Origin of the sequence: Bowmanella dokdonensis (assembly GCF_017254865.1) — a bacterium.
GTDB classification, from domain to species: Bacteria; Pseudomonadota; Gammaproteobacteria; order Enterobacterales; family Alteromonadaceae; genus Bowmanella; species Bowmanella dokdonensis.
In genome coordinates this window covers 340,724-456,066 of sequence record NZ_JAFKCV010000003.1, presented here as the reverse complement: position 1 = coordinate 456,066, position 115,343 = coordinate 340,724, and the positions used below count along the sequence as shown (strand labels likewise).

The 115,343-nt window shown below is 54.4% G+C and carries 92 protein-coding genes (2 of these 92 running past the window's edge); 55 read left to right on the top strand and 37 right to left on the bottom strand.

The window, feature by feature from the left end; translation table 11 throughout:
- The 3 genes from J0A66_RS07975 to J0A66_RS07965 all read left to right on the top strand — a co-directional run.
- Positions 1 to 1,664, top strand: the 3' portion of a protein-coding gene (locus J0A66_RS07975; protein ID WP_206573259.1) for an ABCB family ABC transporter ATP-binding protein/permease. Its footprint begins 130 nt before the window's first position; 1,664 of the gene's 1,794 nt are visible here — the last part of the coding sequence; the start codon falls outside the window, past its left edge; the stop codon is at positions 1,662 to 1,664.
- Positions 1,664 to 1,870, top strand: a complete 207-nt coding sequence (locus tag J0A66_RS07970; RefSeq protein ID WP_206573258.1) for a putative quorum-sensing-regulated virulence factor — start codon at positions 1,664 to 1,666, stop codon at positions 1,868 to 1,870. The genes J0A66_RS07975 and J0A66_RS07970 overlap by 1 nt, the downstream gene beginning before the upstream one ends.
- A 313-nt stretch (positions 1,871 to 2,183) precedes the next feature.
- Positions 2,184 to 2,588 (top strand): hypothetical protein, encoded by a 405-nt coding sequence (locus tag J0A66_RS07965; protein ID WP_206573257.1) that lies wholly within the window; start codon positions 2,184 to 2,186, stop codon positions 2,586 to 2,588.
- Positions 2,589 to 2,590: 2 nt separating this feature from the next.
- Here J0A66_RS07965 and J0A66_RS07960 read toward each other — a convergent pair whose 3' ends face one another.
- The 3 genes from J0A66_RS07960 to cspE all read right to left on the bottom strand — a co-directional run bounded on the left by J0A66_RS07960 (position 2,591) and on the right by cspE (position 4,871).
- Complete coding sequence (locus tag J0A66_RS07960; RefSeq protein ID WP_206573256.1) at positions 2,591 to 3,814, bottom strand: ABC transporter permease; 1,224 nt, start codon at positions 3,812 to 3,814, stop codon at positions 2,591 to 2,593.
- On the bottom strand, positions 3,808 to 4,485 hold the full coding sequence (locus J0A66_RS07955) for an ABC transporter ATP-binding protein (protein WP_206573255.1): 678 nt from the start codon (positions 4,483 to 4,485) through the stop codon (positions 3,808 to 3,810). The genes J0A66_RS07960 and J0A66_RS07955 overlap by 7 nt, the downstream gene beginning before the upstream one ends.
- A 176-nt stretch (positions 4,486 to 4,661) precedes the next feature.
- Positions 4,662 to 4,871 carry a transcription antiterminator/RNA stability regulator CspE gene (cspE, locus tag J0A66_RS07950; protein ID WP_206573254.1) on the bottom strand — a complete coding sequence of 70 codons (210 nt, stop codon included), beginning with the start codon at positions 4,869 to 4,871 and terminating at the stop codon, positions 4,662 to 4,664.
- 371 nt (positions 4,872 to 5,242) lie between these two features.
- Between cspE and J0A66_RS07945 the strand changes: the two genes are divergently transcribed.
- Positions 5,243 to 9,202: a S8 family serine peptidase gene (locus J0A66_RS07945; RefSeq protein ID WP_206573253.1), complete on the top strand. Its 3,960-nt coding sequence runs from the start codon at positions 5,243 to 5,245 to the stop codon at positions 9,200 to 9,202.
- A gap of 57 nt (positions 9,203 to 9,259) precedes the next feature.
- On the opposite strand, the gene J0A66_RS07940 is transcribed toward J0A66_RS07945, so the two are convergent.
- From J0A66_RS07940 to J0A66_RS07930, 3 genes are read right to left on the bottom strand one after another with little or no spacing between them, the layout of a single operon-like run.
- The gene (locus tag J0A66_RS07940; RefSeq protein ID WP_206573252.1) at positions 9,260 to 9,622 is read right to left on the bottom strand and encodes a YciI family protein; all 363 of its coding nucleotides are present in this window, start codon (positions 9,620 to 9,622) and stop codon (positions 9,260 to 9,262) included.
- The gene (locus J0A66_RS07935; protein WP_206573251.1) at positions 9,619 to 9,981 is read right to left on the bottom strand and encodes a DUF1304 domain-containing protein; all 363 of its coding nucleotides are present in this window, start codon (positions 9,979 to 9,981) and stop codon (positions 9,619 to 9,621) included. The genes J0A66_RS07940 and J0A66_RS07935 overlap by 4 nt, the downstream gene beginning before the upstream one ends.
- A gap of 45 nt (positions 9,982 to 10,026) precedes the next feature.
- Positions 10,027 to 10,947 (bottom strand): pirin family protein, encoded by a 921-nt coding sequence (locus J0A66_RS07930; RefSeq protein WP_206573250.1) that lies wholly within the window; start codon positions 10,945 to 10,947, stop codon positions 10,027 to 10,029.
- Between the two features lie 245 nt (positions 10,948 to 11,192).
- Here J0A66_RS07930 and J0A66_RS07925 point away from each other — a divergent pair, with 245 nt between their 5' ends.
- The 3 genes from J0A66_RS07925 to J0A66_RS07915 all read left to right on the top strand — a co-directional run bounded on the left by J0A66_RS07925 (position 11,193) and on the right by J0A66_RS07915 (position 14,417).
- On the top strand, positions 11,193 to 12,716 hold the full coding sequence (locus J0A66_RS07925; RefSeq protein WP_206573249.1) for a SpoVR family protein: 1,524 nt from the start codon (positions 11,193 to 11,195) through the stop codon (positions 12,714 to 12,716).
- Between the two features lie 104 nt (positions 12,717 to 12,820).
- Positions 12,821 to 13,426 carry an HvfX family Cu-binding RiPP maturation protein gene (locus J0A66_RS07920; protein ID WP_206573248.1) on the top strand — a complete coding sequence of 202 codons (606 nt, stop codon included), beginning with the start codon at positions 12,821 to 12,823 and terminating at the stop codon, positions 13,424 to 13,426.
- Between the two features lie 97 nt (positions 13,427 to 13,523).
- Positions 13,524 to 14,417: a DMT family transporter gene (locus J0A66_RS07915; RefSeq protein WP_206573247.1), complete on the top strand. Its 894-nt coding sequence runs from the start codon at positions 13,524 to 13,526 to the stop codon at positions 14,415 to 14,417.
- A 6-nt stretch (positions 14,418 to 14,423) separates the two neighbouring features.
- On the opposite strand, the gene J0A66_RS07910 is transcribed toward J0A66_RS07915, so the two are convergent.
- A complete protein-coding gene (locus tag J0A66_RS07910; protein WP_206573246.1) occupies positions 14,424 to 16,445 on the bottom strand; it encodes a S9 family peptidase in 2,022 nt (673 codons plus the stop codon).
- Positions 16,446 to 16,612: 167 nt separating this feature from the next.
- On the opposite strand from J0A66_RS07910, the gene J0A66_RS07905 reads away from it, so the two are divergent.
- The 4 genes from J0A66_RS07905 to J0A66_RS07890 all read left to right on the top strand — a co-directional run bounded on the left by J0A66_RS07905 (position 16,613) and on the right by J0A66_RS07890 (position 21,139).
- Entirely contained in the window at positions 16,613 to 18,028 is a 1,416-nt protein-coding gene (locus tag J0A66_RS07905; protein WP_206573245.1) for a M20/M25/M40 family metallo-hydrolase, read from the top strand.
- Between the two features lie 16 nt (positions 18,029 to 18,044).
- Positions 18,045 to 19,757 (top strand): amidohydrolase, encoded by a 1,713-nt coding sequence (locus J0A66_RS07900; protein ID WP_206573244.1) that lies wholly within the window; start codon positions 18,045 to 18,047, stop codon positions 19,755 to 19,757.
- Between the two features lie 313 nt (positions 19,758 to 20,070).
- Positions 20,071 to 20,748, top strand: a complete 678-nt coding sequence (locus J0A66_RS07895; RefSeq protein ID WP_206573243.1) for an alpha/beta hydrolase — start codon at positions 20,071 to 20,073, stop codon at positions 20,746 to 20,748.
- 88 nt (positions 20,749 to 20,836) lie between these two features.
- Complete coding sequence (locus J0A66_RS07890) at positions 20,837 to 21,139, top strand: hypothetical protein (RefSeq protein WP_206573242.1); 303 nt, start codon at positions 20,837 to 20,839, stop codon at positions 21,137 to 21,139.
- Positions 21,140 to 21,332: 193 nt separating this feature from the next.
- Here J0A66_RS07890 and J0A66_RS07885 read toward each other — a convergent pair whose 3' ends face one another.
- Entirely contained in the window at positions 21,333 to 22,133 is an 801-nt protein-coding gene (locus J0A66_RS07885) for a transglutaminase-like domain-containing protein (protein ID WP_206573241.1), read from the bottom strand.
- A 409-nt stretch (positions 22,134 to 22,542) separates the two neighbouring features.
- On the opposite strand from J0A66_RS07885, the gene J0A66_RS07880 reads away from it, so the two are divergent.
- Positions 22,543 to 23,316, top strand: coding sequence for a hypothetical protein (locus J0A66_RS07880; protein ID WP_206573240.1), 774 nt, complete (start codon positions 22,543 to 22,545; stop codon positions 23,314 to 23,316).
- A gap of 538 nt (positions 23,317 to 23,854) precedes the next feature.
- Positions 23,855 to 25,333: an FAD-dependent monooxygenase gene (locus tag J0A66_RS07875; RefSeq protein ID WP_206573239.1), complete on the top strand. Its 1,479-nt coding sequence runs from the start codon at positions 23,855 to 23,857 to the stop codon at positions 25,331 to 25,333.
- A 55-nt stretch (positions 25,334 to 25,388) separates the two neighbouring features.
- Here the strand turns inward: J0A66_RS07875 and J0A66_RS07870 are convergent, their stop codons facing one another.
- The 4 genes from J0A66_RS07870 to J0A66_RS07860 form a co-directional block, all read right to left on the bottom strand.
- On the bottom strand, positions 25,389 to 25,715 hold the full coding sequence (locus J0A66_RS07870; protein ID WP_206573238.1) for a hypothetical protein: 327 nt from the start codon (positions 25,713 to 25,715) through the stop codon (positions 25,389 to 25,391).
- Positions 25,716 to 25,820: 105 nt separating this feature from the next.
- Positions 25,821 to 26,180 (bottom strand): DUF6152 family protein, encoded by a 360-nt coding sequence (locus J0A66_RS23795; RefSeq protein WP_369127362.1) that lies wholly within the window; start codon positions 26,178 to 26,180, stop codon positions 25,821 to 25,823.
- A gap of 168 nt (positions 26,181 to 26,348) precedes the next feature.
- Positions 26,349 to 27,095, bottom strand: coding sequence for a phytanoyl-CoA dioxygenase family protein (locus tag J0A66_RS07865; RefSeq protein WP_206573237.1), 747 nt, complete (start codon positions 27,093 to 27,095; stop codon positions 26,349 to 26,351).
- Positions 27,096 to 27,158: 63 nt separating this feature from the next.
- Entirely contained in the window at positions 27,159 to 27,455 is a 297-nt protein-coding gene (locus tag J0A66_RS07860; RefSeq protein WP_206573236.1) for a hypothetical protein, read from the bottom strand.
- A gap of 86 nt (positions 27,456 to 27,541) precedes the next feature.
- On the opposite strand from J0A66_RS07860, the gene J0A66_RS07855 reads away from it, so the two are divergent.
- On the top strand, positions 27,542 to 27,697 hold the full coding sequence (locus tag J0A66_RS07855) for a hypothetical protein (protein ID WP_206573235.1): 156 nt from the start codon (positions 27,542 to 27,544) through the stop codon (positions 27,695 to 27,697).
- A 94-nt stretch (positions 27,698 to 27,791) separates the two neighbouring features.
- Here J0A66_RS07855 and J0A66_RS07850 read toward each other — a convergent pair whose 3' ends face one another.
- Positions 27,792 to 28,544, bottom strand: a complete 753-nt coding sequence (locus J0A66_RS07850) for a hypothetical protein (protein ID WP_206573234.1) — start codon at positions 28,542 to 28,544, stop codon at positions 27,792 to 27,794.
- A 90-nt stretch (positions 28,545 to 28,634) separates the two neighbouring features.
- Between J0A66_RS07850 and J0A66_RS07845 the strand changes: the two genes are divergently transcribed.
- Both J0A66_RS07845 and J0A66_RS07840 read left to right on the top strand, forming a co-directional pair.
- Complete coding sequence (locus tag J0A66_RS07845; RefSeq protein WP_206573233.1) at positions 28,635 to 28,790, top strand: hypothetical protein; 156 nt, start codon at positions 28,635 to 28,637, stop codon at positions 28,788 to 28,790.
- A gap of 287 nt (positions 28,791 to 29,077) precedes the next feature.
- Positions 29,078 to 29,278: a hypothetical protein gene (locus J0A66_RS07840; RefSeq protein WP_206573232.1), complete on the top strand. Its 201-nt coding sequence runs from the start codon at positions 29,078 to 29,080 to the stop codon at positions 29,276 to 29,278.
- Positions 29,279 to 29,301: 23 nt separating this feature from the next.
- Here J0A66_RS07840 and J0A66_RS07835 read toward each other — a convergent pair whose 3' ends face one another.
- Together J0A66_RS07835 and J0A66_RS07830 are read right to left on the bottom strand one after the other, a co-directional pair.
- On the bottom strand, positions 29,302 to 30,117 hold the full coding sequence (locus J0A66_RS07835; RefSeq protein ID WP_206573231.1) for a PIN domain-containing protein: 816 nt from the start codon (positions 30,115 to 30,117) through the stop codon (positions 29,302 to 29,304).
- Between the two features lie 86 nt (positions 30,118 to 30,203).
- Complete coding sequence (locus J0A66_RS07830) at positions 30,204 to 30,434, bottom strand: hypothetical protein (protein ID WP_206573230.1); 231 nt, start codon at positions 30,432 to 30,434, stop codon at positions 30,204 to 30,206.
- A gap of 814 nt (positions 30,435 to 31,248) precedes the next feature.
- On the opposite strand from J0A66_RS07830, the gene J0A66_RS07825 reads away from it, so the two are divergent.
- Positions 31,249 to 32,094 (top strand): MlaA family lipoprotein, encoded by an 846-nt coding sequence (locus J0A66_RS07825; RefSeq protein ID WP_206573229.1) that lies wholly within the window; start codon positions 31,249 to 31,251, stop codon positions 32,092 to 32,094.
- Positions 32,087 to 34,483, top strand: coding sequence for an efflux RND transporter permease subunit (locus tag J0A66_RS07820; protein WP_206573228.1), 2,397 nt, complete (start codon positions 32,087 to 32,089; stop codon positions 34,481 to 34,483). Before J0A66_RS07825 ends, J0A66_RS07820 begins: the two co-directional genes overlap by 8 nt.
- Before the next feature lie 21 nt (positions 34,484 to 34,504).
- Here J0A66_RS07820 and J0A66_RS07815 read toward each other — a convergent pair whose 3' ends face one another.
- Positions 34,505 to 36,892, bottom strand: a complete 2,388-nt coding sequence (locus J0A66_RS07815; RefSeq protein ID WP_206573316.1) for a Lon protease family protein — start codon at positions 36,890 to 36,892, stop codon at positions 34,505 to 34,507.
- A 29-nt stretch (positions 36,893 to 36,921) separates the two neighbouring features.
- Positions 36,922 to 37,086 carry a hypothetical protein gene (locus J0A66_RS07810; RefSeq protein ID WP_206573227.1) on the bottom strand — a complete coding sequence of 55 codons (165 nt, stop codon included), beginning with the start codon at positions 37,084 to 37,086 and terminating at the stop codon, positions 36,922 to 36,924.
- On the opposite strand from J0A66_RS07810, the gene J0A66_RS07805 reads away from it, so the two are divergent.
- Complete coding sequence (locus tag J0A66_RS07805) at positions 37,085 to 37,621, top strand: SRPBCC family protein (RefSeq protein ID WP_206573226.1); 537 nt, start codon at positions 37,085 to 37,087, stop codon at positions 37,619 to 37,621. The two genes, J0A66_RS07810 and J0A66_RS07805, sit on opposite strands and share 2 nt — an antisense overlap.
- 142 nt (positions 37,622 to 37,763) lie before the next feature.
- Here the strand turns inward: J0A66_RS07805 and J0A66_RS07800 are convergent, their stop codons facing one another.
- From J0A66_RS07800 to J0A66_RS07780, 5 genes are all read right to left on the bottom strand, one after another.
- The gene (locus J0A66_RS07800) at positions 37,764 to 38,303 is read right to left on the bottom strand and encodes a PEP-CTERM sorting domain-containing protein (protein ID WP_206573225.1); all 540 of its coding nucleotides are present in this window, start codon (positions 38,301 to 38,303) and stop codon (positions 37,764 to 37,766) included.
- A gap of 12 nt (positions 38,304 to 38,315) precedes the next feature.
- Positions 38,316 to 42,185, bottom strand: a complete 3,870-nt coding sequence (locus J0A66_RS07795; protein ID WP_206573224.1) for an ExeM/NucH family extracellular endonuclease — start codon at positions 42,183 to 42,185, stop codon at positions 38,316 to 38,318.
- 352 nt (positions 42,186 to 42,537) lie between these two features.
- Positions 42,538 to 43,710 (bottom strand): beta-aspartyl-peptidase, encoded by a 1,173-nt coding sequence (gene iadA, locus J0A66_RS07790; RefSeq protein ID WP_206573223.1) that lies wholly within the window; start codon positions 43,708 to 43,710, stop codon positions 42,538 to 42,540.
- Positions 43,707 to 45,203 carry a putative basic amino acid antiporter YfcC gene (gene yfcC / locus J0A66_RS07785; RefSeq protein ID WP_241264068.1) on the bottom strand — a complete coding sequence of 499 codons (1,497 nt, stop codon included), beginning with the start codon at positions 45,201 to 45,203 and terminating at the stop codon, positions 43,707 to 43,709. Before yfcC ends, iadA begins: the two co-directional genes overlap by 4 nt.
- 83 nt (positions 45,204 to 45,286) lie before the next feature.
- Positions 45,287 to 48,205, bottom strand: coding sequence for a TonB-dependent receptor domain-containing protein (locus J0A66_RS07780; protein WP_206573222.1), 2,919 nt, complete (start codon positions 48,203 to 48,205; stop codon positions 45,287 to 45,289).
- Positions 48,206 to 48,584: 379 nt separating this feature from the next.
- Between J0A66_RS07780 and J0A66_RS07775 the strand changes: the two genes are divergently transcribed.
- Positions 48,585 to 50,369 (top strand): cyanophycinase, encoded by a 1,785-nt coding sequence (locus J0A66_RS07775; RefSeq protein WP_206573221.1) that lies wholly within the window; start codon positions 48,585 to 48,587, stop codon positions 50,367 to 50,369.
- Positions 50,370 to 50,434: 65 nt separating this feature from the next.
- Complete coding sequence (locus J0A66_RS07770; RefSeq protein ID WP_206573220.1) at positions 50,435 to 51,355, top strand: esterase/lipase family protein; 921 nt, start codon at positions 50,435 to 50,437, stop codon at positions 51,353 to 51,355.
- Here the strand turns inward: J0A66_RS07770 and J0A66_RS07765 are convergent.
- Positions 51,348 to 52,988, bottom strand: coding sequence for a response regulator (locus tag J0A66_RS07765; protein WP_206573219.1), 1,641 nt, complete (start codon positions 52,986 to 52,988; stop codon positions 51,348 to 51,350). The two genes, J0A66_RS07770 and J0A66_RS07765, sit on opposite strands and share 8 nt — an antisense overlap.
- 670 nt (positions 52,989 to 53,658) lie before the next feature.
- On the opposite strand from J0A66_RS07765, the gene secD reads away from it, so the two are divergent.
- Complete coding sequence (gene secD / locus J0A66_RS07760) at positions 53,659 to 56,178, top strand: protein translocase subunit SecD (protein ID WP_206573218.1); 2,520 nt, start codon at positions 53,659 to 53,661, stop codon at positions 56,176 to 56,178.
- A gap of 179 nt (positions 56,179 to 56,357) precedes the next feature.
- Positions 56,358 to 57,779, top strand: coding sequence for a 30S ribosomal protein S12 methylthiotransferase RimO (rimO, locus tag J0A66_RS07755; RefSeq protein WP_206573217.1), 1,422 nt, complete (start codon positions 56,358 to 56,360; stop codon positions 57,777 to 57,779).
- Positions 57,780 to 57,839: 60 nt separating this feature from the next.
- Here the strand turns inward: rimO and J0A66_RS07750 are convergent, their stop codons facing one another.
- The 5 genes from J0A66_RS07750 to J0A66_RS07730 form a co-directional block, all read right to left on the bottom strand.
- The gene (locus tag J0A66_RS07750; RefSeq protein WP_206573216.1) at positions 57,840 to 58,691 is read right to left on the bottom strand and encodes a transporter substrate-binding domain-containing protein; all 852 of its coding nucleotides are present in this window, start codon (positions 58,689 to 58,691) and stop codon (positions 57,840 to 57,842) included.
- A gap of 91 nt (positions 58,692 to 58,782) precedes the next feature.
- Positions 58,783 to 59,355 (bottom strand): NADPH-dependent FMN reductase, encoded by a 573-nt coding sequence (locus J0A66_RS07745; protein ID WP_206573215.1) that lies wholly within the window; start codon positions 59,353 to 59,355, stop codon positions 58,783 to 58,785.
- 28 nt (positions 59,356 to 59,383) lie between these two features.
- On the bottom strand, positions 59,384 to 60,712 hold the full coding sequence (locus tag J0A66_RS07740; protein WP_206573214.1) for an amidohydrolase: 1,329 nt from the start codon (positions 60,710 to 60,712) through the stop codon (positions 59,384 to 59,386).
- Between the two features lie 9 nt (positions 60,713 to 60,721).
- Positions 60,722 to 61,171: a CBS domain-containing protein gene (locus J0A66_RS07735; protein ID WP_206573213.1), complete on the bottom strand. Its 450-nt coding sequence runs from the start codon at positions 61,169 to 61,171 to the stop codon at positions 60,722 to 60,724.
- A gap of 111 nt (positions 61,172 to 61,282) precedes the next feature.
- The gene (locus tag J0A66_RS07730) at positions 61,283 to 62,134 is read right to left on the bottom strand and encodes a hypothetical protein (RefSeq protein ID WP_206573212.1); all 852 of its coding nucleotides are present in this window, start codon (positions 62,132 to 62,134) and stop codon (positions 61,283 to 61,285) included.
- A 405-nt stretch (positions 62,135 to 62,539) separates the two neighbouring features.
- Here J0A66_RS07730 and J0A66_RS07725 point away from each other — a divergent pair, with 405 nt between their 5' ends.
- The gene (locus tag J0A66_RS07725; protein ID WP_206573211.1) at positions 62,540 to 63,259 is read left to right on the top strand and encodes a PEP-CTERM sorting domain-containing protein; all 720 of its coding nucleotides are present in this window, start codon (positions 62,540 to 62,542) and stop codon (positions 63,257 to 63,259) included.
- 115 nt (positions 63,260 to 63,374) lie between these two features.
- Here the strand turns inward: J0A66_RS07725 and rmuC are convergent, their stop codons facing one another.
- Positions 63,375 to 64,856: a DNA recombination protein RmuC gene (rmuC, locus tag J0A66_RS07720; protein WP_206573210.1), complete on the bottom strand. Its 1,482-nt coding sequence runs from the start codon at positions 64,854 to 64,856 to the stop codon at positions 63,375 to 63,377.
- A 225-nt stretch (positions 64,857 to 65,081) separates the two neighbouring features.
- Here rmuC and J0A66_RS07715 point away from each other — a divergent pair, with 225 nt between their 5' ends.
- The 9 genes from J0A66_RS07715 (at position 65,082) to J0A66_RS07675 (ending at position 80,868) form a co-directional block, all read left to right on the top strand.
- Positions 65,082 to 66,302: a helix-turn-helix domain-containing protein gene (locus tag J0A66_RS07715; RefSeq protein WP_206573209.1), complete on the top strand. Its 1,221-nt coding sequence runs from the start codon at positions 65,082 to 65,084 to the stop codon at positions 66,300 to 66,302.
- Positions 66,303 to 66,338: 36 nt separating this feature from the next.
- Complete coding sequence (locus tag J0A66_RS07710) at positions 66,339 to 66,962, top strand: Vgb family protein (RefSeq protein WP_206573208.1); 624 nt, start codon at positions 66,339 to 66,341, stop codon at positions 66,960 to 66,962.
- A 121-nt stretch (positions 66,963 to 67,083) separates the two neighbouring features.
- A complete protein-coding gene (locus J0A66_RS07705; protein WP_206573207.1) occupies positions 67,084 to 69,348 on the top strand; it encodes a transglutaminase domain-containing protein in 2,265 nt (754 codons plus the stop codon).
- An 11-nt stretch (positions 69,349 to 69,359) separates the two neighbouring features.
- A complete protein-coding gene (locus J0A66_RS07700) occupies positions 69,360 to 75,260 on the top strand; it encodes a VWA domain-containing protein (protein WP_206573206.1) in 5,901 nt (1,966 codons plus the stop codon).
- Between the two features lie 122 nt (positions 75,261 to 75,382).
- Positions 75,383 to 75,724 carry an FKBP-type peptidyl-prolyl cis-trans isomerase gene (locus tag J0A66_RS07695; protein ID WP_206573205.1) on the top strand — a complete coding sequence of 114 codons (342 nt, stop codon included), beginning with the start codon at positions 75,383 to 75,385 and terminating at the stop codon, positions 75,722 to 75,724.
- Positions 75,725 to 75,899: 175 nt separating this feature from the next.
- Complete coding sequence (locus J0A66_RS07690) at positions 75,900 to 77,063, top strand: N-6 DNA methylase (protein WP_206573204.1); 1,164 nt, start codon at positions 75,900 to 75,902, stop codon at positions 77,061 to 77,063.
- Positions 77,044 to 77,958: a phosphoribosyltransferase-like protein gene (locus J0A66_RS07685; protein ID WP_206573203.1), complete on the top strand. Its 915-nt coding sequence runs from the start codon at positions 77,044 to 77,046 to the stop codon at positions 77,956 to 77,958. The genes J0A66_RS07690 and J0A66_RS07685 overlap by 20 nt, the downstream gene beginning before the upstream one ends.
- Positions 77,958 to 79,961, top strand: coding sequence for an ORC-CDC6 family AAA ATPase (locus J0A66_RS07680; RefSeq protein WP_206573202.1), 2,004 nt, complete (start codon positions 77,958 to 77,960; stop codon positions 79,959 to 79,961). Before J0A66_RS07685 ends, J0A66_RS07680 begins: the two co-directional genes overlap by 1 nt.
- Positions 79,951 to 80,868, top strand: a complete 918-nt coding sequence (locus J0A66_RS07675) for a hypothetical protein (RefSeq protein ID WP_206573201.1) — start codon at positions 79,951 to 79,953, stop codon at positions 80,866 to 80,868. The genes J0A66_RS07680 and J0A66_RS07675 overlap by 11 nt, the downstream gene beginning before the upstream one ends.
- 67 nt (positions 80,869 to 80,935) lie before the next feature.
- Here the strand turns inward: J0A66_RS07675 and J0A66_RS07670 are convergent, their stop codons facing one another.
- On the bottom strand, positions 80,936 to 82,465 hold the full coding sequence (locus J0A66_RS07670) for a fumarate hydratase (RefSeq protein ID WP_206573200.1): 1,530 nt from the start codon (positions 82,463 to 82,465) through the stop codon (positions 80,936 to 80,938).
- Positions 82,466 to 82,699: 234 nt separating this feature from the next.
- Between J0A66_RS07670 and pabB the strand changes: the two genes are divergently transcribed.
- From pabB to J0A66_RS07650, 4 genes are all read left to right on the top strand, one after another.
- Entirely contained in the window at positions 82,700 to 83,992 is a 1,293-nt protein-coding gene (gene pabB / locus J0A66_RS07665) for an aminodeoxychorismate synthase component I (RefSeq protein ID WP_206573314.1), read from the top strand.
- Positions 83,993 to 84,052: 60 nt separating this feature from the next.
- Entirely contained in the window at positions 84,053 to 84,619 is a 567-nt protein-coding gene (locus J0A66_RS07660; protein WP_206573199.1) for a CoA pyrophosphatase, read from the top strand.
- Between the two features lie 295 nt (positions 84,620 to 84,914).
- A complete protein-coding gene (locus J0A66_RS07655) occupies positions 84,915 to 86,288 on the top strand; it encodes an L-serine ammonia-lyase (RefSeq protein ID WP_206573198.1) in 1,374 nt (457 codons plus the stop codon).
- A gap of 848 nt (positions 86,289 to 87,136) precedes the next feature.
- Complete coding sequence (locus J0A66_RS07650; RefSeq protein ID WP_206573197.1) at positions 87,137 to 87,991, top strand: matrixin family metalloprotease; 855 nt, start codon at positions 87,137 to 87,139, stop codon at positions 87,989 to 87,991.
- Between the two features lie 98 nt (positions 87,992 to 88,089).
- Here the strand turns inward: J0A66_RS07650 and J0A66_RS07645 are convergent, their stop codons facing one another.
- The 3 genes from J0A66_RS07645 to cysB all read right to left on the bottom strand — a co-directional run bounded on the left by J0A66_RS07645 (position 88,090) and on the right by cysB (position 90,567).
- Entirely contained in the window at positions 88,090 to 88,620 is a 531-nt protein-coding gene (locus tag J0A66_RS07645) for a PRC-barrel domain-containing protein (protein ID WP_206573196.1), read from the bottom strand.
- Positions 88,621 to 89,171: 551 nt separating this feature from the next.
- On the bottom strand, positions 89,172 to 89,573 hold the full coding sequence (locus tag J0A66_RS07640; protein WP_206573195.1) for an STAS/SEC14 domain-containing protein: 402 nt from the start codon (positions 89,571 to 89,573) through the stop codon (positions 89,172 to 89,174).
- A 19-nt stretch (positions 89,574 to 89,592) separates the two neighbouring features.
- Positions 89,593 to 90,567 carry an HTH-type transcriptional regulator CysB gene (cysB, locus tag J0A66_RS07635; RefSeq protein ID WP_206573194.1) on the bottom strand — a complete coding sequence of 325 codons (975 nt, stop codon included), beginning with the start codon at positions 90,565 to 90,567 and terminating at the stop codon, positions 89,593 to 89,595.
- 210 nt (positions 90,568 to 90,777) lie between these two features.
- Between cysB and J0A66_RS07630 the strand changes: the two genes are divergently transcribed.
- On the top strand, positions 90,778 to 91,470 hold the full coding sequence (locus tag J0A66_RS07630) for a sensor histidine kinase (RefSeq protein ID WP_206573193.1): 693 nt from the start codon (positions 90,778 to 90,780) through the stop codon (positions 91,468 to 91,470).
- A 28-nt stretch (positions 91,471 to 91,498) separates the two neighbouring features.
- On the top strand, positions 91,499 to 92,263 hold the full coding sequence (locus J0A66_RS07625) for a hypothetical protein (RefSeq protein ID WP_206573192.1): 765 nt from the start codon (positions 91,499 to 91,501) through the stop codon (positions 92,261 to 92,263).
- A 27-nt stretch (positions 92,264 to 92,290) separates the two neighbouring features.
- On the opposite strand, the gene J0A66_RS07620 is transcribed toward J0A66_RS07625, so the two are convergent.
- Positions 92,291 to 93,184 (bottom strand): LysR family transcriptional regulator, encoded by an 894-nt coding sequence (locus J0A66_RS07620; protein ID WP_206573191.1) that lies wholly within the window; start codon positions 93,182 to 93,184, stop codon positions 92,291 to 92,293.
- 170 nt (positions 93,185 to 93,354) lie between these two features.
- Between J0A66_RS07620 and J0A66_RS07615 the strand changes: the two genes are divergently transcribed.
- The 14 genes from J0A66_RS07615 to J0A66_RS07550 all read left to right on the top strand — a co-directional run bounded on the left by J0A66_RS07615 (position 93,355) and on the right by J0A66_RS07550 (position 109,015).
- Complete coding sequence (locus J0A66_RS07615; RefSeq protein ID WP_206573190.1) at positions 93,355 to 94,056, top strand: CoA transferase subunit A; 702 nt, start codon at positions 93,355 to 93,357, stop codon at positions 94,054 to 94,056.
- Between the two features lie 10 nt (positions 94,057 to 94,066).
- Positions 94,067 to 94,723, top strand: a complete 657-nt coding sequence (locus J0A66_RS07610) for a CoA transferase subunit B (protein WP_206573189.1) — start codon at positions 94,067 to 94,069, stop codon at positions 94,721 to 94,723.
- A gap of 140 nt (positions 94,724 to 94,863) precedes the next feature.
- Positions 94,864 to 96,126: a lipopolysaccharide biosynthesis protein gene (locus J0A66_RS07605; protein WP_206573188.1), complete on the top strand. Its 1,263-nt coding sequence runs from the start codon at positions 94,864 to 94,866 to the stop codon at positions 96,124 to 96,126.
- On the top strand, positions 96,123 to 97,214 hold the full coding sequence (locus J0A66_RS07600; RefSeq protein ID WP_206573187.1) for a glycosyltransferase: 1,092 nt from the start codon (positions 96,123 to 96,125) through the stop codon (positions 97,212 to 97,214). Before J0A66_RS07605 ends, J0A66_RS07600 begins: the two co-directional genes overlap by 4 nt.
- The gene (gene wzy, locus J0A66_RS07595) at positions 97,195 to 98,544 is read left to right on the top strand and encodes an O-antigen polysaccharide polymerase Wzy (RefSeq protein ID WP_206573186.1); all 1,350 of its coding nucleotides are present in this window, start codon (positions 97,195 to 97,197) and stop codon (positions 98,542 to 98,544) included. The genes J0A66_RS07600 and wzy overlap by 20 nt, the downstream gene beginning before the upstream one ends.
- Before the next feature lie 3 nt (positions 98,545 to 98,547).
- A complete protein-coding gene (locus tag J0A66_RS07590; protein ID WP_206573185.1) occupies positions 98,548 to 99,714 on the top strand; it encodes a glycosyltransferase family 4 protein in 1,167 nt (388 codons plus the stop codon).
- Positions 99,711 to 100,868, top strand: a complete 1,158-nt coding sequence (locus J0A66_RS07585; RefSeq protein WP_206573184.1) for a glycosyltransferase family 4 protein — start codon at positions 99,711 to 99,713, stop codon at positions 100,866 to 100,868. Before J0A66_RS07590 ends, J0A66_RS07585 begins: the two co-directional genes overlap by 4 nt.
- Complete coding sequence (locus J0A66_RS07580; protein WP_206573183.1) at positions 100,868 to 101,461, top strand: sugar transferase; 594 nt, start codon at positions 100,868 to 100,870, stop codon at positions 101,459 to 101,461. Before J0A66_RS07585 ends, J0A66_RS07580 begins: the two co-directional genes overlap by 1 nt.
- A 1-nt stretch (position 101,462) precedes the next feature.
- Positions 101,463 to 102,092, top strand: coding sequence for an acetyltransferase (locus J0A66_RS07575; protein ID WP_206573182.1), 630 nt, complete (start codon positions 101,463 to 101,465; stop codon positions 102,090 to 102,092).
- A 67-nt stretch (positions 102,093 to 102,159) separates the two neighbouring features.
- Positions 102,160 to 103,335 (top strand): DegT/DnrJ/EryC1/StrS family aminotransferase, encoded by a 1,176-nt coding sequence (locus J0A66_RS07570; RefSeq protein ID WP_206573181.1) that lies wholly within the window; start codon positions 102,160 to 102,162, stop codon positions 103,333 to 103,335.
- Positions 103,332 to 105,272 (top strand): polysaccharide biosynthesis protein, encoded by a 1,941-nt coding sequence (locus J0A66_RS07565; protein WP_241264066.1) that lies wholly within the window; start codon positions 103,332 to 103,334, stop codon positions 105,270 to 105,272. The genes J0A66_RS07570 and J0A66_RS07565 overlap by 4 nt, the downstream gene beginning before the upstream one ends.
- 7 nt (positions 105,273 to 105,279) lie before the next feature.
- Positions 105,280 to 106,455, top strand: coding sequence for a hypothetical protein (locus J0A66_RS07560; protein ID WP_206573180.1), 1,176 nt, complete (start codon positions 105,280 to 105,282; stop codon positions 106,453 to 106,455).
- Complete coding sequence (locus J0A66_RS07555; protein ID WP_206573179.1) at positions 106,437 to 106,955, top strand: polysaccharide biosynthesis/export family protein; 519 nt, start codon at positions 106,437 to 106,439, stop codon at positions 106,953 to 106,955. The genes J0A66_RS07560 and J0A66_RS07555 overlap by 19 nt, the downstream gene beginning before the upstream one ends.
- A 2-nt stretch (positions 106,956 to 106,957) precedes the next feature.
- A complete protein-coding gene (locus J0A66_RS07550) occupies positions 106,958 to 109,015 on the top strand; it encodes a GumC family protein (protein ID WP_206573178.1) in 2,058 nt (685 codons plus the stop codon).
- Here J0A66_RS07550 and J0A66_RS07545 read toward each other — a convergent pair.
- Entirely contained in the window at positions 109,012 to 110,577 is a 1,566-nt protein-coding gene (locus tag J0A66_RS07545) for an N-acyl-D-amino-acid deacylase family protein (protein ID WP_206573177.1), read from the bottom strand. The genes J0A66_RS07550 and J0A66_RS07545 overlap by 4 nt on opposite strands.
- Positions 110,578 to 110,703: 126 nt before the next feature.
- On the opposite strand from J0A66_RS07545, the gene J0A66_RS07540 reads away from it, so the two are divergent.
- Positions 110,704 to 112,101, top strand: coding sequence for a DEAD/DEAH box helicase (locus J0A66_RS07540; RefSeq protein ID WP_206573176.1), 1,398 nt, complete (start codon positions 110,704 to 110,706; stop codon positions 112,099 to 112,101).
- 67 nt (positions 112,102 to 112,168) lie between these two features.
- Here J0A66_RS07540 and J0A66_RS07535 read toward each other — a convergent pair whose 3' ends face one another.
- Positions 112,169 to 113,095 carry an electron transfer flavoprotein subunit alpha/FixB family protein gene (locus J0A66_RS07535; protein ID WP_206573175.1) on the bottom strand — a complete coding sequence of 309 codons (927 nt, stop codon included), beginning with the start codon at positions 113,093 to 113,095 and terminating at the stop codon, positions 112,169 to 112,171.
- Positions 113,095 to 113,844 carry an electron transfer flavoprotein subunit beta/FixA family protein gene (locus tag J0A66_RS07530; protein WP_206573174.1) on the bottom strand — a complete coding sequence of 250 codons (750 nt, stop codon included), beginning with the start codon at positions 113,842 to 113,844 and terminating at the stop codon, positions 113,095 to 113,097. The genes J0A66_RS07535 and J0A66_RS07530 overlap by 1 nt, the downstream gene beginning before the upstream one ends.
- 229 nt (positions 113,845 to 114,073) lie before the next feature.
- On the opposite strand from J0A66_RS07530, the gene J0A66_RS07525 reads away from it, so the two are divergent.
- A protein-coding gene (locus J0A66_RS07525) for a 4Fe-4S dicluster domain-containing protein (RefSeq protein ID WP_206573173.1) crosses the window boundary here: on the top strand, positions 114,074 to 115,343 show its 5' portion. It continues 371 nt past the right edge of the window; only the first 1,270 of its 1,641 coding nucleotides appear in the window; the start codon lies at positions 114,074 to 114,076; its stop codon lies off the right edge, out of view.

Below are 115,343 nucleotides of genomic sequence, written 5' to 3'. Positions count from 1 at the left end.
AACTGGCCAGTGTGGGTATGCCCTTTGTGCTCAAGCATGTGGTGGATGACCTCAATCTGGACAAGCCCCCTTCAGCACTCGTCGTGGTGCCCATCGCCCTGATTATCGCTTATGGACTGTTGCGCCTGTTCAGCGTGCTGGCTGGGGAAATCCGCGACACCCTGTTTGGCCGGGTTACGGAGCGGGCCATGCGTCGGTTGGGTCTGAAGGTTTTCCAGCACCTGCACCGGCTGGATCTGGATTTTCACCTCAATCGACAGACGGGGGGGCTGTCCAGGGACATAGAGCGGGGCACCACCGGCATTGGTTTTCTGATGCGCTTTATGGTCTTTAATATCGTCCCCACTGTGCTGGAAATCGCCATGGTGGTGGGCCTGCTGTTCTATAATTACGGGCTCAGTTTCGCCGTGGTGATACTGACTGCCGTGATCACCTACGTCGCTTTTTCCGTCAGGGCCACTCACTGGCGTACCCAGTATGTGCGGGAAGTTAACCAGGCCGACTCCAGCACCAATTCCCGGGCCATAGACAGCCTGCTCAACTACGAAACAGTCAAGTATTTCAACAACGAAGACTACGAAGCCAGACGTTACGACGAAGATCTGGCCGGCTGGGAAACCGCCAGGCGCAAGAACAGGTTATCCCTGTTTGTACTGAACGGCGGACAGGCGCTGGTCATTGCCGCGGCCATGACCGCCATGATGTGGCTGGCCGCCGCCCAGGTGGCCGAAGGCAGCATGACCATAGGGGATTTTGTGTTGATTAACGCCTTTACCATGCAGATTTTTATGCCGCTCAACTTCCTGGGTTTTGTCTACCGGGAAATCCGCGGTGCCCTGGCCAATATCGAGAACCTGTTCAAGCTGCTGGATAAAGCCCCTGCCATTGAAGACCGGCCGGACAGTGCCGAATTGCAGGTTACACAGGGCCGCATCGAGTTCGCACAGGTCAGTTTCAGCTACCGGCCGGACCGGCCGATTCTCAACAACCTCAGCTTTACCGTCGAACCAGGCCAGAAAGTCGCCGTAGTGGGAGAATCTGGGGCCGGCAAGTCCACCCTGGTCAAACTGCTGTTCCGATTCTATGAGGTGACAGAGGGGCAGATCCTCATCGACAACCAGGATATCCGCCAGGTCAGTCAGCAGTCCCTGCGCCGGGCTATCGGCATCGTGCCCCAGGATACCGTGCTGTTTAACGACAGCATTTTTGAGAATGTCCATTATGCGAGGCCACAAGCCAGTAAAGAGGAAGTTAAAACCGCTATCCGTCATGCTCATCTTGATCACTTTATTGCCAGCCTGCCTGATGGCTATGACACTCTGGTGGGTGAGCGTGGACTGAAACTCTCGGGAGGGGAAAAACAGCGGGTGGCCATCGCCCGGGCCATTCTCAAACGTCCGCCCATTATGCTGTTCGATGAGGCCACCTCATCGCTGGACAGCCAGTCCGAAGGCGCCATTTTATCGGCCCTGAAGGAAATCGCCCGCGGCCATACCAGTCTGGTGATCGCCCACCGGCTTTCCACTGTCGTGGATGCGGACAAGATCCTGGTCATGGCCCAGGGCCGCATTGTCGAGCAGGGCAGTCACAGTCAATTGCTGGCTCAGGATGGTCATTATGCCAGGCTCTGGCAGATTCAACAGCAGGACAAGGAAAAAGACTAGTGGATAAACAACTGCTGCTTGAAGCCATCAATCAGACCATGCCCTTTGGCAAGTATGCCGGCAGGAAGTTACTGGAACTCCCAGAACCCTATCTGGTCTGGTTTGCAGGAAAAGGCTTTCCTGAAGGCAAACTGGGACAACAACTGGCGCTGGTGCATGAGATTAAGGTCAACGGACTGGAAACGATGTTATACCAATCGGATTAATCTTTAGTGCATTCAGCGCAAGGCAAAATGTTCGATACCAAGGCGCCCGCATGAAGGTCTAGTGGCGCTAAATCGAATGCGAGCAACACAGGTAGCGGGCATTTTGTCTTCGCCCGCAGGGAGCGCCATGGATGGCGTGAAGTAGAACAACGCAGGAGCAGTTGTCGAGAGCGCCCAGGAAGGATTATTTCTGCGTTCCAACTTCTCGACATAGCACCACTATGCCTTCGAAGCCGCGCCTTGAACTAATCCTTCCTGGACAGCTCTGATTGCACTAAAGATTAATCCGATTGGTATCACGCAGAGATAAGCCATGTTCAGTCGCAACAGAAAACGCAAAGACCGACCCTATCAGGTAAAGAAAACCGGTATCAAGGATGAGAATATCGACAGGCAAATCCTGGTATTACATAAAGCCATGCTGGACAAGTTGTGCCGCTGTCCGGAATTACTGCCCCGGGTGCTCAACACCCTGGAAGCGCGCCGGGAATCGGGACGGCTGGGCCATGGGGCCTACCTGATCTGGTTCTGCGCGCTGGAAAACCTGTCTCACGCCCCGCAAAAAATGCGTGACACCCTGCTCGAAGACAGCCCAAGAATGCGTAAACTCAGACGCAATACGCCACTGACGGGCATTCTGAATGAGCAAGAACGCCAGCAGGCGCTACTGGACAATGCCTGTGGCGATACCAGTATCGGAGTAATGTTGGGCGGTTAGTATCAGGTCCGCACCGTCAGTCCTTTCGACAAGGCATTACGATAGGAAAGGATCGCGGGCAGCAAGGCCAGCAGAGCCGCCAAGCCCACGATCAGCCCCAGATAACCCAGGGTCGACCCCGACAAGGGCAGACTGGAAATATACAAACCATACTGGCTGCTGAGCCAGTCCTTCAGAAGCACCAGTAATCCGGCCAGCCCCAGGTATCCCAGTACGGCCCCCGCCAGAGCAATCAGCACGGCTTCCAGTTCGATCAGCAGCAGTACGAAGCTGGCATGGGCGCCAATGGCGCGCAGCACTGCGATTTCCCGTTCCCGTTCACGCAGGGCTGCCAGCAACATGGTCGTCATGCCAAGCAGACTCGCCAGTAACACAAGAAGTGCGATCAGGGCCAAGGCCCGTTCCACCATCCCCATCATCTGCCACAGCTCAGACAACGCCACGCCAGGCATAATGCCCAGCAACGGCTCATCCCTGAACTGATTGACCTTGCGCTGAAACGTCAGCACCGCAATACGGGATTTCAGTCCCACCAGCATGGCGGTAATGGACTCAGGCTCATGGCTGTGCCCGTGATCGGCATGGCCGCCACCCGTTTCATGGATAAGTTCGATAGAGCCCAGGCTCACATGAAGGGTCTGATCCACCGGCGTTCCGGTTGGCGCCAGAATGCCTGTTACCCTGAAGGGATACTGGTCATGGTGACTGAAACTCACGCCCCCGGTACCGTGGGAGATTACCAGCTCATCGCCAATCTCATAACCCAGCTTTCGCGCCACTTGGGCACCGAGTACCGCCTGTTGCTCGCCGGCAAAGGGCTGACCGGCGCTAAAGGAGAGGGGTTGCCTGCCCCCGTACTGGTAGTGTTCAAAATATCCGCCGGTGGTGCCCATCACCCGGTAGCCCTGATGGGAATCCCCCAGGGAAAGGGGCACTGCCCAGGCCACTTCACTGGCCTGGCTGAGAGTCTCGAAGCTCTGCCAGGACATGTTATTGCTGGCATTACCAATCCGAAATACCGAGTAAAGCAGCAGATTGGTGGGGCCGGTGCGGGCGCCGACGATCAGATCCACGCCGGAAACGGTTCGGCCGAAACTGGCGCGCAACTCATTCCTGATATGGTCGACGCCAAGCAGGATAAACACCGATACGGCAATGGAAAATACGGTCAGAAGTACTGTGAGCCGGCGGTTGAACAGGCTGGCTGAGGCGATGCGCATTAACATGGGCTGGCCTCCCCCGCCCCGGCCAGCTCCCGCAGATCCAGTTGCAGATCAAAATAGTCCTTGAGGGTGCGGTCATGGCTGACAAAGATCACCGAGGCACCGGTTTCCTCCACACAACCCAGCAACAAATGCAGGAAGTTATCACGCAGTTCGGTATCGAGCGCAGAAGTGGGCTCATCGGCAATCAGCAGTTCCGGGCGGTTCAGCAGCGCCCTTGCCACTGCCACCCGCTGTTGCTGGCCAACGCTCAGACCCGTGGCTTTACGGTTGAGCAAATCATTGGTCAGTTCAAGACGCTGCAAAATATGGTCGAGCCAGGTTTGATCAAGCGGGGTGGCAGGACTGAAATATGCAGCCAGTTCAATATTTTCACGCACGCTAAGATAGGGCAGCAGGTTGAACTGCTGAAAGACCATACCGATATGCCTGGCGCGAAATCTGTCCCTCGCCCAGGCTTGCATCTTGGTCAGGTCCTGATCCAACACGCGGATACTGCCGGACTGCGGCCTGAGGATGCCACTGAGCAGATTCAGCAGGGTCGATTTGCCGCTGCCGGAGGGGCCGTACAGAAAGACTTTCTGGCCACGGGCCACCCGCCAATGACGGATAGTTACGATGGGCAGCTGTTCCCAGGCGAAGGAGACATTGTCGAGCGCTACAACGGATTGCATCAACTTTCCCGCGTTTTGTTACAAGATAACATTATCCGTCATTTTGACGCGACCGTTCCATCATTGCAATTTCAAGTCGGCAGAGGGTAAGGAATGAGGGACAGAAACAAAAAAGCCGCTGGCATCAGCGGCTTTTTGCTTTTCAGTGGCACTCCCTTGGAATGCCCGGCTGAAAATTAAACTGGTGTAACGTTTACAGCTTGTGGGCCTTTGTTACCCTGCTCAACACCAAAAGAAACCTTTTGGCCTTCAACCAGAGTCTTGAAGCCTTCTGCAGAAATAGCACGGAAATGTACGAATACATCTTTGCTGTTGTCTTCAGGAGTAATGAAACCGAAACCTTTATCTTCGTTAAACCACTTAACGGTACCGATAGTCTTAGACATGAATGTCTCCAATATAAAATTTTACCAACCGCACGGATGCGGATAACGCCTGCAAACTGGATTATTAAAGCAACATACAAGCAAAGACTTCAGGACAAAAACGGTAAGGTCGATGTAGCGAAGAAACTTAGAGCAGAAAACTGTTGTATAAATAATGGTCTGACGTTACAGGCCGAGGCATACTCTAACAGCATTTGTACATTTGTACAGGATTAATTTGAAAAATAATTAGTGCGCTGAAGGCCCAAAACTTTCTTTCCCGGTCGGCAGAGGGCCGGTTACAAAAAATTACACAGAATAAATAACTGCTGAAGTTTTAACCAGTCATCGGGTGCAGACTGCTTAACAGTATCACTGTAAAGGGACTTCTCATGTTACCCAGACTGCACCGAGTTTTAATTATACTGTGGCTGTCCAACGGCATACTTCCGGTAATGGCCGCTCCGTCCGGCACCTTACCCGACCCGCTGCCGCACCAACAAAGTGCCAAACTGGCCGCCCCTGCTTCAGCCAACCAAACAGCCGTGCCCCATCGTTATTTTGTCCGGTTCAGGGCCGACAGTGCCGCCGCCCTCTCTGTAAAACAGGCGGCAAGCAGCGCCTCGGTCCGACCCTTAAGCCAATTGGCCAGGGATGTGGCAGCCAGACAAGGACATGTGGTTAACAGTATTAAAACCAGTCTGCCCGACCTGCAGATGCATGCTTCCTTCCAGGTGCTGACAAATGGCATAGAGGTAAGCGCCACCGAAGAACAGTTGAGCCGGCTGAAAAAAAATCCCCTGGTCAGTGCAGTTTACCCAGTCCGGGTACGCCAGGCGTTGCTGGACAGCAGCCGCGAGTTGATTAACGCGCCATCGGCCTGGCAGCAACTGGGCGGTGAGCAGACGGCCGGAAACGGCGTCAGGATAGCCATCGTTGATACCGGTATCCGCAGCAACAACCCCATGTTTGATGACGCCGGCATGGCGCCCCCCGACCTGCCTGACAGCCTGACTGCCAATCCTGATTACTGCCGCGCTGCAAACGGCGATCCCGGGTTTTGTAACAACAAGGTGATCCTGGCCCGCTGGATGGACCCGGAAGCCGCCGGCATGGAGTTGTACGAAAATGAGTATCGCAGTCCCATGGACTTCGACGGGCATGGCACCCATGTTGCCGGTATTGCGGCAGGCCGTCCCCTCACCACAGAACACCGGGGGACCCAGGTGCAGATAGGCGGCGTAGCCCCCGGTAGCTATCTGATGATTTACAAGGCCCTGTTTGTCACGGCCGACGGCATGGCCATGGGCACCGACACTATGCTGTTGCAGGCGCTCGAACAGGCCATCCTGGACGGCGCCCATGTGATCAACAATTCATGGGGAGCCTCGTTTGGCGAAGCGCCCGAAGATTCCATATTCTTTGAGGCCCTTAACCGGGCCCAGGAACTGGGCATAGTGGTAGTCACCGCCGCAGGCAACGATCTGCATGCCGGACGGGGAACCACTATCAATTGTCCGGCCTGTATCGAATCAGGTATTGCGGTGGCCAATACCACCCATGGCCGTTATTTCGGTCATCGTGTGACACTGGATGGACAGCAGTATATGGCTTATCCGCCGGTGGATGCGCCGTTGCAGGCCAGTCTCAACCTGCCCTTGCACACACTGAACAGTATCAACCCCATTGACGACGACGGTTGCGGTGAGCCATTAACCACCCCCGTTTTTGAAAATGCGGCGGTGATGGTGGATTACCGCCATATGTGTACTCTGGAGCAGGTCGCCCAGATGGTGCAGTCCGCCGGCGGTGCCATGGTCATCATCTACCAGAGCGGCGTGTTCGGTATGGCAACCTACGAACCCTTTATTCCCTATGCGGGAGAGTTCGTCATTCCCATCGTCGGGGTTTCCAGGACGACAGGCCTGCAGTTGTTTGAGAAAGCCCACTCGGGCAATCATAATATCAGCCTCTCCAGCAGTATCAGTGCGGCAGTAGAGCCCCAGTTCGCCGATATGGTGCACCCGTTCAGTTCCACGGGGCCCAACAACAACCCCAGCTATCTCAAACCCGACATGGCCGCCCCCGGCACCCATATATTGTCAGCTTATTCCCCGGAGGTTTACCAACCGGGGCCGCCCTTACCCGCTCAGGCAACCGGTATTTCAGACCCCTATTTTGAGCTGCTGACCGGTACCAGCATGGCTTCACCCCATGTGGCCGGGGCTGCCGCGCTGTTGCGGCAAAAATACCCTGACTGGACGGCCAAACAAATAAAATCTGCCCTGGTCAACACGGCCAATCCTGACGTCAAGTCAGGAGATATGCAGGCCCGGCCATTCGATATGGGAGCAGGCCGTCTGGATTTGGCTCAGGCAATAGAGGCCCGGCTGGCTGCTGATCCCGTGTCCTTCTCCGATCCGAGCTGTGTTTATCGCTGTCAGTTTCAGGTGGAGCTACAGAACCTGGAAGACGTGGAAGCGACCTGGCAGGCGCAGTTATCCTTTGCCGATCCTTCCGTGAGTGGTCAACTGGAGACCGAGCAACTGACCCTGGCCCCCAAAGGACAGCAAGGCAGCAGCGCACAGTTCACTTTTACGGCAGGCACCGCCCTGGCCGAGCCGGCCAAATGGTACTTCGGCTGGGTAACCCTGTCCTCCGCTGAGCAGCAGATGCGACTGCCCATCGCACTTTATGCCAACGACAGCTCCGATGAAGGCAGGTTGAGCGTGACCTCCCTGTCGCCCTCCTCGACGCCGGATGAAGCGGTGAACTTTGTCGTCAAACTACGCAATAAGCAGATGCAGGAGGCACCGAGACTTACCCTGGATCTCCCCGTTAATGCAGCCTATGTGCAGGACAGCCTGTCTATCGAAATCGAGCGGGGAGAAACCCTGAGCACCCATTACGATGCGGATAATCACCAGTTGCAATGGCAAGGGGAACTGCAGCAGGGCAAAATGTTTTTACAAACGGACGGAGGACCCTCGGCGGTTTCACTCAAAGAGTTGGGCGTTTCACCTGTGCTTTGCACCGAAGGCTGTGTGCATACCGTGACCCTGGTGGACTTCCCCTATTCCTATAACGGCCAGACCTATGACAAGCTCACCGTCACCGACAATGGTTTTGTGGTGGCCGGGGAGGCGGCAGTGGGTCAGTTCACAGCCCTGTTCAATCAGAACCTGCCGCAGCCGGGCTCCCTCAACAATGTCATCGCCCCGTTCTGGACAGAGTTCGATCTGGCCGATCCACAGCTTGACGAAGATCGCGGTGGCGGCCAGTTATTTGTCTCCACCCAGCCCCTGGACGGCAGGGAATACCTGATTGTGGAATGGAACCAGGTCAGACTTTACCAGAACGACGTGGATGTGGTGACAGAAGATCCTTTTACCTTTCAGTTGTTGATTGAAAAGGACACTGATCATATCTATTTCCGCTATCTGGATATTCCCGATTTACCCGCGACGCTGAGCATAGGCGCAGAAAATGAAGACGGGTCCAGCGGCGTGGGGCGGTATTTTGATGGCCAGGGGGACGGCATTGCCATCGGTAATCAGGAACAAACACTGCGACTCCTGACCGAACCCCAAGGCAGGGCTGAGATGAATTTTGCCGTGATCCCTCAAGGCCCGCAATCTTTCACCCGCGAAGATATTTTTGAACTGCCGAAAGAACAGCAGAGTCTGTTGGATGTGTTGGCCAATGACGATGCTGCCCTCACCCTGTCTGTGGTCGCCAGGCTGCAAAGCGGTCAGCAGGACCAGGCCCAGGAAACGGTGATATTGCCGGCAGCAGCCTTGCAGGAAGATTCCCTGACAGTGTTGACCCAACCTTCCCACGGCCATGCAACAGTAGAACAAGGTCAGATTCGTTATATTCCGCAGGCCGGCTTCACCGGTCAGGACAACCTGACCTATAGGGTGACGGATCAGCAAGGCCTGGTCTCCACCGCGACCTCTGTCAGACTGGACGTCATCAATCCCAACCAGGCTCCGCAACTGGTCGCCCCGGCACGTCTGCAGGCTTCAGAAAACCAGACCGTCACCCTGAGTGTCAGTGCCTCGGATCAGGAGGACGACAGCCTGGCCTATCAGTGGCAGCAAACCCTCGGACCCAGCGTCTCTTTCACAGCGTCGGATAACAGCATCAGTTTTCGCACGCCGGAGGTCGGCAATCCCACCCTGATCGCCTTCGAAGTGAGCGCCAATGACGGCACATCAGACAGCAACAAGGTCACCGCTGAAGTGCAGGTCAACCCCGCACAGACAGGGGGCAGCGGCGGCGGTGGCAGCCTCAGGCTCTTCGTCCTGTTGTGGCTGGGGCTGATGCTGATGATCAGAGCAAGACGGTAGCTTTAGCCTGGTCACCGGCCAGGCCTGGGCACCCTGACGAAACAACAGGTAACGGCGTTAGTGCGGTTCCGGCCGCCAGGGATAGAAGACGTTAAGTTCTTCGATGGTAAAGGTGAACAGACCCGCCCTGACGCCTGGGTCCTCACTAATCACCTGGGTGGCCGCTTCCAGGGACGGACTGCTCAGCAGAATCATGCCCAGTTCCCCGTAACGGGCACCGAAGCGTATCTGTCCTGCTTTTCGCAGGCGCTGCAGATTGCCCGAGTGCTCTTTAAAACCGGGTTGCGCAGTGGCAGAGAGTTGGGTGTCCCAGGCTGGTCCAGTGGCAAAATGCACCACAAACAGGCGCGATTGCGGCTCACTGGCCTGAGCAATGCCAGCCAACACCAACATACAAAATGCAATAGTACGGAGAGTCATGCAATGGGGCTCCGGCTTAAAAGGACCGCCAGCGCCACTAATGCCGGCAGGGCCTGGACGACGAAGATACGCTTGTTGACAGTGGCCGCCCCAAAGATCCCGGCCACTGCCACACAGGCCAGAAAGAAACCCTGTATCGAGGGCTCTGACATCACCAGCCCCCATACCAGACCGGCGGCCAGGAATCCGTTATACAAGCCCTGATTGGCCGCGAGGACTTTGGTGGCTGCGGCCTGTTCGGCAGTTAAACGAAACACCTTTCGGCCCGTGGGCTTATCCCACAAGAACATCTCCAGCACCAGAAAGCCAAGGTGCAACAGGGCCACCAGTAACACCATCAAAAAACTCAGGGTCGACATAAGTGCTTCCGACACAGGGATAGTTGGTGCCTATCATTCCACTTCTTAGCGTTTGGGCAAAGGAATAAACTCATCTGCATCGTCCGGTACTTTGACGAAACGCTGCGCTTCCCAGTCATCCATAGCCTGCTGGACACGTTCCTTGCGACTGGACGCAAAATTCCAGTACATAAACCTCTCACCCAGTGGCTCTCCGCCAAACAGGACAATACGGCTATGCAGCTCAGCGGTGATCCTGACCTGGCTATTGGGTGTGAGCAGGGCCAAATTGTGTTCATCCACTGTGGTCTGGTGAATTTTCACCGCTCCGGAGGCCACATACAGAGCGCTTTGCTCCACCATTGGCAAAGTCAGACTCTGGCCGGGCTCCAGAAATGCCTCCAAGTACAGCGTGTTACAGAAGGTCTTGACCGGCGACTCCACCGAGTATGCCTTGCCAATCATGACCCGGACAGTGACTTCGCCGATTCTGGCTGTAGGAATATCATCCACGCCGTAATGATAAAAAGCCGGCGGTATCTCTTCGTACTCCTCCGGCAGGGCATGCCATAACTGCAGCCCATGCAGCTTGTGATCCTCTTCACGGACCTGTGGACGCTCTCGTTCCGAATGGACAATGCCACTGCCCGCCACCATCAGATTGATATCGCCTGGTTTGATGGGTTGCAGGTTAGCCAGGGAGTCCCGGTGCAGGATTTCCCCTTCAAACAGATAAGTCACAGTGGCCAGATTGATATGCGGATGGGGACGCACATCGATGCCCTTACCGGCCTCAAATTCAACCGGCCCCATATGATCGAAAAAGATCCAGGGGCCCACAGAACGAAGTTTGGCAGTGGGTAGAGCCCGTCTCACTGACAATCCTCCCAAGTCCCTCTCTTTGGGTTCGATAATCATCTCTATCCCTTCGCAGGATTGCGATTTTTGTTCGCATTCCCCGGTGGTCTCTTTAAGCAGATTGGTCATTACGCCGGTCCTTATATCAACTCATAGAGCCAGACTAGTCCCATGGGGCCAAACTAACAAGGCTGCAGAGTTGGATGTGCCTGACTATCCTGAACAGTCAGCAGGGGCGACAGTCACCGTCCCTGAAACTTATGGAAGATCCCCCCCTGCCCTGAACTATACTCAGGTCGAGGGCGTAGCAGGGAAGATAAACAGAAGATCAGGAAAGGCCCCGTCACCTGTCCAAAATCACTGAGGAGCGCGCGATGCAGAAAAAACGCAAATCCAAATTGTTGTCAGATGGACCGGACTGGACCTTCGATCTGTTGGATAAATACCTGGCAGTCATCGACAAGGCCGCCAAACATTTCAAGTTAGAGACCTATCCAAATCAGATAGAAATCATCACCGCCGAACAGATGATGGACGCCTACGCCAGCGTCGGCATGCCAATCAACTATGCCCACTGGTCTTACGGTAAAAAGTTCATCCAGACCGAACAGGGTTACAAGCGTGGGCAGATGGGCCTGGCATATGAGATCGTCATCAATTCAGATCCCTGCATCGCCTATCTCATGGAGGAGAACACTATTACCATGCAGGCCCTGGTGATGGCCCACGCCTGTTACGGCCACAACTCCTTCTTCAGGAACAACTATCTGTTCAAGACCTGGACAGACGCCAGCTCCATCATCGATTATCTGGTCTTTGCCAAGCAGTATATTGCCCGTTGTGAAGAAAAATACGGCATTTCCGAAGTGGAACTGACCCTGGACTCCTGCCATGCCCTGGCCAATTTCGGCGTCGACAGATACAAGCGTCCCCAGCGACTGTCCCTGCGCGAGGAACAGGAGCGCCAGGAAAGCCGCGAGCAGTATCTGCAGTCCCAGGTCAACGAACTGTGGCGGACTCTGCCACAGAGTAAAGATCTGGAAACGGGCAAAAAACGAGAACGCTTTCCCGCCGAGCCACAGGAAAACCTGCTGTACTTTATTGAAAAGAACGCGCCCTTGCTGGAACCCTGGCAACGGGAACTGGTGCGGATCGTGCGCAAGATCTCCCAGTATTTCTACCCGCAGAAACAGACCCAGGTCATGAATGAAGGCTGGGCCTGTTTCTGGCACTATCATATCCTGCATCATCTGTACGATGAGGGCATTGTCAGTGACCGCTTTATGATGGAGTTTCTGCACAGCCACACCAATGTGGTGGCTCAGCCCGACTACAACAGTCCCTACTATTCGGGCATCAATCCTTATGCCCTGGGCTACAACATGTTTATGGATATCAGGCGCATCTGTGAGAAGCCCACCGCCGAGGACAAAAAATGGTTTCCGGACATTGCCGGTTCAGACTGGCTTACTACAGTGCATTTCGCCATGCAGAACTTCAAGGATGAGAGCTTTATCAGTCAGTTCCTGTCGCCCAAAATGATCCGGGATTTCAAATTGTTTGCCATCCACGACGACGACCAGGACAGCCACCTGGAGGTGGCGGCCATCCACAATGCCGAGGGCTACCAGATCATCCGTGAAAAGCTCTCTTCCCAGTACAACCTGAGCAATATCGAGCCCAATATCCAGGTCTATGATGTGGATGTACGCGGAGACCGCTCCCTGACCCTGCGTTATGTGCCGCACAATCGCATCCCTCTGGCCGACAGCCGCCATGAGGTGCTCAAGCATCTGCACCGGCTCTGGGGATTTAACGTTCGGCTGGAAATGGAAGACGAGCAGGGCCAGATCAGTGAAATATCCCACTGCCCCAATTCAGAAACGGAGGAGGCCTGATCGCCGGTCTGGTGGTCATTTTCTGTAAAAATCATCCGTGGTTTGAATACAAACCTGCGCGAGCAAGGTCTTTTGCCAGAACATTACGAACAAGGCGATGAACCATGAGCGGACTGATCAAACTGGGCTGCAAGGCCCACCAATACCTTAATACCACCCGCCGGGTGGACTTTCTTGCCCCGCTGGCCCTTCGGCTCTATCTGGTGCCCATCTTCTGGATGGCCGGCACCAGAAAGTGGGAAAATTTTGACAGCACCGCCAACTGGTTTGGCAACCCGGACTGGGGACTTGGCCTGCCACTGCCTGAGCTGCTGGCCTTTTTGGCCACCTGGACGGAAATCCTCGGCGGGGTGTTTCTGCTGGTCGGCTTTGCTGTGCGCTATATCAGCCTCCCGCTGATGATTACCATGCTGATGGCAGCCTTTACCGTGCATTGGCAACACGGCTGGCAGGCAATCGCCGATCCCAGTGCCCCCTTTGCCAATGAACGGGTAATGGAATCGGCCGACAAACTGTCCGCCGCCAAGGAAATTCTGCAACAGCACGGCAATTATGAATGGCTCACCAGCAGCGGCAATCTTGTCATCCTCAATAACGGCATCGAGTTTGCGGCAACTTACTTCATCATGCTGCTCGCGTTGTTTTTTATCGGTGCCGGCAACTACCTGAGCCTGGACTATTGGCTGGCGAAGCGGTTCCGCCGATCCTGATGCCTCCCTGGGGCAGTGAAAAAAGGCACGAGCTATCGCCGACAGCCGTGCCGGTGCTCTGCTGTGGCAATTCCGTCAGGCCGATAGCGCTGTGGTAATGGCCAGCTCCGCTTTCGTCCTTTTGGCGGCTATTTGCTGGGGCTTGTCGGGGGGAATCGGCGGCCTACTGATAGACAATGGCTGGAGTCCGGCGTTTGTTTCCCTGGTCAGGGGTGTTATCGGACTGTTGATGATGATGCTCTGGTTTATCCTGCGTCCTACGGGCAATGGCCTGAAAAGTCCACGGCTCTGGGTGTGGGCGGTAATAGCCGGCCTGGGTGTGGCAGGCAATTTCGCCTTCTATTTTTTAAGTGTCGCACAGGGCTCCGTCGCCGTGGCGGCAACGCTGATGTACTGCGCACCGGTGTTTGTCTTTCTGATCTCCTTTGCGCTCAACCTGGAACGGCCCAGTCGGTTGAAATGGGTGGCAATTCTGCTGGTGATGACGGGCATTGTTTTACTTACCGGTATTTACGACAGCAGCGGGGAAAAAATATCCCTGATTGGCATTATTGCCGGGCTATTGGCCGGACTGTCTTACTCCCTGTTTATTTTTGGCTTCAAGTTGGCGGCTCCCCATGGCAGCCCTCAGACCATACTGGTGATCGCCTTTGCCACCCTGGTCCTTGCCCTGAGCTGGTCCGGCACTGGTGGGCGGTTCCCTGATGCGGTCAGCTCGACGGACTGGCCGCTGTTTCTGACTTTGGGCCTGCTTGGCGGAGGCCTGTCATTTATCCTGTACCTCCTCGGCCTCAGCCGTTCCACCCCGGCACTGGCCTCAGTCATTGCGATGATCGAACCGGTTACCGCCTCCTTATTCGGTATGCTGGTTCTGGATGAAAGTCTTGCCGGCATCCAGCTTTTAGGGATGGCACTGATTTTGTTCACCGTCACCCTGTTGAGTGTGCACTCCAGCGACCCTCCTGCGCCGACCCGTCCACCTGCCGGATAACAGGTTTTATGGCGTTCTGCTTGCCGTATCAGGGTTTTTCCTCAGGTACAGATCGTACCAGTCCAGGGTCTGGCGCATCCGGTGCTCAACATAACTGGGCACCGCCAAGCCATGGTGCTGGTCGGGATAAACCACCAGTTTGGTGGGAATACGCAATGACCTGAGGGCCTGGTACATCTGTTCTGCCCCCAGACAAGGCACATTGTCATCCAGTGCGGCGCACTGGAACAGAGTCGGGGTGCGGATGCGATAGGCCTGTAAGAAGGGAAAGCTGACCCGCAGATAAGCATCCAAATTCTGCCAGGGCGTGCCCAGCTCCAGTTCATACTCCCGGCTGTACTGATCATGGCCGTAGTTACCCAGTATATTGCTGGTTCCGGCCCCGCTGACGGCGGCTTTGAAACGCTGGTCCGAGGCAATCACATAGTTGGTCAGTATCGAGCCGTAACTCCAGCCCCCGACACCCAGCCGTTTTGGATCGGCAATGCCCTGTTCAACCAGATAATCCACGCCCGCCAGTACATCTTGGGTGTCCAGGGCACCCCAATTGGCATAGATAGCTTTGGCATAGTCGAAGCCCCGCCCGGATGAGCCGCGCGGGTTAACCGCCAGCACTGTATAACCGGCCTGCGAATAGAGCTGCCAGTCCCACATGAATTCATGGGAAAACTGATAGACCGGCCCCCCATGGAGCCGCACGATCAGCGGATAACGCCTCCCCTTCTCATACCCCACCGGCCTGACCAGCAACCCCTGCACCTCGGTGCCGTCGGCAGAAAGGAACTGGATATCTTCTGCCCTTTGCAGTTGCCGCCTTTGCAGAAATTCATTGTGATCCGCCAGCATTCTCGCCCGCCCCGCCTCCAGGGCCACCAGTGCGAAGGGTTGGCTGTCATGACTTTCCAACAGGGCAATGCGGCCGTTTTCTGACAGGGCAAAGTCATAACCGAAGCGCTGTCCCTGGTTAAGGTATTCCAGGCTGTCTTTGTCCACATCCACCCTGACCAGCCAGGTATTGCGACTTTGCTCCAGCAGGGCGTATAACTTACCGTCACTGCCCCAACCGGGTTTGTAGAAGCTTCTGTCCACCTGCACCGGCTGCCACTGACGGCCGCTTTGGACATCGGCCACCACCAGTTGCCAGGGGGTATAGTAGATCCATTTGCCCAGCCCACTGCGCAGCCAGGCCAGCCGACTGGAATCCGCCGACCAGGCAGGTCTGGACTCCCAGTAGGGGTCCACATCTGTCCCCGGATAGGTGCTGAGCTGGCGCTGCTGCCCACTGTCTGGCGAAACCAGATAGATATCGAAGTTAAGATCCCTGTCGGCCTCTTCCCCCCGTTTGCTGACAAAGGCAATCCACTTGCCGTCCGGCGACCAGGACGGCAGATAGTCATCATGCTCCCCGGGGGTCAGCAGTTGGCTTTTTCCGCTGTCCATCTCCAGCAGGTACAGATGCTGGCGTGCCGTCAGATAGCCCCGGTAATCTTCCTTGAACTGGAAACGATCGATCTCAATGGGCGGCGCTGTTTTGCCTTTTTCCCGCGCTGTGCCCTCCTCGGCAATAAAAGCCGCCCTCCGCCCGTCCGGCGACAGCACAAAATCGCTGATCCCCAGGGGCCAACGGCTGACCTGGCGCACCTGACTGCCATCCAGGCTGCGGATAAACAACTGGGTGGTCTCATCGTCTGTCTGGTCACTCAGATAGGCAATGGACTGACCGTCCGGCAGCCATCTGGGCAGGAATTCGGACGCTTCGGGTGTGGCGGTCAGTTGCTTTCTCTCTTTACCGTCCCAGGACGCCAGATACAGATCGCTCTGGTAGCTGTCCTGTTCGCGGTTGGCATGGGTGACCGAATACAGCAGCCAGTTGCCGTCGGCGGAAAACTGCGGCTCGGCCACATCCTTAAGCCGGTACAGATCGTCCATCACAAAAGGCTTCGTATCTGCAATGGCCGACAGACTCAAAGACAACATGGCACAGAGGAACGGGATACTTAACCGGCAGGTGAGCTTATGGATTGTCATAGGGGATCCCAAATGCTGTGCATCGAATAATTATTCGACAATATTATTCTGCTTTGGTGTTCTTGCTGATATTCTGCATTTAATCCCTGTCCGACGAAAAAAGCTATCTCTTTGAAAACAGGGTTTAAAGCACCTCTCCAACCGGTTTAAGAGCAGTGAGTATATTCATGAACAAAAGAGTGTCTGCCCTGATTGTGGCCGCGACGTTAAGTACGGCCCTGCTGCCCTTGCAGGTCCTGGCCAGCCAGGCCAATGCGCCTCTGCCTTTTTTTGCTACGGCCCATACCATCCTCAAGGACAGTATCGCCATGCGCACGGTGGAAGGCTATGGCCAGGTGCCCAGACTGGCCGAATACCTGGCCGATAAATTCAGGCAGGGGGGATTTGACGAGCAGGATATTCATCTGCTGCCCCAGGGTGAAACCACAGCGCTGATCGTGCGTTTTCGCGGTGACGGCCGCTCGGGCAAAAAGCCCATTCTGCTGTCCGCCCATATGGATGTGGTGGAGGCCAATCCGGATGACTGGCAACGCAATCCCTATGAGCTGACAGAAGAAGACGGCTTTTATTTTGGCCGGGGCACCAGTGATAACAAGTTTGGCGTGGCCACCTTAAGCACCACCCTGCTGCGCCTGAAAGCCGAGGGCTTTGTGCCTTCAAGGGATATTATCCTGGCCCTGTCCGGGGATGAGGAAACCGCCATGGCCACCACCATGCTGATGGCCGGTAAGTATAAGCATCTGATTGACGCCGAGTTTGCCCTGGTGGCCGACGGCGGCGGCGGTCTGCTGGATGAAGCCGGCCAGCCCATTTCCTTTACAGTGGACAGCGCGGAGAAAACCTACGCCACCTACCAGGTCACCGCGCGCAATCCCGGTGGCCACAGCTCGCTGCCCCGTACCGACAACGCTATCTACGATTTGGTACAGGCCCTGGCTAACCTGCGCGATCATGACTTTGCGGTCAGATACAACGATCTGACCCTGGCCTATTTCCGTCACACCGCACCCCTGGTGGACAAGGCGATTGGGGATGCCATGCTGACCTTTGCCGACAACCCGCAGGATCCGCAGGCCCTGGCTGTGCTGCGCGCCCACCCTGAGTTTGGCGGCTCCACCGGTACCACCTGCGTGGCCACCATGCTCAAAGGGGGCCATGCAGAAAATGCCCTGCCCCAGTCGGCTTCTGCCACCATCAACTGCCGTATTTTCCCGGGGATCTCGGTGGAGGACACCCTGGCTGAGCTTAGGCAGGTCACCAACAATGCAGCGCTGGAGTGGCAGGTACTGGATGCCCCCAAAGCCAGCGACGCCTCACCTATGCGTGAGGATGTGTTCACCGCCATCGCCAATGCGGTGCATGCCAAGTACCCCGGCCTGCCGATTATTCCGCATATGGCCTCCGGCGCCTCAGACGCCCTGCATTTTAGGGCGGCTGGCATCCCCAGCTACACTTTTACCGGCATTTTTATCAAATCTTCAGATGAATTTGCCCATGGCCTGAACGAGCGAGTGCCGGTGGAAACACTGCCTTTTGCCCTGGGCATGTGGCACAGCATTTTGACCGAACTGGCCGGTGACTGAACCAGGGAGCAATACCATGAAACATCTGAGCGGAATCTGCCTGAGCCTGTGGTTAGTGGCCTGTACCAGCCTGGACGGCCAGGTGGCCACATCAGCCGATCTGCTGATACGCTCTGCCCATATCCATACCCTGGACCCGGCCAATCCCACTGCCCAGGCCATTGCCATCAAAGACGGACAAATCCTGGCGCTGGGCACTAATCAGGAACTGGCCGGACTGGCGGGCCCACAGACCCGCGTATTGGCGCTGAACGGGCAGAGCCTGCTGCCGGGGCTGATTGACAGCCATATCCACAGCATTGAGGGCGCTCTGGCCCTGGATGCCTGTAACCTGGAGGATCAGCAGTTAAGCTTTGACCAGTTAAAGGCCGAAGTGCTGGCCTGCGCCCAGCATGAGCCGGGTGACTGGTTACAGGTACAAAACCTGCCAAGCGTAGGCCTGGCCCTGGACAGCAAGCGGCTGGATGAACTCCTGTCCCACCGGCCGTTGTTTATCATCAGCACCGATGCCCATACGGCCTGGGCCAACAGCCTGGCCATGCAACTGGCCGGTATTGACGCCAATACGCCCAACCCGCCCAACCCGCCCAACGGCCGCATCGTTCGCGATGCCGGGGGTGAGGCTACCGGGGTACTGATTGACGGCGCCACGTCCCTGGTCAGCAAACTGCTGCCGCCCCTGCCCGAGGCACAGAAGCTGGCGGCACTGGAAAAAACCTTACAGGGGTTTTATCAGACGGGCATCACCGCCTTCCTGGAAGCCAATGCCAATGCCCAATCGGTACAAAGCTTCTGTAGCCTGGCGGCACAGGACAAACTTAAGGCCCGCCTCAATCTGGCCCTGGGCAGCGCCGGGGCGGCCAGCGAGGAAGAATTCCAGCGCCTGGAAGGCCTGCGCCAGCAAGCCAGTGACTGCGGCTTTACCGCCGATACCATCAAGCTTTATGCCGACGGCGTTATCGAGTACCCCACCCAGTCGGCCGCCCTGCTTGCGCCTTATGCAGGCCAGACACAGGGGACAAGTGACTGGGCGGGCAAGCTGTATATGCCCACCGACAGCCTGCAGGTCTTTGTGCTGGAGGCGCAGCGGCGCGGCTTTAATATTCATATCCATGCCATCGGCGATGCCGCCATCCAACAGGCACTGGATGCCTTTGCCCTGGCCAGGGCAGCGTCAGACGATCACCAGGCCAGGTTCAGCATTACCCATCTGCAGTTGATAGACCCTGCCGACTATGCCCGGTTTGCCCAACTGGATGTGCTGGCGTCCATGCAACTGCTCTGGGCCCAGCCGGATGAATACAGTGTGGAGGCGGTGCTGCCTTACCTTGGCCCTGAGCGGCACGCCAGGCTTTATCCGGCCGCCAGCCTGCACCGGGCGGGGGCACAGATTGCCGGCGGCAGTGACTGGAACGTATCCAGTTTTAACCCTTTTGAGGCCATGGCCGTGGCCATCAGCCGCACCAATCAGCAGGCGCCCCAGCGCGGCGCCCTGAACAAAGCCGAAGCCCTGCCCTTGGAAGCCATCTTGCAAGCCTATACGGTCAACTCGGCCCGGCTGCTGGGCATGGAAAACCGCATTGGCCAACTAAAAGTGGGCATGGCGGCGGACCTGGTGATTCTGGACAGAACCCTCAGCGCGGAAATGCCCCCCCGGGTGTTGGCCGAAACCCAGGTTCTCCTCACCCTGATTGGTGGCGAGGTGGTCTACCAGAAGGACCTGGAATAGCCGGAAGTAGCCGTCATCCTGTAAAAGTTTCAGGCTCTTACTTATCACGTCCTACTGGATTCATTTCAGGATCTCTCAAAGTCAGGATCCCCTCTGCGCCTCAGCGTCACTGCGCAAAATATTCTGATGACAGTTACCAGCAGAGCCACACAGCCGGCCAAGTCCCAAGCTGCCAGGCAAAATAACGAAAATATCCAAGCTGTTCAGTGGCTTAAGAAAGTGCTAAAAAAGCGTTTCATAGTCACGCGGCAACGTACCTGGTGGAAACACGGTAGTTGCCGGGGATATATTGGATTTCTGTCTGGGGTCGCACATGAAATATGGGTTACTGATTCTGCTCGCTCTCTGCCTGCCGGCCCGTGCCGGTGACATCTACACCCATATCCCAAACTCACCCGACCCGGCAAAGACCTACCTGATTTATCTGCATGGCAGAATCATCGAGAACGCCGGGCCCCGGCCTACCGATCCCCGCTTCGGCCGCTATGACTACCCGGCCGTACTGGAGGCCCTTTCCTCCAGAGGCGCTGTGGTGATCTCGGCCCAGCGCCCGCCAAAAACCGATATGAACCACTATGCCGGCATTGTGGTCGCGCAGGTGGAGGAGTTGATTGAACAGGGCGTTGCGCCTGAGAATATCGTGGTCGTCGGTTTTTCAAAAGGCGGCGGCATCGCCACCCGTGCTTCCAGCTTTTTACGCCGGCCGCAGGTGCGTTTTGTGCTGCTCGCGGCCTGCCCCGAGGGCCCGCCAAAAGACAATCTGCGCCTGACTGGCCAGGTACTTTCTCTCTATGAGACAAGCGATACCCTGGCGGGCACCTGTAAGCCCCTTGCAGAGCAGCCCGAAGCCCCCCTGTCGTTTAAGGAAATCAGCATCTCCACAGGCAAATTGCACGGTGCCTTCTATCAACCCCTGCCCGCCTGGGTCGACCCGGTACTGGATTGGGTGCATGGCGACGGCGACACTCCGGACGAGCAGAGTCAGAAATAATCAGTGTCTGTGCAGGAGCACGGGTCAACTCCAGCGCTCTGTATTAAACTCTTTGAGCAATACCTAGGCGAATGAATAAGGAACAACCATGATCAACAAACCAGAAAACTCGACTGCCAGTTCCCGCGCTTTTCTCTGGGTGGCCCTGGCCACAGGACTGATACTGCTGATTCCCCTGACCGCCATGCAATTCACTGCCGAGGTAAACTGGGACGGCTTTGACTTTTTGGTGATGGGAGCCCAGCTGTTTGGCATGGGCAGTTTATTTGTGCTGGTTTCCCGCAAAGTGCCGCGCCGAGTTCGCCTGCTGAGCGCCGGAGCATTCCTGCTGGCGTTTCTCTATCTCTGGGCCGAACTCGCGGTGGGGATCTTTACCAGTCTGGGTAGCTGATTGTCCAATCTCACCTGCCCCCTATTGGGCTGGTCTCTCAGATATTTTTTTAAAACGCTCAGAGGTAGCGGGTTGCCTGGGGTGCTTGTGGTCCAAGATTTAGCGCTGGACGCCCGGCTCAGACGCCAATTTAAAACAGAGAAAGAAGTGAAAGCCTTGATTATGGCTTGCCAAGACGTTGCTGGAAGCGATGCTAACGGGCGTATTTATCCTCAATAAGTTGGACCCGGGTGTCCTGGGTAATTGGATATACCGGCGGACCGAACTGGTTGTAGATGGCGACATCAGCGGCGTCACGACCGTAACCTATTGCCACGTATCCCCCTTTTAATTCAGCCTGTGTCGCATCGAAAGTATACCAACGCCCGGCAATATAAGCCTCAAACCAGGCATGCAGATCCATAGGTTTGAGGCCGTATAAATAACCCACCACCAATCTAGCGGGGATACTGAGGCTGCGACATAGCGCAATGCCAAGGTGAGAGAGATCGCGGCAAACACCCCACTGCCTGGTATTCACCTCCACCGCAGACACGGGTATATCGCTCCTGCCAGGTTCATAACCAATGGTAGCTCTCAGCCAGGACTCAATTGCCTTAACCTGGTCATAACCCAACTGTTGACCGGTGGTGATCGAATTGGCCATCTCGCCAAAACGATCCGACTCACAATAGCGACTGGGTAACAGATAACTGAGTACTCCATCGGGTAGATACTCCACCTCGACAAAAGGGGCACCCGGTGCCTGGTCCACTTGATCCGACGTCTTAACATCTGCAGAGATAGCAACGGCAAAAGGGCCCGGAGGGGCGATCAGGCGCTGACAAAGATTGCCGAACATGTCAGTAAACTCGTAGACAGGAACACTAGGCTTGAGCCTGTATTCCTCACTGGCAACCCATTGCTGTGCGCCACTGCGCAGCCTCAACATCAGAATAAAAGGAGTAGGAGCGGCAATATCAAAAGTTATTTCACAGCTTGTGCGCAGCCACATTCAATTGCTCCTTCAAAATTAACAAAACACAAACGGGGTACAGGCTTCCCCTTTCCCGGGGCCTGCCAGGATGAGGTGGCAACCAATGAGATCCCCCTTCCTGTGCGCTTTCAACTACTACTATGGCATTGATTTAACCAAACTTCAGATTCGATGGTCACTCAGAAGACCAGTTTGACAATCCGCTTTCCCACAAGAGCGTGGCCCGGACCAAGTAACCAATGAAATAACGAATCTGTATGCACGCCTGCAGGATTAGAAGCATCCCAGACTTAAGTAGATACGCCTTTTTTGTATTCCCGGCAAAATATCTACTTACGTTTTAAGGGCCTTTGTTACAGACAGTACTATGCATTCAGCTCTTTTACTTAATTACAATGACCGTCCCTTAAACTGATAAGTACTTCCTATGAAATCTTTGCTGCCATTCTTTGTGGGACTCTTTGGCTTTTTGACTCAAGCAGAGATAGCTGCATCGCCTGTGCAGGCGCCTGTTCAGCAAGTGCTGATCTACCAAAAAACTAATGCCGATGGCAGCAACCTTGGGCATATCGCGGTGTATTACCCTACCGCTAATCAAATCGAATCCTTAAAGTGGCACCAGGGGCATGGTCAGGCAACCCTGGTCACAGCAAAATTAGACAAGCAACAGCTAGTCAGACGCTTTGACGCTTATCGGCTTTCCCGCCAACAAGCACCTGAGAAGATGGCAACGCTGGAAAAAACAACTGACGGTCATTTCACCGTACAATTAGGTGATCAAGTCAGCCAGGCAACATTGCCCGAGCAAGCCTGGCATAGCTATGACTTTGACTTCGCCAGCTTAGGCGTTGCCTATCGTTTTATTGATAAGCAGCAATTTCCCTACAGCTTTCATATCTACGATCTGAATATGGCGACCGATACCCCTGAATTTATTGACATGGGTGCAGTCACGCTTTCAGCACCCAGCCCTGTGGAAAAGTGGGGATACAATGCAGTTCAGTATCAGATTGATGGCCCGGGCCTGGATAATCGCGGCGGAACCATCTGGTTTGATGCCGAGCAAAAACACCTGCTGGGCTTTGCTATCGCCAAGCCCGATGAATCTTCCTACGACTCCGGAAACTTACAACTTGTTGAAGTCCGCCAGATGACCTCAGAAGAATGGGCAGCGTTTAAAATCAACGCGCTTGGGGAATAATCTTGCTATAAAACTGCCGTAAAACGGGAAAAATAACGGCAGCAGGGTTAATTTAGATACAACCCTTTTTATTCCGACTGTATCCACCATTCCTGGCGTCCGATACGGTGCCAAAAATATAGCCCTCGCCCGCCAGTCGGTCAAAAACAAATCCGAACAGGCGTCCGGCACAACATGGTAGCGGTAGCTCTCACCACTGTGAATCTCCCCGGCAATCGTCCACACAACTGAGACGATATCCCGCACACCAGGCGGCGGCACGAACTCGCAATAGCGCAATCTGCCTGCTTCTGAGCCGGAGTTTTTAGATACCGCTAGCCACGGTTGCAGGGGCCGATATATGGACGACAGTTGACGTTACCGAGAGTGTTGGGAGATGGGGTATAGCCTGAGGAGTCCAAGGAAATTTAGTGTCGATGTGAGCAATCCACCAACTCCCCATTTTTATTTTATATCACTGCTTGGGTATTGCGGCAAGCCCCCGGCTTAAGGGTATAACGCAAATTTCCAAATAGACCGACAAGCAAGGAGTAATACTATGCACGGGGAAATTACCAAACACGAGGTGGTGATTGCAGGAGCTGGGCCTACCGGTCTGATGCTGGGCGGCGAGCTGGCGTTAGCAGGAGTTGATGTGGCGATTGTGGAGAGGAGGATAGATCAGGAAGTCGATGGCTCTCGTGCGGGTGGCCTACACCCACGAACTATCGAGGTTTTGGACCAACGAGGTATAGCAGAGCGATTTATTGATCAAGGAGATAAACACTACGTTGTATTGTTTGCCGGTTCCATAATAAATGCCAGTGATCGATCGACGCGTCACAATTACACCCTGGCATTGTGGCAGTCCAAAATTGAACATGGCCTGGCAGATTGGATCTCAGGGATGGGGGTCCCCGTTTATCGCGGCTGTGAGGTGACAGGTTTTGATCAGGACGAGAGCGGCGTGAGTATCAAGATCGACAACGGACGTTTGCTGCGAGCAAAATACCTTGTCGGCTGTGACGGCGGTCGAAGTCTCGTCCGCAAACAGGCGGGTATTGATTTCCCTGGATGGGAGCCTGAAATAAGCTACCTGATTTTTGAGGCAGATATGCATGACGAGCCCATCCTGGGACTGCGCTACGGAGAGAGAGGTCTTCATGCATTGGGGAAACTGGAAGAGGGGAAGCGAATTCGCGGCGTGGTGACTGAGCAGGATTTCAGGCAGGGCGCGGGGCCCAAATTGGAGGACCTTTGCGATGCGCTGGTGGCAGCCTATGGCACGGACTATGGGATTCACAACGTAACCTGGCTTTCAAGGTTTACAGATGCTGCTCGTCAGGCTGGCACCTACCGTTCAGGTCGTGTTTTGCTTGCGGGAGATGCCGCGCATGTTCACTCACCTGTCGGTGGGCAGGGCCTGAACACAGGGATTCATGATGCGGTTAACCTGGGCTGGAAACTGGCCCAGGTCGTACAAGGCTCGTCGCCAGACAGCTTGCTGGATACATACCATGCTGAACGACATCCAATTGGTGCGCAATTGCTTAAAACTACACTAGCCCTCACGGCGTTGAACCGAGGCGACGAAAGGACAAGTGCCCTGCGCGAAATGATGGCAAAGGTAATGAATATGGAAGAACCACGCAAATGGTATGCAGCCTTTATGTCCGGCCTCGATATCCATTACGATCTTGGTGACGGGCACCCATTGCTCGGGCGTCGAATGCCTGACCTCGACCTAGTGACCAAAGACGGCAACGTGAGGGTTTTCTCGTTTCTTCATGATGCTAGAGCGCTGTTAATAAACCTTGGTAAGGCTGGCACTTTGGATGTCTCACCGTGGATGGACCGAGTCAGGCTTGTTGATGCCAGGTATGATGGCAGTTGGCAACTACCGGTACTGGGAGAGGTGGAGCCACCCACAGCTGTACTGGTCAGGCCTGACGGTCACGTGGCTTGGGTGCAAGGACAAAGAGGATTGAGCCTGTCAGACGCTTTGTGCAAGTGGTTCGGTACACCGTCCATTAATTAGTTGACAGGTAGCGGATCGACATAAGGCGATCCGCTACCTGTTTCTACATAGTCCTTTAAGCTTTGCAAAAACTGCTCCCAACCCTGAGTGCAAAGGTCGTAGCACTCAACCTGTGGTGCCAAGCCGATATGATCCAGTTTGGTTCAGCAACTAACAGGCAAGTTGCACGAACGTGGCGACGAACCTCAGAAACGCGCACATGGACTGAACCAATGATGGACTTTCCGTAAACCAAAAGGAACACGATCAGCGTTTCCAAGCCCATCAGGTCCGCAACGATAACGAACTCCACAGTGAACGGCACCAGGAATGGCGCAATCGCTAATAGACCTAGAATCAAACCTAGCTTTATAAGTGTGCTCTTCTTGAAATCGAACTTCACGGATGCTTCCCCCGCCCACTAGAGATTTATGGTTCAGCCGAAAATGTTTGAGGCAGATAATCATGTGGAAGCCAAACTTCGAGACCTCCAAGCCTGTACTAATATCTAGTTGAACGTAAGAAGCCACCTGCCGAAATCAAAACTGCGCCCGGCCGCAAGGCACCTCGGTTGGCATGATTCATTATAAGAACGGAATGCAGTCACACTTACGGGCGGCTCGCTCCCGAGAAAATCCCTAGTGATGCCAGACACCAGGATTTGCCGAGTTGCACCTGCCTCAATTTCCCAGGTTGTACTGGATCCATCTGGAGCTTTAACTTCTACGAAAAGCACTGAGTGAGGCTCGTCTGACTCAAATCCGATCAGTTTTCCCTTAAGTTCAATCAATTCAGTCCGGTCGAACCCTGCAGAACTGTGATGGGCTTGTGCGGTCACCGTCGTTATCAAAGCTAAGAATGCAATCATGAGCCTGAACTTGCTGATACTTTTCACCCGTCGTCCCTCATTTACGAAAGTGTCGTTAAATCGCGCCATAACGCCTAGCTAAGCGGGCAATTGAAGCGTAGCGTAAATTGGTCCGCTGCAGCTGATTGTTATGTCTATTGACGAACTTCCTCACTATAGTTATAGCCACTATCCCGAAAAGTAACGAGCTGTTGCCATTATACGAACGTTTTTGGTCGAATTGATTGAGGGCGTATGTAGCACCCGCATATCCATCAGGTATACATCCCCCGAATGGCCCGCCATTTCCAAAATCGAGAGCTCTACATCACCTACTTTGACACTTATATTTACGCCTTCACTTATAAGTTTTGAGACACCTTGCTTTGCTTGATGTTGGCTTTCCAGTCGATGCGACCCAGCCAATGCCAAAGTTGCCCCTCCTTTGGCTGCCACATTATCTAAAAGAACGAAAGCTTGGCCCCCTGGAATGCCCTTCAACTGAGATTTGGAAATGTCACGATGCCAGTTTAGTTTCTCAAGAGTCCAAGCTATTGGATGTGGTAAAGAAATGAGCAACTGGCCATCCTGACCGTGTAGTGGTGCGTCAGCTAACAGGCACATGTCAGAATACAGCTCTTGTGAGATAATTCTCTCATTCAGATTTCGGTAGCTTATCAATTGACCCAGTTTTCCGGTTTGCTGGAATACCGGAACACCTTTCAATTTTTGAGACAGCATTCTACCCGTCGACCAGATATTAAGCCTCTTAAGCTCTTTGAGCACATGATCCCTCACAGGCAAAACCACGCTTTTAGCAAGAGCACCTGGGATGTAAATATACCCTTTCTCGCTAAATTCTTTTCTTTGCTCTGGTGTCACTTCGAAACCTACTGACCCGCTCTGACATAACGCTTTAAACAGCGGAAAACGCACGCGCCTTGGCCGCCTTTTGGCCAGCGGGTGGTTTTCCGATGATTCAACTTGTTATAGGTCTTGTTAATATTGAGCACTGATACCCCATGCCCCAAATGAAAGAGAAGTCACTGCCAGCCCTGCCAGAATTAGCCACTCTTTAGCATTAAGCCCAAATGTTGTTTTAAAAGATGGAACTAATATTTTCCAATAGGGAATACCTCTTCGTTTCATACTGAAATAGAACAGGAGATTTCCACCTATAAGCCAAGTGACGGCGAACATGATGATTCCAATTTGGGTTTGTGTAGGCCAGCTTAGGAATGCTTCGATAATAAAATCAAGATCTGGTGGTTTCCTTACATCTTGTACTTTACTCATTGGAAAGACCTATAACGAATGATATGGACTCCCCCTTTCCCAGGGCTCTGCCAAGCTTATGTGGCAACCTATGAGGAGAACCGTCCATGTCAGAATTCAACTATTTCTATGGCATTGATTTAGCCAAACTGAGTTTCAGTATCCACGGCGAAGACCGCCATGGCAAGCCGCTTATCCACAAGAGTGTGACCCGCACCAAGTTGTTAAAGGAGATGGCCAATCTGCCTGTGAGACGGGTGTGACTGGGAGCTTCTAAGTTTAAAGTGGATACGACCTTTTTATTTCCGACCCTTTTTATTTCGACCCTTTTTATTTATTATTTTGAATTGTTAGGCGTCACCTTGGTAACTCCAAAGAAGATGGTGCGACCGTATAGTCTTTATGAACCCTAATCTCCAGATTTGCCAACCCGTCAAATCCCGTATTGGGTTCTGCGTCAATAAGAACCTGACGATGCGGATCAAAATCAAAGCAACGCATTTCAACATGCATTGGCTCCCCGGCTATTCCGTGAATTACCATCGGCAAATCACTCTCGATATCATCTCTACCGACGTGCTCGGAAAAATTCAATAAACCTGATGACGTTTCATCCACAACTTGCAGACCTGCAAGTTGTGCCGCCCAAAATCTAGCCGACGCTACGATTACTCTTCGTAGGTCAGCGCGCATACCGCTATTCATTTGGAGCATCGTAAATTTCTGCGTACGATAGTAGACGCCTTTTGTGTCTCGATATCTGCAGATTGCACAAACCTCACGCACAGCACCGAGCCCGTCAATTGTTCTCCGATCTCGTGAAATACTATGGTGCTTCCAGGCGTTTGCTAGATCGCAGCAGATTTCGTATAACGGCTCCTCCACCCATGCTTTCCGCTCCCGAAACTCCCGCGAACTTTTATAGGCATCACTAATAGGGGTACAGTCTGGGTCCTTATGTGCAAAATCAGAGAGCCCCAACATTTGTTCAGCAACCACGGCCCCTCGCTCGAGATCGTGGAGCAATCCCATCTCACGCACATGATACCCTTGTAGAAACCTGCGAAGGGCAGGAACGACATGCTGTAAGTAATACTTGCGCGTGTTCATAGATAAGTCGGACGCCTAACGAATGATATGGACTCCCCCTTTCCCGGGGCTCTGCCAAGCTTATGTGGCAACCTATGAGGAGAACCGTCCATGTCAGATTTCAACTATTTCTATGGCATTGATTTAACCAAACTGACTTTCAGTATCCAGGGCGAAGACCGCCATGGCAAGCCGCTTATCCACAAGAGTGTGACCCGCACCAAGTTGTTAAAGGAAATGGCCAAACTGCCTGTGAGACGGGTGTGACTGGGAGCTTCTAAGTTTAAAGTGGATACGACCTTTTTATTTACATGTCTTCATCGCTGGCGAAAATAACCTGTCGGTTATTGCCTCGCTGGATTATGTGTTCCGGTACCCCCGACAACGACACTCTTGGCTTCCTTGGCATTGGCCGTTTTCATCAATAGTCAAACAAATGCCAAGCTTAGCATTTAAATTGGATCTGACCCTTTTTATTTGACCCTTTTTATTCTGACCCTTTTTATTCCGGGGCTCTGCCAAGCTTATGTGGCAACCTATGACAAGAACCGTCCATGTCAGATTTCAACTATTTATATGTCATTGATTTAGCCAAACTTCAATTCAGTATCCACGGCGAAGACCGCTATGGCATACCGCTTATCCACAAGAGTGTGATCCGCACCAGTTTGTTGAAGGAGATGGCCAATCTGTCAGAAGATCTGATTAGATTGAAGACTTACTGGTTTAAAGTAGATGCGATCCTTTTTATTTGACCTTTTTTTCCTAAACGGTCCGATCATGTTTCGTCTTCAGGCGCGTCATCGCATTTCCCAACTAGTTCGGCGATTAAGCGCTGCTCTTCCTCCTCCATTTCTTTTGAAACTGCGGCATGAACTATCTTTAAGCCCTGTGCCAATTTGTCTGTAAGCACAATCTTCCGTTTCTTACTAACTCTTTCTGAAAATTCCTGTTTGAGCCAATCGTTTAGGTAAGACTTGCCTTCGTAAATCGCGCCGTAATCAGTGTCGCGAGTGACGATGACGATGTGCTTGCCGCTCTGGATAGAACACTGAATGATCCACTCCCAATTTACAGCATCTCCGATGGATGTATCGGACTGCTTACGCGGCGGATAACCCAGTGTGAAGCGCTTACGCGCGAGATTTCTGATTGTGAACCTTTCCTTCTTTGTTCTAGATAGGTTGTAAGGACAGTCATTTTTGAAGATTCTCTGCAGGCACTGATAAACGGGGTCATTGCGAATGGGATCACTAAGCACCTTCTGGATCTTTTCGTCTAACTTTGCTCTCTGAACTGAGATTTCCTTTTTCTTCTTTTCAATCATCTTCATCGCTTGTAAGTCGGCTACGAGCGCAGGTCCAGTTAGTTTGCTCCAATCGGGTATTCGAAAACTCGTAAGCGACTCAACGATGACTCGTTGGCGATTTTTCTTGTACTCCATCTCTACTTGCGAGCCCGTAATCAGTCGATCCATGCAAGCCTCTAGCTGTTCCAGGTATTTCAAGCTGATGTCGGTCTTTCTGATACGGTAGAAATCCAGCAGCACATTCGTGTCTACGAACAGAAGCGTGTCGAGTACGTCTTTAGCCACCGTCTGTTACTCTCCGAGAAATATAATGCCCGCAACAAACACGAGCGTAGCGAGTCGAGGTCGACAGGCCGGTTTGTTTGCGTTTGTTATGCGCCATTCTTGTTTGGCGAAATATTTTCAAACAGTTCTTTGACCATACCGTTAAACTGGTAACTACCTATGTTACCCTCTACGAAATGCTCTGCAGCTTCTACTAGCATGCGCAAATTAATGATGCCGCCAACACGCCTCTCTAGCTCAGCCCTTAGACGTTGATCGTGACCCGGAAGAAAATTACCACCAGCAGTCATGCCACCACAATTGCACGCACATTTCATAGCTGGCTCCTCTGTTTTCACATAATGCATAACGTTCAGATAACCGACATTTTCTTACATAGTGTCACTGTACCCAGTTTTCTCTCACCCAGACAAGCACTTATCTTCTGTTCGGCCAGTTGCTCTCACCTTACCAATAGGTGAAGAGTCTTATTTCAGCAGCCGGCTGCGTAAGCAGACGGCCTGCCTGCAAACCCATTACTTACAGATAGAGAAAAGGCTGAGAGGCAGTGTCGGCTTGGCCTTCGCGGACCTTATGCAGCAGGGATGCTGCGTAAGAGCCCCCACGGAAGGGTTCACGGCGTGTCTGCGAAGGCCAAGCCGGCGCTGCCATTTAACCTTCTTTATTTGGTTTTAGAGCTTGCACCACAAAAAACACAAAAGACACGAAAGGGAGCAGGAATACGCCAGCCCTTCATCCACCCGTTCGTGTAATTTCGTGCCTTTGGTTGTCCAATTGCTCCGAAGGTGGGCTCGGATAAAAACGTTGATGTTAGAGATCCCGAATCAAGTTCGGGATGACGAAATACGAACGTAGTCCTGAAACCGTCATGCTGAATTGATCTCAGTATCAGAAGACGAAATCCGAAAGAGGTCCTGAATCCGTCATGCTGAATTTATTTCAGTATCAGAACGACGTAGCTTCCGTTCAGGACGAAGAAATCTTAATGAGGTCCTGAAACTAGGTTCAGGACGACGCCCCCTTTCTGCAAAAATGGCGCATCCAACCCCTTGCCCCAGTTCAAAATTTGACCCTCCCCCTTTCAACTGACATGATGAATATCAGCTAAATGCCTTTAAACCGGATTGGAGCATGGATGTGTTAACAGATCCGCTGAAGACCAAGCGATGGCCGCTGACGGCGCCATGGATGTTGCTGGTGCTGATATTGTCGGTGGGCTGTGCCAGCCATACCCCACCGGTGGATCCCGATGTCACCCCACAGCAACCCTCCGCCAACGACAAAGTGGTAGTGGTGACCCCACAGGGCACCGACACCCTGGAGCCCACCGTGGTGGGCTATTCCGAGCCGCATTACGAAGATCCCCTGGAAGGTTTTAATCGCGCCATGTTCGGCTTTAATGACGTGGCGTACCGCTATGTTCTGATCCCCGTGGCCCGGGGCTACAACCACCTGCCCTCCCCCATTCGCACCGGCGTATCGAATTTTTTCAGCAATATCCGCGAGCCCTGGAACAGTGTTAACCACGCCCTGCAGGGGGAAGGCAAGCTGGCCGGACGCAACCTGGGCCGGTTCCTGGTCAACAGCACCCTCGGCCTGTTGGGCCTGTTCGACCCGGCTACCCACTGGTTCGAGCTTAAGCCGGCAAAGTCCACCCTGGGCGAGGCCCTGGCCCATCACGAGGTGGGCTACGGCGCGTTTCTGGTGCTGCCCTTTATCGGCCAGACGGATTTTCGCAGCGGCTTTTCCACCTTTACCGAGAGTACCTTCACCCCACTGGAGGCTCTGACCGACCGGCCGCAGACCGGCTACTGGCAGATCTTCAACGGTTATCAGCAGGCCGTGCCCAGTCTGCTCAAGTATGAGGAGCTTAAAGCGCAGAGCGAGGATCCTTACCTGTATTTCAGAAACCAGTACCTGCAGAACCTGCTGCGCGACCAACAATATAAAAAACAGGCGGAATCCGCCGATGAGTAGCCGGGAACAGTTCGCCGGCTGGCTGATCCGCCATGCCGTCCTGGTGCTGATCCTCTTTGTGATTGCCTGTGTGGGGATCGGCTATTTTATCAAGGATTTTCGTATCAACGCCTCGGCCGATACCCTGCTGACCCGCAACAACCAGCTGTATATCCAGTCCCAGGTCATTAGCCAACGCTTCAGCCCACAGGAATTTATCCTGCTGGCGTACGAGCCCAAAGACCACGAGCTGTTCAGTCACAAGACCTTCGCCCATCTGACTGAAATCAGTGACAAGCTCAGGCAGCTTGAGCGGGTGGATGCGGTCACCTCCATCCTCAATGTGCCTTTGCTGCTGGCCATGGACAGCCTGCAAACGGATCTCAATCCCGATGACTGGACCTGGCAGAGCCAGGCCTATTCTGAGGATAAAATGCAGGAGATTTTTACCGACCATCCCCTGTATGAAGACTTATTGGTTAATCAGCAGCAAAGCGCCACCGCCATCCAGATCCTGTTCAAGGAAGACCCAGAGCTTGGCGAACTGGACAGGCAGATTATCGCCATCCAGAAACAGGCCCTGTCCGGCGAGTTGAGCGAGGAACAAAAACAGCAGGTTGAGGAGCTCAAGGCCCGGGCCGAACCGCTGCAGCAGGCCCTGACCCGTCAGCGCGCGCAGGAAATCGAGAAGATTTATCAACTGGTGGCCCCCTATGAAAAGGACGCCAATATCTACCTGGGCGGCGCCCATGTGCTGGGTTACCAGTTAATCAAGATCATCGAGCAGGATCTTAAGCTGTTCGGCACCGGCATTGCGCTGTTTATCGGCGTGATGCTGTACCTGGTGTTCCGCCGCTGGCAGTTTGTGTTGCTGCCCATGGCTTGCTGCGGGGCCAGCGTGCTGCTGACCATGGGCCTGTTCGGCCTGCTGGGCTTCAAAACCACGGTGATCTCATCCAATTTTATTGCCCTGCAGCTTATCCTGACCCTGGCGGTGTGCATCCATCTGATTGTGCATTACCGGCAACTGGCAAAAGGCGGCGGGGAATCAGACCACAAGAGCCTGATCAGACAAACCTTTGCCGATAAAGTCACCCCCTGCTTCTATGCCGGCCTGACCACCTCGGTGGGCTTTGCCTCGCTGTTGATCAGCAATATCCAGCCGGTGGTCAGTTTCGGCTGGATGATGATCGTGGCCATGGCGGTGTCCATCAGCGTCAGCCTGTTGCTGTTCCCCACCCTGGTCAGTTTGTTTCCCCCCAAATCCGCCGAGCCGGGCCGCTCCCTGTTGGCCCCCCTGCTCAATGGTTGTCTGGCGGCCAGCAGCCACCACAAGGTCCTGATCGTTATCGTCACTTTGATGATTACCCTGGCCGGAGGCCTGGGCCTGGCCCGACTGGATGTGGAAAACAGCTTTTTGAATTATTTCCGGGAATCCACGCAAATCAGAAAAGAGCTGACCTATATCGACCAGCAGTTCGGTGGCTCGACGCCCCTGGATATCGTCTATCGGATCCCCGAGTCTGAACGCAAGCAGGATTTGGTATTAAGTGCCCAGACGGTGCAGACCCTGCAGAAAATCCAGCATCTGTTGAACCAGTATGAGGCCGTGGGGGATGTGACCTCGGTATTCAACTTTACCGAGCTGGCGAAGAAGATCAACCAGGGTCAGCCCCTCACCGAATATGAACTCAACTCTTTGTATGAACTGCTGGACAAGTCATTGCGCGATCGGCTGCTGGGCAGCTATCTGGCGGTGGATAACCAGCAACTGCGCATCAGCACCCGCATTCAGGACAGTACAGAAGGGCTGAACCGGGCCGAATTCCTGCAGAGTCTTAAAACCTATATGGAGAAACAGGGCATCGCCCCCGGGCAAATCGAGCTGACCAACCTGTTTGTGCTCTATCAGGACATCTTATCGCGGCTGTACAAATCGCAGGTACAGACCCTGGGCGTGGTCTACGTGGCCCTGGCGCTGGTGCTGTTGCTGCTGTTCCGCTCGTTGCGCCTGGCGCTGATCGCCCTGCTGCCTAATGTCCTGTGCACCCTTTTGATCCTGGGTATCATGGGCTGGCTGGCGATTCCGCTGGATCTGATGACTATCACCATCGCCGCCATCGCCATGGGCATCGCGGTGGACGACACCATCCACTTTGTCCATCACTATAAAGAGCATGTCAAAGACAAGGGGCCGGTGCAGGCCGGTGAGCAAACCTTCCATACGGTGGGCTATGCGCTGCTCTACACCTCCATCATCATCACCCTGGGCTTTGCCACCTTGTGCCTGTCGGATTTTGTGCCCAGCATCTATTTCGGCCTGCTAACCGGACTGACCATGATGCTGGCTTTGCTGGCGGATCTGACCCTGTTGCCGGCCCTGCTGATGCGATTCGTCAAAAAGGCCTGAAATTGTCGCTAGCCGTTGCTGCTACTCGTCGTCACTGCCGGTAACGATACGGGCAATCTGGCTGAGCCGGTTGACCGCCAGACTGTTGATACTGCCCTTGGGAAAACGCGCCCGGGGTGACAATACGCCGGCCTCGCGGCCCATCAGCAATTCGGCGGCCTGATCCACGGTCTCCACGCTGTAGACATGGAAACGGCCGTTTTTAACCGCCTGAATCACTTCCTTTTCCAGCATCAGGTTCACTTCATTGGATTTGGGAATAATCACCCCCTGATTGCCCGTCAGGCCGCGATGGGCACAGAGCTGGAAGAAACCCTCAATTTTTTCGTTCACCCCGCCGATGCTCTGCACCTGGCCGTATTGATTGATGGAGCCGGTCACCGCCAGTTCCTGCCGCACCGGGATCAGGGTCAGGGCCGAAAGCAGCGCCACCAGTTCGGCCAGGGAGGCGCTGTCGCCGTCGATATGGCCATAGGACTGTTCGATGGCGATGTTGGCAGACAGGGTCAACGGAAAGAGCTGGGCGTACTTATAACCCAGGTAGCCGGTCAGCAGCATGACCCCTTTGGAGTGAATGGGCCGTCCCAATTCCACTTCCCGCTCGATGTCCACCACGCCGTTGGCGCCGGCATATACGGTGGAGGTGATGCGGGCCGGGGTGCCGAACAGGCTGTCGCCGATTTCCAGCACGGTGAGGCCGTTGACCTTGCCGATGGCCTCGCCGTCGGTCTCAATCAGTATCTGGCCTTCCTTGATATCGTCCAGCAGGGCTTCGCTGATGCGTCCGCTGCGCTTCATCTTGGCATCCAGGGCCGCTTCAATATGGGTCACATCGAGCAACAAGGTATTTTGCATGGCGCAGAAATAGCGGGCTTCGTGCAACAGCTCGATCACATCGGCAAAGCGCGCCGACAGCCTGTGCTGGTGTTCCGCCAGGCGCAGGCTGTATTCCACCAGCCGGTACATGGCCTTGGCGGAGATCCCCTCAAGGCCCATCTCCGTGGCCTGGCTGCGCACCCGGCCGACAAAGTCGAACAGGGTGGTCTTGTCCAGGGGGATCTCATGGTCAAAATCCACCAGCACCCGGAATAGCTCATGGAATTCGTCCTCGTATTCCTGCAGGGTGTAATAGAGATCCCTGGAGCCCATCAGCACCACCTTGACCTTGATGGGAATGGTCTGGGGGTTAAGGGTGATGGAGTTGACCATGCCGATATCATGCTGCTGGGTGTCGATACGCAGCTCGCCGCGCTTCAGGGCCAGCTTAAGGGCCTCCCACACATAGGGCTGCTGGATCATCTTGTCCGCATCCAGCAACAGATAACCGCCGTTGGCCTTGTGCAGGGCGCCGGGTCGGATCATCCGGTAGTTGGTAAACACCGAGCCCTGCACATTGGTGTACTCCACCCGGCCGAACAGATTGGGGTAGGTGGGATTGGGCTCGTACACCACCGGCGCCCCTTCGCTCAACTCATGGCTGACCAGAATGTTGGGCAGGTACTGTTCTTCCAGCACGGCCCGCCGGTCGTATTCATCCTGTTTTTCTTCCTTGCTCTCCTCGGCCAGTATTTCCATCACGGTTTCCACCAGGTGGGGTTTGAGCTGGCGAAGGAATTTCAGAATACCCAAATCGGCGGCGTATTTATGCTCCAGCTCCTTAAGCAGCGGCCGTATGCCCAGTTCGGCCGTTTCCCGCTTCAGTTTGCGGGTCATTTCAGAAGATTCCCGCTTCCACTGGGGCAGCTCCAGCAGTTGTTCGCTGAGCCGGTCTTCGAGCTGGTTGATCAGATCGTAAAAATGCTGGCGCTGTTCATCGGTCAGGTTGGCAAATTCCTCGTCATTGACCGGCTTGCCGTTAACGATGGGGGAAAAACTGATGGTGCCGTTTTCCTCATACAGGGCCACATTGTTGCTCTGGGCAAACAATTCCACCTCGCTGATGGCCTGATCGTAGCGCTGATCGAACTGACGCTTGATATTGGCTTTCTTGCGCTGGTAACCGGGGTTGTCGAAGGCGGCCGGAAAGGTATCCAGTAACTCGTCGATCAGGCTGGTCATTTCGCTGGCCAGCTTGCGGCTCTCGCCGGCCGGCAACCGCAGGGCAAAGGGCTCGCGCTCGTCGTCAAAATTATTGATGTAGCACCAGTCATCCGGGGTCGGTATGTTGGCCACATGCCTGGCGATATGTTCGTGCACCAGGGTATAACGACCGGTGGCGGCCTCCCCCATCACGTAAAGGTTGTAGCCCTTGGCATCAATGCCCAGCCCAAAATTCAGGGCATCCCTGGCCCGGTTCTGGCCAATAAAGGTCGAACTCAGGGCCTGATCATCCTTAAGCGCCTGGTTGATCAGACGACGGCTGGGTTTGGCGGAAAGTTGCAGTGCGGTCAGTTCGCTGGCTTTTTGCATTAAATGGCAGTGATAAAAGGTGTTCTTGCTCAAGTGAAACCTGATTCAGGGGGACTGTCAAACCCTTGCCGCATGCAGAAGGGTCGCCTGACGAATAATTGTGCAAACTGCCGGTATTGACTGCCACCAAGCAACTGGTTGGCCAGCCGGGCATCGGCTATGATGGTTTCATTCAACCAAGGAACACACCTCATGAAAAGCCGCCATCTCCTGTTGCTCTCCACATTGTTCACCCCGGCATTGCAGGCCGAGGTCCAGCATATCGACACTTATGGTTTTATCGTCAGTAATCAGGTTCTGGTCAGGACCGAACCGGAGCAAAGCTGGCGGGCCCTGGTGGAGGACGTGGGCAAATGGTGGCCGGCGGATCATTCCTGGTGGGGCAAGGCGGAGAATTTCAGTATCGAAGCCAGGGCCGGTGGCTGTTTTTGTGAAATCAACGGCGACAGCCAGGCCCAGCATATGCAGATCAGCTTTGTGGAACCGGCTAAATTGCTGCGCATGACCGGCGGGCTGGGCCCCTTGCAGGGCATGGGACTTTACGGCGCTCTGGACTGGCAGTTTGAGGCCGTGGAAGGCGGGACCCGGATAACCCTCTCCTACAAGGTACATGGCTATGCCCCAAATGGCTTTAAGGATCTGGCCCCTATCGTCGATCAGGTACAGGGCCTGCAGTTAGGCGGCCTGGGTAAGCATCTGGGGATGCTGGGGCCGGCTGGAACCAATTGATCCCCGCAACTCAGTTCAGTCCCGGACAGGGTCAGCCGTCACCCTTCTCAGGGCGTGTTTATAGCTTAAGTAAAAAGCCCCGCATTGCGGGGCTTAAAAAAGGCTGCGCCTGCAGCCTTGGGGACACAGTATATCCAGTCTGTTAATGGACTTGGTTACGGCGAGCGGCGAATATCCCGGCCAGGGCCAGCATCATCAAACCCCAAGCGGCAGGCTCGGGAACCGCATTGACCTGAAGGGCTGCAGACTGGCCCAGGCTGACCTCCAGGGGATTGTCATCCAGATCCGCAAACACCCCAAAATCCAGGTCAAATCCGAAGGTGCCACTGGTCAGTGCGGTCAGTTGGAAACTGGCAATCAGAAAATCGCCGTTCAGAGGCAGGAAATCCAGGAAGGAAAAGTTAATCCCGCCAGGATAAGTGATGCCCATAAAGACCAGGCTGGCAAACAAGTCACTGTCATCCATCAGCAGATCGCCACCGGACTCAGGTATCGCAAACTGATCCGTATCGAACAGCAGATCGAAACTGAACGCGGACACGTCCACCCACTCGGTGGCGGTCAGATTGATTGTTACCTGGTCGCCCGCATTGATAGTGTTGCTGTCCAAAGACAGGTTGATCAGGGCCGCATTGGCGTTGAACGCCAATGTCATCACAAGAAGAGTAAACAGCTTTTTCATTATGTTGATTCCTTAGTTAGCCTTGCAGCCCTGACGGGTGCAAAGGGTACGAATAATCTGCGCGTCACGAACATTGACCACCCCATCTTCATTCAGATCGAAGTCCATGCTCACTTGCTGTTTCTTGGCCAATGCCCTCAGCAGTCCGGTCATGTCATTCACATCCACGTCGCCGTCTGCATCAAAATCGCCGCGCAGGCCTTTGATATAAAGGCTGACCAGCACTGGATCATGATCCGATACCCGATAGGCATCCGGGGCATAGAAGTCATTGATTTGTGCTTCGGACTTGTACTCGGTGTTGTAGTCCAGGATGCGCGGCTCGTCGGCGTTGATATGCCACTCGGTCACATCCACCACCTGCCCGAGCAGGCTGGCGCTGCCGATGGCATGGTCCAGGTAGCCGACTTCGCCGCCAAAGGCATAGGAGTAAGCACCGGCCCCCTCGAAATGCTCGATCAGGTTGATGTAGCCGTTGTCGGTAAACACCCGGATCGGATCTTCCTTGGCGTAGCTGTTCAGATCGCCAATCACCAGATGGTCTGTATCGGCGCTCAGTTCAGGAGCGGTCGCCAGCCAGTCGATCAGCGTCTGGGCTTGGGCTTGACGGGCCTGGTTCCAACAACCCTGGCCATCGCCCTGATCCTGGTCGCCGGAGGTGGCGCCGCCACAGCTTCCCTTTGACTTGAAGTGATTGACGATGACGGCAAAATCACCGCCTGAGCCGAGGGCTTTGAAACGCTGTGCCAGGGCAGGGCGATTGAAAACAGGGTCACTGTTAACCAGGGCATTACCCAGCGGCGCCGTGGTGGCCGGCTTGTACAACAGACCGACGGTAATCTCGTCAGTACCAAGGGGGCCGCCCGCATTAATAAAGGCATAAGCTTCCTCACCCAAACGCTCGTTGATGGCATCCGTCAGTTGGGCAATCGCGCTGTTGGCGCCAAAGCCGTCATTTTCAATCTCCATCAAACCCAGGATATCGGCATCCATGGCCACCAGCGCCGACACCAGCTTGGTTAACTGACGTTCATACTCTTCCGCATTGTCAGCACCCCGCGAGGTAGGGAAGCCACCGCCCTGACCGTCGCCGTTAAACAGGTTCAGGACGTTGATGCTGGCGACACTCAGGTTGCCTTCAGCCAGCTCGGGCTCAGGCGTGCGCGGATTGCTGGCAACAAAGGTGGGAGCTGCGGTGGGAATGACCCGGTACTCGTTAAAGCCGTAGTCCAGCACACCGGTCAGGGACGTCACACTGTCACCGGTGCGCAGGCTGTTGCCGGCTGACAAGCCACCGGTTGGGTAGATCACCGTCTGTGGGTTCTGACCATTGATGCCATCATCCAGCAGCACCCGGTTCAGGGCGTTCTGCATGGCCAGGGCCTGTGCCTCGGGGGAACCGGGCAGATGCAGGTTGGTGGGAATATAGGTGCGACCATAAGACAGGGTCACTTCCCCATAACGGCCCAGGTTGTAGTTGTCAGTGACCGTCAGCTCCTGATTAAAGCTGACCAGCATGCCTTCCAGAGACTCTGCATGGGTCGCATCGGCAAAAGGCAGACTGAGGCTGACGGCCTGTACCTGGGCCTGGCCACAATCCAGCGGCTGCTCAGCGGCAGTCAGCTGAGTTTTGTCAAAATACTCACTGACGTTGCCGATCACCCGAACCAGAGTGCCGGCAACCGGCAGATTCTGCTCGCTGTTCTGGTAGACAAACAGGCCCTCTGACGTTGCGCTGCTGCCGTCATGATCCGCGACCTCTTCCTGAACAAAGTAACCTTTGAGGGCCGGGAAGCTGGCCGTGACCACAGCTTCTATCACCTGGGTCTGGTCCTTAAGGGGTGAGCTGGCGCCTTCGCCCTGTATCTGGCTGATCAGGGTGGCTGGCTCAGTGCACTGTCCCAACTGCACCACCGGCGTTTCACCGCCGCCGTTACCGCCGTCATGGCTGCCCAGGTTGGAAAATACATTGGTGCCCAGACTGTCCCACTCGACGCTGGCGTCGAAGGCATCTGAGGAGTCGGTGTCACCGCTGACAATACCCGGCTTGCGCACCCAGGTCACATTGGCAGCAAAGTTGCTGCCGTTGCCCACCTGGCCGATGCTGTCGACCAGCAGACCATTTTTACGCAACTCCAGCACATCATTGCCGTTGAAGAAGGTCACACTGGAGGTGGTGTCAGTCACGGCCAGTATTTCGGCATTGGAGCCGGAATTGGCAATCACATACACCCCGCCCGATGCCAGGGTCCCTTGCAGGTCAAGGCTGTTAGTGGTGGAGGTGGCACCGTTAGAGTAAAGCAGCACCTGATAACCGCTCAGGTCCAGGCTCGTCCCTGTGGCATTGAACAGCTCGATGGCTTTGTTGTTGCCGCCGTCCCCTTCCACGTACTCGGAGAAGATCAGTCCGGCCTCGCCCGGTACAGGATCCGGTGAACCATTGTCGCCACCGTCACCGTTGCCGTCGCAACTGTCAGCGTCATACAGCACCTCGACCCACTCGGGATGGTCAATAAAGGGATTGCGGTTACCCTGGTATTCGTAAATGCTGGCATTGCGCTGCTGCTCCATGTTGTCTACCGGATCGGCCTCGTGCCACGCAAGCAGGCGGCATAGTCTGCCCAGTGCCGGCTCTCCGGGGCCGGTCAGCCGATCCACCAACTGCAGATCTGGCGTAACATCTGCCCCTTCATAGCGCACATCCATGTAAAACATCATCCTGGCCACATCGCCTTTCACGGCATCTCTGGGCTCAAAGGAATCACTGTCTATACGGTTCTGCGGCGCTTCGGCCAAGGGTGCGTCACTGTTATCAAAATCCAGGTTGCCCCGGGAGGCATTCACCGAAATATCGGTGGGGCGCAGATGGTGAATATCGGTGTAGGCTTCGAAAGACTGACTGGAGAAACCATGGCTGTTGGGCCATACGTGTTCACGATTCCAATTGTCCGGGTCGCTGCTCTGACTGCCACTACCGTTAAGAGACTTGGCCAGGGAGGTCCCTTTATAGAGCAGGGTGACTTTGTCGCTGTCCTGCGGATCCTCATCCGTCTCGGTGAGTGCCGTCCATACTTCGGCGTAGCTCAGTACCCGGTGATTATTGCTGATCGTGTCGGTCAGCAGGGTTTTGACTTCCGCTGCGCTGTAATTGTCATTCAGCGCCGCCATCACCTGCGCATAGTATTGGCTGTCGCTGAACTGGCCGGCATCGGCTACCTTGTCCAGGTCCGGGCAGTTGAAGCAGACGCTGCCATCGACGCCGCCATCCCCGCCGCCGTCACCGGGATTGGTCTCAGGTCCATAGGTCTTAAGTGGGAAAGGCGTGGCGGCACTGGTGTTATCGACAGCACCATCGAGCACATTGATACCGCTCAAAGCCCAGTTTGAAATAACAAAGGCGGAACCGTCGGGACCGGTTCCGGCAAGACGGGATGCCCAGCCATCCAGATAATCCCAGGCTGTCCCGCTGCCGTCCACAGACAGCTCACCAAAGGTATCCACCACGGCACCGTCACAATAGACTTCAATGGCATCATCGCCGTTAATGGCGGCATGACCGGTCACAAAATCAGGGGCAAAGCCGAAGAAACTGCCAAAACCGGTCGCTTCGGAAGCCACATACAGGTAAGTACCGGCTGGCACGGCCTGGGCCGGGAAGCTGAATTCCTCACCGTCGGTGCCGCCGCCGTTGTTGGCAAAGCCCACTCCGCACTGGCTGAGATCTTCGATATCCTTGGCCACGTAAAGCTCAACAGCCTTGGGCACGCCACCTGTCAGGGGACCATCTATCACACCGGTCAATATCAGTGAGTCGGCAGGGGCCGAGTTGGCCTGCATCGACGCCACTATGGCCACCGACAACAGGGTCAGTTTTGTTTTCATCGTCTTCCTCTTTTCGTTATCTAGTTTGTAGGGAAACCGCTTTGTTACTGCTTAACGGCCTGGCGCTGGCGCCGTGAATAAACCAGATAAATTGTGTGCTTTGTGTACAAAACAGGAAGGCGTCAAATAAATTCATAACTTCTTGTACATAAACCTTATCAATCAATCAGTTAGAGATAACAAATAACTTTACCCAATTCTTTAGGTAAGGTTGAAGAGAGATTGGAAGGCAATAACTCGTGAAAAAACGGCGGATTTCTGACGAAAATCGAGAAATGACAATTTGATGACGATATACGCTGTCAGACAGCGGATTATGACAGGCCGGCACTGAGGCCGGCCTGTCCCTGGCTTATTCGAAAGTGCCCAGGACCACCGGCTCTCCCTTGTCCACCATCAACTGCCCTTTGGCATAGACAGATTCAATACTTAGGGTGTCTGCATTGACCAGCAGCAGATCGGCATCGGCGCCGGGTTCGATTCGCCCCTTGGCGGGCAGACCAAGGATATCGGCAGGGCTTCGGCTGACCGAGGCCAAAGCCCGTGGCAAGCTTACCCCATACTGCTTTACGGCCTCTACCATAGAGGCATACAAGGTCGCCACCTGCCCCACTTCCAGACCAATCAACCGCCCCTGGTCATCAAATACCGGCAGGCTGGCATTGCCATCGGAGCTCATGGTCAGTTGTGATACCGGCACGCCCCGCTCTAGGCAGAGGGCCAGGGCTTTGGCGGCCGGTACCTCACCTTCGGCGATAAACTGGGCATTGGTGCTGGTGGTCATATCCAGATAGCCGCCGCGCTTGCTCCAGGCGATACCCGCCTCGACCAATTCCAGATTACGGTTGATATGGGTGGGATAGAACTGGCTGGCGGGAATATCCGACCCTGTCACCACCTGTTCGAGCAGGTCCAGCCGGCTTGTTCCATCTCCCACATGGATACTGACAATTCCGGCTTTGCCGGACAGCATGCCGCCGACTCTGGCTTCTGATGCCAGGCGCATCAGTTCCCTTGCGGTGGGTTGAGAAGAGCGATGATCGGCAATGGCCACCTCACCCACACCGATAAACTTATCGATCAGCACGATATCATCGGTAACACTGCCGGTAATGGTCCGTGCCGGGAGCTGATAAGAGCCCGTATAGCAATATACGCTCAGCCCTTCCGTATGCAGGCCGCCGGCTTTGGCCAGCAAATCCGGCAGGGTACGGGTGGTGGCATCGGTGCCCAGAGCCCCCACCAGAGTGGTGACGCCGCCTTTGGTGGCATCGGTCAGATTCATTTGCGGGGTGCGGGTATGAAAGCCCCCTTCTCCGCCGCCACCGGTGATATGCACCAAACTGTCGACCAGACCCGGTAGTAACAGTTTGCCCGTGGCGTCTATGGTGGTCAGTTCCTGTCCCTGCAGGGACAGATCCCGGCCCATGGCCAGAACCCGGTGCCCGGCAAACATGACGTCCTGGACGCCCTTGTCCTCAGGGGTGAAAACATGGGCATGTTTAATCAGCGTTAAATTGTTCATTGATATCCTATCGTCACGGCCACCACCATGGCAGCGGCCGCCATTGCAAATAAAGCCAGCATGGGCTTCCAGGCAAACCTTGCCCAGACAGACCAGTCAATCCTGGCCACACCCAGACAGCCGATCAGTGAGGCTGAAGTGGGGATGATAATATTGGTCAGGCCATCGCCAAGCTGAAAAGCCAGAACAGCCGTCTGCCGGGACACGCCCACCAGATCAGACAATGGCGCCATCAGTGGCATGGTCAGGGCAGCCTGGCCGGAGCCGGAGGCGATAAAGAAGTTAAATACCGACTGAAAGCCGAACATAAACAACGCGGAGCCGGTCTCCGACACACTGGACATACCGCTGCCCACATAATGCAGCAAGGTATTAAGCACCGACGGCGAGGTGGCATCGTCACCGCCTAAGATCAGCACAATGCCTTTGGCCATGCCCACTATCAGGGCGGCCGGCAGCAGATCCTTGGCGCCCTGTTGAAACGCGGCGGACGCCTGATTCAGGGTCATGCGCCTGGCAAGCACCGCAATGCCCGCGGCCACTATACCCATGGCAAAAAACTGGCTGGCAATCTGCGGAATATAGTACTGATGGAAGGTGACGCCCCACAGCACCCACAAAATCCCGGCCAGCAGGCTCAGCAGTATCGCCATATCGGCCTTGCCGAACGCATTGCTCAGTTTGTCCTGATGCTGGGCGCGGAAATACTGATCCGCCTCCAGACTTTCACTGCCTTTGGGATTGGCCTTGACCCTGGCGGCATAGCGCAGGGTAAAGAGCATACCGGCCAGGGTGAACACCGCCCAGAGGATCATCCGATAACCACTGCCAGACATCAGCGGTACATCGGCAATCCCCTGGGCGATGGCCACACTGAAAGGATTCATCCAGGAGGTGGCAAAACCGATCTGGGTGGCGATATAAGTAATCAGAACCGCGGTGATAGCGTTGTAGCCCATGGCAATCACCAGTGGCGTCAGCACGATACAAAAGGCAATGGCTTCTTCACCCATGCCAAATACCGCGCCGCCTAATGAGAACAGCACAAACATCAGCGGCAGGATCAGTTTATCGGCCCGTTTGGTCCGGTTGATCAGCGCAAGGATGCCGTTGTTAACAGCACCGGTTTGCATGATGATGCCAAAGGCGCCCCCCACAATCAGGATAAAGGCCACCACCCCCACGGCCGCGCCCCATTTATCCCCGGACACCATGCCTTCAAAAGCATAGTTAAGGAAACCCTGGTCGCCCTCGGCGTCAAACAAGGCGGCTTGCCCCTGAGCGCCTTCGGCATAACGGAAGCTGTCTGGCTTAATCAGATTGCGAACCTGTGCTTCGCCGTCGACCATTCGCGTCACCGGCTCCATCTCAAAATACCCGGCAGGCACCAGATGGGTCAGCAAGGTGGCGATGGCCACCACAAAAAACAGGATGACAAAGGCGTCCGGCATGCGACTGGCCAGTTGCCTGTCTTGCTCTTGAGCTTGATGCATAGCAAATCCCGACCGGTAAAACCCGGCCTGACAAGTTAATGATTAGGGGAGGTTACCCTCCCCCGTCCTCAGACTAGAGTACTCTAGAAGAAGTAAGTCAGGGAGACCTTGTAGGTGGTGCCGTAGGCATCATGGTTGATGGAATCAAAACCACGGGCTGAGCCATAGGCACGTGGCGGCTCCCGATCGAAGATATTATCGATGGAAAGACTCACATTGGCCTTTTCGAACTCATAGCCGAAGGTAGCCCGCACCGTGGTCCAGGAACTCACATCACGCAGCCCGTTTTCATCCAGTTCGCCCAGGGCGTCCAACTCATCCAGCTCACGGCCACGCAGACGCTCGATGTCATCCTCGTAGGAAGCGGTATAGTAGGCAGTCAGTCCCGCATACCAGTTTTCCTGATCCCAGAACAGGCGTGCGGTGGCGATGTTCTCAGGATAACGCCAGGTGCCAGCCAGCTCTTCAATTTCATCGGAGCCGGGCTTGTTGCGCTCATAACTGATGTAGTGAGTCGCATCCAGGCTGAAGCTTAAGGAGCCAGCCTCAAACTCGAAACGATGATCGAAGGTGAAATCCACACCGGATACGGTTTGGGTGCCGGTATTTTCCAGCAGCAGGACGTGGTCACGATACAGCTCCAGCTCGGCAAAGCGCGGATCCGCATAGTCCACCCAGGCATCCAGGATTTCAGTCAGGTTGGCCCCCTGCTCCTCAATGGTCAGGCCCTGGCTGTCGGTGACCTCACACATTTGTGGGTCATAGGAAATCCCGATTTCACCTTCCGGCACCAGGCCGCAGTGACGCAAAGAGGCATCGGTAATGGCCCTGTCCAACACGCCGGTCATATCGGTGTCCACCAGCTTTTCGTGGTCGAAACGCCAGTAATCCACAGTGATATTGGTATTGCGGGTGGGGCTGTAGCCAAAGCCAATACTGACAGATTCAGACTCCTCGGCTTCCAGCTCTGGGTTACCCAGCTCCAGCACGTTGTTGCCGCGCAGGTCGCCAAAGCCCTCACAGTAAAGATCGGCAACCGCCTGGTTGGCAGAGCAGTCAAATGACGCACGTGTGGTACGTAACTTCACACCGGCCTGGGTCAGGGACGGTGCCCGGAAGGAGGTGGCCCAGGAGGCGCGCAGCACCAGATCGTCAGTGGGACGGAAAGTAAAGGCCACCTTGGGATTAAAGTCACCGCCGAAATCATCGTAATGGTCGTAGCGGCCGGCCAGTTGCATCTCCAGTTGCTCGGTCAACGGCACGTGGAATTCACCGAAGGCGCCCCATTGGGTGCGCTTGGCTTCTGACAAGCTGGAACCAAAGCCGAATACATCCACCAGATAGTCGTTCTCGAAACGGGCGCGGGCGTTCAGTGAAGGCACATCGGTGATTTCTTCCTTACGCACTTCCAGACCGAAAGCGGAGCGGATCACATCGTCGTTAAACTCCATCAGATCGCCGGAAAAACGCAGATCCCAGCCATACACTGTGCTCTCACCGTCACGGGTGGGCATTTCCTGAGCAGTACCCAGAATTGCATCATTGGTGGCATCGCCCATCAGGAAGGGGTTGTACATACCCAACAGTGAGCCGCTGCCACAGCTTAAGCTGTCGGCATCGGCGTCATAATCGGCAATACTGCCATCGGAGCAGAGCTCACCTGCAATGGCCGCGTGGTATTTGTAGCGGTTATAGATACCGGCCACGGCAACCTGCTCAGACTCAGACTTGGACAAGGTCACAGCGGATTCCCAGTCCCATTCGCCCACTGTGCCGGTCAGGCCGGATACCAGACGGAACGAGTCGGTTTCGATTTCCACGGTGCGCGGCGTGGCAAAACGGGCATCGAACTGGAAGCCGTACAATGTGCGACCGGCCACGGTATCGAAGGGGTCGATATAGATACGATCCAGCAAATCATTTCTGATGTCATCAGAGAAAATATCCAGCGCCGTTTCATCCGCAAAAGGCCCTTCGGAGTCATCGACCTGATTGATAGGCGCCGGAGTGGAATAAGATGTCGACTTGGTGCGGGTATAGAAGAAGTCCGTCTTCCAGTTCAGATCGCCAAATTCCTTGTTGTAGGTAAAGCCTGCAGAAACGCTTTCCAGCGGCGTTTCCAGCCAGTCATCCTCGTTACCGTAATAGGCACAGATCTCTTCACCAAACTCGGTGGTTACCAGCGGCGTGGCACAGTTAGGGTTGGCAATTTCATTCCCATCCCGGGCGGAGTAGTAGTAGATATTCGGCGTTTTGGACAGATAGGAGTAGCTGCTCTCAAGCACAGGATCCCGGGTGTAGCTGCGATCCGTAGCTTTGAAGTCCTTGCGGTCGTAGTAATCGGCAAACAGCATCAGATCGCCGCCAGCCACTTCGTCACCCCAGATAAAGTTCAGGTTCAAGCTGCCTTCGTCAGAGCTGGCAGTGCTGTTGCCATACACGGCGTTAAGCTCAGCACCCTTGTAGTCTTTTTTCAGTATGTAGTTGATAACCCCAGCGACGGCATCGGCGCCGTAGGTGGCCGAGGCGCCAGTGGCCAGCACTTCGATACGCTCAATGGCGGCCAGCGGAATACTGTTGATATCAACAAAGTTCTGCGTGCCGGAGGCAAAGGAGCTGGCCGCAATGCGACGACCGTTAATCAGCGTCAAAGTGGCGGACGGACCTAAGCCACGCAGTGACGCAGCGGCTTGTCCAGCCGGGGTCGAGGTAGAGGTGGCCCCACTTTCTGAGGTGGAAAACGAGCCTTCGCCGCCGCGGGTCTGGGTGATGGTGCTCATCAGCTCGAAGACCGTAGTGGCACCGGACTTACGGATATCCTCGGCGCTGATGATAGTCAGCGGCTGGGCCCCTTCCATGTCCACACCCTTGATGTGGGAGCCGGTGACTTCAATTTTTTCTACTGCCTGGGCAGTGGTTTGGTCATTGCTCTGCTGGGCAAATGCCTGGCCGGAAAAACTCAGGGCAAGGCCAATACCCAGAGTCAGTTTACTGATTTTCATGTTCAAATACCTGTCGCATACCGGCCGCCGCGGATGCATGCAACGCTATCCGGGGCAACCGAAGATTAATCGTTATATTTTTTCAATACAGAAAGGCGTGCTGTCGGACGCTGCCGAAACAACACTCAGCGATTACGCGAAAGGCAGTCTCTACTCGTCAAACCACTCTGACAGGTAGAAGCTCTTGTAGTAGTAGGTGGTCAGATTGACCGCTTTTTTCAACATGAAATCTTCTGATAATGCTTAAATCAAACGTCAATATTTATTCATACTGGTCAGGATTTGACCGCAGAATTACTGTTTGACACCTAATTAGAGATACCCGTAGCGTAAAATCATGTCAACAAAAATTTAACCTTGCGACACGGGAATTTCTGCTATGAAATTTGCTTCCCTGATAACCCTGCTGGCCATGATCAGCCTTCCGATTTCTGCATCAAAAAGAAGCGATATTGACGCCATAATCCAGGAAAATGCCAGAGTTGAGATAAAAGACTACCAGCTTATGCTGGTTGGCGGCGGCCTTAACACCTGCTCCAGTCTGAGTCAGGGAGCCTGTCTTTCCAACGATTATTCCGAACAGGATAAACAGCAGAATCTGTATCAATTTTCACCACAACGCCTCGGCGCACTGAAAAATTCCCGGCCCTTTTTGCAACAAAGTGAAAACTATCAGCAGGATCTGGCAAAGGTTCTTCAGCATATTTATGCACGGCTTGAAGATAAGCAGTTAACCCGCGATGAACTGCGCACGGCGTTCGATCGGACCCAGTTGAGCCGGATAAACGGTGCCCTTTTCTATGATGAAATACCGGGCCCCCTGTTTGATGCGATGCTGGATCACCTGGAAGTGCCGCAACTGGACGAGCAGGGTAAGCGTAAACGGGAACGGGTGGCCTTGGATAACAACAGCAATCGTTATGCCCGTTTTTTGTATCGCCAGTTTGTGCTGATGGCCAAAAGCCGTCTGCCAGGGGATTCACAGGCGAAGCCCATAATAGCCGTCATTACCGCATCAAGCCGTGATCCTTTTGAGTCGGCTGACTTCTACCAGTCGGTATTCGAACAGGCCGGCGCCGAAGTCATCTGGCTGCCCCTGGATAAGAGTTATCAGGACGCCCGTGAGCTTGAGGCACAGGGCCTGCCCGGCTGTGCCCGCCTGAGTGAAATACGCGCTGCCAACGGCAGCTTTAACCGGGAAGCCCTCTATACTCAGCGAGCGGAGCTGCAGCAACAATACTGTCAGCAGCCCGACCGGATGGCGGAGCAACTGGGCCGGGTGCAAGGAGTCTTTTTTAACGGCGGCGATCAGAGCCGGACTCTGGCGGCCCTGACCCAAAGTGACGGCAGCGACAGTCCCGAACTGGCGCTGATTAAGCAGCGTTTTGCGGCCCATCAGCTGGTGGTGGGCGGCACCAGCGCCGGTACGGCTGTACAATCCGGGGGCCTGTTTGCACAACGTCCTGTGCCCATGATCAGCAGCGGCACATCGGAAATGGCGTTCAGGCGCGGCGCCTTCGCCGCTGCCCCGCCACCTGAGTCCTGCGCCAACCAGCAAGTCTGCGCTAACGGGTTGATGGGCGCGGATCTGACCTACAAAGCGTTGGGCGGCAGCGGATTATTCAGTCTGGGCATCCTGGATACCCATTTCTCAGAGCGGGACCGCGAGGCCAGACTGGCGTTGCTGGCCTCCGCCACCGAGACCCGCTTCGCCTTTGGCGTGGATGAAGCCACCGCCCTGTTGATGGGTAAAACAGACGGGCAGACAAAGCTGGCTGTGCTGGGCCAGGGCGGAGTGTTTATGCTGGATATGCAAAGGGGTATCTACAAAATCCAGGATCAGAAGCGTCAGGTGGTAGGCATGAGCCACTATCTTAACCATGGCGATACCGCCGGCTTTGACAGTCAGAGCCAGACCCTGCATTTCGACCTGAACCCGTCTGTGCCCGAGCCCACAGCGAAGCAGATCAGTGACGTCGACCATCCCGGTCAGTGGCGCCGCCAACTGCTGCAGAACTGTAGCGGGAAAACACCTGTCCGCTGGCAGCAGGACGGTATTGCCCAGGTGGTGATGCCCACCGAAGATACCCGTTTCGTACCCCGGCTTGTGGCCGACAGGCCCCAGTGCAGCTATATCAACCTGGCGTTCGGCCTGGAAAACTGACTGGCGGGCCGGCTGCACATGCGCCGGCCCTTCCTTCACAAGGAGTATTGACAGTATGATGGGCCATGCACTCACTTACCCTTGTTGCTGCCGTACCCTCAATGTTTGAACTTCTGCTGTCTTTTATATTTCTGATCCTGCTGGTTTTGGGCGGCTATGGGCTGGCCCTGGTAGTCATGTACTGGAAGGTGTCAGGGTACTACCGCAGTACCGGGCGCAGTTTTTATTTTCTCGGCGTGACCGGCACCCTGGTTTTCTACCTGCAGATTATCCGGGCGGTAGTGTTGCAGCTCTGGTGGCTGCTGAGCAAAGGGGCCAACCATCAAAAACCCCTGCTGGACAAGCATAGCGAACAGGATGCCGTGCTCTTTGTGCATGGCTTCCATATGAGCGGAAGCTGTTTCTGGGGGTTTCGCACCTATCTGGAACGGCGTGGCCTGGACACCTTCAGCCTCAATCTGGGTCGGCCCTATATCAATCCTGCCCGTTATATCGACAGCCTGCATCGGGCCCTGGGCGATACGGTAGCCAAGAGCGCTACAGGACAGATTCATCTGGTGGCCCATTCCATGGGCGGACTGATCTGCCGCATGTTGCTGGAACGCTACCCGCAGGACCGCCAACTGATTCGTTCCATTGTCACCCTGGGCACGCCCCACGGGGGCACGCTGGCGGTCAGCGCCCTGTCATTGCCATGGCTGCAGCGGCTGTTTCATCCGGACAGTGAACTGCTCCACAGTCTGAGTACATTCCAGCAGAGCGCACCGGATCTGCCGGTAATGACCCTGGGTTCACGTAATGATCTGGTGGTCTATCCCCTCGAGTACGCCCTGTTGGATGGCACCACCCGCGTCAGGATGTGCGCCATCAGCCATGTGGGGATGCTGACGGAAAAACGTGTCTATAAGCGGGTGTATCTGTGGCTGCACCGGCAACAGGATCGGCTTCATAACGCCCCGTCAGATAAGGAGCCCGGCCTTAGCTGAGGCTCTGCTTCGGCATTAATTCGGCCTTGAAATCGGCGAACGCACCCTGCTGTTTTTCATCCAGTTGGCTGCTGTCCAGATTCGCCACCGTACTGGCTGCCAGCTCACGCTGATCCTCATCCAGCCCTTCGCTTTTATGAATGGCCACCAGCACCTTGAGAATACTCAACGACACCCGCACGTTCTTAGGGGTCAGTTGCAGGGCCTGTTCAAGGGATTTGAGTGCGGAGTCTTTCTTGTCCCGCTTGAAAAACTCCACCGCCATGGCATTGAGCTGTTTGGGCGTGAAGTGGATTTCCATCCGCTCACCGGTTTCCTGTTCGATATAACGTCCTACCACCTGACTGGTCAGACTGTCGCCGGAGATCTGCTTGCGCACCGACTCCAGCAGCGACAGGGCCTCTTCGCGTCTGCCCAGCTCGTGAAAGGCCTTGACCTTGTCCAGGTTGTCCTCCACCGAGGTATTGGGACGCAGGGAGACATGGGCGTCCACCAGCCGTTCTGCCCTGTCCTTTTCTTCCCGGGCCGAGTGGATCCTGGCCCGGATCACTACTATCTGTTCCTTGAACTGGCTGATGTCATCGTAGTTGTTCTCAAGCTCCTGGATATAGCGCTCTGATTGCTTTAGCACCCGGGCCGAGGCTTCGCCGGTCAGGGTGCAGGCCAGGTCAATACCAGAGCGGATAACATTCAGCATCAGCACCGGCGAATCATGGATGGAGTTCTTGGCATTTTTGGCCATGGCCTGTGTGGCGCGGAACTGCCCTTCATGGTCATGGGTCAGCCGGGCCAGATCCCAGAGCTTCTTGTTACGCTCGATATTACGTGGCGCCAGGGCGGCGGCCTTTTTAATCTCGGTGTAGGCGCGCTCATAGTCCTGCTGCTCAATGTAGTACTGTGCTAGCAGATCGTAGGTGGCGAAGCGGGTATCCACCTTGTCGGTCAACTGGGTCAACAGGTCGAGAATTTCGTCGATCTTGTTCTGTTTGAGCAGGGATTTGACAAACCCGAGATAAGCCCATGACATCTTGTGCTGTTCAAGCAGCTCCCGGTAGTAGCGTTCGGCCTCGGTGTATTCGGTCAGGGCCAGCAGGGCTTCGCCCCGGATCCGGCGCATCTGCATATGGTACCGGGCCAGATCCTGGTTGAGCAGGTGGCGCTCTACGAAATAGATGGCCTTGGAAAAGTCCCGGTTGTCGATGGCCTCATTGACGTTGTAGAGCTTCCTTTTTACGTCCAGCACATGTTCGATACGTTTTTTCACCTGCGCCGGCAACAGGGGCTTGACCCAGAAATCATCCGGCTGCAGTTCGACAATACTATTGACTAGGCTCTCGTCGGTTTCGGCGCTGAGAAAGATCAGGATGGTGCGTTTGTTCACATGCCCTTTGAACTTAAGCTCTTCGAGCAGATGAAAGCCGTCCTTGTCGCTCTTGACATTAAAGGCACAGATAATGACGTGAAACTTGTTTTCCTCGCACAGCCGCAGGCCGTAGTAGGCATTTTCGGCGCTCTTGATGTGCCGGACGCCCAAGTCATAAAGGGTGGACTTGAGAACATCATGGACCATGGGCTGGTCATCAATAATCAGCACCTTAAGTGCTTCGTAATGGCTTAGGTCTTCTTTTTCCATCTTTGGCCTGAATCTGCTGCAAGTCCCCGTAGCGGCCTGGCCAGGAACTTTCTGCCAATCATAGGCAAATAGTATGGGTTAGCCGTCAGGATTGCCACTGGTAAAAGTAATAATGACCTATTTGGAACGGCCACAACCCTGAGCCTTTTACTGCACTGGAGATATTTTTTTCCAGATACTAGGCAGGCGCTTCGGAAAGCGTATGATAAATCCTACCGGCAACAGAGTTTAACAGCCCCCTGTCAGGATCCCTTTCCCCCATGTTCCGTCAGTCACGCCTCCACAGCAACCACCCCTCTGCCCCATGGGCGGTGTTTGTGTTGATGCTGTGCCTGTTTATGGATCTGGAACCCACAGACCCTTCGCCTGCTGACGCCGGGGGATGGCATGCACGGACCGCTTCAGATCTTGCCACGCTGTCACGGGCCACCTGCAGCTTGAATCAGGCTGACTACCAGCGCCTCCTTCAGGATGACCATGTCGATAAGGGCTGTGCTGGATCCGTTTTGTCACCCGCTTCACCGTGCTGGCAACGCTACGGGCTTCTGCAGACTGCTTACTCCTTACTGCCTGTTAATATCGACTCGCTTTCCCTGCCATTTTCAACCGGCCCACCCCTGGCTATTCCTGCCTAAAACATACTGTCTTTATACTGTTAGAAGGAATAGCGATGAAATCCCTGAGTTCACGGGCGCTTGTCTACAGCCTTATCATACTGTTCGGACTGCTCAGCGCCCTGCCCAATATTCTACCCGAGCGACTGGCAGAAAAACTGCCCGTTTGGTATCAGCAAAACACCCTGAATCTTGGCCTCGACTTACGTGGCGGCTCCCATCTGCTGATGGAAGTGAACACAAAGGCCTTACTGCAAAATGTAAATCAGCAACTTGCCGAACAACTGCGCACCGCGCTGCGTGAAGCGAGGATCCCTTACCAGGTACCGGTCTTTGATAGTGAGTCAGTCAGGATCGCTCCGCGCCAGGCACACCAGCTAAATAGCATGATGCAGGCAGTGAAACCGCTGCTGGAATCGCCAGACGGCAAGACTCACCAGTTGCAGGAACAAAAAGGTCAGTTGCTGCTGAGCCTGACCCCGGCACATCGCCAGGCCCTGCTTGACGATGCCCTGGACAGAAGCCTGGAAGTCCTGCGCAAACGCCTGGACGAGTCGGGTCTGGTGGATCCCAGCATCAGCCGCCAAGGCGAAAACGGCATACTGATTCAGTTGCCAGGTGTGGAGGACCCACAGCATATCCGTAAGTTGCTGGGGACTACGGCCAAGCTCAGTTTTCATTGGACCGCCAACCTGGATTCCACGTCCCAGACCAGTATCCAGGCCGTCAAAGAGCGCGGTGGTGATGGAAGCTACAGTCTGGAGCAGCGAGTGGCAATGGACGGCAGCCATCTGATTGATGCGCAGATGGCCTTCGCTCAGGAAACCCGCCAGCCGGTGGTCAATTTTGAGCTGGATGACGAAGGGGCCCGGCAGTTTGGTGAGATGACACAGAAAAACCTCGGCCGGGTGCTGGCCGTGGTACTCGACGGTGAAGTTATCACAGCACCGGTAATCCGTTCGGTGATTAGTGGTGGACGGGGTGAAATCAGTGGCGACTTCAGTGTGATCGAGGCCCGGGATCTGGCCCTGCTGCTGCGCGCCGGCGCCCTGCCAGCGCCCATGGATGTGCTTGAAGAACGCACCGTGGGACCGGACCTGGGCAGTGACGCCATTGCCATGGGTCTGTCTACAGGATTGCTGGGTGCAACTTTGGTGATCGGCTTTATGCTGGCTATCTATGGGCGCTGGGGGCTGATTGCCTGTGTAAGCCTGGTGCTCAACATGGGATTGCTGTTCGGCCTACTCAGTCTGCTGGGGGCTACCCTGACTCTGCCCGGTATCGCCGGCATTATCCTCACCCTGGGTATGGCGGTGGATGCCAATATCCTGATCAATGAGCGTATCCGGGAAGAAACCTGCAAGGGTTATAGCGCCACTCTGGCTTTGCATCAGGGTTTTGATCGGGCTTACAGCACAATCCTGGACTCCAACCTGACCACACTAATTGCCGTTGCCTTGCTGTTTTTGTTTGGCAGTGGTCCTGTCAGGGGGTTTGCCGTAACTATCGGCATCGGTCTGCTTACCTCCATGTTTACCGCCATTTCCGTCACCCGGCTTCTAATGGAAGTCAGTATCCGCAGGACTGGGCGAAGGCCCTTACAGATAGCCGGTATCAGCCTGTTGGACGGTCTTAGCAACAGTAAACTTGATCCGATGAAAGGCCGTTATCTGGGTCTGGCTCTCTCGGCACTGTTATCATTGACCGCCATTGGACTGTTCTTTAAACCCGGCCTGGATTATGGCATCGATTTTAAAGGCGGCACTCTGGTGGAAATGCAGGTCTCTGACATCTCACTGGATAGTTTACGAGGTGCTTTTGCCCAGCAGGGCTTAGCCTCGGTAGCCATACAGGAGTTTTCCGAGCCGGGCCATTTCCTGGCCCGCCTGCCTATTGCCGAGGCCCAAAAAGGCGGCGAGAGTCAGTCCGCTGAATTACTACGGCAAGCCGTGTTGCAAGCGGCGCCTGAAGCCCAAATCCTTAAGGTCGAAATGGTCGGTCCCAAGGTCAGCGGCGGATTCAGCGATGCCACTATCCTGGCCATCCTGCTGGCGGGCTGTGGGATGCTGCTGTTTTTGTGGTATCGCTTCGAGTTTCACTTCGCCCTGGCCGCCACGGCGACTATCGCCCTGGATCTGACCAAAACCATCGGCTTTTTCGTGCTGGCCGGGGTTGAATTCAATCTCACTGCGGTGGCTGCCCTGCTGGCTCTTATTGGCTACTCCATCAACGACAAGGTGGTAGTGTTTGACCGTATTCGGGAGAACCTCTACCAGACACCAGACCGGCCCATGCTGGAAATCCTCAATCAGAGCATTACCTCGACCCTGACCCGCACCGTGCTTACTTCAGCCACCACCTTCCTGGCACTCTTGCCCATGGGTATTGCAGGAGGTCATGCGGTGGAGAGCTTTGCCCTGCCCATGCTGTTTGGCATCATCATCGGCACCAGCTCGTCGGTCTTTATCGCTTCGCCCATTCTGTATTTCCTGGGGCAGCGGCGCCTGAAGAAAGGCCTGCCGCAACTTCGTCCCAGTGACGATGAGTTGCAAAGGCAGTTGGAAAGTCTGCCCTGACAGCCCCCTTTTGCAATGCCACGGCGCCGGCTGGCGCTGTGGCAGCATACAGATGCATTTCTGGGCATTTTTTAACCAACCACTACTGCCATTGGCATGGCTTTCCTGTATAATCCGCCGACTTTTTTCCGGCCCCTGAAGCAAGCCGGCCAGATTTGCCCTTTAGCCAGCGAGAAATCATGACAGTAGAGACATTCAACCCCAAACAGACCACCACCCTGGAAACACCGAAAAAAGTGCTGGCCGAACAGGCCAAACAGGGACAGGAAGTCTTAGTGGAAGGGGGCAACCGCATCGGCTTTATCAGCCTTGGCTGTCCGAAGAACCTGGTGGATTCTGAGCGGATCCTGACTCAGTTACGCACTGAAGGTTATGACGTGGTGAATACCTACAACGATGCGGATCTGGTCATAGTCAACACCTGCGGTTTTATCGACTCGGCAGTGCAGGAGTCATTGGATACCATAGGCGAAGCCCTGGCCGAAAACGGTAAGGTGATTGTCACCGGCTGTCTGGGAGTGAAGGAAGACGAGATCCGCGAAGTGCATCCCAATGTGCTGGCCATCACCGGCCCCCATGCCTATGAAACAGTGGTGGAGCAGGTACATGATTTTCTGCCCAAGCCAGAGCACAATCCCTTCGTAAACCTGGTACCGGACCATGGGGTAAAACTCACCCCGAGGCATTTTGCTTATTTAAAGATTTCTGAGGGCTGCAACCACCGCTGTACCTTCTGCATTATCCCCTCCATGCGCGGCGATCTGGTCAGCCGCCCGGTGGGCGAGGTACTAGACGAAGCCAAGCGCCTGCAGGCTGCCGGCGTCAGGGAACTGCTGGTCATTTCCCAGGACACCAGTGCCTATGGGGTGGATGTGAAAAACCGCACCGGCTTCTGGAACGGCGTGCCGGTGAAAACCGGCATGACCGAGCTGTGTGAAAAACTCGGTGAAATGGGCATCTGGGTGCGCCTGCACTATGTTTACCCCTACCCGTCCGTGGACAAGGTCATCCCGCTGATGGCAGCCGGTAAAATCCTGCCCTATCTGGATATTCCGCTGCAGCATGCCAGCCCGCGTATACTCAAGTTGATGAAACGCCCTGCCGCCGCCGAGCGAACCAAAGAGCGCATTAAAGCCTGGCGGGAAGTCTGTCCGGAGCTGGTGATCCGCTCCACCTTTATTGTCGGCTTCCCCGGCGAGACTGAGGAAGACTTCCAGATGCTGCTGGATTTTCTCGACGAGGCGCAACTGGACAGAGTCGGCTGTTTCAAATACTCGGATGTGGATGGGGCCAAGGCCAACGAATTGCCTGATCCCGTCTCCGAAGAGCTTAAGCAGGAACGCTATGAGCGCTTTATGCAGAAACAGCAGCAGATCAGCACAGCCAAGCTGGCCAAACGCATCGGCCTTGAGATGGACGTGCTCATCGACGAGGTGGACGAGGAAGGCGCCATCGGTCGCACCTACGCCGACGCCCCGGAGATCGACGGCGTGGTTTACTTAAACGGCGATACCGAGCTGAAGGCGGGCGATCTGGTGAAAGTAAGAATCGAACACTCAGACGAGTACGACCTGTGGGGCACCCGGGTCGAACTGCTCTGAAAAAAAACGCCTCACAAGAGGCGTTTTTTAATGCCGGGGCCCCTTTTGGGTCCTGACCAGTTATCTGTCGGGGTCCGCCGTGCTGTGTTTATGGCTTGCCTGTTCCAGCAGGCTTCGCAGCTCCGGGGGACGGTAGCGCTCTTCGATAGCGCTGAGCTTCCCCTGATGGGAAAGCTCAAATATGGCCCGGTTAATAGCCTGCAGATCCTGGCTGTTGATTGAGGACTTGGTGATCATCAGCATCGCGGGGCTGTTCAGCAAATAGTTGTCCAGCAGCCTGACCTTCTGACGGCGGCCCGGCCCCAAAAAGTGATAGAAAATATCGGCGTCCACCCACAGAAGTTCGCCTCTGCTGGGGTGGGCAAACAACAATTCGGTAGCCACCGCCGCATCCGGATAGGCAGTGTAGAGATTGGTTTGTTGCCACTGCTGCCGGTATCGCTCAAATTCCTCCCCGTACCATCCGCTGGCCGGGCCGATAAGTCTGAGCTTTGTCTGCCAGGCTTGCTCCAGCGTTAATGTGGAAGGCAATTCAGTGGTGTGGCGCCTGAACAATCCGACGACTTCCTGCCGGTAAGGTCGGGTGAAATAGGCGTACTGCAGACGGCGGGGCGTCTTGGAGGCCCGGATCATCATATCTATCCTGCCGTCCTGCAAACTCTTGAGGATCCTGGCTCCGGTCATCGGCACCGTATGCCACTGTATCCGGCATCCTGCCCGGGTCAGAATGGCCTCCACCAGTTCGGCGTCCATCCCGAGGATGCGTTCGCCGTCCAGATAAGCCGAAGGGGCATGCAGGTCCAAATGCACCCTGAGCAGCTTGTCGCAAGGCTTGTCGGCAGCCGAGGCCATCAGCGGAGCCGGGCAGAGCAGAATCAGCCACAGGAGCCAGTGGCCGCAGGTTGTCTTCACAAGAAGTAAACAGCTAGACAAAAAGTACAACACGTATCGGGATACCTGGCCCTATTGTGCCGATTTTATCGTCCCTGGCATAGGGCAATTATCAGGTCTGTGTCTGCTGGGATCCACTGCCTGAACTGGGATACCACGCCACTATGGTGTCCCTGAAAGCTGTCAGGGCCTGGTTAAGCGGACCGGCAAGGGCCGGTGTGGCGACTATGTCCTGACAGGTCATGGAAGTGCCGAGCAAGGGGATGGACACACAGGCCCTATCCACAATCCTGCCAGACATGGTGGTCACCACTTCCCTAAGCGCTGCCTGGGCATGGGTGGCTCTTGGGGAAGTATTGATCAGGGCCACGGGCATGGAGATAAACTCTTCGCCGGCAACCAGCCAGTCGAGGGCATTCTTCATCACGCCGCTGATGCCGTGGGCGTACTCGGGACTGGCGATGATCAGTCCGTCAGCCGCCGCCAGACACTGTTTGAGGTGCATGACCGGGGCGAGGGCGCTTTCGTCCAGATCCGGATTGAACAAGGGTAATTGTGCCAGTCCGGGATAAACCTGCACCCTCACCCCCGGGGGTGCCAGTTCGCTCATGGCTTCAACGGCCGCCTTATTGAAAGAGGCGGCTCGCAAGCTCCCGGCTATAGCCAGAAGAGTCATGTTCTGCATGCGTTCTTCCCTGAATGATACGTTGATCTCAGTGCGACGGTTTTTCCAGTAAATGCAGCGCAGCCGTGGTCAGTGCCTGGGTCCCGGTGGCGATAACCGCATCGGCCTGGGGCGCCCAGAACGGGCTGTGCAGGGAAGGAAGTTTGGCCTGACCCTGCTGGGCTTTGTGCCACTGCTCCTGCGGCACCCCACCGACCCAGAAAATCATGCTTTTGATGCTGTTGTCGGCCCGGTAATAGCGTCCGAAGTCCTCACCCCCCATTACCGCAGGGGTTTCCATCACCCTGTCCTCGCCCAGTTGCCGGGCAAAGAGTTCGCCCATCTGCCGGGTAAACTCAGGACTGTTATAGGTGGCCGGCGTATATTCATCCTTGATGCTCACCTCCGGCATCAGTTCATCCGGCATACCGGCGGCAATGGCTTCGCCCCTGGCGATTCTGGCAATACCGTCCAGCAGTGTCTGCCGGGTCTGGTCCGAATAACTGCGCACCGTCAGCAATAAGGTGGCTTTGTCGGAGATGATATTGTGCTTGGAGCCGGCCTGGAAACTGCCCACTGTGACCACCGCCGGATCCTGCGGATCCAGCTCCCGGCTGACCAGGGTCTGCAGGGCGCCGACAATACGGCTGCCCAGTACGATGGGGTCTTTGGTGGTATGGGGATAAGCCCCGTGACCACCCACGCCGTGCACCAGGATATTCACGCTGTCCACATTGGCCAGGGCAAAACCCGGGGTATAGCCTATTACCCCTGCCGGCAGGGACGCCGCGTCATGAAAGGCAAGGGCATAGTCGGGTTTGGGGAAACGCTCGAACAGACCGTCTTCCAGCATATCCCTGGCGCCCCGGCCGCGCTCCTCGGCCGGCTGCAGGATCATCACCAGGGTGCCGGACCAATGGGCTTTTCTGTCAGCCATCTGCCGCGCCGTGCCCAGCCAGCCGGTCATATGGGTATCATGGCCACAGGCGTGCATGACACCGGTTTCCATGCCCTCTTCGGTGGTCGCCGTCACCTGGGAGGCATAAGGCAGACCGGTCTGTTCCACCACCGGCAGGCCGTCCATATCCGCGCGGATCATTACCACAGGTCCGGGCCCGTTTTTCATTACCGCCACCACGCCGGTGCCGCCCACCTTTTCAGTCACTTCAAATCCCAGCTTGCGGGCCCGCTGCGCCAGCTTGGCGGCGGTGCGGGTTTCCTGACCGCTCAATTCCGGATGCTGGTGCAGATCCTTATAAACGTCCATTAATAACGGCATGTCTTTACTGATAGCTGACTGCAGATTGGCAGGCTGGGCCTGCGCAACATTCAGGATGCTGATAAACAATAAGGCAAGTAAAGAGGTGCGAAATAACATAATCATTCCTTAAATTTTGGTGACATCCTGCGGGATCAGCAGGGTCTGGCCGCTTTTCAGCTTTTCAATCTGCTTAAATACATCGCGCCAGCTCAGGATCCCTACCCACTCCTGCTTGTCATCCACCACGGGCAGGCAGGACACCGGGTAGCGGTTAAAAACTCTTACCGCCTGCAGCACCGATTCCTCCTGATTGATGGTGATGAGTTGCCGGCTCATGATTTGGAATACCTTCTTTTTAAAGGCCGCATGGTCACGTAAGTCGGCTGTGGGATTACCTATTCTGGGTCCCATGGATTTGAGCAGATCCCGGTCTGATATCACCCCAAGCAGGGTCTTACCCTGTACCACCAGCAGATGATGAAACCTGTGTTGCTGAAAAATCTCATAAACCTTATGCAGGCTGTCTTCCACCCCTACTGTTACCACCTTAGTGGTCATGATTTTGCGGACCTTCACGTTTTGTCCTTCTACAACAGCAAGTTAACTGCTACTTATAGCCACTATAATCAATCTGTTGCCGGCTAGCCAGCCCCTGGTGTAGTCACCACACTGTCAATCAATCAGTGACTATTCCCGGCGCAGCCAGTAGTTGTCGATGGTCCGCTTGGCAACTATCCCCAGGACATCCTGATCCAGTCCTACTGCACTTTGCAGAAAGGCTTCACTGAGTTCCTGATTGGCCAGTACCCTGGCCACCAGTTCCACCGCATCGTCGATACCCTGGCCCCCTTCGCAGAAATGCACATGGTGATGGAAATTCAGCAACGGATGGGCGTTCTCTTCGAACCAGCGCCTGAAGATCAATTTCGACAGCTCGCGGTACCGGGGTTGGTGCCCACCCATAACCACCATAAAAGTGTGGGCTCTGTCTGCACTGGTCTGTCCGGCAATCTCGTCCAGTGCGGGTACCAACTGGTTGATTTCGTCTTCTGCCGCCTGCTGTAACGCTCCGGCAATCAGCGGTCTGACGCGTTGCGCCATCTCTTTGAGGTCCTGATAGACGGCCCCCTGCCGGGCCTGGCATTGCTGCAGCAACAGACGGCATTGGCTCATAACTGACTCAAACCCTGGCAGGTGGTGACTGTCCATCTGTTTGAGCTCCACCAGGCTTTGTTCCAGCTCATGCCACTCCTGCGGCGAATCCGGGAACAATGCACTGAGACAACAAGCCAATGGCAGATGGGAGATGGCCTTGAGGGAATGATAAGTGGAGCTGTTGATCTCATAGCTTGCGATCTTCTCTCCCTGACAACTGATCAGGCGACTGTCCATACGCACAATCAGCAAAATCTCACCGCCGGTAATGCGCTGCCTGTGCCAGTCCAGGCGCTGGCGGAACTTGTGATGAAACCACTGATTCCATTTGCCCAGCTCCAGTCCGGATGGCTGGTGCTCTGTGTCTTCCATTTCAATCGTCATATCCCCCTCCTTGTTAAGCCCAAGACAATGGCCATTCACTAAGGCAAGGATAGCAGCTCGCATCCACCCCATCTGCTGTCAAGGCGCTAAGGCCAGGCGGGCAGCAGGTGGCCCGCCGCAAGGCTGCAGGGCTGAGGGTGATCCAAGGCCGCAACAATTCCCGCAAACGCTCAGTCGGGGGACTTCCTGTCCAGTCAGCATCGCTGCATGACATGCTGTCGGGTTAATTTACAGGACCAACAATGAAATAAGGGTAACTCATTGTTTTTAATTTATTATTTTTTTGGCACATTCTATGCTAATCGCTGATCTCAGGCCTGCAATAAGCCTGATCCCGGCGTAGTGTTTTACTTTCTGTCAGTGGTTTTGAAATCAGCAAAAATGTTGATCAAATAAGGAAAAAGTATGTTGTATCGTCGTGTCAGAAACTTGGCATCGGTAGTCGCTGCTGGTGCGTTATTGGTTACCTTTTCAAGCAATGCAACTCTCATAAACCCGGGCTTTGAAGAGGGCAGCCTGTCAGGTTGGTCTTCCTCCGGTTCGGTTAGCGTAACCTCCAGCGCCAACCTGGACGCCGGAACGGTAAGCCCGTTCGAAGGCAGCTTTATGGCTGAACTGGTATCGGCGGCCACCTCTGCTTCAGAACTTGCCGCTATCATGGGAGTCTCGGAAGCGACTCTTGAAGCTACCAACGCTGGTGTGAATGCCACTAACGGCTCGCTGCTTTATCAGTCAACCAGTGCACAAGCGGGAGACTCATTCACATTTAACTGGAACTTCGTTGAGCAAGATTATTTGCCCTACGATGACTGGGCGTTTTACGGTATTCGCCTGGGCAACGGCGCTACCGAATTGTTTAAGTTCGCCAGCCTGGGTACTGTTGGTCCCGGTAACGGCTCAACCATTAACGGATGGGAAGCACTGACAGTGAACATCGATGTCACGGGCGACTACACTTTTTACTTCGGTATTGTTAATGCGCTAGATACATCATTGGATTCAAGACTGTTTATCGACGGCATCACAGGCACCGGGACGCTGGATCCCAATCCTGTTCCGGCTCCGGCAACCATCGCATTGTTGGGCTTGGGTCTGTTGGCTATGCGTTTAAGAAACGCCAGGTAATTGATTCACTTCCGGTAAAACAACTCGCCCCTTGTAAATGTCCCCGGCCCGCCGGGGACTTTTATATTGCACTCCCATAGATTTTATTGACCGATCCGGGCCGCCCAAAATCTGTTTATTCATCCGCCTCGGCATCCAGCTCCTCCACGGACAATTCCTTCAGGTTGCTGCTAATCTGTTTGCTGGACTGCACACCGAGTGACTTAAATTCCTCCGCCCGGCGCACCAGATTACCGCGCCCTTCGGACAGCTTCTTAATCGCGCCCTCGTATTTTTTCTGCACTGTCTGCAATGAGCTGCCCAGTCCTTCCATATCTGCGGTGAAGGACACGAACTTGTCGTACAGGTCGGCGGCTTTCCTGGCGATTTTCTGCGCGTTCTGGTTCTGGTATTCGTATTGCCAGATATTGTTGATGGTGCGCAGAGCCACCAGCAGGTTGGTGGGGCTGACCAGCATAATATTGTTGTCCAGAGCCAGTTTGATTAGATCCGGCGCCTGATCGATAGCCAGTAAAAAGGCCGGCTCCACCGGCACAAACATCAGCACGTAATCCAGGGTTTTAACGCCGTCGAGCTTCTGGTAATCCTTGTTACCCAGCCCTTTGATATGGTTGCGGATGGACTGGATATGCTCGGCCAGGTATTTGGCCCTGACCGCCTCATCCTGTTCGTTGAAATAGCGCTCGTAGGCTGCCAGGGACATCTTGGCGTCGATTATCACATCCTTGTCGCCGGGCAGATGCACTATCACATCCGGCTTATAGGCTTTGCCCGCCTCATCCTTGTACTGGCCCTGGGTATCGTACTCGTGACCCTCGCGCAAACCGGACTCCGTAAGGATCCGCTCCAGTACAATTTCGCCCCAGTTGCCCTGCTGTTTGTTATCGCCCTTAAGGGCCTTGGTCAGAGCCGCCGCTTCCTCGGTGATCTGCCTGTTCAGCTCTTTAAGGCCGAGGATTTCGGTTTTCAGGGAAGCCCGCTCCTGCCCTTCGCGCACATACTGGTCGGTGACCTGCTTTTTAAACCCTTCAATCTGGTCTTTAAGGGGGGTTAGCAGGGAGTCCAGACTCTGCTTGCTGGCACTGGTGAAATTCTGGGTCTTCTGCTCGAAAATCTTGTTGGCCAGATTCTCAAACTGCTCTTTAAGGCGGCCTTCGGCTTCCTGTAGCAGAGTCAGTTTCTCCTGCATGGCTTTTTGTTCCTGCTCAAACCGGGCCGACTGGGACTCGAGCTGGGTTCGAAGCTGTCCCAACTGCTCACTGGCCTGCTGCCATCTGTCCTGCCATTGCTGGCTCTGCTGCTGTAATTCGGGGATGCGCTCGGCCTGCTGGCGGTACTGGCCCAACTGGTTCTGGGTCTGCAGTTGCTGTTGATGGTAAGACTCGATGATGCGCTCTTTCTCGCTGAGGTCTTCATAAGCCTGGTGCAAACTATGCTGGCTCTGGTCCAGTTGCTGGGTCAGCTTGTCCAGCTCTGTCTGCATCTGCTGTCTGGCCGATTTGGCCCGACCAGCCACCAGCAGAGCACCCAGCCCTCCCCCCACTGTCAGGGCCAAGAGTGCCAGCATCAGTTGCATCATATCCAGTTGCAGATTCATTGTTATTTTTCTCCGGAAAATGGGCAGGATTTACTCATCTAATCAGCCGTCTGGCCTGTCTGTCCGGCGCATCATAACATGTCCAAACAGCTTGCCGAGACCGGCAGGTGCATTTGCCGGGTAGCACTGAGCCGGCAATACCCTGAACAACAGATTGTTGAAGGTGCGCGAATTCGGCTAGCATCATCAGCAAACTGACGGACAGGCAAGACAGATGGCAAACAGATGGACTCCCTGATTACATCGGCAGCGCAGTCATTGGCCCTGGGCGATCCCCTGGGGGCCCTGAATCGCATCGCACTGCGTAATGACGCCCCGGCACTGGCCCTTCGGGGTATCATCATGGCACAACTGGGTGATCTTGACCGGGCACGAAGCCTGTTGCGCACTGCCAGGAAAACCTTCGGCACCAGGGAGGTCCTGGCGCGTGCCCGATGCGTGGTAGCCGAAGCCGAGACAGCCTTTGTTTCAAGGGATTTAAGCGGTTCTGCCAAGGCCCTGCAAAATGCCCAAGCCGTCTTGCAGCAACAGGGCGATAAGGTCAATGCCGCCCATGCCCGCCTGCTGGTGATTCGACGTCTGTTGCTTCTGGGCAAGCTTAATCAGGCGGAACAGGCCCTGAATCAACAGGACCCGATCAGACTGCCTCCTGCACTGCGCACCGTCCATGCCCTGGCCATCGCCGGGATAGCCATGCGCCGCCTGCAGGCCAGAAGAGCCCGACTGGCACTGAATTGGGCGGCAGAAGCCGCCCGTCAGGCCGGTACCGCCGGGCTCATTGGCGAGGTGGAAGACAGCCTTAAGCGACTGAACGGCCCCGCCGCCTGTCTTATCCAGGGCGATAAAAGTCACCTGCTTAGCCTTGACGATATTGAAGCGCTGATGTCGTCCAGCGCCCTGGTGGTGGATGCCTGCCGTTATACGGTGCACAGCCGTGACAGTATCATCCCTCTTGCCAGGCGACCTGTCCTGTTTGCCCTGATCAGGGCGCTGGGCGAGGCCTGGCCTGCAGATATAAGCCGGGAGGAACTGGTGCAGAGGGCTTTCAGACAAAAAATGACGGACGATTCACTGCGCGCCAGACTCAGGGTGGAAATAGGAAGGCTGAGGACCGAACTGAAGGGGCTGGCCAGGATCAGGGCCACCTACCGGGGTTTTGTGCTGGCGCCGTCCAACGAAGAAGAGGTTTTAGTGCTTGCCCACCCCACAGAGCAAAAACACGGCGAAGTCCTGGCCCTGCTGGCAGATGGCGAGTCCTGGTCAAGCTCGGCCCTTGCCTTGGCCCTCGGCACCAGTCAGCGCTCCGTCCAAAGAGTGCTGGAGTCTCTGGATGAAGCCCACAAGGTGCAATCGGTTGGACGGGGACGGACACGCCGCTGGCTGGCCACCCCCATTCCCGGATTCACGACAACTTTGTTACTCCCAGGGTCGCTGCCGGGCAACTAGGATGAAAGCCTCAATCAACCCAATGAGGATAAGACAATGAAACACAGACAGGCACAAATCAGTCGCGAATATGGTCCCTTCGACGGTGTCGAGCAGGTGCATGGCGTGAGTTTTGACGGTAGGCATGTATGGTATGCCTCTGGACAACGGCTTAATGCCCTGGATCCGCAAAACGGTGAGACAGTGCAAAGCCTGGACGTGGAGGCCCACGCCGGTACCGCATTTGATGGACAGTGTCTGTTCCAGATTGCCGGCGACAAAATACAGCGAATCGATCCGCAAACCGGCAAGGTGCTGACCACTATTCCGGCCCCCGAAGGAGGATGCTCAGGCATGGCCTGGGCCGAGGGGAGCCTGTGGGTCGGGCAATACAGCAAGCGCAGGATCCACCAAATCGACCCGCAAAACGGCGCCATTCTCAACACCCTGACCTCTGACCGGTTTGTCACCGGGGTGACCTGGCTCAATAATGAACTATGGCATGGCACCTGGGAAGCGGATGAGAGTGAACTGCGGCATATTGATGCCCTTAGTGGCGACGTGCTGGAGCGTATCAGCATGCCCGCCGGCGTCGGCGTATCGGGCCTGGAGTCCGATGGCCGGGACAGGTTCTTCTGTGGTGGCGGCAACAGCGCCAGAGTGCGGGTTGTAAACCGGTAACACTGAATGCAGATCTGTTACAAAGACTACTATTTGTAACAATTACCCACTGGCTCGATTGGTATGTCCGGTTAGAAAATACGCAACTTTTTAATTACAACCTCTGCCATCGAGTCACCCCATGCGCCTAAGTCGTCTGTTTAAAGTCAGTTTCTGTATTCTTGGCTTCCATTTTTGCATGCCTGCCACCAGTCAGGCCACAGGCACTGCCAGTCTGGATAAGCTGCCGGATATGGCGCACACCAGCCTGGCCCGCTACGCTGACCTGGAGTTGGACGAGCTGTTCAGGGCGGTGGCTGAAGATGTGCATTATGAGCCTTATACCGGCATCCTGCGCGGCGCGGCGGGAACGGCTCTGTCCCGGGCAGGAAATGATGTGGATCAGGCTCTGTTGCTGGCGACGCTCTTGCAGGCGCGTGGTTACCGGGTGCGCTTTGTCACCGGTACCCTCAGCGAACAGAACGTCCAGACCCTGATCATGGGCCTGTATCCACCTGAGCTGCCGCTGCTGGAATGGCCGGCGGGGATCAAAACCTACTGGCCGAAACAAGACAATGCCTTACAGTCCATCGCAGCCGGGCACACCTGGCTGGAGCTGGATCAGGGTGACGGCACCTGGCTGCCGCTGGATCCTTCTTTTCCCAGGGCAGTGATCGGCGAGGCGTACGCCGAGGCAGAACGGCGTTTTGCCAGCCCGCCCGACTCCCTGCACCATCAGGTTCGCATAACCTTGAAAGTGCAGACCGCAGACGGCAAGCTCACAGAGGTGGGCAGTGTCGAACGCAACACTCAGGACCTGGTCCTGCAGCCGCTGGGTCTGACCACTGTCGGCATACCCCAGGTGCGCTCAGCCGAACAGGTGGACAGCAAACCCACAGTCTCCGGTCTGTTCGGCGGCGGCCTGACCGGCGACACCGGCAACAGCACTGAGGCAAAGCCCGGCGAAACACAGCCCTTGCTACCCGTAGCCACCCAATACCGCCGTCAGATGCGCATCGGCGGGGAAACCCTGGACTGGCCGGCAACCCTGATCATGCAGGACAAGGAAAAAGACGCTCTGCAGCGCGAATGGCTGGAAATCACCCTGCTCTCGCCTGACGGCAAGCCGCGCAAAATCGCCCGTGATCTGTTTGTTGTCGATGCACCCGGGGTGACCGGCGGCAAACCAGCCGATTACCGGCACTATGAGATTGCCGTCTTGCCTGGCCTGCTGCAGTTGGAGGAGGTCAGTGACTACCTGAACAGGGTCACAAGGCACTTGGATATTCAGGCTATGGGTCAGCAGTTGAAGGCGTTTGACAGCACCGCAGAGGGTGCCTTTACCCGGCTCAGCCACATGGATGCCTCCCTGGCCGCCATCAGCGGCAGCCTTGCAACCCTGGCCTTTGCCGCCGAATCAGACAGGCTGACCACTAACCTGGCCCATGCCAACGGGGTGGCGGTGGCTTATACCCGTCCCCGGGTGATCATTTTCTCTGTGGAGGGCCAGCAGGGACCGCAGGGCGACCCCATGGCCTTTCGCAGCAGTCTGGATCTGCGCCTGGATGAGGTGGATGCCTATCCCTACCCCGGCCATTCCATGCGGGCCATCGAGTTGTTTCAACAGGCCCGTGGCATGCAAAACAGTATCGCCGAAGCGAACTTTATCGAGCGCATTGTCGGCAAGGGTCAGTCTGCCAGCACCATGAACCTGATGGAGAGAGTGCCGGACAAAGTGGATGATCTGCTCGGCCTGGGGCCGGACCAACAGGCCGAGCTTGACGGCCTGCCGCAGTTGTCTCCCTACGCTAAGCGCCTGATTCGTCAACGCATGAGTGAGGGACGCCAGGTCATTATTCCCAACCAGCCCGTTGTGCTGGCGGGTCGCAGCCGTTACGGCTGGTGGGAGGTGGATCCGCAAAGCGGCCGGATGATTGGGGTCATGGATGACGGCCTGCACCAGGCCATGGTGGACTATTCCCTGAATGTGGAACATCTTGGCCTGAACGACGAAACCGGCCGGGCCATAGGCGTCATCATTGGCGCCACCTCCACACAGTTTCTGCTGATCAGCGGCATCCTCGAGCAGGGCACAGTCACCGCCGGCTTGCTCAAGCAGGTGGAAAAGACCATCAGCGATCTGAAATGCCTCTCCTGCCCTGAGTTTTCCGCCAAAGTCGGCGTCAAGGCCCAGGTGGGGGATTCCTGCTTCTCCACGTCCAAGGCGGCTGGACGGGCCACTTCCGGTATCGGATTCTGCCAGAAATATGCTGACGGCTTCGGCTGCGCCGCCAGCCTGATCCTGCACGGCCTGCGTAAGGAAATGAAGATACCGCAAAAGGATCTGGTGACTGTGACCCCCTCTGCCGAGGTCAAAGCCATCTGTCTGAACGCCAAGGTGGAATAAGGATGTCGCATATGAACAGATTCCTATGCTCATTGTCCCTGTTACTCTGGGCCTGTTTGGCGCAACCTTCTTTTGCCCGTGACGGAAACGCCCCCTTAAGCGCCTATGACATCGGTGACAAGGCCTTGTATCCCAAGCCCGGGCCGGTCAGCCAAGTCACCCGGCAGGCACAGATCCGGACCTATCCCTCTTTGTCGCCCCTGGTCAGTTCTCAGCCACTGCAGAGCATGCAGAACAAGGCAGTAAAGCTGGAGCTGCTGGCACTGACCCGCAGTGATGAGATTGGCGGACAGGCGGTGCCTGATGACCAGGAAGCCATTATCCTTACCACCCGCTGGACCAACCTGATCCCCAAGGCCAACGTGGCCAAAAGCCAGCTCGAAGGCAAAGCCGATCGGACCAACGGCGCCGGTTCCCTGTTCTCTGGCGGCAGCTCAGGCAATGAGAAAATGGTGGAAGTGGATGTGGCCTTTAAAGTCAGTGCCGCCCGTCGCCATCTGACCCTGGCGGCCGACGGCCTGGCCTATGAGGCGCAGCTAAGCAGTCAGTCCCTGCCCCAGGGTATGCCGCTGGAGCAGGATTTTGTCCTGCCCCGCCACGGTGAGAGTAAAAATGCCAGGCTGGCCTTTGTCGTACCCAAAGGCAGCCGCCACCTTGCTCTGCAGTTTATCGACAACCTGCATGGCAGCCTGGATGTTCCGCTGGAAGGCGAGGCGGCCAAAGCCAAGCAACCTCCGGTCAGTCTGGGTAAGACAGTGCAGATCGCCGGGGTGGAACTGACCGTTGGCGGCCTTTCCTACATATCCAGCTATCTGGACAAGGCAGCCCCGGATGGCTGGCATTATCTGCAGCTATCCCTGCTCGGCCGGGGGCGGGGCGGCGCCGACAGTGCTCTGGCCCGCTTGGATCCAACCCGTATCCTGTGGCTGAACGGCGATGAAGGGCGCCTGTTTATGGCCCTGCCCAGCGAAGATGGCGAACCTACCCTGAGTTTCACCCCGGCGGTATTCCAGCAGCGCCAGGTGAGCTTTTTGCTACCTGAGTCGCTCGATCGTTTTACCCTGGGCATTCGCGGTGATAATCGCACCACGGTGCTGCCGGTCACCGCACAGCCGCCTTTGTCCCTGCCACCGTCTCCCCTCAGCGGCAGGGACGGCAACAGCCTGACTGTGTCAGTGTTTGGCCTGCGCTTTGACAAACAACAGCTGATTCTGGATCTTGCCGTTGTATCCCATCTGCCCGACAAAGGGCTGGAGCTGATATTACAGGATCAGTTTCGTCTGTCAGGAGAGCAGCAGGGGAAGGTGGATCTGAATGTCACCCGAGGGCTTAGCAGCCGACCACCTCAGCCACTGGTGGTGCCTCCTGCCAGCGCCGTGCGCTTCGAGCTGGCCTTCGGTCTGCCCGCAGGCCAGATGCCTCAGTATCTGTGGTTTGGCGGCTTCGAGCAGGAACTTAAACTGGATCTCGGCTCACTGAAGGTTAAAGGCGCCTATGGTCAGGCGGATAATAATGGCAAAACGGTTTTCCCAGAGTTCAGTTCCCGTCCGGCACCGGTGAGCGTCGAACCTGCAACGGTTGCTGTGCGTACCACTACCCCTGATACCCAGGCCGCAACCCCGCCTGAGCCGAAGCCTTATCGTCCCAGCCCGCCGGTGGCATTGCCGGCCTTTGATCCTGGTGAGGTGCCAACTGAGAAAGAGCCCAACGACAGTGTTAAGGAGGCTGAAGCCCTTGGCAGCAGCCATATGGTGCGCGGCACCCTGAGCGACAAGGATATGGATGTGTTTTACCTGGATGTACAGGGCAACCCGCAAAAATGGCTGCTGGAGGTTCAGGGTAGCGGCGTGGGGGGTAATGTTGCCTATATCGACGCTTCAGGCGTAGCGCAATTGCAGCGACGCCCCAATGCCGGCGTTGACGTGGTGTGGCTGGAAAATCTGTACCTGATGCCCGGCCGACACTGGTTTTCAGTACAGTCTTCCGGCAGGGAGGGTGAATACGTACTCAGAGTGGTGCCCCTTGGTGTGCCCGCCCCGGGCGATGAGCTGGAGCCCAACGATGATATCAGCCGCGCCCATTCCCTGACGTTTGGCACAGAGCGCAGCGGGTTAATCGCCTTTGCCAGTGATGAGGACCACTACAGTTTCAGTCTGGAAATGCCCTCACATGTGCGTCTGACACTTCTGCCGCCGGAGGATTTGCGCCTGGATTTGCGTATCGAAGGCAACGGTTCAGGGATTGCCAGGGCCGGAGACTATCTGGGCGAAGCCGGCAAGCCGGTTCGGTACCAGGCCTGGCTGGAAGCCGGAGATTACCAGGTCAAGGTCTATTCGGGCCGCCGGGAGTCCAGTCAGTCTGCCTATCGACTCAGGCTGGATTTGCTCGACCCCTTTGACCTGGCCGACGATAGGGAGCCCAACGACAGTGCCGGCAGTGCCGCCCCCCTGCCCTTCGGCAAGCAGATGCAGGGCCTGGTGGGAGATTTCGGCGATACGGACTGGTTCTTCCTGCCACCGCTTGAGCAGCCCACCCGCCTGACCCTGACCGTGCAGAGTGACAAGCGGCGCATCGGTGCCGCACTCAAGCAGATTGAGGGCCAGGAGGTGCGCTCCGTCAGCATGAACAGTGACGTGACCAAACGGACCGACCACAGCGATACCTATCACGCCAGCCTGGAGGCCGGTAAGCGCTATGTGGTGAACCTGATGGGGCAAGGCCGCTACACCCTTGGGGCCAGTTTCGACACGACCTTGACGGCTGCACCGGACATCGGTGGTCCAACCCTGGCCCTGGTGGGCGAGGTACCGGTCTTTTCCGCCTACCGCAACAGTCAGCAGCAGGTCGACCTGCTTGCCCGTATCAGTGCCGGCGAACAGGATCTATACGGCCTGTCCCTGCAATCTGCTGTCAGCCAGGCGGGCTGGTCCGTCAGCCTGCCGGAAGGTCCCATCAGCCTGAAAAAAGGCCAGAGCCTCGATGTACCGCTGACCCTGACCGGAACGCCCGACAGGCCGGATGGTCCGCCGGCCACCTTGTTCTTACACGCCTCAAACAATGATCACAAAGGCAGCACCCTGGCCGTGCCGCTGGCCGCCCAGTGCGATGCCTTTCCCCTAAGTGAGACCTCCTATCAACCTGTACCAAAGTCGCTTCGCGGCGGCATTAACCTGGCAAGAAGTGGTATCGGTGCACAGCCGCCACCGAATGACTCCACCCTCGCACAGCTGTTTGACGGCATGGTGGCCTCAGGAGGCGAATGGTCGGCCTCCAGTGGTCAGCTACCTTACGAAATCCAAGTCCAGCTCGCCGGTGACGGCACAACCCCACTGGCTGGTGTGGCTCTGATCCCACAGGTAGGTTACGGCAACCAGGATCAACTGGGCCCCTTCAGTGTCCTGATCTCAGATGACGGCAGTCAGTTTACACAGGTCTATGAGGGACAGTTGTCACCCCGCTCCGAAGAGCAGTACTTTCCCTTCCCGACACCGGTCAGGGCCAGGTTCGTACGCTTACGGCTGGGGGCCCGTGACGCCGGCAGTCCCTCTGCCAGGCTGTCGCTGGCAGAGGTAAAAGTCATTGCCGCCGCCGATGTCCGGCCGTTTGGCCAACAAGGCATTAATCTGGCCGATCCCAACTGGGGAGGCCATGTGGTGCGGGCCCTGCCCCAGGCATACGGATACGGCAACCTGGAAGCGATGCTGACCGACAAGGAGGATGCCGACATCCTGCCTTACCGCAAGGGGGATGTGGCCCCGGTAGAATGGGTTATTGGTTTCCATCACAATCGCGCCGCACGCCTGCAGGGCTTCAGCTGGCGTGAGCAGAGCAAACCCCTGCCCAGGGGAATCCGCGCCATCGAAGACATTGAAGTATCCGTCAGCCTGACCGGTCCTTTAGGCCCCTGGCAGTCCCTGGGTCGCTGGCCAGTTCCATCTGAGCCGGGCCAGCAGGCCAGCATCGAATTCGAAGAGCCGGTGTGGGCCCGTTTTGTGAAGTTCCACCGCAATGGTCACAGCGACGAGAGCTATGGCTGGCGTCTGCCTGAGACTTTGCGCATCCTTGAAAAACCGGCAGATGGCAGCTATCAGAGCATTGTCGGTGAATGGGGTCTGTACCGCCAGGAGGCGGCCTATGAGCAGTTGCATCCGATGTCTGCCGTGGCTGGCATCCAGGATCTGGCTGGTGATAGCCAGAAAACCGCCCTGGCCCTGACGCCGGGCCGGCCCCTGGATGAAAGGGTCAGCCTGGGCAGGGACAGGGATATGTTTTCGCTGCAAATTCCGGCGGATCAGAATCAGTTGTCACTGACCTTTACCGGTGAGGATGTCTCTCGTCTTGCTGTCAGCCTGAGCGACGAAAGTGGTTTGCGGGTCACCCTCACCGATCAGTATGACGCAATGGGTAACCGGCGTTTCGATGCCACCGTGGTGGGCGGTCACCGTTACTTCGTACAGGTAGAGGAGCCGCCCCGATCTATCATGATTGCCTGGGACAACAGCTCCAGCGTGGCCAGGTTCCATCCGTTGATGTATCGATCACTGCAGCGTTTTTTTGATGAAGTTAAACCTCAGCAGGAATGGGTCAACCTCATTCCGTTCCGGGACCGCGGCGCCGCGCCGCTGCTGGCAAACTGGAGCGATGACCCACAGGTATTGAAACAGGCGCTGAACAGCTACAACCGGGCCGATGGCTCCAGCAATGCGGAAAATACCCTGACCGCTGCCCTGTCAGCCTTTACCGGCAGACCGGGTAACCGGGCTATGGTGGTGCTGACCGATGCGGCTTCTGACGGCTTTGGCCGTTCCCGGGATCTGTGGGCCGGCTTTGACAAGATGCGACCGGCCGTCTTCCCCCTGGAGCTGCATCTGCGTGCCCGTGGCATTGAGCACTTCCAGAATCTGATGCAGGACTGGGCCGCGGTCAACCGGGGCCGCTACGCCGCCTTTCGTACCCTGGCCGATTTGGACCGTGCCTTCGCCAGGGCCTCCTGTCTGATGCGCAGACCGGTGAGCTACCGGCTGCAGGCAGACAGCAGCAGGGTGGAGCCCGGCAGCCTGATACTGGAATGGCAACCAGACAAAGCTGCCGCGGGCGCGGTGGTGGAGCTGATTGTGGATGCTTCAGGCTCTATGCGCTCGAAAAAGGCGCTGCTGGACGGCAAGCTGAAAATAGAGGTGGCCAAAGACGTCTTACATCAGGTGATTAACAGCTTCCCAGATCAACTGGATGTGGGACTGCGCCTGTACGGACATCGAGTGCGCGAAGGGCAGCCAGGAGACTGCCAGGACTCGGAGCTGGTGTTGCCTATCGCGCCTTTTGACGCTGACGCCCTGCGCAGCCGCATCGACGCCATTCAGGCTCTGGGCACCACCTCCATCAGCTACTCCCTGCAGCAGGCAGGACTGGATCTGGAAAAAACCAGCGGCCGTAAACTGATCCTGCTGGTCACAGACGGCGAGGAAGAATGCCAGGGGAATCCGGCCGAGGCCATCACCGCCCTGCGCGATAAAGGCCTGGATGTGCGTCTGGATATCGCCGGCTTTGCCCTGCCCAATGAAAAAACCAAGCAGGATATGCGACTGGCGGCCGCGGCCGGCGGCGGTGAGTTTTTCGATGCCAAAGACAAGGACAGCCTGATCAGCGCTATCCGACAGTCGCTGGCCGCCACCTATGAGATCCTCGACGCCCAGGGCCTGGTGGTGGGCAAGGGTCTGGTAGGGGATCCCGCCCTGGTCCTGGCCCCGGGGTATTATCAGGTCAAAGTCAGCAGTGCCCGGGCCGATGCCAGCTTCCCGGTGGTGATTGAAAAAGGCAGCCGCCAGGTGCTCACTCTTCAATCCGACGGTGAGGTCATTCGTCAGATCGGTGCAACAGGCACGTCGGGACAATTAACACCCGGGGTCCAGTAGAGCGCATTCTCTATTTCGAACACTACTTTAGGGCCAGGCGTCGCCGATGCCTGGCTTTTTTGTTTCAGCCCATCGTCGGATTCTCTATAATCCCGGCATTTTTTGAACAACAGTAACAGCAGATGAACGACGAGCTGAAAATAGAGGATCTGCTCCAGGGTGAAGGTAAAGCGGCAATTAAAGGAGCCCTGATCACCGCCCATTACCGCGGCACCCTGGAAGACGGTACCGAATTTGATTCCAGCTATGCCAAAGGCCGGCCTTTTCAAACGGTATTGTCGGCCAATAAGGTGATCAAGGGCTGGTTTTTAGGTGTTCAGGGCATGAAAGTGGGCGGCAGACGCAAGCTGTTTGTGCCTGCCCACCTTGCTTATGGCGAGCGCCAGGTGGGCGAGCATATCAAGCCCCACAGCAACCTGATTTTTGAGATTGAGTTGCTCGAAGTACTGACAAGGGATGACTAAGCCTCTTACTTAGGTGCGCTCATGTGGCGTTTAGTGGGCTATATGATATGCGATGCTTGCAATTCGTGAACATGAGAGATAAATCGTCTAGTTTGACTGAAAGCGCCGATATCGTAATTTACTTGCTCTCTCTATTCGTTTAAATTCAGGTAAAACTAACCTAGAGCTAGCAGGGATGAACTTAAACCAATACTACACACAACAGCGATATAGTGATCTGCTGGTAGGTCGTCTATTGTCTGAATCACCACAGATCGCTGTAGATCTAGGATTTGGTGACGGGGAGTTACTGTTTGCAGCTCGTCGAAGATGGCATGAAATAAATCTAGTTGGAGTCGACATAGATCCAAAAAATGTTTTAAAAGCCAATCAAGCAAAAATAATTAGCGCAATCGAGTTTGATGGTTTCAACCCTTCTCTTCCTGAAATAATCCAAGAAAGGTTCGGGAATATAAACTTACTAATAAGTAACCCACCATATTTCCCGAAAGATAATGATAAGAGCACTAGGGAAATTATCAAGAAGGCAGGAATGAGTCAATGTATTCCTGCCACATGCAAGAAAATACCGGCAGAGCTAATTTTCCTAGCACAAAATATAGCCATGCTCTCGAAGAGTGGTGAGATTGGTATAATATTGCCTGCAGGTGTTATTTCAGGAGAAAGATGGAAGGGTGTTAGAGAGTTTTTGTTTAGCGAACTGAAAGTGAACAATCTTATTCAGCTACCATCTGATAGCTTTATTAATACCGATGCACAGACTTTCATACTAACATTAAGCAAAGAAAAAAGTAGACGTGATTTTATCACTTTGTCGCATGCCACACATTCTTCTACACTCAACGTGAAAATCAACGACGCAATAAATAGAGCCGATTTTTTATACTACTCTTCCTTTCTGAACAACGTTTGTGAACAAAATCTAAACGAAGAATCCTTCAGTATACTTAGGGGCTCTCTTTCACACACATTCTTAAGAAAGCACGTGGCGGAATATCTACATACTACCGACCTTCCTTCTAAACCTTCTTCTTTAAATCTAACAAACTCTCCTATCTCTAATGCAAATAACGCAATAAAAGGAGATATCTTACTGGCAAGAGTAGGTAGGAGATGTCTTGGTAAAGTAGCAATTGTGGAATCAGGCAGCATTCCAGTATCTGATTGTGTAATAATAGTGAGAGCAAAATCAGATGAAGAAAGAAATCAGATATGGCGTATTTTAAGCGCACCAAAATCGAGAATGACACTATACAATAGATCATTAGGCGTTGGAGCAAAATACATCACACATTCAATAGTAAAGGAATACTTGATAGATGTTCGAAGCGCCACATAACTGGGATATATACTATGATGATGTAGTATCTAAATGTGAATCATATATTTCATTTGGATATTGGGAGGACATTGAACTATATCAGCTAAGGTCTTGGCTATCAAATTTCGAGACTGATGAGGAAAAGTATTTCTCGGCTTGTATACTAGATGCGCTAGTCTATCGCTCTAGATCTATGGTGAAGTCCAGCTTCAAAAATATTGCATCATCTATCGTTCCAAAATTCTTAAAGAAAAATAGTATTCCTTATGATTCAAATATAGATGACTGGTTAACTCGTCTCAAGGAAGGCAAAAAGGTTCCCATTAGATTTGTTTCTGTTGAAAATGTTGATAACAAAGCTGGTAAAAGTGGTTCTGTAATTATTAGAGACCTAATCGAGACACTTGACTTAGCAAAGCATGTAACTCAAATCCCAGAAAATGTCCCCAAATTTCCGGACGAAGTTAAAGCTATTATTTTAGTTGATGATTTCGCGGGTACCGGATCACAGTTTGTTGATTTCTTCAAAAAAAATATTGATCCTTACAATATTAGAGTACCTATATTATATACACCTTTAGCGGCTCACCAAGACGCAATTAACTATATTGAACAGCAACTTCCTCAAGTAGAAGTAGTTCCAGTAGAACTGCTCTCTCAAGACGATTCTTTTTTCTCACCAATTAATGGTTACTTTAGGGGAGATAACAAAAACAATGTTACCGATGCAAAAGCTTTTTACTTAGAGATGTGTGAACGCACTCCATTGAAAGGAAAAGAATTCTTACTCGGGAAAGGAGAACTCTGCTTAACGTTTGCGTTCCATTTGTCTACTCCCAACAACAATCTTAAAGTAATTTATCATGACTCCGAAGAAAACGGCTGGAGTAGATTGCTCTATAGGAGAAAATAGTGAACCCAAAGTTGATAAAATTATTCTCAAAAAATAGAGCTGAAGAGTTCCCCGTAGATGTGTGGGGACAGTATGTTTTACCACCACAATATGAAACAATTAACTTATTCAATTTTGATAAAGCTGTGATGATTGAGGGCGGAAGAGGATCTGGGAAGACTATGTTCCTTAGATACCATTGCCATGATACTAGATTTAGTGAGAAGAGAAGCAATATACCATTAGAAGAGCTACGGAAGATAGGAATGTATTTTAGACCAGACACTCACTTTTGTAGCAGTATCACTGAGGAAATATATGGCTCCGATTGGAAAAAAGTGTTCGGGAAATATATCCTAGTAAATGTCATTAGAGAGATCTCACGCGTCACGTTGAACCTGTCAAAATGTAAATTTTCATCTAATTTTGAAAAACAAGAAATAATTCCAAATCTTGAGCTACCAAATACTTTTTCAAAGAGAACTAACTCAAGCATTTCTTACTACAAAGAATTAGAAAGCTTTGCTGACACTGCATTAGAGGAGCTTAACGATTGGGTAAACGATCCTGAGTCGTATTCTAGACCTATATTTCCAGACACTAGAAGTGTTATAAGTTCTCTATTAAAACACTTAAAAAATAGTTTTCCTGAACTTTCAGAAACAATGTTTACGGTCTATATAGATGAGTATGAGAACCTAACTAGCAACCAACAAAAATTATTAAACACTTGGATAAAGCATGGTGCTGGTGACTTAGTTATATCGGCAGCCTACAAAAAGTACTCGGATATAAACAGAACCACGGAAGGCCAAGAAAGTATTGTTTTAAGAAATGATTATAGAAAAGTTGATCTAGAAAAGTTTGAACAAGAAGAATTTTATCGCTTCGCCGCAGAAATACTTATACTTAAGTTACATGATTCTATAGAGGACAGTGATTTATTTAACTATAAAGATTGGTTGTGTAATGAGAGGCTTTTAAGTGAGAGGCTAGATGATTCTTACATAGAGAAAGTTATAACCTTCGCCAAAGGGTTCTTACCCACTAGTTCATATGAAAATGTCGCGAGTACAATTCTTGAGGATGAGACACTTAAAAGAAGGCTTCTTAACTTTTTAATTAATCCAAGAGTTTCTATTCTTAAGATAGCTAAAGAGGAATTTATTGACTCAAAATTCCCAGTAGAATCTATTTTAAACGGAATATTACTTAATAGAAAGAATCAAAGCCCGACAAAGATCTTAAAAGAATTTTCAAAGCTTAAAAAAGACGGCACTAACATATATTATAAACCATATCGGGATCTATTGGTCGGGGCGATACTTTGGGTATATAGTTCAGCAGGTAGAAGTTCCATACCAATTTATTCTGGATTTGAAAGAATATGTAACATGTCCAGATTTAACTTGAGGCACTTTCTGGAGTTTTGTCATCAATGTCTTGTAGAACATAGCAGAAGTATATTTAAAGTAGACTCTGGTTTTTTCATTCCAATACATGTCCAAGCTTCTGCCGCCAGAAAAAATAGTCAATTAGAGGTCGATAAAGTTGTTGAACTTGGACGACATGGAAATAATTTGAGATTCATTGTCAATAGACTTGGGCTTTTCTTTCAGTTGTTGCAGAAAAGAAAGTCACAAAGTGAACCAGAAGTAACACATTTTGGTATTGAAGTTGCGAGTGAAGAGCAGCTTCCAGAGAATCTTAGAGTATTGCTAAACGAGCTGAAAGTTTGGTCTGTTCTTGTTGAGTTCCAAGGTGATACAAAGAGAAAATCAAATATAAAAATGTCCTCTAAGGAGTACATGCTTCACCCTATGTTCTCACCTAATTTTTCAATCTCCTTCAGGAAGATTAGAAAACACACCTTTAGTGTTGAGCAGCTAAACACTATTTTTTGCGGATCAGAGGAAGACTTCGTAGAGTTTTGCTCTCCTTTTGCTAAGAAAGCCTTAGAGGATGAGGCTGCTAGCTTTACATCACTTAAAGAAATTCAGGGAAGTCTATTTAATGATATTTAATAGACAAATAGAAATTAAGCACGATGAAATAGAATCTTCAGAAGCTGATTTATTCTTTTATGGTAGCCCGCTAGATGATAGAGGAGCACTCTCTACCTCCGCTTTAAATAGAGCTAAAATCAACAGAGGAATCAGGGTCAATTTGGACGCTGAAATCATGACTTTCTGCATAGATGACTCATCTGTAAGAATCAGAAACATTAATTCCTATCTAGATATTCAGCTTGAAAATAAACCAATAAAAAAGGTGTTTCTAGACGCCACAACACTAGGCGTACCAGAAATTTTGTATATCCTACGCTGGCTCGCAAGGTTACAAAAAAGAGTTGAAGTAGACATTCTGTATGTGGAACCCGAATCATATCCTCCTAGAATAGAAATGAAGAGTGAATTTGGCTTACATCAATTTAAACTATCTCACTCTTCCGTAGGTTATCGGTCTTTACCTGGATTTACAAAGACAGTTTCAAATAATAATAAAACACACCTTATAGCTTTACTTGGCTTTGAGAGGGTGAGATTGGGGCAACTTTTAACAAATGACGAAGGTGCTTTCATAGAAAACATCACACCTATATTTGGAGTACCTAGCTTTAAGCCGTCATACGACAAACATACTATCTTTCAAAATATAGATAGTTTGAAAAACAAAGCAGAAAAGCCAAAATTCTCTAGTGCAAACAATCCATATGATACATACAAGCTGCTTCAATTCATCTATAAAGGACTTCAAGGAAGAGTTGTTAATATTGCTCCAATTGGTACAAAGCCAATGGCTATTGGGGCTTGTATCTTCATACTACAAAATTTGGCGGCCAATGTAGGGGTAATGTACGATCATCCCCAGAAATCTTTAAACCGGACAAAAGGTTTTTCAAGAATACATTTGTACTCAATTACTATCTAACTTCACATTTTATAACTTTAATAGAAAGGCGTCCGCAGACGCCTTTTTTGCAAGAGAAACGCCCGGCTTATTTAGCCAGCGCCCCCTCCAACTCCTCAATCTTCGCCTTCCAGATAGCCGGCCCCGTTTCATGGGCATTGGCACCGGTGCTGTCCACCGCTACGGTGACCGGCATGTCTTCCACTTCGAATTCGTAGATGGCTTCCATACCCAGATCTTCAAAGGCCACCACGCGGGACTTCTTAATGGCCTTTGACACCAGATAGGCTGCGCCGCCCACCGCCATCAGATACACGGCTTTGTGCTTGGCGATGCTCTTCACCGTAGCCGGGCCGCGCTCGGCCTTGCCGATCATGCCGATAAGGCCTGTCTGCTCCAGCATCATATCGGTGAACTTATCCATCCGGGTGGCGGTGGTGGGACCGGCCGGACCCACCACTTCATCGCCCACCGCATCCACCGGACCCACGTAGTAGATAAAACGGTTGGTCAGGTCCACCCCATCCGGCAGACCTTCGCCGTTTTGCAGCATGGTCTGGATGCGCTTATGGGCTGCATCACGGCCGGTGAGCATCTTACCGGACAGCAGCACGGTTTCGCCCACTTTCCAGTCCTGGATCTCTTCTTTGGTCACCGTATCCAGATTGACCCGGCGGGTATTGGCACCCACTTCCCAGGTGACTTTGGGCCAGTCTTCCAGTTTGGGGGCTTTGAGCTCGGCCGGACCCGAACCGTCCAGGTAAAAATGGGCATGGCGGGTAGCCGCGCAGTTGGGGATCATGGCCACTGGCTTTGAGGCCGCGTGGGTAGGCAGGGATTTGATCTTCACGTCCACCACGGTGGTCAGGCCCCCCAGGCCCTGGGCGCCTATGCCTAAGGCATTGACCTTGTTAAAGATATCCAGGCGCAGTTTTTCCTCGGTGGTTTGTGGGCCACGTTCGATCAGCTCCTGAATATCCACCGGATCCATCAGACTTTCCTTGGCCAGCACGGCGGCTTTTTCGGCCGTGCCGCCTATACCTATACCCAGCATCCCTGGCGGACACCAGCCGGCGCCCATGCTCGGCAGGGTTTTCACCACCCACTCGGCAATATCATCGCTGGGGTTAAGCATCACCATCTTGGATTTGTTTTCGCTGCCGCCGCCTTTGGCGGCAATCATCACTTCAATCTTATCCCCTGGCACCATGTCGATATGCACCACGGCCGGAGTGTTGTCTTTGGTGTTTTGTCGGCTGCCCGCCGGATCGGCGACGATACTGGCACGCAGAGGATTGTCAGGATTGAGATAAGCGCGACGGGTGCCTTCATCCACCATTTCCTGCACCGTCATATCCGTCTTGTCCCAGCTTACGCCCATACCGATTTTGACAAAGCAGGTGACGATGCCGGTATCCTGACACAAGGGACGCTTACCTTCGGCGGACATGCGCGAATTGATCAGGATCTGCGCCATGGCATCTTTGGCAGCCTGGCTCTGCTCACGCTCATAGGCCTGTTCGACGGCTTTGACATAATCCAGGGGATGATAATAAGAGATAAACTGCAGGGCATCTTCGATACTGTCGATAAAATCCTGCTGACGAATCACAGTCATGCTTTGCCTCATCGCTATTGCTTGTAAAATCAGCAATCCACCGGCTCTTGTTGGCTTTGTGCGGCTTGCTACTTGGTCTTTCTTAAGGTTGCAGTATCATACACCAATTGTCCGCGCCATTGGCAGCGCCCATCTGCCTTAAACTGAATTGAGTCCTGCGTGAATATTGTTGTTCTTGCCGAAGATTTTGATCTGACTAACTTGTTCGCCCACTTCAGCCACCAAAGCTGGGCCATGCTGCTCGACTCGGCCGGTAGTGCCCATATCAACGGCGACTTCGACATACTGCTGGCCGACCCCGTCGCCCATATCCAGACCTTTGGCCCATATAGTCAAATCTGGCGCAGTGACAGACAACAGATTGATGAGTCCGACACCGACCCCCTGACTCTGGTTGAGACGCTCAACCTCGAATTGTTCGGCACATTCCCTGACGATGCGCGATTTCCTTTCATATGCGGGGCGGCGGGGTATTTTGCCTATGACCTGGGTCGCCGATTTGAACGTCTGCCCGAGCAGGCCCACCAGGATATTCAGGCACCGGAGATGGCGGTAGGCTTTTACAGTTGGGCAGTACTCAGGCAAAGACAATCCGGACAAAGCTGGCTGGTGTCACACCCGGATTTCCCCGCCCCCACCTCTTCTGAACTCATGGCCTTGGCCGCGCAGAGCAGACCGGCCACCAGTAAATTTCGCCTGACCGGCGACTGGCAGGCCAATATGAGCAAAGTGACATACCTGCAGAAACTGGCCCGGATTCATGAATACCTGCTGGCCGGGGATTGTTATCAGGTCAATCTGGCTCAGCGTTTCAGCGCTGCATATAAGGGCGATGAATGGCAGGCTTATCAGGTATTGCGGGACGCCAACCAGGCTCCCTTCTCGGCCTTTATCCGACTGCCGGGCGCCTGCGTGATGAGCATATCGCCGGAACGTTTTTTGTCGGTTAACCAAGGAAAGGTGCAGACAAAACCCATCAAAGGTACCCGTCCAAGAATGGCCGACCCACAGTTGGATAAACAGATGGCCAGCGAGCTAAGTGAGTCACAGAAGGACCGGGCGGAAAATCTGATGATCGTGGACCTGCTAAGAAATGATTTGAGTAAACATTGCCAGCCGGGATCGGTAGCGGTGCCGGAGCTGTTTGCCATCGAGAGCTTTGCCGCCGTGCACCATCTGGTCAGTACGGTGGAAGGGACGCTCGAAGACGGTGCCAGTCCACTGGATTTACTGCGGGGCGCCTTTCCCGGCGGCTCTATTACCGGCGCACCGAAAATTCGCGCTATGCAGATTATCGAGGAGCTGGAGCCGCACCGGCGGCATATCTATTGTGGTAGTATCGGGTATCTGTCCGCCCAGGGTCGTATGGACACCAGCATCTGCATCCGTACCCTGTTGTGTGAGAATGGTACAATCCATTGCTGGGCAGGTGGTGGCATCGTACTGGACTCAGATGCGGAATCCGAATATCAGGAAACCCTGCACAAGGTTAACAAGATATTGCCGGTGCTGAGCCAATCATCCTGACCATGACAGGAAAACAGGGAGTAGGGTTTGACCAGTTTGCCCGGGTAAACCACTGAGACAATGAACAAAGTCGAGTTTTTCCAACGCTTTCATCATATGCGCCAGGTGCAGACAGAACCGGACTATCCCCTCAACCGTCCGGCCAGGCCGGCAGCAGTACTGATGCCCCTGATAGACAGGAGCGAACTCACATTGCTCTTTACCCGCCGGGCCAGCCATCTGAAGCACCATGCCGGCCAGGTCAGTTTTCCGGGCGGACGCCAGGAGCCTTATGATGAGGATCTGGTTCAGACCGCTCTGCGCGAAACCACAGAGGAAATTGGCGTGCCGGGGGAGCAGGTTGAAATCGTTGGTCAGTTACCCCGCTACCGAACCATCAGCGGCTATGTGGTCACGCCTTTTATAGGACTTATCAGCCCGCCCCTGAACCTGGTGCCGGATCGCAACGAAGTGGCCTCTATCTTCGAGGTGCCGCTGAAATACCTGATGGACAAAGGCAATCACCTCACACATCTGGCTGAGCGAAACGGCCGGGTACATCCCATCTATTTTATCCACTGGCAGGAGCAGCATATCTGGGGTGCCACCGCAGCATTTGTCCGTAACCTGGCCAATCATTTGGCATAAGACGTAACAAAGGGACGAAGGACGAAGGACGAAGGACGAAGGACGAAGGACGAAGGACGAAGGACGAAGGACGAAGGACGAAGGACGAGCAAGATAATTTAAGCCTAAACCATCCATAAACATCCAGCCTGTTACTGGTCATTGATTACCCGTTACTTGTCCCTTGTTACTTGTTACTTCCTGTTTTCTTTACATCAGATTAACTTTTCTAATCCTGCCCATTACTTTTGTCTGTTTGTCAGTTGGTCCACAATGATTGATAGTGAAGAGTTACTAAAAGTATTACAGGTACCCTATGATCAGCGTATTCGACATGTTCAGCATCGGCATCGGGCCGTCCAGCTCCCATACGGTGGGACCCATGCGTGCCGCCAAGGCCTTTATCCAGGATCTCAAAGACCAGCAGTTGTTCGCCAGGACCGACTTTGTCAAAACCGAGTTATATGGCTCCCTGGGTCAGACAGGTAAGGGCCACGGCACCGGCAAGGCTGTAATCCTGGGTCTGTTGGGACATGATCCGGAAACCGTCGATGTGGATCGGGTCGAGCAGATGCTGGCTGAAATAGACGAAACGCAGCAACTGAATCTGGGCGGCGAAAAAAAGGTGGCCTTTCCCCGCGAGGGCGCCATCGTTTTTCATCGGCGCAAGACCCTTAAACTGCATTCCAATGGCCTGACTTTTTTTGCTTACCAGGGCGATGAGCTGCTGTTCAGCCAGACTTACTATTCCATAGGCGGTGGCTTTATCATCAAGGAAGAAGATTTCGAGGACGAGAAGGCCACTGCCCTCAAGCACGACGAGAAGCCGGTACCCTTCCCTTTCGAAACTGCCGCCGAGCTGCTGGCCCACTGCAAGGAGCACGGCATGCGCATCAGTACCCTGATGCTGAAAAACGAACAGGTATTCCAGAGCGACAAGGAAATTCGCACCAAGCTTTGGCATATCTGGCAAGTGATGGCCGCTTGTGTGGAGAAGGGCAAACAAACTGAAGGGATCCTGCCGGGAGGCCTGAAAGTACGTCGCCGGGCGCCGGATCTGTACCGCAAGCTGCAGAATGAAAAAAGCGCTGACCCCATGGCCGCCATGGACTGGGTGAACCTGTTTGCCCTGGCGGTCAATGAAGAAAACGCCGCCGGCAGCCGGGTGGTCACCGCCCCCACCAACGGCGCCGCAGGCATCCTGCCCGCTGTGTTGTGCTACTTCGATAAGTTTGTTCGCCCGGTGGATGAAGACACGGCGGTGCGTTACCTGCTGACCGCCGCCGCTATCGGCATTCTGTACAAGAAAAACGCCTCTATCTCCGGCGCCGAAGTAGGCTGTCAGGGCGAAGTGGGTGTGGCCTGCTCCATGGCCGCCGGTGCGCTGGCGGAGATCATGGGCGCCAGTGTGGCCGCTGTGGAGAACGCCGCCGAAATCGGCATGGAACACAATCTGGGCCTCACGTGTGACCCGGTGGGCGGGCTGGTGCAGGTGCCCTGTATCGAACGTAACGCTATGGGTTCGGTCAAGGCCATCAATGCCGCCCGCCTGGCCATGCGCGGCTCTGGCGAACACAAAGTGTCCCTGGATAAAGTCATCAAGACCATGTGGGACACCGGCAACGATATGAAATCGAAATACAAGGAAACCGCTCGCGGCGGCCTCGCTGTAAATATTATAGAGTGCTAGCGGTTTTCTTGTACCAGCACAGGGAGGTGCTGGCGCCAGCCGGATAACAAGAATAGTCGCATCTCTTCGCCGGTATCAGGTTGGCGGACAAGGTGCTGGACAGGAGGTTCGGCGCCGGAACAATAGCAGAAACGGCAAGAGGCGGATTGGCAGTTAATATCATCGAATGTTAAAAGCCGTTTCTTTGTGCCGGACAGGATAGTCCGGCTCACCAACCGGCAGGCGAGCATAATGACACTTCTGCGCTGACTAAAGGTTGGTGGAAGCAAGGTGCAGGTCAGGAAGTCCTGCGCCAGAAAAAGAGCTGAAACCGCTCGCGGCGGCCTCGCTGTAAATATTATAGAGTGCTAGCGGTTTTCCTGTACCAGCACAGGGAGGTGCTGGCGCCAGCCGGATAACAAGAATAGTCGCATCTCTTTGCTGATAGCCGGTTGTCGGCATAAAGCCAACTCTATTCCCCTATTGGCTCTCACTGTCCCTTGCCACTGACAGAAATTGGCGCTCTTAATACGTTCCCGCCCTGCGAAGAAAGGGGACGACAAGAGCGGCCTTTAGCTTCGACCTGAACCCGAGGAACAATAGGTATCCCCTCACCCTTTAAGTTATGGCGGGGCATCTGGTTCACCAATTGACTCGCCCCCTTATTGTCAGTACCGTCCTGGATATATTCTAGTCAGATCCGCGAATCACAGGGAAGTCCACGCTTGGTCTGGACTTGAACGAACGCTTTTTTAGTGCGGCAGTGTACTGACGGGGTTCGTTGTACTGTACCGGGGTTCCAAGGGCTTCAAAGTGCTCTGACAAAGTCGGCTCCGGTGTTTTCAGAGTATCTTTGTGAGGAAACTGCGATGCGTGCACCTCTTGCCATAGCCGTCATTATCTGTGCCGGATCTCTGCTATCCCTACCCCCGTTTTCCAGCCTCGCCGCAGAGGGATATCGGTTGCTTGAACTGGAGGGTGGCAAGGTCAAGTGGGGAGAACAAAGGTTAGGGACCGGAGCCAGCATCAGCTATGCCTTTGCCGACGAACCCCTGGCGTTTGCTAAGGCGCGCAATTGTGGAGAATTGGCGCCCGTTGAAAAACTGTTAGGGAACAATATTTCCCGACAAACGCTGGTCCGCGAGACTGCCGCCGCATTTCGGGTATGGGAGCGCGTAGCCGGATTGTCATTCCACCAGGTGAGCCATACACAAGACGCGGATATCATTTTTGGTGCGCAGGGAAAACCGGAAGGACGGGCATTTGCCAATGTCTCCTATGAGCCCGATGCCAGTGAAGGGATCCGTACCATCAAACAGGCGTTGCTGTGCCTGAATCCGGAGCACAAGTGGAAGGTCGGGTTCGACGGTGATGTGGATGTCTATGACTTGCGCTATACGCTCATACACGAGATAGGTCACGCCCTCGGCCTGGATCATCCCGGGCGTTCAGGACAGGTGATGGCGTTCCGTTATACCGAAGCATTTGACGATCTGCAGCCCGGTGACTTACTTGGTATTCAGATACTCTATGGCCAGGCCTCCGAGGCTCAATTGGCCAATAGCAGGGTGACTCAGATAAGCGAGATGCAGGAGGCGGGATATCAAGCCGATCACTCCAATGATAATGCGGTGGAAAATGTCGAAGAAGACAAGATTAACAGCGGCATGGCGTTCTCCGATAGCGCTTCCTATACCGGCAAGCTCGGATCGGGGCCTGAATAGATTGCAGCGCCCTGCCCCGGCCGATGCTCAATAAAAAGCGGCAGGAGCGCAGGCCCCTGCCCTTTATTGACTTCAGGGTAAGTGTCAGTCACCTCAAGTCACTTGTTGATTTTATACTTTGACTTTGCTTCAAACTTCGGAGCAGAACTCAGTTCTTCTCGGGTCAACTGAGTCTGTAGCATGTCCGCATCAGCAGAGCCCGTGGTTTGTATGTCGTCCCAGCCAATGGCGACATCTTTCTCGCCCAAGCCCAGGAATCCACCCACACTGACGACAAGCGCCACAACCTGACCATTTGAGTCAATAATCAGTTCGTTTACCGATCCGACTTCCTCATTATTAGAGGTGTTCACAGTAGCACCAATCAGATGACTCGCTTGCAGACCATTGGCCGGTATTTCGTTTAAAAAACCACGGTTTGCCATATAAGTCTTATCGTCTTTGTTTTGGCGTCCTAAGGTAGTTTCATAAGCGGTTTGATCATCACGCTTCTTATCGTACTTATGCTGGCTCTGCTGTTCACGATCTTTGTCCTGAGCAGCAGATTGTTCAGCCAGCACAGAACCTGCACTCAAAGCCACAACCGGGGTGATCAATGCACACAAAGCAATTGAACGTAACTTTTTCATATAAATCTCCTTAAAATAGATAGGATAGCCGGACAACATTTCCGCTATAACCGCTTCACCACAGCCTCTCCCCAGGCGTTCTTGCCGGGCGAGTCTGAATCGCCGTCATAGATGGCATTCAGGATGAAGCTCTAAACTGCGCAGTAGAAGTTCCTCTGTCTGTGCACTCTCCCGTTAAGGAAAGACTCAGCAGGTGCATTTGATGGGCGATAATGATTTTATGGGGAGGTCCCGGTCTGCCTCATATTGCGTTGCACGCTGTCAACACAAGTTAAGCAGATAAACGTATTTTTTCTAACTCCATCCAGCATTTATCTGATCAGCCAGGGTAAACGGGAGGTAAGATTTCTCAATTGCAAAGACCTGGATAGGCAAACGTGTGGAACATTTTTCAGTAATCCAAACGACGGAGATTTTCGACTCAGGAGTTCTGGTTGCAGGAGGCAGTGAAGCAACACCGCGCTGTTGGACAATCAATAGATGGAGACGAAGGGCAGCAAGCCCAACAAGGTAAAAGGTCAGAGGCAGACGACTTTTGATAGAGCCCCTTCCTATACCGGAAATTTTTCTGACAACCATGCCAGGGCCAGCTCTTTCTGCTTAAACACCTGCTTTTCAAACGTCTCGGATTGTGCTGGTACAATCCAGTTGCCCACCAGCTCCGCCACGAGGGCACTGTCTGTAACGATAGCTTCGCGGCTGAGGCCCTGGGTAATGGCCCACTCAGTCAACTTGCGCAATTCACGATAGGCATCCGGTGTGGCAAACCATTGATTATCTAAGCTCACCAGACAACCAAAACGCTGCCCCTGCATATCCAGCACAATCTGCTCTGCTTCCTGCAAAAACTCAAGAGCAGCCTCATGATTCCAAGGCCCACTCACATTCAGGGTAATAACAAGCCCTTTGGCATCCACCTGGTAGTCACCATGTGACGCGAATCTGGCAAACAATTTGATTCTCCCAGAGGAACTACTTCACAGGCAAAGTGAGATCCTTAAACATCCGCTCGATATCGTCATTACTCTTTTGCATCATTGCCCGCTCCACCACATCCTTGGTCAGATGGGGCGCGAAACGCTCGATAAAGTCATACATATAGCTGCGCAGGAAAGAGCCCTTGCGGAAGCCTATTTTGGTGGTGCTGTACTGGAACAGATGGCTGGCGTCGATTTTCACCAGATCACCATCGAGCTTTTCATCCAGTGCCATGGAGGCAATTACGCCGATGCCCACGCCAAGACGCACATAGGTCTTAATCACATCCGCATCGGTGGCGGTAAAGACTATCTTCGGCTCCAGACCGGCACGGTTAAAGGCATCGTCCAGCTCAGAGCGGCCGGTAAAGCCGAACACATAGGTCACCAGTGGGTACTGAGCGATATCTTCGATGGCCACAGAGGTCTTTTTGGCCAGGGGATGTTCCCGATTAACGATAATGCTGCGGTTCCAGTGATAGCAGGGCAACATGACCAGGTCGTTGTATAAATGCAACGCTTCGGTGGCGATGGCGAAGTCAGCCTCCCCTTTGGCCGCCAGATCGCTAATTTGCGACGGGGTGCCCTGGTGCATATGCAATGACACCTTGGGGTATTTGCTCATAAACCCCTTGATCACCCCCGGCAGCGCATAGCGGGCCTGGGTGTGGGTGGTGGCGATATTCAGCTTGCCCTGGTCCGGCAGAGTATGTTCACGGGCCACTGCCTTGATGCTTTCCACCTTGGCGAGGATTTCCCGGGATATATTGATCACATCCTTGCCCGCCTCGGTCACATGGGTCAGATGCTTGCCACTGCGGCCGAAAATCTGTACACCCAGTTCGTCTTCCAGCATTCGCACCTGCTTGCTGATCCCAGGTTGGGAGGTAAACAGGCTCTCGGCCGTGGCAGAGACGTTCAGGTTGTTATTCAGGACTTCGACTATGTAACGCAGTTGTTGTAGTTTCATCTGACTTGGGGGCTTCGACTTTGTTGCACTTCTTATATGCCAAATATATATACTGATGAGGAAATTAATTCCATAAAATTTTAGAAAAAGAGCGGATTTTATCCAATGCCGGGCGATAAACAACTGTAGAGGCAGGGCTTTTCTCAGGGCGTCTTTCCCTGTCAGGCCAATACTGTTATAACAGGCACATCAAGATTAAGCCGTATTATTATGCCCAATTCGTCCAAGTTGATCGATTTCTCGTCTGTGCTGGCTGCCGGGGTGCATGACATGAAGAACTCCTTGTGTCTGCTGCTGCAATCCATCGAGAACCTTGGTCAGATCCTACCCAGGGATCAGCAGGAAATCAGTGACAACCTGGCGAACCTGCAATACGAAGCGTCCAGGCTAAACACCGGCCTGATGCAATTGTTGTCCCTGTACCGGGCCGAGAAGCAACGCCTGCCGGTTAGCGTCGATGAGCATTATGTGGCCGACCTGGTGGACGATCTGCTGGCCACCAATGAGGGCTACCTGGCCAATAAGAAGATGGAGCTTGAGGTGCAGGTAGAGGAGGATATTGGCTGGTATCTGGATGCGGATCTGGTCAATGTGCTGCTTAATGACATTCTGATCAACGCCATGCGCTACAGCAAACAGCAGTTGAAGCTCAGCACCTTTGTGAAGGACGACTGCCTGTGTTTTCGCATTGAAGATGACGGCCCCGGCTACCCTCAGAGTATGCTGATAGCGGGCGAAATTGACATGCAACATTTCGATATCAGTTCTGGTCGCACCGGACTTGGGTTATTCTTTGCCAGAATGATTGCCGAAGCACATAGCAGCAACGGCAAAACTGGCTCCATACAACTGGAAAACGGCGGCTCTCTCGGCGGTAGCGTCTTTACCCTGAAATTGCCCTGACCGCTATAATAAGAAAAAAGTGATGAATATGTTCACTATTGTAATCATCCTCATTGTGGCGCTGATCATCATCGCCATCGTGATAAACGCCATTCAGCAACACAAAGAGCAGGTTGAGGCTGAGCGACGTGCCGAACTGGCAAAGCAGAAGTCCATCGTCGATGAAACCGAGGATGTGCTGATTGCCGCTGCACAAATGCCCGTCTCCCAACAGTTGATCCTGATATTGCACAAACGCGTGCTCAATGCACTTGAAGCCATGTATGAGCTGAATCCCAAAGCCATGGATCTCAAGCAACGGGTCAAGGATGCCAGGGAAAGGGTCAATGCCATCAAGCCTGAAAATCTTCCCCCCCCGACGGACAATTTCCTGCTCCCTGATAATGACAAGCAGATCATCATCTTTATTCAGGGCGTAAAGAAGCTGCGCACGCTGTTGCGATCAGAAAACGCCAAGGGCAAGGTCGACACCCATGTTTTCCTGGAAGAAGACAAGCGCCTGGAGCGCCTGCAACTGAAAGTCAATGTGGAAACACTGGCCAAACGTGCCCGTGCAGCGGTGCAAAGCAATATGCTCGGCTCTGCCCGGCAGTATTATGAGAAAGCCATCGTAGCCCTCAACGCCCAGGCCAACCAGGATGAGTTTACGATCGCCCGGCGCCAGGAACTGGAGCATCAGCTACAGGATATTCAGGACAATCTGCGCAATACCAATGCCGCCGATCGGGAAAAACGCCGCGACGCGGAGCGGGATGAACTGGATGAGCTGTTTGCGCCGAAGAAGAAATGGTAGTGGTACCTGTTGGCAGTAGGGGCCAGGTTAGCCGCCGAAGCGCTCTGTCAGCATGTTCAGCAAACGGCTGGCCGGCACCGAAAGCTTGCCCCGGCTGCGCCGGATAACCCCGACTCTCTTTGCTTCTCCCTTTAATGCCATCGGAATGCACGCCAGGCCGCGACGCTGCATATCCTGCCGGCAAATTGCCGGTACCACGGACAGGCCGAGTCCTGCCGCCACCAATTGGCCGACAGTGGATAACTGACTGGCTTCGGCAACACTATTCACCTGCGTACCTGTTTCCTGCATGGCCGTCTCACACCAGGCGCGGATAGTCGAGCCGCGATTCATCGCCACATAGTCCAGTCCGTGGAGATCGGCCCAGTCCAGTTCCGGGTGGTTTGCCAGCGGATGGCCGGTGGACATAATGACCAGAAACTGGTCGGCGAACAGCGGGATAAATTCCAGCCCTTCCATCTGCTGTGCCTCGAAGATGATGCCAAGCTCGGCCCTGCCATCGAGCACGGCGTCAACGACGCGCTCCATTACCATATCCAGCAGCGCCAGGTTGATGTCCGGATAGGCCAGGTGATAATCACGAAGAATCATCGGCAGTAAGCTGTTGGCGAATGAGGGCATGGCCGCCAGGGTCAGCTTGCCCCGCTTCATCGCAAATAAACTGTGCAGATCACTGAACGCTTCTTCCCAGTCGTGCAGCAACCGTTGCGCCACCGGCAAAAATGTCCGGCCTTCGGGCGTCAGCTCCAGACTGCGGGTCGTGCGCGACAACAGGCTGCCGCCCACCGCATCCTCGAACTTGCGAATGGCAATGGACAGGGCCGGCTGGGACAGATGTAACCGCTCTGCCGCCTCGGCGAAAGAACGGCAACTGGCCAGTTGGACGAAGATCTGCAATTGTCGGGGAGAAACGTAAGACATACCCACGCCATTTATAAATTTTATTTATTATTAACCAAATCAAATTAATTTTACATATTCATAACAGTTGCAGATACTGAGTTCATCAAAGGAGGAGTGGGATGATTCTGCGCGCAGATGCTCTACACTCCTTCACCAATAACTTACAAACCGCAGCACAGGAGAATCCAATGTCAGGTTTTGATAAGGTCGTGACCAGCTATGAAGAGGCGATGGCGGGTCTGACAGATGATATGACCGTTATTGCCGGGGGCTTCGGCCTGTGCGGCATTCCCGAAGGCTTGATCGGTCAGATTAAAAAGATGGGCGTCAAAGGCCTGACTGTGGTGTCCAACAACTGCGGCGTGGACGGTTTTGGCCTGGGTATTCTTCTTGAGGACAGACAGATCAAAAAAATGGTCGCCTCTTACGTAGGCGAAAATGCCTTGTTCGAAAAACAACTGTTATCCGGTGAACTGGAAGTAGAACTGACCCCCCAGGGCACCCTGGCGGAAAAAATGCGCGCCGGCGGCGCAGGGATCCCGGCCTTTTATACGGCCACAGGCTATGGGACGCCGGTCGGCGAGGGTAAGGAGGCACGTGAGTTCAACGGTCGCCCCTATATTCTGGAAGAATCCATCACAGGAGACTTTGCCATAGTCAAAGCCTGGAAGGCGGACAGATACGGCAACTGTATCTACCGTCACACGGCGCAAAACTTCAATCCCATGGCCGCCACCGCCGGCAAAATCACTGTGGTGGAAGTGGAAGAAATCGTCGAGCCGGGTGAGATCCCGCCAAGCCAGATCCATACTCCCGGCATTTATGTGAACCGGGTAATCCAGGGCACGTTCGAGAAACGCATCGAACGTAAAGTCACCCGCAACGCATAAGGAGAAACCTATGGCCCTTTCAAGAGAACAAATCGCCATGCGCGTTGCGCAGGAATTCAAAGACGGCAGCTATGTGAACCTGGGCATCGGCATCCCTACCCTGGCCGCCAACTATGTACCGGACGGCATCAAGGTGATGTTGCAATCGGAAAACGGCCTGCTGGGCATGGGTCCTTATCCCACCGAGGAGCAGGTGGACGCCGATATGATTAATGCCGGCAAGGAAACCGTTACTGCCGGCACTGGAGCCTCCATCTTCAGCTCGGCAGAAAGCTTTGCCATGATCCGTGGCGGCCATGTGGACTTTACCGTACTGGGCGCCTTTGAAGTGGACGTGGAAGGCAACATCGCCTCCTGGATGATCCCCGGAAAGCTGGTCAAGGGCATGGGCGGCGCCATGGACCTGGTCGCCGGCGCCAAAAACATCATCGTCACCATGACTCATGCGGACAAACACGGCAATTCCAAGCTGTTGGAGAAATGCACCCTGCCCCTGACCGGCGTGAACTGCATTACCCATATCATTACCGATCTGGCCATGCTGGAAGTGAAGAACAATGCCTATTACCTGCGTGAGCGGGCGCCCGGCGTCTCGGTGGAGGAAATCCGCGCCAAGACCGCCGGCCAGTTGGTAGTGGAAGGGGACGTACCGGAAATGCGCTTCTGACAAAATTGTGCTAAAAAATGCGCCTGTCGCCTTACCCAGGCGCACTATTTATAACAGGTAAAGCATCAGGATTGAGTTTGCACTTCGCTTATCGCATCATAGGCAGACAACTATAATAAAAACCGATATTTCCTGACTTCATGAACTCACCGTTCACCAGGCATTTTGCATTGACCTTTGTCGCCAATACCGGCCTGGCATTCTGCAATTGGCTGCTGCTTGCCCTTATCAGCAAAGCATTCGATGACAAACAGCTGGGTCAGGTAGTACTCGCCCTGTCCATTCTCTCGCCGCTGTTTCTGCTGGCCAGTTTCAAATTGCGCACCCTGCTCATCTGTGACAGGGGCGAACAGCCTCTTCTCGCCCAGTATTTTCACGCCAGACTGCTTGCCAATCTGTTTCTGCTCGCCCTGCTTCCATTAATCTGGGGGAAACTGGCCCCGGCACTTCCATTTGAATTTTTGTTAATCATCGGGCTTTATAAATTCAGCGACAGTTGGTTCGAGCTGCATATCAGTCTGTTGCATCGCCTGGAGAAATTTGCCCTTGCGGCAAAGTGGCAAACCAGCCGCGCCTTGTTGACATCGTTGACCCTGTTGGTGAGTGCCTGGCAACTGGACTCTCTGAGCGCAGTACTTTGGGCCTGGCTGAGCATTACGCTTCTCCTGACTCTGGGCTTGTCACTGAGCAACCGCATCCTGGCTGAAAAACAGCTTGGTCAGAGCTTCCGCCCTGTGCACCATCTGCTGAATAGGGGATGGATAAGCCGCTCGGCCCGGCTCTATCGAACCCACCTGGTCCTGGCATTGGCACTGGCCAGCTCTTCCCTGTTTGTCTACCTACCCAATTATCTGCTGGCGCGATTACAGGGCCTGGAAGCTGCAGGACGCTTTGCCATCGTCAGCTACTTTCTGGTGGTGGGCAGCCTGCTGGTAACCAGTCTGGGGCAAATCGCCCAACCGCGCCTTGCCAGAATGGTTCAGCAAGCAGAATTTTCCGCCCTGGCGCGTCTGACCCTGTCCCTTTGTCTAACCGGCTTTGCTATAGGACTGGCCGGGTGGTCGCTGGCCTGGCTCGCCGGTGATTGGTTACTGAGCCTGCTTTATCGCTCTTCCATGGCCGCCATGCAAACTGAGCTATGTTGGATAATGGCCGCCGCCGCGATTCGCTATGGCTACTTGTTTGTTGGCACCAGTTTAAATGCATTCCGTGCCTTTGGCGTGCAGTCGGTTATCTCGTTAGCCGGAACCCTGACAGTGGGGCTGAGCTGCTGGCTGCTGATCCCAACGAAAGGCACCCAGGGAGCCGCCCAGGCCATGGTGATTGCCACCTTGCTGGAGATGTCACTGTACCTGGCTTACTTGCTGCATTTTTCCCCCAGACTACGCAGCAGGTTGGCATGAATAGGCGCGTCCTGCATGTGTTTGGCATTATGAACCGGGGGGGCGCCGAGTTACGCACCCTGGATCTGATGCGCAAGATGCAGCCCATGGGCTATGAGTTTCATTTCTGCGTGTTGAGCGGCCAGGCCGGGGTGCTTGATGAGCCCATTCGCGCCATGGGCGGGCGGGTCCACTATTGTCCCCTTAACCGTACTTTTCCGTGGCGATTTGTGCGATTGTTGAAGTCCGAGCAGATCCACATTCTGCATTCCCATGTGGCGCTGCCTTCAGGTCTGATGGTCCTGCTGGGACGGCTGGCTGGGGTGAGGCTGCGTATCGCCCACCTTCGCAGTTCCGGCCAGGGCAGCAATGACGGTTTGGGCAGAAGGCTACGTGACTGGATTCTGAGGCTGAGCCTGGCTTGTAACAGTAACAAGATACTGGGGGTCTGCCCAGGCGCCTTGCAACACGTTTGGCCCGACTGGCAGGACAACGCCAAGTGCCAGGTGGTGTTCAATGGTCTGGAGCAAAGAAATGTTTCCCTGGGTGACGACTTCTGGCAGCCCCTGTTTGAACGGACCGGGCCGGTAGTGATCAATCTGGCTCGTATGGACGACGTCAAAAATCACTTGCGCCAGGTGGACGTTTTTGCCGAGTTTTGCCGCCTCCATGCAACTGCCTCAATGGTGTTTGTCGGCAAGGAAAATCCGCAGATTAAAGAGGCTATGCTGGACAGGGCCAGGCACCTGGAATGTCTGGAGAGCCTATTTTTTGCTGGCGAACAGGCCGATCCCCTACCCTATCTTGCCCATGCGGATGTGATGCTGTTCCCCTCCAAGTGGGAAGGTTTACCGGGCGCGGTGCTGGAAGCGGCCAGTGTCGGCACACCGGTTTTGGCTAGTCACCTGCCCGGTACTGAAGATATCGCGGCGCAGTTGCCCGCAGTGCAACTGTTGGATCTGAGCCAGGATAACCGGGTATGGGCTCAAAAACTGGCGGCACTGCTGACGACTTCCACCCAACGGGCCAGTCACCAGGCAAGTTTTGGACGCAGCCATTTCCTTCTATCCAGAACTGTAGCGCAACTACATGCCATCTATTCAAGCTGAAGCCTCCCTGGCCAAGTCCCTGGGCCTGTGGCTATTGCTGATGGTCGGGATCCTAATCCTGGGTGTTAACGGTAATGCGTTGGATATCAGTCGCCAGCAACTGGAGATTTTTACCTCCCTGTGTTGGTTGTTCATGCTATTTCTGCTTGGCAAGGCGTTGCCCAAGGGTATCTGGTCCATCTGTTTTATCTATTTTGCCAGCTTCAGCATTTTTCACGCCGGCTTGATTCTGGCCGACAGCCTGGGCGGTATCACCGACAGGGATATCCGCTACCAAATCAGTTTCTGGTTCGATACCACGCAAACCCTTCACGCCATTCACCTGGTCAGCCTTGGCATGTTGGGGTTTGCCCTGGGCGCCCTGATATTCAGCTCACCTGAAGTGCCAGCCCAACTGCGTCATGATGAAGAAAACGCCAGTCGTCGTATCTACCACACAGGCGGCATACTCCTTACCTTGTCCATTATTATTTTCTTTGCCGTTACCGGGCTGACTGGCGCATTGAGCTCCTACGGCACCTATCTGGAGCTGCTAAGCCAGGTACCCCTGCTGGGGGTCTTCTACGCCTACCTGTACTTTTTTATCGGCGCGGGGCTGGTACTGGTCAGCGCGGCATACCAGAAAAAGCGGGGTTACCACTATTTCCTGTTGTTTGCCCTGTGGGCCTTGTTCGCTTTCAAGCTTGGTCTGCGTGGAGAAGTCATGTTCCCACTGACAGTCGCCGCCTGCATGCTGGGCAGAAAGGGCATGACCCTGGGGACGGGCAGCCTGTTGTTATTTATACTGGTTTTTCTGATCGTCTCAGGGGTTGTCAAGAACGCCAGGATTTCCGGCGATTACTCACAAGTGCAGAGCATTAATCCGATGAATGCGGTGGCTGAGATGGGCTCAAGCTTGCGGCCGGTGCAAGAAGTGATCAAATGGCATGAACAGGGCGACCCCCTGCTGCTGGGTGCAAGCTACTGGGCGCCAATCGAGCGTCAAATCGCGTTACTGGTGCCCGGTATGGAGCGGCTCAATGCCGCACAGGACAAACGACTCTTGAATGTCGTGGTCCAGCAACGGGTCGGTCCCATTGGTTTTTCGCCGGTCGCCGAGGCCTACCTGAACTTTGGCAGGACGGGGGTGATCCTGGTGCTGTTCCTGCTCGGTGCATTGTTAGCCAGGCTGGATAATCTGCCATCATCTCTAGACCGAGATATTTTGCTCGGCATGGCGCTGATACCCTTGTTTATCATGATCCGTAACAGTTTTACCCATGTGCCGGTACAGATGGTTCTGGGCTTGCTCATTGGCATACTGGTCATTTTTGTTACAAGGAGAGCCTGACCCATGCGTGTCATTGTCAGTTGCGAGTTCCGCTTCCTGGGCACCCCGGATGGCCAGATCTGGACGTCCAGTGCCTTTGCCTATGGGTTCTGGCAACGCTATCTGACGGTATTCACTGAGGTGGCTGTTCTTGCCAGGGTCAAACCGGTTGACGCAGCAGAGCCAGACTGGCAAAAAGTGACCGGCCCACAGGTACAAATGATTGCTTTGCCTTATTATGTAGGGTTATCAGCAATGCTGAAAAAATTGCCTGAGCTGACCACTACCCTTCGCACCTCACTGGAAAGCAGGGACTGTATTATATACCGGGTTCCGTCGCAAACAGCCGTATTGGCCTGGCTATTGAAACCAAAACATCGTTTCGCACTTGAGGTAGTGGGGGATCCGGCCGATGTGTTTGACGCTGGCATTACCCGCCCCATAACGGCCCGGCTGCTTAAATCTTTCAGTGCCTGGCAACTGCGTCGGATGGCCAGGCAGGCTGTAGGTGTCAGTTATGTAACGCGGGACTATCTACAATGTCGTTATCCAGCAGTTGAAGAGGCAGTCCAGGTCGCCTGTTCCAGCATTGAACTAAGCCCGGAGTGGGTCGCCACCACGCCCAGGCATTATGCCGGCCCCGCCAGGCATTTGCTGTTTGTCGGCTCCTTCAATCAGCTATACAAGGGCCAGGATCTGATGCTCAGTGCGATGCAACAACTACTCTCCAGGGACAAAGGTTACCAACTGGTAATGATTGGCGGCGGCAACCTGCTTGATACAATGAAAAAACTGGCCGGAGAGCTGGGAATTGGTCGGCAGGTGCAATTTACCGGCGAGCTCAGCCAGGCACAGATGCGTCCCTATTTCCAACAGGCTGAGTTATTTGTCATGCCTTCGCGCACTGAAGGTCTACCCCGGGCCCTGATCGAAGCCATGGCTCATGCATTGCCGGCTCTCGGCACCAGTGTGGGAGGCATACCCGAGTTGTTGCCCACAAGGGATTTGGTGCCAGTCAATGATTGTCTGGCGCTGGCAGAAAAAATTGCTTCAATGGCCGATGACTGCCATAGGCTGACCAATGCCTCAAAGCGCAACCTTCAGGTATCCAAATGCTACCAGCGCGATACGCTGGCCGGCATCAGGAGCGAATTCTATCAGGCTGTTTCACAGCGATGGGTTAAACAATGAGAGTATTACACCTGGTTAAGACAGCCGTGGGAGCAAAATGGGCGCTAAGCCAGATGCGTGAGCTGATTGCATTGGGTGTCGAGGTGCATGTGGCGTTACCTCAGGGGCCCATGCTTGAGCAGTATATTCAGGCCGATATCAAGGTACATCATATGCAGCCAGGCGTAAGCCTGCACCCAACTCGTCTGTTGCAAAGATGTCGCCAGTTGCGCCGCCTCGTCACCATGATCCAACCTGATCTGATCCACAGTCACTTCGTTACCAGCAGCCTGCTGATGCGCCTGGCACTGCGGGACATGCCCATACCAAGAGTCTTTCAGGTACCCGGTCCGCTGCACCTTGAACACCCACTGTTTCGCCGTCTTGAACTGATCAGTGCCAATCAGCATGATCATTGGCTCGCGTCCTGTCAGTGGACCCGCAACTGCTACCGCCAAGAGGGGATTGACGAACGGAGGCTGGGACTGGCGTATTACGGGACTCAGCCCGCCCTGTTTGCCGATGATTCAGGTTCAACACCAAAACTAAAACAAACATTGGGCATGACCGAGAAAGACTTACTGATCGGTATGGTGGCCTATTTTTATGCCCCCAAGCGATACCTGGGCCAGACCCGCGGCCTGAAAGGTCATGAGGACCTAATTGACGCCCTGGTCCTGATCAGGCGCCGATACCCCACAGCCCGCTGCGTCTTTGTCGGCGGTCCCTGGGCCGGAGCTGACAATTACTTCGATAAAGTCAGGGCTTATGCCCGACAAAAGGTCGGCGGTGCGGCGATCTTTCTCGGCACCAGGACGGACATCGGTGCCCTGTACCGTCAGATTGATTTGGCTGTTCATCCGTCCCATTCAGAAAATGTCGGTGGCGCTGTCGAATCTCTGCTTGCCAGGGTACCGACGGTCACCACGAATGTGGGTGGCTTTCCGGATCTGATTCTGAATGGGCAAACAGGATGGCTCTGCCAGCCTCGAGACGCCCCTTCCCTGGCAGAGAAGATCATCCAGGCCTGGCAGCAGCCCGCACAAAGAGTTCATATAGTGGAGCAGGGTTACGCCAGAGCCAGTGAACTGATGGATGTCAGACGCAACGCCTCAGATGTCAATCAGTTCTACCGGCAGATACTTAGCCAGGTTCAAGAAGGGCGAAGGCTGTAATGAAACGACTGATGGATATTCTTGGAGCTGGCCTTGGACTGGTGCTGTTAAGTCCGGCGCTGATGGCGCTGGCACTGCTGATCAGGTGGAAACTCGGCTCTCCTGTCTTCTTTGTCCAGCACCGGCCGGGATTACACGGCAAGTTGTTTAAGATGATTAAATTCCGCAGTATGGATAACAGTAAAGATGTAGCAGGTAATCTGCTTGCGGATCCCCTCAGGCTAACCAGATTTGGACGGTTTCTACGCGCCAGCAGCCTGGACGAATTACCGGAATTGTGGAATGTACTCAAAGGGGAAATGAGCCTGGTGGGCCCTCGCCCTTTGTTGCCTGAATACCTGCCCCACTATGATGAACAGCAAAAGAGAAGACACGAAGTACGCCCGGGCATCACAGGTTGGGCGCAGGTCAATGGCCGAAATGCCCTGAGCTGGTCTGAAAAATTTAAACTGGATGTATGGTATGTAAACCACCAAAGTTTGTGGCTGGATATCCGTATTCTGCTGCTGACTCTGGTCAAGGTGCTGAAAAAAGAAGGCATTGGCCAGGACCAGGAAACTACAGAGAAATTTTCAGGCTCGGAGGATAATTAGCATGCAGCTTGTCATTATAGGGGCTGGCGGCCATGGAAAAGTGGTCGCCGAGTGCGCAGAACTGATGACACAGTTCAGCCAAATCCACTTTCTCGATGAGCAACAGGCACATCTGCAACACTATCCATGGCCTGTGATTGGCCGGCCTGACACCTATAGTCAATATGCTGGAAGTCAGACCCGGTTTTTTATCGCTATTGGTGACAACCATCTTCGTGGCCGGTGGGTAGAGACTCTTACAGAAGCTAAATGCAAACTTGCCACTCTCATTCATCCCTCGGCCCAGGTCAGTCGCCACTCCCAGATTGGTGAAGGTACTCTTATATGCGCCAATGTATCGGTAAATCCGTTTACCTCGCTCGGGATAAGTTGTATTGTAAACACAGGTGCGATAGTCGAGCATGATTGCAAGGTAAGTGACCTTGTTCATATTGCTCCTGGCTGTTCTATCGCTGGTGGTGTAGAGATTGGGCGAGCCAGTTTTCTAGGGATTGGAACCAATGTCATACAGGGAGTCAGAATAGGTTCGAATGTCCAAACGGGTGCGGGCGCCGTAGTGCTGAAAGATATTAAAAATAATCAGTTGGCTGTGGGTGTGCCGGCAAGAGTCATAAAACAGCGGGATTGCTGACTCTGCAGAACCATAAAACCTCATATAACTAAAAAAATAATTCACATGATGTGATGGGGATGCGCTAATGCTGGACGGGCTTTTTTCGCCTTGGCCTTGCTATTGTGAGGAGGAAAAACAGTCCGTTCTGGCTGTATTGGATTCCAACCGGGTAAATTACTGGACGGGCAATGAGACCCGTACCTTCGAGAACGAGTTTGCTGCCTTCTGTGAAGCGGAGTTTGCCATCGCCGTTGCCAACGGATCAGTGGCTCTGGATCTGATATTCAAAACCCTGGCGCTGCCCGAAGGGGCAGAAGTCATTGTCACCTCCCGCACCTTTTTCGCTTCGGTTTCAGCCATCGTGCTGGCTGGCCTGACCCCGGTGTTTGCAGATGTTGACCGTGACTCGCAGAATATTACCGCTGACACCGTCAGACCTCTTATCAGTGAAAAAACCGCCGCAGTGCTCTGTGTGCATCTGGCCGGATGGCCCTGCGATATGCCGTCTTTGATGGATCTGGCGAACGAGCACAAGCTAATCATTATCGAAGATTGCGCCCAGGCCCATGGAGCCAGAGTAGCCGGTCAGCCGGTTGGCAGCTTCGGTCATCTGTCAGCCTGGTCATTCTGTCAGGACAAGATCATGACCACAGGCGGCGAAGGCGGCATGGTCACCACCAATTCAAAGGATCTATGGCGCCAGGCCTGGGAGTTCAAAGACCATGGTAAGTCCTACCAGGCAGTCTATGAAAGGGCCCATCCGCAGGGTTTCAGGTGGCTGCATGAGTCGTTTGGTACAAACTGGCGCATGACTGAGATGCAGGCGGCGATTGGCCGAGTGCAGTTAACGAAGATGCCTCACTGGCAGCAACGGCGCGAACAGAATGCCCGGCAGATACTCGATGCAGCCAGGCAACTGTCGGGGTTAAGAGTCCCGTCCCTGCCGGCCCAAGTCACCCACGCCTGGTACAAGTGCTATGTCTTCGTCGAACCGGACCAGTTACAGCCTGGCTGGCACCGAGATCGCATCATGCAGAGCATCAATGATCGGGGCGTACCCTGCTTCAGCGGTAGTTGCTCCGAGGTATATCTTGAAAAGGCATTCGACCAGACCTCCTTCAGACCCGCTAATCGACTGAAAAACGCCCGTCAACTGGGTGAGACCAGCCTCATGTTTCTGGTTCACCCAAGCCTTAAAGCCGAAGAAATAAAAAAGACGACGGAGACTCTGGAGCAGGTCATGCGGGAGGCTAGCAGATGAACTCGAATATGCTGCTCAGTCGCCTGTTCAATCTGTCTTCATCGGCCAAACTCGGCTTTGCGGTAGTTTGGGACAGTGCCTGTCTGGTAACAGCCTTTGCCGGCAGTTACTGGATCCGGTTGGGAATCGAGACCCAGACTCTTGGCCAGCAGGAAATCTACCTGGCTCTGACGGTTCTGCTGTTCCACTTCTTCGCCCTGGTGTTTGTGGGCTTTTACCACCACGTGGTGCGGCACCTGAGTCTGCGTTCGATCCTGATAGCCCTGGCGATTAATTTTGTTGCCGCCCTCTATCTCTTTATCGCCAAATGGCCCCTGGCAGCCTTTGTACCGGACAGTATCCCGCTTATCTACCTGGTGCTATCTTCCACCGGCATCCTCGGACCCAGAGTACTGATCCTGATGAGTGCCCAATCACAAAGTTTCAAGCTGCGGGAAAAATGCCTGATCTTTGGCGCCGGCCAGACAGGAAGGGCGCTGGCCCAGTCGCTGACCCAGGACTCAGACCTGCTGCCTGTGGCATTCATAGACGACATAAATGAACATCAGGGAAAAACCATCCTGGGACTGACAGTGTATGGCCCTGCCATGCTGGAAAAACTGATTGCATTCTACCGGGTCAACAAGATACTGCTGGCGGTCAATGACCGTAATGCCAGCCAGCGCCGGGATTTGTTGAAACTGCTGGAACCCTATGCCATTGAACTGCTCAGTGTGCCGGATATGAAGGATCTGCTGTACGGTCAAAGCAAAATCAACCAGTTGCGGGAAATCCGCATAGAAGAGCTGTTGGGCCGCGAGCCAGTTCCTCCTGTGACTGAACTGATCAGCGAGGATATCCGTGGCAAGAATGTATTGGTAACAGGGGCCGGCGGTTCCATCGGCAGCGAGCTATGCCGTCAGATAGCCGCGCAAAGCCCGCGCAGCCTGACTCTGCTGGAAGCCTGTGAATTTAACCTGTACCAGGTTGAAGCCGAACTGAGCCGGCAGTTTCCCCACCTGGAACTGATCAGCGCCCTGACAGATATCCGCGATGAACAGCGGATCTATCACCTAATCCGCCAACAACATATCCATACCCTATACCACGCAGCGGCCTACAAGCATGTACCCATGGTGGAAAAGAACATCCTCGCAGGGATCAGCAATAACGTGCTGGGAACGGCCAACCTGGTCAAGGTGGCATCGCTGTGCCAGGTGGGGAAATTCGTCCTGGTGTCCACCGACAAAGCGGTCAGACCCACTAATGTAATGGGCGCCAGCAAGCGACTGGCAGAGCTCTGTGTGCAGGCCATGCAGGATATTCCCGGCAGGACCCGCTTCGCTATTGTCAGGTTCGGCAATGTGCTGGGATCCTCAGGTTCGGTGGTGCCCCTGTTCAGTCGCCAGATTAAGGCTGGGGGTCCCCTGACCATTACCCATCCTGAAGTGGTGCGCTATTTTATGACCATTCCCGAGGCCGCCCAATTGGTAATCCAGGCAGGCACTCTGGGTGAGAAAGGCGAAGTCTTCGTGCTGGATATGGGGGAACCGGTGCGTATTCTGGATCTGGCCCACAAGATGGCACACCTGATGGGCTATAGCCTAAAAGATGAACAGCATCCAGAGGGTGACATAGAGGTCAGGTATACCGGTCTTCGCCCCGGCGAAAAACTCTATGAAGAACTCCTCATCAGCGGTTCCTGTCGCCAGACAAGGCATCCGAGGATCATGAGCGAGGACGAAGCGCGACTGGACAAGTCAGACTTCGACATACTATTGGAAGGCTTGCGCAGGGCGGTGGAAAACCAGGACGAGCAACTGGCATTGAAGGTGCTTCTCGAAGCGCCCTTGTGTTACCAGCCGGAGCGGTCACACGAGCAAACACAGCGGGATCACAGGCTGACAGGTACAGACAACTTTGCCTCTGTCTGGCATCCCTTGCAAAACTTGAGTTGATGATTCCATGCAAAAAGCACTGACAGGCGCACTATGTCTCCTGCTACCCCTGGCAGGTTACGGACAAAGCTATGACCCTTTCGACAAAGATACAGAAAAGCTGATCTTACAGCCGCAGGTATTCGCCCTGGACAACCTCAACCCTACCCTGATGAAAGAGCACTCCACGTGGGGAGGTGGGCTCAAAGCCAATGGGCAGTTGGTCACAGGTGCCGACGCCTTGTGGATGAAATTGGCCTACCGTGCAGAATACCTGCGCTGGGAAGATCCTCCGGTGGACATACTGAAAGACAAAGATAACCTGTCCGCCAACGCTGAGCTGTTGTTCAGGTTGTATCTGAGTGATGCCTGGGCGTTGGAGACAGCGCTGACATACACCAGCGAGGAGCAAATGCCAGGCACAGGGCTATCCAGGCTCAGACATGACGTCCTGGCGCAGGATACCCGCCAACAGGGCAGCGCCAGAATAAGCGCCATCTATGGTCACGAGGCAGGTAAAAGACGCCTCAGCCTGGACCTCAGCCAGGAAAGAGTGAGGTATGACTCGCCCAACACTTATGCCCCCCTGTTCGAAGTTGATCAGTCGACTCTGGCCAGCAACCTTGTCTTTCGTCTCTCCAGGGCTACACATTTTGTTGCTCTGCTCGAATACCAGCAGGATGACTACCTGTCCCCCCGTAGGGGCGACAGCGAAAAAGCACGCGCGCTGGTGGGCATGCAGTGGCAGGTTTCAGGCCTGACTTCCATCCGGGCTCTGCTTGGAGCCTACCGCAGAGAAACGGTGCAGGCCTCCGCTCATACCGGTTCCTCCTGGCAGGTCGAACTAGGTTACCAACCCATGCAGCACTGGCAATTGAGCCTGGAGGCTCTGCAGGATTCCATCGCCGGTGACAGCGAACTGGCCAGCGACTCCCGACTACGAAAATGGGCACTACGCAGTGAATATCACTTCGGTGAACAGTGGCAATGGGGATTTGAACTGGTCCGCACCGATACACGCTATCTGGAACCACTGCAAATCCGTACACTTTCACAGCGGCAAGCTGATTTGTGGTTGAGGCTGACGCTCAGGCAGCATAGCTGGCTCACCCTATCTGTTTCCCGCAACGAAACTGAGCTGCTGAGCAATTCCATCAATCGTGAGCAAAACAAGATAGGTCTGGTATGGCGATACGGATTCTGACCCTGGTGGCCTGGCTGCCACTGATCGCGCCACTGACTTTGTCTGCCAACGACGACAGATATCAGATAGGGGCCGGAGACAGCATATCCATCAGTGTTTTCAACGAGCCCGAGTTATCGGTCAGGGCTCAGGTCGCCCAGTCCGGCCTGATCCGCTTTCCTTTGCTGGGGGATATCAGGGCGCTGGACAAATCACCAAGGAAACTGGCCGAAGAGCTTGAAGCGGCGCTGTTGGACGGTTATCTGGTCAATCCTGCCGTGACAGTCACCATTGAAACTTACCGGCCCATCTATATCAAAGGGGCGGTCAAGGATGCAGGGCGCCATGAGTTTCTGTTTGATCTGAATGTTGAGCAGGCCATCGCCATCTCGGGAGGTCTGACTGACCGAGCATCAAAAGACAGCTGGTTGATCCTGCGCGAGGGTAAAGAGATTAAGGCCAGGGGCGACACCATGGTCATGCCCGGCGATGTCATCAGTATCGGTGAGAGCGTATTCTAGGCATGTCACCCTCCCTGCACCTGGAACAGTCCGTTTATCCACAGCAGTCCGTCGGGACTGGCCATATTCTGCTGTTTCTGTGGCAAAAGAAATGGCGGGTCCTGTTTCTGGCCGCGCTGATGACGACTGCTGCCGGCTTCATGATCCTTAAACTGCCGAAAATCTACACAGCTTCCAGCACGCTGTTGCTTGGCAGTGCAGACAAAGGACTGGCACTTCCCAGTCTCAGCCTGCCTGGGGTGGGGGGCAACGAGCTGGATACCTATATTGAATTCATACGCTCAAGGGCCTTTGCCAGGATCCTCGTCGACCAGTTGGTACTGGGTACCCGACCCGAATACGCCCCCCTTGCCGGAGAAAGCGAAATCGTCAGACAGTTTCAGCAAAACCTGGCCATCAGTCAGGTGAAGAACACCGACATGCTTAAGGTAAGCTTCAGTTCCACGTCCGCGGAAACGGCCCAAGAAGTGGCTGACAGTATCGGGCCGACCTTTTTCAGTTTTCACGGCAAACTACAACAGCAGAAAGTGCTTAATCGCTCCGAGCACCTGAATCAACAAATGCAGGAGATTCAGGCGCGGCTGGGTAAGGCAGAATCCGACTACCAGCAATACCTGGACAGCAATAATATCGCCGACCTGCAAGCCCAGATGTCCATGACCCAGAGCCAGATCAGCGAACTGGTCAGGGAACAGTTGCAACAGGAAAAGCGCTTGTCTGAAGCGCGCATCAACCTGCAACAAGCCAGGAAAGTCCGGGGCAACCATGACGCCCTGATGAGCCAAGCCTGGATCATGCAAAGTCCCCTGGTGATGGAAGCCCGGCGACAGTGGGTCAGCCAATCCGAGCAAATGGAACGGATTAAAAGCCGGTACAAATACAAACATCCGAAGTTTATCCAGGCCAGTGTCAACCTCAGCAGTGCCGATCAGGAACTGAAAAAACGTATCGAGGAACAATTCAGCAATATGCAGCAGACCATCCTGGCGGGTGAACAGAGAAGCCGTGAGCTGGCGAGCGAAATTGACAGGAACAAGGCTGAATTTCGTCAGTTGGGCGAACACCAGACAGTCCTGACACGGCTGGGTCAGGAGCTGACCGCTACCAAGAAGGTCCATGAGGTCTTCATGGCTAAACTGCAGGAAATGGAAATGCTCAAAGACATGGGGCAAAGCAAGGAGTTTGCTGTGGTGGACACCGCCAGTCTCCCCACGGAGCCAAGCAAGCCCAATGTGGCCGGCTTGTTTGTGATGGCGGCCAGCTTTTCAATCCTGTTCAGCGGCGGCTTCTGGTTTATCCTGTCATTGATTGGTGACCAGTTTACCCGCCTGAATCATGTATTGAAACTGATGGAGGTCTCGGTGCTTGCCATGCTGCCGAAAATCCAACAGAAACACAAAAAGCGTCAGGCCCGGCCACTCCGATCCGGCCTGGGTGAGGCCAACTACCTGTATGCAGAAGGCATTCGCTCATTGCGAACAGCGGTAATGGTAGGACAGCATGGTACGCAGTCTGGCATAGTTGCCGTCACCTCCATCAAGCCGGGACAGGGAAAAGCCAGCGTAGTCAGTAACCTGGCCGACTCTATCAGCAATATAGAATCTGTACTGCTGGCGGATATAGATATGCGCCAACCCTCACTGGCCAAGGCCTATGGCCTGGATGAGAAAAAGCCCGGCCTTACAGAATTTTTCGATGGTAAGGCCAAACTCAGCCTGTGTATGTTCCAGCGCAATAATGGCCGGTTAACCCTGCTACCCAGTGGCAGCATCCCCTCGGATCCACTGGCGCTGATTTCCACCGCCAGGTTCAGGGAATTTCTGCAACGCCTGCGCAGCAAGTTTCCCCGCATTCTGCTTGAGGCGCCGCCAGTGAACTCGGTCAGCGATGCCCTGGTGTTGTCCAGGCTGGTTGATGGGGTGATTGTGGTCTGTGACGTGGAATCCACGCAGCCAAATGAACTCTCCGATATCATCCAACATCTCCGGGAGGCCAATGTGCCCTTGCTCGGCGTGGTACTTAACCGGGTAAAAAGTAACATGCTGGCGCTGAAGCGCTAGGGTGTTTTACTCCCAGATCCCCTAAGCATCTGACCAGCTTTTATACCGCTCAGTTGCCCCTTCTCTATCGCCACTTTTCCATTGACCCATAGCCAACTTACTCCCTCGCTGAGACGCTCAGGTTCGCTGAAATCGGCCAGGGGGCGGTAGGTACCAGGGTCGAAAATCAGCACATCGGCGGCCATGCCGGAGGCCAGTCTGCCCCGCCCGGATAAGCCGAACGTGCTGGCGGTCAGAGCGCTGCTCCGGTGGATAAAGTCTGTCAGGCTAATCACCTGTCCGTCCCGCACAAAGTCGGCATACTTTTTTGGGAAAGAGCCAAACTTACGCGGATGTCCCTGGCTGCCATCCGAGGCGGTCATCACCCATCCCTGGCGCATAAAGGCCACAATATCCTCATCCGCCATGTTAAAACTGGCGACCCGCACATCGCCCAATTTTATCAGGGCTAGGGCCGTTTCGATCTCGGAGCGGGAAGAGCTTTTTGCTAACTCAGCCAGAGTATGGCCCTTAGCCAATAAATCAGAGGTATCCACAATCAACAGGGCCTGGGCGCCGCCCCGGCGGCGCAGATTGTCCTGCATGGCATGCCGGATCCGGCCCAACTGTGCCGGGTCCCTCAGGCGTGTCAACAGGGCCGCGTGGCCCCCTTCCCTGGCCCAGGCTGGCACCAGAGCAGCTATCAGGCTGGTGCCGGATGCCCGCCAGGGATACTGATTGGCGGTGATGGCCAGCCCCTGCTCTCTGGCGTGGTCAATCTTTTCAATGACCTGGCGACTCTGACCCCACACATCCACCCCCAGCGCCTTGATATGGGAGATATGCGCCGGAATGTTCGCCTCCTGGGCGACCTGAATCACTTCATCGACAGATGCCAACAGGCCGATATTGTAACTGCTCTCGTCGCGGATGTGACTGTCATAAATGCCGCCATACCCGGCGGCCACTTTGGCCAGGGCAATGACCTCTTCGGCGCTTGCATAGCTGCCTGGCACATAGAAAAGCCCGCTGGAAAGACCCAGGGCGCCCTGTTGCATGGCCTGCCCGACCAGTTGTTGCATTTGCGTAAGCTCAGTGGCAGTAGGTGCCCTGTCTTCTTTACCCAACACCGCATTTCTGACCGAGCCATGACCAATAAACAGGGCCACATTGGTGCCTATGCCCCATTGCTGATAATTGTCCAGCGTCTGCCCCACCTCAACCGGCCCCCCTCCGTCATTGCTGCAGAACACCGTGGTCACCCCCTGGGTCAGATAGTTGGCGTTAAGATTGTCTTTCTGTTCTGCAAAATCCGCGCAGGCGTGAGTGTGGGGATCGATAAAGCCAGGCGCCACAATCTGTCCCATTGCCCTGAGGGTCCGAGCGGGCACCATATCCCCTGGAAGACCATCGGCCAGAAGCCTTACTCTGCCGTTATCCAGCACCAGCACCCCGGACACAGGCCCGCTGCCATCGCCCGGATAAATCTGATCCGAATGAATGGCCCAGTCCACGTTCTCGGCCTGACTGGCTGCATTCAGCAAAGTTGATAAAATGCCAAGCAGAATCAGTTGTTTATACATAATCTCTCCAGTGAGCTGAGCCTTATTGGCAGGATGCCATATTGTGGCGTCTCCCTGCGCCCTTTTCTGGCCCGTTTTCGTTCAAAGGCGTATACTTGCGGCAAATTTACCCTAAGGCGCTTATCTTTGCTTTTTTCTGACCTGCCCATTGATCACAGACTGTTGCACAAACTCGGCCTGAAAGGCTTCAACCAGGCCACCGATATCCAGGCCAACGCCGTTCCCCATGCCTTGCTTGGCAAGGACCTGATTGTCTCGTCCAAGACCGGCTCAGGCAAAACCCTGGCCTATCTGGTGCCTGCCATCAACCGGGTGATGAAAACCCGTGCTCTGTCGAAAAAAGATCCGCGGGTGCTGATTCTGGCCCCGACCCGCGAGCTGGCCAAACAGGTGTTTTTGCAGCTGCGGGCCCTGGTTGAGGGGCCAGGCAGTAACGTAGCGCTGATCCTGGGCGGTGAGAACTTCAATGATCAGGTCAAGGCCCTGAGACGTAATCCACAATATGTGGTGGGGACGGCGGGGCGGATAGCCGATCATCTGACCGATAAATCTTTGTTTTTAAATGGTCTGGAACTGTTAATTCTGGATGAGGCGGACCGGATGCTGGATCTGGGCTTTGCACCCCAGCTGAAACAAATTCATAGCGCTGCCGATCACCGTAAACGGCAGACCATGATGTTCTCGGCCACCCTCGATAACGCCGAATTGCATTACCTGACCCAGAGCCTGCTCAAAGCCCCCCAGCGTATCAGCCTGGGCAGTGCAGGCGAAGAGCATCAGGATATTGAGCAACGTTTTATCCTGGCCGATCATATCGAGCATAAAGAAGCCCTGCTCAAAGCGCTGGTCACCGGGCAGAGTTTTCGTCAGGGCATCCTCTTTACCGCCACCCGGGCCGATACCGAACGTCTGGCGCTGCTGCTGCAGGAATGGGGCATCAGCAGTATTGCCTTGTCAGGCGAGCTGAACCAGTCACAACGCAGCAATATCATGAACGAGTTCGGCCGCGGCCATCACCAGATGCTGGTAACCACCGATGTGGCCTCCCGCGGATTGGATCTGTTGAAGGTGTCCCTGGTAATCAATTTCGATCTGCCCAAGTTTGCCGAGGAATATGTGCACAGAGTGGGACGCACCGGCCGCGCCGGCAATAAAGGCCATGCTGTATCGTTAGTGGGACCTAAGGACTGGAGCAGCTTTTTGGCCATCAAGGCGCTACTTGAGCAGGACATCAGCTTTACTGCCATCGAAGGCCTGGAGGCGAAATTTAAAGGTCTGAGACCCAGAAAAGCCCCAGCCGACGACACGTCAGACAAAGCTGATGCCAAAGAGGGTGAAACTGTCTGGCAAACTGCCAAACCGAAGAAAAAACGTATCAATACCATGGCCGGGGTGGATGTTGGCGATCAGATCCTGGCCAAGCGTAAACCGCGAAAAGTGGAGGCGGAAGAACTGGACACTGAGGACGATGAGATCATGCAAGAGGATATTCCTGAGCAAACCGGACAGGATAAACCGGAGTAAAAAAATCCCCCTCAGACAACAAAGCCGCTTTTCAGCGGCTTTGTTGTCTGGCATTTGCAACCTCAGCTCAGAGTTTGGCTTCCAGCTCCGGCAGCACGTCGAACAAATCCCCCACCAGGCCGTAATCGGCCACCTGGAAGATAGGCGCTTCCTCATCCTTGTTAATGGCCACAATGACCTTGGAATCTTTCATCCCGGCCAGATGCTGAATGGCACCGGAAATGCCCACGGCGATATATAGTTCGGGGGCGACGATTTTCCCTGTCTGGCCCACCTGCATATCATTGGGTACAAAGCCTGCATCCACCGCCGCACGGGATGCACCAATGGCGGCGCCCAGTTTGTCGGCGATACCGTTCATCAGCTTAAAGTTCTCGCCGTTTTGCATTCCGCGGCCACCGGAGATGACCACCCGGGCAGCAGTCAGCTCGGGACGCTCTGATTTAGTCAGCTCGGCACTCACATGGCTGGACAGGCTGTTTTCCTTGACCAGGTCGATGCTCTCAACAGTTGCACTGCCGCTCTCGTCCTGATTATCGAAGGCGCTGGTGCGCACTGTAATCACCTTAATGGCATCCTCAGACTGTACCGTGGCGATGGCATTGCCCGCATAGATAGGCCGTACGAAGGTATCCGCGCTTTGCACCTTGATAATGTCGGAGATCTGCGCCACATCCAACAGCGCCGCCACCCGGGGCATAAAGTTCTTACCCGTGGTGGTCGCAGCGGCCAGTACATGGCTGTAGTCTTTGCCCAGCTCGGCTACCAGCTCGGCAATATTCTCTGCCAGTTGGTGCTCGTAAACGGCATTGTCCGCCACCAGTACCTTGCTGATGCCACTGATTTTGGCGGCCTGTTCGGCAATCGCCTGGCAACCCTTCCCGGCTACCAGCAGGTGAAGTTCATCACCCAGCTTGCTGGCGGCATTGACCAGTTTGAGGTTCTCGGCCTTCAGATGGGCGTTGTCGTGTTCCACATAAACCAGAATTGCCATTAGATCACCTTCGCTTCGTTTTTCAGTTTATCCACCAGCTCGGCCACATCGGCCACTTTTACGCCGCCCTGACGCTGAGCCGGCGGCTCAACCTTCACCAGCTTAACCTTGGAGGACAGCTCCACACCGAAATCCCCGGCGGCTTTCACCTCAAGGGGTTTACGCTTGGCTTTCATAATATTAGGCAATGACGCATAACGAGGCTCGTTCAGACGCAGGTCGGTGGTCACCACCGCCGGCAATTTGATGGCCACGGTTTGCAGACCGCCGTCGATTTCACGGGTCACTTCGATGCTGTCGCCATTGATCACGACACGGGAAGCAAAAGTGCCCTGAGGCATGCCGCACAGGGCGGCCAGCATCTGGCCTGTCTGGTTGTTGTCAGAATCGATGCTTTGTTTACCGAGAATAACCAGGTCGGGCTTTTCTTCTTCGACGACTTTTTTCAGTAGCTTGGCCACCTGCAGCGACTGCAGGGACTGTTCGGTTTCGATATGAATGCCACGGTCAGCGCCCAGTGCCAGTGCGGTACGAATTTGTTCCTGGCAGGCTTTACTACCAATGGATACCACCACTACCTCTTCTGCCTTGCCTTGTTCTTTAAGCCGGACCGCCTCTTCCACGGCGATTTCGCAGAAGGGGTTAATGGCCATTTTGGTGTTGGCGAGATCGACGTCCGATTGGTCGGATTTCACCCGCACCTTGACGTTGTAGTCGATGGCGCGCTTTACTGGCACTAATATCTTCATCTTTACACCTTTGTTATGAGGGTACAGGGCAAGCTTAAAATGCCCTTGCTTGTGGGGTGAACCCCGACTTTATTGGACGAATGTACTTACTGTTGACGTAAACGTCAACCGACACTACCCTGTGCCGCGGGGAATTATTTACAGCATTTTAAACCCGGGGTGATGATTCGTTAACCCCCAACAGCAATAATAAGCGCCAGCAATAATAAACAAAACCGAGGAGAGACCAGTGGAAAGAGAATCGATGGAGTTTGACGTCGTTATAGTAGGGGCAGGCCCTGCCGGTCTTTCCACTGCTATCCGCCTGGCCCAACTGGCGCAGGATAAACAGCAGGAGATGACGATCTGTGTAGTGGAAAAAGGCTCGGAAGTGGGCGCCCATATTCTCTCCGGCGCTGTGTTTGAGCCCCGCGCCTTAAACGAACTCATCCCAGACTGGCAGGACAAAGACGCGCCGCTAAAGACCAAAGTCAGTGATGATCATATCTACCTGCTGCGTGGCGAAAACAAGGCCAGCAAACTGCCAGGCTTCGCCACCCCCAAGACCATGCACAATGACGGCAATTATGTCGTCAGCATGGGCAATGTCTGCCGTTGGCTGGCCACCCAGGCCGAGCAACTTGGCGTAGAGATTTTCCCCGGCTTCCCCGCTGCCCAGATAATTATTGAGGACGGTAAAGTAGCCGGAGTGATTACCGGCGATATGGGTGTCGATGCCAAGGGGGAGCCCAAAGACGGCTTTATGCCGGGCATGGAGCTGCGCGCAAAATATACGGTGTTTGCCGAGGGCAGTCGGGGCCATCTGGGTAAGCAGCTAATTGAAAAATTTGAGTTGAATAGAGGAAGGGCCCCCCAGCACTATGCCATAGGTTTTAAGGAAATATGGGATGTGCCGGCCGATAAGCATCAGGAAGGACTGGTGGTGCACAGCGCCGGTTGGCCGCTGGAGGACGCCAGCGGGGGTGGCTATCTCTACCATGCCGAAAACGGCCAGGTGCTGGTGGGACTGATTGTGGATCTGAATTACAGCAATCCGTATTTAAGCCCCTTTGATGAATTCCAGCGTCTTAAACACCATCCGGTGTACAAACAATATCTTGAAGGGGGCAAACGGGTCGCGTATGGAGCCCGGGCCATCAGTAAAGGGGGTCTGAATTCACTGCCCAAGATGAGCTTTCCCGGAGGCTTGCTGGTTGGTTGTGACGCCGGCACATTGAACTTTGCCAAGATAAAGGGCAACCACACGGCCATGAAGTCCGGGATGCTGGCGGCCGAGACGTTATTTGAAGCCTTGACTGAAGACAAAGCCGGTGAGGATTTGACCAGCTTTGAAGAGAAGTTCAAACAGTCCTGGTTGAATGAAGAGCTGTATCAGTCACGGAATTTCGGCGCGGCCATTCACAAATACGGCACCTTCTGGGGCGGCGCGTTCAATACTCTGGATCAAAACTGGTTTGGCGGTAAGCTGCCGGTAAATCTGACGGACAATATTCCCGATC

What these genes read in the sequence shown, in the direction of transcription:
- J0A66_RS07805 (WP_206573226.1), top strand. Translation starts at nt 37,085, where the DNA reads ATGAAAAGCCGCCATCTCCTGTTGCTCTCCACATTGTTCACCCCGGCA.
- J0A66_RS07795 (WP_206573224.1), bottom strand. Translation starts at nt 42,185, where the DNA reads ATGAAAACAAAACTGACCCTGTTGTCGGTGGCCATAGTGGCGTCGATG.
- rimO (WP_206573217.1), top strand. Translation starts at nt 56,358, where the DNA reads ATGACAGTAGAGACATTCAACCCCAAACAGACCACCACCCTGGAAACA.
- J0A66_RS07700 (WP_206573206.1), top strand. Translation starts at nt 69,360, where the DNA reads ATGAACAGATTCCTATGCTCATTGTCCCTGTTACTCTGGGCCTGTTTG.
- J0A66_RS07845 (WP_206573233.1), top strand. Translation starts at nt 28,635, where the DNA reads ATGTCAGATTTCAACTATTTCTATGGCATTGATTTAACCAAACTGACT.
- J0A66_RS07740 (WP_206573214.1), bottom strand. Translation starts at nt 60,712, where the DNA reads ATGTTATTTCGCACCTCTTTACTTGCCTTATTGTTTATCAGCATCCTG.
- J0A66_RS07710 (WP_206573208.1), top strand. Translation starts at nt 66,339, where the DNA reads ATGAAACACAGACAGGCACAAATCAGTCGCGAATATGGTCCCTTCGAC.
- J0A66_RS07575 (WP_206573182.1), top strand. Translation starts at nt 101,463, where the DNA reads ATGCAGCTTGTCATTATAGGGGCTGGCGGCCATGGAAAAGTGGTCGCC.
- J0A66_RS07770 (WP_206573220.1), top strand. Translation starts at nt 50,435, where the DNA reads ATGCACTCACTTACCCTTGTTGCTGCCGTACCCTCAATGTTTGAACTT.
- J0A66_RS07915 (WP_206573247.1), top strand. Translation starts at nt 13,524, where the DNA reads ATGGCCAGCTCCGCTTTCGTCCTTTTGGCGGCTATTTGCTGGGGCTTG.
- J0A66_RS07630 (WP_206573193.1), top strand. Translation starts at nt 90,778, where the DNA reads ATGCCCAATTCGTCCAAGTTGATCGATTTCTCGTCTGTGCTGGCTGCC.
- J0A66_RS07930 (WP_206573250.1), bottom strand. Translation starts at nt 10,947, where the DNA reads ATGACCAATCTGCTTAAAGAGACCACCGGGGAATGCGAACAAAAATCG.
- J0A66_RS07860 (WP_206573236.1), bottom strand. Translation starts at nt 27,455, where the DNA reads ATGAGTAAAGTACAAGATGTAAGGAAACCACCAGATCTTGATTTTATT.
- J0A66_RS07830 (WP_206573230.1), bottom strand. Translation starts at nt 30,434, where the DNA reads ATGAAATGTGCGTGCAATTGTGGTGGCATGACTGCTGGTGGTAATTTT.
- J0A66_RS07935 (WP_206573251.1), bottom strand. Translation starts at nt 9,981, where the DNA reads ATGTCGACCCTGAGTTTTTTGATGGTGTTACTGGTGGCCCTGTTGCAC.
- J0A66_RS07685 (WP_206573203.1), top strand. Translation starts at nt 77,044, where the DNA reads ATGTTCGAAGCGCCACATAACTGGGATATATACTATGATGATGTAGTA.
- wzy (WP_206573186.1), top strand. Translation starts at nt 97,195, where the DNA reads ATGCCATCTATTCAAGCTGAAGCCTCCCTGGCCAAGTCCCTGGGCCTG.
- J0A66_RS07855 (WP_206573235.1), top strand. Translation starts at nt 27,542, where the DNA reads ATGTCAGAATTCAACTATTTCTATGGCATTGATTTAGCCAAACTGAGT.
- J0A66_RS07560 (WP_206573180.1), top strand. Translation starts at nt 105,280, where the DNA reads ATGCAAAAAGCACTGACAGGCGCACTATGTCTCCTGCTACCCCTGGCA.
- J0A66_RS07570 (WP_206573181.1), top strand. Translation starts at nt 102,160, where the DNA reads ATGCTGGACGGGCTTTTTTCGCCTTGGCCTTGCTATTGTGAGGAGGAA.
- J0A66_RS07580 (WP_206573183.1), top strand. Translation starts at nt 100,868, where the DNA reads ATGAAACGACTGATGGATATTCTTGGAGCTGGCCTTGGACTGGTGCTG.
- J0A66_RS07660 (WP_206573199.1), top strand. Translation starts at nt 84,053, where the DNA reads ATGAACAAAGTCGAGTTTTTCCAACGCTTTCATCATATGCGCCAGGTG.
- J0A66_RS07880 (WP_206573240.1), top strand. Translation starts at nt 22,543, where the DNA reads ATGAAATCTTTGCTGCCATTCTTTGTGGGACTCTTTGGCTTTTTGACT.
- J0A66_RS07535 (WP_206573175.1), bottom strand. Translation starts at nt 113,095, where the DNA reads ATGGCAATTCTGGTTTATGTGGAACACGACAACGCCCATCTGAAGGCC.
- J0A66_RS07695 (WP_206573205.1), top strand. Translation starts at nt 75,383, where the DNA reads ATGAACGACGAGCTGAAAATAGAGGATCTGCTCCAGGGTGAAGGTAAA.
- J0A66_RS07765 (WP_206573219.1), bottom strand. Translation starts at nt 52,988, where the DNA reads ATGGAAAAAGAAGACCTAAGCCATTACGAAGCACTTAAGGTGCTGATT.
- J0A66_RS07555 (WP_206573179.1), top strand. Translation starts at nt 106,437, where the DNA reads ATGGCGATACGGATTCTGACCCTGGTGGCCTGGCTGCCACTGATCGCG.
- secD (WP_206573218.1), top strand. Translation starts at nt 53,659, where the DNA reads ATGAAATCCCTGAGTTCACGGGCGCTTGTCTACAGCCTTATCATACTG.
- J0A66_RS07965 (WP_206573257.1), top strand. Translation starts at nt 2,184, where the DNA reads ATGTTCAGTCGCAACAGAAAACGCAAAGACCGACCCTATCAGGTAAAG.
- J0A66_RS07650 (WP_206573197.1), top strand. Translation starts at nt 87,137, where the DNA reads ATGCGTGCACCTCTTGCCATAGCCGTCATTATCTGTGCCGGATCTCTG.
- J0A66_RS07715 (WP_206573209.1), top strand. Translation starts at nt 65,082, where the DNA reads ATGGACTCCCTGATTACATCGGCAGCGCAGTCATTGGCCCTGGGCGAT.
- J0A66_RS07810 (WP_206573227.1), bottom strand. Translation starts at nt 37,086, where the DNA reads ATGAGGTGTGTTCCTTGGTTGAATGAAACCATCATAGCCGATGCCCGG.
- J0A66_RS07670 (WP_206573200.1), bottom strand. Translation starts at nt 82,465, where the DNA reads ATGACTGTGATTCGTCAGCAGGATTTTATCGACAGTATCGAAGATGCC.
- J0A66_RS07885 (WP_206573241.1), bottom strand. Translation starts at nt 22,133, where the DNA reads ATGTGGCTGCGCACAAGCTGTGAAATAACTTTTGATATTGCCGCTCCT.
- J0A66_RS07655 (WP_206573198.1), top strand. Translation starts at nt 84,915, where the DNA reads ATGATCAGCGTATTCGACATGTTCAGCATCGGCATCGGGCCGTCCAGC.
- J0A66_RS07610 (WP_206573189.1), top strand. Translation starts at nt 94,067, where the DNA reads ATGGCCCTTTCAAGAGAACAAATCGCCATGCGCGTTGCGCAGGAATTC.
- J0A66_RS07605 (WP_206573188.1), top strand. Translation starts at nt 94,864, where the DNA reads ATGAACTCACCGTTCACCAGGCATTTTGCATTGACCTTTGTCGCCAAT.
- pabB (WP_206573314.1), top strand. Translation starts at nt 82,700, where the DNA reads ATGCTGCTCGACTCGGCCGGTAGTGCCCATATCAACGGCGACTTCGAC.
- J0A66_RS07900 (WP_206573244.1), top strand. Translation starts at nt 18,045, where the DNA reads ATGAAACATCTGAGCGGAATCTGCCTGAGCCTGTGGTTAGTGGCCTGT.
- J0A66_RS07530 (WP_206573174.1), bottom strand. Translation starts at nt 113,844, where the DNA reads ATGAAGATATTAGTGCCAGTAAAGCGCGCCATCGACTACAACGTCAAG.
- J0A66_RS07910 (WP_206573246.1), bottom strand. Translation starts at nt 16,445, where the DNA reads ATGACAATCCATAAGCTCACCTGCCGGTTAAGTATCCCGTTCCTCTGT.
- J0A66_RS07890 (WP_206573242.1), top strand. Translation starts at nt 20,837, where the DNA reads ATGATCAACAAACCAGAAAACTCGACTGCCAGTTCCCGCGCTTTTCTC.
- J0A66_RS07820 (WP_206573228.1), top strand. Translation starts at nt 32,087, where the DNA reads ATGAGTAGCCGGGAACAGTTCGCCGGCTGGCTGATCCGCCATGCCGTC.
- J0A66_RS07945 (WP_206573253.1), top strand. Translation starts at nt 5,243, where the DNA reads ATGTTACCCAGACTGCACCGAGTTTTAATTATACTGTGGCTGTCCAAC.
- J0A66_RS07545 (WP_206573177.1), bottom strand. Translation starts at nt 110,577, where the DNA reads ATGTATAAACAACTGATTCTGCTTGGCATTTTATCAACTTTGCTGAAT.
- yfcC (WP_241264068.1), bottom strand. Translation starts at nt 45,203, where the DNA reads ATGCATCAAGCTCAAGAGCAAGACAGGCAACTGGCCAGTCGCATGCCG.
- J0A66_RS07920 (WP_206573248.1), top strand. Translation starts at nt 12,821, where the DNA reads ATGAGCGGACTGATCAAACTGGGCTGCAAGGCCCACCAATACCTTAAT.
- J0A66_RS07925 (WP_206573249.1), top strand. Translation starts at nt 11,193, where the DNA reads ATGCAGAAAAAACGCAAATCCAAATTGTTGTCAGATGGACCGGACTGG.
- J0A66_RS07730 (WP_206573212.1), bottom strand. Translation starts at nt 62,134, where the DNA reads ATGACGATTGAAATGGAAGACACAGAGCACCAGCCATCCGGACTGGAG.
- J0A66_RS07955 (WP_206573255.1), bottom strand. Translation starts at nt 4,485, where the DNA reads ATGCAATCCGTTGTAGCGCTCGACAATGTCTCCTTCGCCTGGGAACAG.
- J0A66_RS07875 (WP_206573239.1), top strand. Translation starts at nt 23,855, where the DNA reads ATGCACGGGGAAATTACCAAACACGAGGTGGTGATTGCAGGAGCTGGG.
- J0A66_RS07940 (WP_206573252.1), bottom strand. Translation starts at nt 9,622, where the DNA reads ATGACTCTCCGTACTATTGCATTTTGTATGTTGGTGTTGGCTGGCATT.
- J0A66_RS07825 (WP_206573229.1), top strand. Translation starts at nt 31,249, where the DNA reads ATGGATGTGTTAACAGATCCGCTGAAGACCAAGCGATGGCCGCTGACG.
- J0A66_RS07780 (WP_206573222.1), bottom strand. Translation starts at nt 48,205, where the DNA reads ATGAAAATCAGTAAACTGACTCTGGGTATTGGCCTTGCCCTGAGTTTT.
- J0A66_RS07675 (WP_206573201.1), top strand. Translation starts at nt 79,951, where the DNA reads ATGATATTTAATAGACAAATAGAAATTAAGCACGATGAAATAGAATCT.
- J0A66_RS07850 (WP_206573234.1), bottom strand. Translation starts at nt 28,544, where the DNA reads ATGAACACGCGCAAGTATTACTTACAGCATGTCGTTCCTGCCCTTCGC.
- J0A66_RS07585 (WP_206573184.1), top strand. Translation starts at nt 99,711, where the DNA reads ATGAGAGTATTACACCTGGTTAAGACAGCCGTGGGAGCAAAATGGGCG.
- J0A66_RS07895 (WP_206573243.1), top strand. Translation starts at nt 20,071, where the DNA reads ATGAAATATGGGTTACTGATTCTGCTCGCTCTCTGCCTGCCGGCCCGT.
- J0A66_RS07800 (WP_206573225.1), bottom strand. Translation starts at nt 38,303, where the DNA reads ATGAAAAAGCTGTTTACTCTTCTTGTGATGACATTGGCGTTCAACGCC.
- J0A66_RS07725 (WP_206573211.1), top strand. Translation starts at nt 62,540, where the DNA reads ATGTTGTATCGTCGTGTCAGAAACTTGGCATCGGTAGTCGCTGCTGGT.
- J0A66_RS07705 (WP_206573207.1), top strand. Translation starts at nt 67,084, where the DNA reads ATGCGCCTAAGTCGTCTGTTTAAAGTCAGTTTCTGTATTCTTGGCTTC.
- J0A66_RS07625 (WP_206573192.1), top strand. Translation starts at nt 91,499, where the DNA reads ATGTTCACTATTGTAATCATCCTCATTGTGGCGCTGATCATCATCGCC.
- J0A66_RS07550 (WP_206573178.1), top strand. Translation starts at nt 106,958, where the DNA reads ATGTCACCCTCCCTGCACCTGGAACAGTCCGTTTATCCACAGCAGTCC.
- J0A66_RS07775 (WP_206573221.1), top strand. Translation starts at nt 48,585, where the DNA reads ATGAAATTTGCTTCCCTGATAACCCTGCTGGCCATGATCAGCCTTCCG.
- J0A66_RS07565 (WP_241264066.1), top strand. Translation starts at nt 103,332, where the DNA reads ATGAACTCGAATATGCTGCTCAGTCGCCTGTTCAATCTGTCTTCATCG.
- J0A66_RS07745 (WP_206573215.1), bottom strand. Translation starts at nt 59,355, where the DNA reads ATGCAGAACATGACTCTTCTGGCTATAGCCGGGAGCTTGCGAGCCGCC.
- J0A66_RS07620 (WP_206573191.1), bottom strand. Translation starts at nt 93,184, where the DNA reads ATGTCTTACGTTTCTCCCCGACAATTGCAGATCTTCGTCCAACTGGCC.
- J0A66_RS07615 (WP_206573190.1), top strand. Translation starts at nt 93,355, where the DNA reads ATGTCAGGTTTTGATAAGGTCGTGACCAGCTATGAAGAGGCGATGGCG.
- J0A66_RS07590 (WP_206573185.1), top strand. Translation starts at nt 98,548, where the DNA reads ATGCGTGTCATTGTCAGTTGCGAGTTCCGCTTCCTGGGCACCCCGGAT.
- J0A66_RS07815 (WP_206573316.1), bottom strand. Translation starts at nt 36,892, where the DNA reads ATGCAAAAAGCCAGCGAACTGACCGCACTGCAACTTTCCGCCAAACCC.
- J0A66_RS23795 (WP_369127362.1), bottom strand. Translation starts at nt 26,180, where the DNA reads ATGATTGCATTCTTAGCTTTGATAACGACGGTGACCGCACAAGCCCAT.
- J0A66_RS07600 (WP_206573187.1), top strand. Translation starts at nt 96,123, where the DNA reads ATGAATAGGCGCGTCCTGCATGTGTTTGGCATTATGAACCGGGGGGGC.
- J0A66_RS07905 (WP_206573245.1), top strand. Translation starts at nt 16,613, where the DNA reads ATGAACAAAAGAGTGTCTGCCCTGATTGTGGCCGCGACGTTAAGTACG.
- cspE (WP_206573254.1), bottom strand. Translation starts at nt 4,871, where the DNA reads ATGTCTAAGACTATCGGTACCGTTAAGTGGTTTAACGAAGATAAAGGT.
- cysB (WP_206573194.1), bottom strand. Translation starts at nt 90,567, where the DNA reads ATGAAACTACAACAACTGCGTTACATAGTCGAAGTCCTGAATAACAAC.
- rmuC (WP_206573210.1), bottom strand. Translation starts at nt 64,856, where the DNA reads ATGAATCTGCAACTGGATATGATGCAACTGATGCTGGCACTCTTGGCC.
- J0A66_RS07645 (WP_206573196.1), bottom strand. Translation starts at nt 88,620, where the DNA reads ATGAAAAAGTTACGTTCAATTGCTTTGTGTGCATTGATCACCCCGGTT.
- J0A66_RS07690 (WP_206573204.1), top strand. Translation starts at nt 75,900, where the DNA reads ATGAACTTAAACCAATACTACACACAACAGCGATATAGTGATCTGCTG.
- iadA (WP_206573223.1), bottom strand. Translation starts at nt 43,710, where the DNA reads ATGAACAATTTAACGCTGATTAAACATGCCCATGTTTTCACCCCTGAG.
- J0A66_RS07960 (WP_206573256.1), bottom strand. Translation starts at nt 3,814, where the DNA reads ATGTTAATGCGCATCGCCTCAGCCAGCCTGTTCAACCGCCGGCTCACA.
- J0A66_RS07840 (WP_206573232.1), top strand. Translation starts at nt 29,078, where the DNA reads ATGTCAGATTTCAACTATTTATATGTCATTGATTTAGCCAAACTTCAA.